This is a genomic window from Pseudoduganella sp. (assembly GCF_041914865.1).
Lineage (GTDB): Bacteria > Pseudomonadota > Gammaproteobacteria > Burkholderiales > Burkholderiaceae_D > Rugamonas.
Map to the genome: position 1 here is coordinate 1 of NZ_JAYSCO010000006.1, position 115343 is coordinate 115343.

Annotated in this window: 93 protein-coding genes (1 of these 93 running past the window's edge); 32 read left to right on the forward strand and 61 right to left on the reverse strand. The window is 65.1% G+C overall.

Annotation, left to right across the window (positions count from 1 at the left end; translation table 11 throughout):
* Nucleotides 1-253: 253 nt before the first annotated feature.
* Nucleotides 254-1996, reverse strand: coding sequence for a S8 family serine peptidase (locus ACE3TQ_RS04300; protein WP_374580713.1), 1743 nt, complete (start codon nt 1994-1996; stop codon nt 254-256).
* 255 nt (nt 1997-2251) lie between these two features.
* Between ACE3TQ_RS04300 and ACE3TQ_RS04305 the strand changes: the two genes are divergently transcribed.
* Nucleotides 2252-4339 (forward strand): 3-hydroxyacyl-CoA dehydrogenase NAD-binding domain-containing protein, encoded by a 2088-nt coding sequence (locus tag ACE3TQ_RS04305; protein ID WP_374580714.1) that lies wholly within the window; start codon nt 2252-2254, stop codon nt 4337-4339.
* Nucleotides 4340-4414: 75 nt separating this feature from the next.
* Entirely contained in the window at nt 4415-4672 is a 258-nt protein-coding gene (locus ACE3TQ_RS04310; RefSeq protein ID WP_374580715.1) for a hypothetical protein, read from the forward strand.
* Here ACE3TQ_RS04310 and ACE3TQ_RS04315 read toward each other — a convergent pair whose 3' ends face one another.
* Nucleotides 4673-5164 (reverse strand): GNAT family N-acetyltransferase, encoded by a 492-nt coding sequence (locus tag ACE3TQ_RS04315; protein WP_374580716.1) that lies wholly within the window; start codon nt 5162-5164, stop codon nt 4673-4675.
* 90 nt (nt 5165-5254) lie between these two features.
* On the opposite strand from ACE3TQ_RS04315, the gene ACE3TQ_RS04320 reads away from it, so the two are divergent.
* Nucleotides 5255-6004, forward strand: coding sequence for a substrate-binding periplasmic protein (locus tag ACE3TQ_RS04320; protein WP_374580717.1), 750 nt, complete (start codon nt 5255-5257; stop codon nt 6002-6004).
* A 3-nt stretch (nt 6005-6007) separates the two neighbouring features.
* Here ACE3TQ_RS04320 and nadB read toward each other — a convergent pair whose 3' ends face one another.
* Nucleotides 6008-7615 (reverse strand): L-aspartate oxidase, encoded by a 1608-nt coding sequence (nadB, locus tag ACE3TQ_RS04325; RefSeq protein ID WP_374580718.1) that lies wholly within the window; start codon nt 7613-7615, stop codon nt 6008-6010.
* Nucleotides 7616-7717: 102 nt separating this feature from the next.
* On the opposite strand from nadB, the gene prsR reads away from it, so the two are divergent.
* Nucleotides 7718-9064: a PEP-CTERM-box response regulator transcription factor gene (prsR, locus tag ACE3TQ_RS04330; RefSeq protein ID WP_374580719.1), complete on the forward strand. Its 1347-nt coding sequence runs from the start codon at nt 7718-7720 to the stop codon at nt 9062-9064.
* Here the strand turns inward: prsR and ACE3TQ_RS04335 are convergent.
* Nucleotides 9038-9658 (reverse strand): ABC transporter permease, encoded by a 621-nt coding sequence (locus ACE3TQ_RS04335; RefSeq protein WP_374580720.1) that lies wholly within the window; start codon nt 9656-9658, stop codon nt 9038-9040. The two genes, prsR and ACE3TQ_RS04335, sit on opposite strands and share 27 nt — an antisense overlap.
* Nucleotides 9640-10449, reverse strand: coding sequence for a hypothetical protein (locus tag ACE3TQ_RS04340; protein ID WP_374580721.1), 810 nt, complete (start codon nt 10447-10449; stop codon nt 9640-9642). The genes ACE3TQ_RS04335 and ACE3TQ_RS04340 overlap by 19 nt, the downstream gene beginning before the upstream one ends.
* Here ACE3TQ_RS04340 and ACE3TQ_RS04345 point away from each other — a divergent pair.
* The 5 genes from ACE3TQ_RS04345 to ACE3TQ_RS04365 are packed head-to-tail and all read left to right on the forward strand — an operon-like array spanning nt 10448 to nt 17530.
* Entirely contained in the window at nt 10448-12529 is a 2082-nt protein-coding gene (locus ACE3TQ_RS04345) for a glycosyltransferase (RefSeq protein WP_374580722.1), read from the forward strand. The genes ACE3TQ_RS04340 and ACE3TQ_RS04345 overlap by 2 nt on opposite strands.
* Nucleotides 12501-13958, forward strand: coding sequence for an oligosaccharide flippase family protein (locus ACE3TQ_RS04350; RefSeq protein ID WP_374580723.1), 1458 nt, complete (start codon nt 12501-12503; stop codon nt 13956-13958). The genes ACE3TQ_RS04345 and ACE3TQ_RS04350 overlap by 29 nt, the downstream gene beginning before the upstream one ends.
* Nucleotides 13959-13970: 12 nt before the next feature.
* Complete coding sequence (locus tag ACE3TQ_RS04355; protein ID WP_374580724.1) at nt 13971-15023, forward strand: glycosyltransferase; 1053 nt, start codon at nt 13971-13973, stop codon at nt 15021-15023.
* A complete protein-coding gene (locus ACE3TQ_RS04360; protein WP_374580725.1) occupies nt 15013-16368 on the forward strand; it encodes an MBOAT family protein in 1356 nt (451 codons plus the stop codon). The genes ACE3TQ_RS04355 and ACE3TQ_RS04360 overlap by 11 nt, the downstream gene beginning before the upstream one ends.
* A gap of 1 nt (nt 16369) precedes the next feature.
* Entirely contained in the window at nt 16370-17530 is a 1161-nt protein-coding gene (locus ACE3TQ_RS04365; protein ID WP_374580726.1) for a hypothetical protein, read from the forward strand.
* On the opposite strand, the gene ACE3TQ_RS04370 is transcribed toward ACE3TQ_RS04365, so the two are convergent.
* The 4 genes from ACE3TQ_RS04370 to ACE3TQ_RS04385 form a co-directional block, all read right to left on the reverse strand.
* Complete coding sequence (locus tag ACE3TQ_RS04370) at nt 17512-18261, reverse strand: class I SAM-dependent methyltransferase (protein ID WP_374580727.1); 750 nt, start codon at nt 18259-18261, stop codon at nt 17512-17514. The two genes, ACE3TQ_RS04365 and ACE3TQ_RS04370, sit on opposite strands and share 19 nt — an antisense overlap.
* Nucleotides 18258-19022, reverse strand: a complete 765-nt coding sequence (locus tag ACE3TQ_RS04375; RefSeq protein WP_374580728.1) for an XrtA-associated tyrosine autokinase — start codon at nt 19020-19022, stop codon at nt 18258-18260. The genes ACE3TQ_RS04370 and ACE3TQ_RS04375 overlap by 4 nt, the downstream gene beginning before the upstream one ends.
* Nucleotides 19023-19034: 12 nt before the next feature.
* The gene (locus tag ACE3TQ_RS04380; protein WP_374580729.1) at nt 19035-20573 is read right to left on the reverse strand and encodes an XrtA system polysaccharide chain length determinant; all 1539 of its coding nucleotides are present in this window, start codon (nt 20571-20573) and stop codon (nt 19035-19037) included.
* A gap of 90 nt (nt 20574-20663) precedes the next feature.
* The gene (locus ACE3TQ_RS04385; RefSeq protein WP_374580730.1) at nt 20664-21596 is read right to left on the reverse strand and encodes an EDSAP-1 family PEP-CTERM protein; all 933 of its coding nucleotides are present in this window, start codon (nt 21594-21596) and stop codon (nt 20664-20666) included.
* Between the two features lie 169 nt (nt 21597-21765).
* Between ACE3TQ_RS04385 and ACE3TQ_RS04390 the strand changes: the two genes are divergently transcribed.
* Nucleotides 21766-22476: a long-chain N-acyl amino acid synthase gene (locus ACE3TQ_RS04390; RefSeq protein ID WP_374580731.1), complete on the forward strand. Its 711-nt coding sequence runs from the start codon at nt 21766-21768 to the stop codon at nt 22474-22476.
* Nucleotide 22477: 1 nt separating this feature from the next.
* Nucleotides 22478-24103 carry an FAD-binding oxidoreductase gene (locus ACE3TQ_RS04395; protein ID WP_374580732.1) on the forward strand — a complete coding sequence of 542 codons (1626 nt, stop codon included), beginning with the start codon at nt 22478-22480 and terminating at the stop codon, nt 24101-24103.
* On the opposite strand, the gene ACE3TQ_RS04400 is transcribed toward ACE3TQ_RS04395, so the two are convergent.
* The 6 genes from ACE3TQ_RS04400 to ACE3TQ_RS04425 all read right to left on the reverse strand — a co-directional run bounded on the left by ACE3TQ_RS04400 (nt 24088) and on the right by ACE3TQ_RS04425 (nt 30629).
* A complete protein-coding gene (locus tag ACE3TQ_RS04400) occupies nt 24088-24969 on the reverse strand; it encodes a hypothetical protein (RefSeq protein ID WP_374580733.1) in 882 nt (293 codons plus the stop codon). The two genes, ACE3TQ_RS04395 and ACE3TQ_RS04400, sit on opposite strands and share 16 nt — an antisense overlap.
* A gap of 97 nt (nt 24970-25066) precedes the next feature.
* Entirely contained in the window at nt 25067-27808 is a 2742-nt protein-coding gene (prsT, locus tag ACE3TQ_RS04405) for an XrtA/PEP-CTERM system TPR-repeat protein PrsT (protein WP_374580734.1), read from the reverse strand.
* A gap of 97 nt (nt 27809-27905) precedes the next feature.
* The gene (locus ACE3TQ_RS04410) at nt 27906-28316 is read right to left on the reverse strand and encodes a hypothetical protein (protein WP_374580735.1); all 411 of its coding nucleotides are present in this window, start codon (nt 28314-28316) and stop codon (nt 27906-27908) included.
* A 204-nt stretch (nt 28317-28520) separates the two neighbouring features.
* Nucleotides 28521-28916, reverse strand: coding sequence for an Hpt domain-containing protein (locus ACE3TQ_RS04415; RefSeq protein ID WP_374580736.1), 396 nt, complete (start codon nt 28914-28916; stop codon nt 28521-28523).
* Between the two features lie 16 nt (nt 28917-28932).
* Entirely contained in the window at nt 28933-30210 is a 1278-nt protein-coding gene (locus ACE3TQ_RS04420; RefSeq protein ID WP_374580737.1) for an alpha/beta hydrolase, read from the reverse strand.
* A 68-nt stretch (nt 30211-30278) separates the two neighbouring features.
* Nucleotides 30279-30629 (reverse strand): hypothetical protein, encoded by a 351-nt coding sequence (locus ACE3TQ_RS04425; protein WP_374580738.1) that lies wholly within the window; start codon nt 30627-30629, stop codon nt 30279-30281.
* A gap of 216 nt (nt 30630-30845) precedes the next feature.
* Here ACE3TQ_RS04425 and ACE3TQ_RS04430 point away from each other — a divergent pair, with 216 nt between their 5' ends.
* From ACE3TQ_RS04430 to ACE3TQ_RS04440, 3 genes are all read left to right on the forward strand, one after another.
* On the forward strand, nt 30846-33005 hold the full coding sequence (locus ACE3TQ_RS04430) for a hypothetical protein (RefSeq protein WP_374580739.1): 2160 nt from the start codon (nt 30846-30848) through the stop codon (nt 33003-33005).
* Between the two features lie 111 nt (nt 33006-33116).
* Entirely contained in the window at nt 33117-35369 is a 2253-nt protein-coding gene (locus ACE3TQ_RS04435; protein WP_374580740.1) for a PAS domain S-box protein, read from the forward strand.
* A 31-nt stretch (nt 35370-35400) separates the two neighbouring features.
* Nucleotides 35401-35856 (forward strand): hypothetical protein, encoded by a 456-nt coding sequence (locus ACE3TQ_RS04440; RefSeq protein WP_374580741.1) that lies wholly within the window; start codon nt 35401-35403, stop codon nt 35854-35856.
* A 15-nt stretch (nt 35857-35871) separates the two neighbouring features.
* Here the strand turns inward: ACE3TQ_RS04440 and ACE3TQ_RS04445 are convergent, their stop codons facing one another.
* The 4 genes from ACE3TQ_RS04445 to ACE3TQ_RS04460 all read right to left on the reverse strand — a co-directional run bounded on the left by ACE3TQ_RS04445 (nt 35872) and on the right by ACE3TQ_RS04460 (nt 40819).
* Nucleotides 35872-36933, reverse strand: a complete 1062-nt coding sequence (locus ACE3TQ_RS04445) for a M35 family metallo-endopeptidase (RefSeq protein ID WP_374580742.1) — start codon at nt 36931-36933, stop codon at nt 35872-35874.
* Nucleotides 36934-37126: 193 nt separating this feature from the next.
* Nucleotides 37127-38221, reverse strand: a complete 1095-nt coding sequence (gene rodA / locus ACE3TQ_RS04450) for a rod shape-determining protein RodA (RefSeq protein WP_374580743.1) — start codon at nt 38219-38221, stop codon at nt 37127-37129.
* Nucleotides 38222-38352: 131 nt separating this feature from the next.
* Nucleotides 38353-39963, reverse strand: coding sequence for a PHA/PHB synthase family protein (locus ACE3TQ_RS04455; RefSeq protein WP_374580744.1), 1611 nt, complete (start codon nt 39961-39963; stop codon nt 38353-38355).
* A gap of 16 nt (nt 39964-39979) precedes the next feature.
* Nucleotides 39980-40819: a universal stress protein gene (locus ACE3TQ_RS04460; RefSeq protein WP_374580745.1), complete on the reverse strand. Its 840-nt coding sequence runs from the start codon at nt 40817-40819 to the stop codon at nt 39980-39982.
* 210 nt (nt 40820-41029) lie between these two features.
* Between ACE3TQ_RS04460 and ACE3TQ_RS04465 the strand changes: the two genes are divergently transcribed.
* Nucleotides 41030-43168 (forward strand): TonB-dependent siderophore receptor, encoded by a 2139-nt coding sequence (locus ACE3TQ_RS04465; RefSeq protein ID WP_374580746.1) that lies wholly within the window; start codon nt 41030-41032, stop codon nt 43166-43168.
* A gap of 12 nt (nt 43169-43180) precedes the next feature.
* On the forward strand, nt 43181-44431 hold the full coding sequence (locus tag ACE3TQ_RS04470; protein WP_374580747.1) for a PepSY-associated TM helix domain-containing protein: 1251 nt from the start codon (nt 43181-43183) through the stop codon (nt 44429-44431).
* Nucleotides 44432-44523: 92 nt separating this feature from the next.
* On the opposite strand, the gene ACE3TQ_RS04475 is transcribed toward ACE3TQ_RS04470, so the two are convergent.
* Complete coding sequence (locus ACE3TQ_RS04475) at nt 44524-45456, reverse strand: alpha/beta hydrolase (protein WP_374580748.1); 933 nt, start codon at nt 45454-45456, stop codon at nt 44524-44526.
* 219 nt (nt 45457-45675) lie between these two features.
* On the opposite strand from ACE3TQ_RS04475, the gene ACE3TQ_RS04480 reads away from it, so the two are divergent.
* Both ACE3TQ_RS04480 and ACE3TQ_RS04485 read left to right on the forward strand, forming a co-directional pair.
* Entirely contained in the window at nt 45676-46344 is a 669-nt protein-coding gene (locus ACE3TQ_RS04480; RefSeq protein ID WP_374580749.1) for a DUF6345 domain-containing protein, read from the forward strand.
* Between the two features lie 9 nt (nt 46345-46353).
* Nucleotides 46354-47199, forward strand: a complete 846-nt coding sequence (locus ACE3TQ_RS04485; protein ID WP_374580750.1) for a hypothetical protein — start codon at nt 46354-46356, stop codon at nt 47197-47199.
* Between the two features lie 90 nt (nt 47200-47289).
* On the opposite strand, the gene ACE3TQ_RS04490 is transcribed toward ACE3TQ_RS04485, so the two are convergent.
* Complete coding sequence (locus ACE3TQ_RS04490; protein ID WP_374580828.1) at nt 47290-50352, reverse strand: di-heme oxidoredictase family protein; 3063 nt, start codon at nt 50350-50352, stop codon at nt 47290-47292.
* Nucleotides 50353-50698: 346 nt separating this feature from the next.
* Here ACE3TQ_RS04490 and ACE3TQ_RS04495 point away from each other — a divergent pair, with 346 nt between their 5' ends.
* Entirely contained in the window at nt 50699-51613 is a 915-nt protein-coding gene (locus ACE3TQ_RS04495; protein WP_374580752.1) for a hypothetical protein, read from the forward strand.
* A gap of 213 nt (nt 51614-51826) precedes the next feature.
* On the opposite strand, the gene ACE3TQ_RS04500 is transcribed toward ACE3TQ_RS04495, so the two are convergent.
* Nucleotides 51827-52489 carry a LysR substrate-binding domain-containing protein gene (locus ACE3TQ_RS04500; protein WP_374580753.1) on the reverse strand — a complete coding sequence of 221 codons (663 nt, stop codon included), beginning with the start codon at nt 52487-52489 and terminating at the stop codon, nt 51827-51829.
* Between the two features lie 41 nt (nt 52490-52530).
* Nucleotides 52531-54735, reverse strand: a complete 2205-nt coding sequence (locus tag ACE3TQ_RS04505) for an OsmC domain/YcaO domain-containing protein (protein WP_374580754.1) — start codon at nt 54733-54735, stop codon at nt 52531-52533.
* A 131-nt stretch (nt 54736-54866) separates the two neighbouring features.
* Here ACE3TQ_RS04505 and ACE3TQ_RS04510 point away from each other — a divergent pair, with 131 nt between their 5' ends.
* On the forward strand, nt 54867-55691 hold the full coding sequence (locus ACE3TQ_RS04510) for a substrate-binding periplasmic protein (RefSeq protein WP_374580755.1): 825 nt from the start codon (nt 54867-54869) through the stop codon (nt 55689-55691).
* Nucleotides 55692-55715: 24 nt separating this feature from the next.
* A complete protein-coding gene (locus ACE3TQ_RS04515) occupies nt 55716-57977 on the forward strand; it encodes a TonB-dependent receptor (protein ID WP_374580756.1) in 2262 nt (753 codons plus the stop codon).
* Between the two features lie 12 nt (nt 57978-57989).
* On the opposite strand, the gene ACE3TQ_RS04520 is transcribed toward ACE3TQ_RS04515, so the two are convergent.
* The 8 genes from ACE3TQ_RS04520 to ACE3TQ_RS04555 form a co-directional block, all read right to left on the reverse strand.
* Nucleotides 57990-59396, reverse strand: coding sequence for an efflux transporter outer membrane subunit (locus ACE3TQ_RS04520; protein WP_374580757.1), 1407 nt, complete (start codon nt 59394-59396; stop codon nt 57990-57992).
* 1 nt (nt 59397) lies between these two features.
* Nucleotides 59398-62538, reverse strand: a complete 3141-nt coding sequence (locus ACE3TQ_RS04525; protein ID WP_374580758.1) for an efflux RND transporter permease subunit — start codon at nt 62536-62538, stop codon at nt 59398-59400.
* A gap of 11 nt (nt 62539-62549) precedes the next feature.
* Nucleotides 62550-63704 carry an efflux RND transporter periplasmic adaptor subunit gene (locus tag ACE3TQ_RS04530; RefSeq protein ID WP_374580759.1) on the reverse strand — a complete coding sequence of 385 codons (1155 nt, stop codon included), beginning with the start codon at nt 63702-63704 and terminating at the stop codon, nt 62550-62552.
* 73 nt (nt 63705-63777) lie between these two features.
* The gene (locus tag ACE3TQ_RS04535; RefSeq protein WP_374580760.1) at nt 63778-64344 is read right to left on the reverse strand and encodes a TetR/AcrR family transcriptional regulator; all 567 of its coding nucleotides are present in this window, start codon (nt 64342-64344) and stop codon (nt 63778-63780) included.
* Nucleotides 64345-64410: 66 nt separating this feature from the next.
* Nucleotides 64411-64749, reverse strand: coding sequence for a zf-TFIIB domain-containing protein (locus ACE3TQ_RS04540; protein WP_374580761.1), 339 nt, complete (start codon nt 64747-64749; stop codon nt 64411-64413).
* Nucleotides 64750-64807: 58 nt separating this feature from the next.
* Nucleotides 64808-65908 (reverse strand): alkene reductase, encoded by a 1101-nt coding sequence (locus tag ACE3TQ_RS04545; protein WP_374580762.1) that lies wholly within the window; start codon nt 65906-65908, stop codon nt 64808-64810.
* A 15-nt stretch (nt 65909-65923) separates the two neighbouring features.
* A complete protein-coding gene (dkgB, locus tag ACE3TQ_RS04550; RefSeq protein ID WP_374580829.1) occupies nt 65924-66724 on the reverse strand; it encodes a 2,5-didehydrogluconate reductase DkgB in 801 nt (266 codons plus the stop codon).
* A gap of 21 nt (nt 66725-66745) precedes the next feature.
* The gene (locus tag ACE3TQ_RS04555; RefSeq protein WP_374580763.1) at nt 66746-67945 is read right to left on the reverse strand and encodes an MFS transporter; all 1200 of its coding nucleotides are present in this window, start codon (nt 67943-67945) and stop codon (nt 66746-66748) included.
* A 99-nt stretch (nt 67946-68044) separates the two neighbouring features.
* On the opposite strand from ACE3TQ_RS04555, the gene ACE3TQ_RS04560 reads away from it, so the two are divergent.
* Nucleotides 68045-68953, forward strand: coding sequence for a LysR family transcriptional regulator (locus ACE3TQ_RS04560; protein ID WP_374580764.1), 909 nt, complete (start codon nt 68045-68047; stop codon nt 68951-68953).
* Nucleotides 68954-68985: 32 nt separating this feature from the next.
* A complete protein-coding gene (locus ACE3TQ_RS04565) occupies nt 68986-70956 on the forward strand; it encodes a U32 family peptidase (protein ID WP_374580765.1) in 1971 nt (656 codons plus the stop codon).
* Here ACE3TQ_RS04565 and ACE3TQ_RS04570 read toward each other — a convergent pair.
* The gene (locus ACE3TQ_RS04570; protein WP_374580766.1) at nt 70953-71525 is read right to left on the reverse strand and encodes a hypothetical protein; all 573 of its coding nucleotides are present in this window, start codon (nt 71523-71525) and stop codon (nt 70953-70955) included. The two genes, ACE3TQ_RS04565 and ACE3TQ_RS04570, sit on opposite strands and share 4 nt — an antisense overlap.
* A 94-nt stretch (nt 71526-71619) precedes the next feature.
* Here ACE3TQ_RS04570 and ACE3TQ_RS04575 point away from each other — a divergent pair, with 94 nt between their 5' ends.
* The 3 genes from ACE3TQ_RS04575 to ACE3TQ_RS04585 all read left to right on the forward strand — a co-directional run bounded on the left by ACE3TQ_RS04575 (nt 71620) and on the right by ACE3TQ_RS04585 (nt 78251).
* Complete coding sequence (locus tag ACE3TQ_RS04575; protein ID WP_374580767.1) at nt 71620-75456, forward strand: CHASE domain-containing protein; 3837 nt, start codon at nt 71620-71622, stop codon at nt 75454-75456.
* Nucleotides 75457-75517: 61 nt separating this feature from the next.
* The gene (locus ACE3TQ_RS04580; protein ID WP_374580768.1) at nt 75518-75997 is read left to right on the forward strand and encodes a hypothetical protein; all 480 of its coding nucleotides are present in this window, start codon (nt 75518-75520) and stop codon (nt 75995-75997) included.
* 4 nt (nt 75998-76001) lie between these two features.
* Entirely contained in the window at nt 76002-78251 is a 2250-nt protein-coding gene (locus ACE3TQ_RS04585) for a putative bifunctional diguanylate cyclase/phosphodiesterase (protein WP_374580769.1), read from the forward strand.
* Between the two features lie 33 nt (nt 78252-78284).
* On the opposite strand, the gene fusA is transcribed toward ACE3TQ_RS04585, so the two are convergent.
* From fusA to ACE3TQ_RS04615, 6 genes are all read right to left on the reverse strand, one after another.
* Nucleotides 78285-80399: an elongation factor G gene (gene fusA / locus ACE3TQ_RS04590; RefSeq protein WP_374580771.1), complete on the reverse strand. Its 2115-nt coding sequence runs from the start codon at nt 80397-80399 to the stop codon at nt 78285-78287.
* A gap of 84 nt (nt 80400-80483) precedes the next feature.
* Nucleotides 80484-81083 (reverse strand): flavin reductase family protein, encoded by a 600-nt coding sequence (locus tag ACE3TQ_RS04595; RefSeq protein ID WP_374580772.1) that lies wholly within the window; start codon nt 81081-81083, stop codon nt 80484-80486.
* Nucleotides 81084-81111: 28 nt separating this feature from the next.
* Nucleotides 81112-81309 (reverse strand): hypothetical protein, encoded by a 198-nt coding sequence (locus ACE3TQ_RS04600; RefSeq protein ID WP_374580773.1) that lies wholly within the window; start codon nt 81307-81309, stop codon nt 81112-81114.
* Between the two features lie 105 nt (nt 81310-81414).
* On the reverse strand, nt 81415-82326 hold the full coding sequence (locus ACE3TQ_RS04605) for a methyltransferase domain-containing protein (protein WP_374580830.1): 912 nt from the start codon (nt 82324-82326) through the stop codon (nt 81415-81417).
* 98 nt (nt 82327-82424) lie between these two features.
* Entirely contained in the window at nt 82425-83108 is a 684-nt protein-coding gene (locus ACE3TQ_RS04610; protein ID WP_374580774.1) for an ankyrin repeat domain-containing protein, read from the reverse strand.
* Nucleotides 83108-83887 (reverse strand): TatD family hydrolase, encoded by a 780-nt coding sequence (locus tag ACE3TQ_RS04615; protein WP_374580775.1) that lies wholly within the window; start codon nt 83885-83887, stop codon nt 83108-83110. Before ACE3TQ_RS04615 ends, ACE3TQ_RS04610 begins: the two co-directional genes overlap by 1 nt.
* Nucleotides 83888-84016: 129 nt before the next feature.
* On the opposite strand from ACE3TQ_RS04615, the gene ACE3TQ_RS04620 reads away from it, so the two are divergent.
* On the forward strand, nt 84017-84340 hold the full coding sequence (locus ACE3TQ_RS04620) for a hypothetical protein (RefSeq protein WP_374580776.1): 324 nt from the start codon (nt 84017-84019) through the stop codon (nt 84338-84340).
* A gap of 13 nt (nt 84341-84353) precedes the next feature.
* On the opposite strand, the gene ACE3TQ_RS04625 is transcribed toward ACE3TQ_RS04620, so the two are convergent.
* The 5 genes from ACE3TQ_RS04625 to mltG are packed head-to-tail and all read right to left on the reverse strand — an operon-like array spanning nt 84354 to nt 87878.
* Complete coding sequence (locus ACE3TQ_RS04625; protein ID WP_374580777.1) at nt 84354-84860, reverse strand: N-acetyltransferase family protein; 507 nt, start codon at nt 84858-84860, stop codon at nt 84354-84356.
* Between the two features lie 3 nt (nt 84861-84863).
* Complete coding sequence (locus ACE3TQ_RS04630) at nt 84864-85241, reverse strand: PilZ domain-containing protein (protein ID WP_374580778.1); 378 nt, start codon at nt 85239-85241, stop codon at nt 84864-84866.
* 13 nt (nt 85242-85254) lie between these two features.
* The gene (locus tag ACE3TQ_RS04635) at nt 85255-86274 is read right to left on the reverse strand and encodes a DNA polymerase III subunit delta' (RefSeq protein WP_374580779.1); all 1020 of its coding nucleotides are present in this window, start codon (nt 86272-86274) and stop codon (nt 85255-85257) included.
* Nucleotides 86271-86885, reverse strand: a complete 615-nt coding sequence (tmk, locus tag ACE3TQ_RS04640; protein WP_374580780.1) for a dTMP kinase — start codon at nt 86883-86885, stop codon at nt 86271-86273. The genes ACE3TQ_RS04635 and tmk overlap by 4 nt, the downstream gene beginning before the upstream one ends.
* 3 nt (nt 86886-86888) lie before the next feature.
* Nucleotides 86889-87878 carry an endolytic transglycosylase MltG gene (gene mltG, locus ACE3TQ_RS04645; RefSeq protein ID WP_374580781.1) on the reverse strand — a complete coding sequence of 330 codons (990 nt, stop codon included), beginning with the start codon at nt 87876-87878 and terminating at the stop codon, nt 86889-86891.
* A 142-nt stretch (nt 87879-88020) separates the two neighbouring features.
* On the opposite strand from mltG, the gene ACE3TQ_RS04650 reads away from it, so the two are divergent.
* From ACE3TQ_RS04650 to ACE3TQ_RS04660, 3 genes are read left to right on the forward strand one after another with little or no spacing between them, the layout of a single operon-like run.
* The gene (locus ACE3TQ_RS04650) at nt 88021-89028 is read left to right on the forward strand and encodes a folate-binding protein YgfZ (protein ID WP_374580782.1); all 1008 of its coding nucleotides are present in this window, start codon (nt 88021-88023) and stop codon (nt 89026-89028) included.
* Between the two features lie 2 nt (nt 89029-89030).
* Nucleotides 89031-89321: a DUF4936 family protein gene (locus tag ACE3TQ_RS04655; RefSeq protein WP_374580783.1), complete on the forward strand. Its 291-nt coding sequence runs from the start codon at nt 89031-89033 to the stop codon at nt 89319-89321.
* Entirely contained in the window at nt 89312-90064 is a 753-nt protein-coding gene (locus ACE3TQ_RS04660) for an NRDE family protein (RefSeq protein ID WP_374580784.1), read from the forward strand. Before ACE3TQ_RS04655 ends, ACE3TQ_RS04660 begins: the two co-directional genes overlap by 10 nt.
* A 6-nt stretch (nt 90065-90070) precedes the next feature.
* On the opposite strand, the gene ACE3TQ_RS04665 is transcribed toward ACE3TQ_RS04660, so the two are convergent.
* From ACE3TQ_RS04665 to ACE3TQ_RS04695, 7 genes are read right to left on the reverse strand one after another with little or no spacing between them, the layout of a single operon-like run.
* A complete protein-coding gene (locus ACE3TQ_RS04665; protein ID WP_374580785.1) occupies nt 90071-90325 on the reverse strand; it encodes a hypothetical protein in 255 nt (84 codons plus the stop codon).
* A 4-nt stretch (nt 90326-90329) separates the two neighbouring features.
* The gene (locus tag ACE3TQ_RS04670) at nt 90330-90758 is read right to left on the reverse strand and encodes a GNAT family N-acetyltransferase (protein ID WP_374580786.1); all 429 of its coding nucleotides are present in this window, start codon (nt 90756-90758) and stop codon (nt 90330-90332) included.
* A gap of 13 nt (nt 90759-90771) precedes the next feature.
* Entirely contained in the window at nt 90772-91668 is an 897-nt protein-coding gene (locus ACE3TQ_RS04675; protein WP_374580787.1) for an SDR family oxidoreductase, read from the reverse strand.
* Nucleotides 91665-92663 (reverse strand): NADP-dependent oxidoreductase, encoded by a 999-nt coding sequence (locus tag ACE3TQ_RS04680; RefSeq protein ID WP_374580789.1) that lies wholly within the window; start codon nt 92661-92663, stop codon nt 91665-91667. The genes ACE3TQ_RS04675 and ACE3TQ_RS04680 overlap by 4 nt, the downstream gene beginning before the upstream one ends.
* 9 nt (nt 92664-92672) lie before the next feature.
* Entirely contained in the window at nt 92673-93458 is a 786-nt protein-coding gene (locus tag ACE3TQ_RS04685) for an SDR family oxidoreductase (protein WP_374580790.1), read from the reverse strand.
* Between the two features lie 14 nt (nt 93459-93472).
* On the reverse strand, nt 93473-93775 hold the full coding sequence (locus tag ACE3TQ_RS04690) for a Dabb family protein (RefSeq protein WP_374580791.1): 303 nt from the start codon (nt 93773-93775) through the stop codon (nt 93473-93475).
* Nucleotides 93776-93786: 11 nt separating this feature from the next.
* Nucleotides 93787-95583: an acyl-CoA dehydrogenase gene (locus ACE3TQ_RS04695; protein ID WP_374580792.1), complete on the reverse strand. Its 1797-nt coding sequence runs from the start codon at nt 95581-95583 to the stop codon at nt 93787-93789.
* A gap of 193 nt (nt 95584-95776) precedes the next feature.
* Between ACE3TQ_RS04695 and ACE3TQ_RS04700 the strand changes: the two genes are divergently transcribed.
* Entirely contained in the window at nt 95777-97480 is a 1704-nt protein-coding gene (locus ACE3TQ_RS04700; RefSeq protein WP_374580793.1) for an MFS transporter, read from the forward strand.
* A 61-nt stretch (nt 97481-97541) separates the two neighbouring features.
* Here the strand turns inward: ACE3TQ_RS04700 and ACE3TQ_RS04705 are convergent, their stop codons facing one another.
* The 6 genes from ACE3TQ_RS04705 to ACE3TQ_RS04730 all read right to left on the reverse strand — a co-directional run bounded on the left by ACE3TQ_RS04705 (nt 97542) and on the right by ACE3TQ_RS04730 (nt 110616).
* A complete protein-coding gene (locus tag ACE3TQ_RS04705; protein WP_374580794.1) occupies nt 97542-99875 on the reverse strand; it encodes a DUF4214 domain-containing protein in 2334 nt (777 codons plus the stop codon).
* 134 nt (nt 99876-100009) lie between these two features.
* Nucleotides 100010-102286: a DUF4214 domain-containing protein gene (locus ACE3TQ_RS04710; RefSeq protein ID WP_374580795.1), complete on the reverse strand. Its 2277-nt coding sequence runs from the start codon at nt 102284-102286 to the stop codon at nt 100010-100012.
* Nucleotides 102287-102304: 18 nt separating this feature from the next.
* A complete protein-coding gene (locus ACE3TQ_RS04715; RefSeq protein ID WP_374580796.1) occupies nt 102305-106849 on the reverse strand; it encodes a DUF4214 domain-containing protein in 4545 nt (1514 codons plus the stop codon).
* 157 nt (nt 106850-107006) lie between these two features.
* Nucleotides 107007-107873, reverse strand: a complete 867-nt coding sequence (gene nadC, locus ACE3TQ_RS04720; protein ID WP_374580797.1) for a carboxylating nicotinate-nucleotide diphosphorylase — start codon at nt 107871-107873, stop codon at nt 107007-107009.
* Entirely contained in the window at nt 107870-109009 is a 1140-nt protein-coding gene (gene nadA, locus ACE3TQ_RS04725; protein WP_374580798.1) for a quinolinate synthase NadA, read from the reverse strand. The genes nadC and nadA overlap by 4 nt, the downstream gene beginning before the upstream one ends.
* 5 nt (nt 109010-109014) lie before the next feature.
* On the reverse strand, nt 109015-110616 hold the full coding sequence (locus tag ACE3TQ_RS04730; RefSeq protein WP_374580799.1) for an ABC-F family ATPase: 1602 nt from the start codon (nt 110614-110616) through the stop codon (nt 109015-109017).
* Nucleotides 110617-110705: 89 nt separating this feature from the next.
* Here ACE3TQ_RS04730 and ACE3TQ_RS04735 point away from each other — a divergent pair, with 89 nt between their 5' ends.
* Nucleotides 110706-111527 (forward strand): sterol desaturase family protein, encoded by an 822-nt coding sequence (locus ACE3TQ_RS04735; RefSeq protein ID WP_374580800.1) that lies wholly within the window; start codon nt 110706-110708, stop codon nt 111525-111527.
* 74 nt (nt 111528-111601) lie between these two features.
* Here ACE3TQ_RS04735 and ACE3TQ_RS04740 read toward each other — a convergent pair whose 3' ends face one another.
* The 5 genes in view from ACE3TQ_RS04740 to queD are tightly spaced (at most 51 nt apart) and all read right to left on the reverse strand, a layout consistent with a single transcriptional unit that may run on beyond the window.
* Nucleotides 111602-112912, reverse strand: coding sequence for an NAD(P)/FAD-dependent oxidoreductase (locus ACE3TQ_RS04740; protein ID WP_374580801.1), 1311 nt, complete (start codon nt 112910-112912; stop codon nt 111602-111604).
* Nucleotides 112909-113814, reverse strand: a complete 906-nt coding sequence (ldcA, locus tag ACE3TQ_RS04745) for a muramoyltetrapeptide carboxypeptidase (protein WP_374580803.1) — start codon at nt 113812-113814, stop codon at nt 112909-112911. The genes ACE3TQ_RS04740 and ldcA overlap by 4 nt, the downstream gene beginning before the upstream one ends.
* Nucleotides 113811-114707 carry an alpha/beta fold hydrolase gene (locus tag ACE3TQ_RS04750; protein WP_374580804.1) on the reverse strand — a complete coding sequence of 299 codons (897 nt, stop codon included), beginning with the start codon at nt 114705-114707 and terminating at the stop codon, nt 113811-113813. The genes ldcA and ACE3TQ_RS04750 overlap by 4 nt, the downstream gene beginning before the upstream one ends.
* A gap of 51 nt (nt 114708-114758) precedes the next feature.
* The gene (gene tadA / locus ACE3TQ_RS04755; protein ID WP_374580805.1) at nt 114759-115211 is read right to left on the reverse strand and encodes a tRNA adenosine(34) deaminase TadA; all 453 of its coding nucleotides are present in this window, start codon (nt 115209-115211) and stop codon (nt 114759-114761) included.
* A 7-nt stretch (nt 115212-115218) separates the two neighbouring features.
* Nucleotides 115219-115343, reverse strand: the 3' portion of a protein-coding gene (gene queD / locus ACE3TQ_RS04760; RefSeq protein ID WP_342116875.1) for a 6-carboxytetrahydropterin synthase QueD. It continues 319 nt past the right edge of the window; 125 of the gene's 444 nt are visible here — the last part of the coding sequence; its start codon lies beyond the right edge, outside the window; it ends in the stop codon at nt 115219-115221.

Here is a 115343-nt window from a genome sequence, read left to right on the forward strand (position 1 = left end):
CGTCCCACCCTTTCGGGTGGTTTGCCCTTATCAGATCTTGCTGTAGGGAATCTTAGTCACTAACTTGCATCATAGCAAGGAGATTTTTAAAAGAATTTTTGAATGTGGAAATTAAGTCTGGAATTAAAGAAATCTTCGTTAATTCAATGGCTTGGAATATTTCCTCGGATTATTAACAATTGCGGTCGGAGAATATTGATTTGAAATAAAAGAAGCCCGGCATTTGGCCGGGCTCTAAGAGGGATATATTATCTCAGCGGCTTACCTGGACTGAACTGCTGCCTGTATTTCCCGCGCGGTCGCGTGCCACTGCCTGGATCGTGTGGCTCCCTTGTGCTTCCTTGCGGGTATTCCAGTTGAAGGCAAGGGAAGCGCCGCTGCCGGAGGCTTTCAGCTGCCCGTCTATGTAGAGACTGAGCGAGATCCCGGCAGCGCCACTGTTGTCCGACGCATTCACTGCAATGTTCACCATGCCGCTTACCATACCCGGCCCGGGGTTGGCAATGGCCACGACCGGTGGGGACGTGTCCGCCACCGGCTGCGCGATGATATTGGCGACATTCACCTGTAAGGTGCTGGAGGAGGCGACATTCCCCGCCGCGTCATACGCCAGGGCAACCAGGTTGTTCATGCCGTTCGCCACGCCCCGTGAGTCCCAGCTGAAGGCGTAGGGGCCGGTGGTGTCGCTTGCAACCACGGTATTGTTGACTTTCAGGTCCACCCGGGTGACTGCGACGTTGTCGCTGGCGTTCACACTGACCGTTACCAGGCCTGAAACCGTGCTGCTGGCGACCGGACTGGCGATGGCGACGCTGGGCGCGCCGGTGTCTGGTACGGGGATGGCCAGGGCGGCTGCCACCGCCGCGGCGGCGTTCACGCGCCCATAACCGTAGTAAATATCACGCCCTGCGCTGCCAAGGTCGACTGCCGTACTGAACAGGATGTTCTGCACCTGGTCCGGGCTGAGCGAGGGGTTTGCCGTCATGACCAGCGCTGCGACAGCTGCCGTGATCGGGCTGGAGAACGACGTTCCGTTCACACCGCCGTATCCGCCACCGTTGACCGTGGTGTAAATGCCCGAGCCCGGCGCCGACAGGGCGACAAACGCACCGTAGCTGGAGAAGCTGGCGCGCACGTCGGTGGACGTGGTGGCCGACACGGCGATCATGCTGTCGGTGGGCGTAAATCCTTCGTCCCGGTTGTAGTTGCCGGCCGAGACGAAGAGCAGGCCGCCTTTGCTGCGCAGATAGTTGGCGGCACTTTGGACGGCCAGGCTGCTCGGCACGCTGGCGTAACTGATGTTTGCCACACGTGCGCCATGGTCGGCTGCCCAGGTCAGGCCGTTTGCCATGGTCGAGAAGTAGGCATAGCACGAACCGCCGCTGAGGAAGGCGATGCGGACCGGCATTATCTTGGCCTGGCCTGCTACGCCAGCAACGCCGAGGCCATTATTGGTGGCGGCGGCGGCCGAACCCGCCACTTTGGTGCCATGGCCGCATATGTCGGCGGTGTTGGTATTGTTGTCGTAGCTGTTATAGCCGGGCACCAGGTTGCCCACCAGGTCTGGATGGGTTGCGTCCACGCCGGAATCGAGGATCGCAATCGTCAAACCGGCGCCTTGCGTCGAGTCCCAGGCTGCCGGGGCGCCGATTTTGGGCAGGTGCCATGCGCTGCCAAGATACGGATCGTTGGCCGCCAGCGCGACCGGGACGGCGCGGTCCAGTTCGGCATATTTGAAATGGGGATTGTTCTTGAGCTTGTTGACTGTGGCGCGCTCGGAACCGCGTGAGACTTCCAGGACGTGGATGTTGCTCTGGCCAAGCTTGCGCGCCTGCTGTCCGCCGTTAGCCTTGAGCATCCTGGACATGCCGTCGAGCGTCAGACCGGCGCGCGGCTCGACCAGGATGCGGCCCGGCGCAAACAGTTCCGGCTCCGCGGCGCCGGCCTGTGCGGCGATGCCGGCGATGAAGGTCGTTAACACAATGCTATTCTTCATGGTGTGCCCTCCTGCAACGATCTTAGGCCGCCCATTTCCCCACATCAAGCGGATTTCCGGTGCTTTTGTCAGCTGTGGCGAATATGTCTGGACATAATGAAAACTGAGTTGTCATTGATTTATTCGGCGAACAATTCCTGATTGAAATCAAGTGCTTGGGATAAACTGGCCGCTCGTGTTGCATTAATTTGAGGAAACTCAAATATAATCGTGATAAAGGGCAAACCCGCCACACTAAGAAAGACGAGACAATTTATGAGTGCAGATTACGCAGTCCATGGTTCCATCGCTGTCATTACCCTGAATAATCCGCCGGTCAACGGGCTCGGGCTTGCCACCCGCACTGCGGCCATCGAAGGCATCCGCCGTGCGGAAGCCGATGAAGCCGTAAAGGCGGTAGTCCTGACCGGGGCTGGCAAAGCATTCTCGGGCGGCGCCGACATCAAAGAATTCAATTCGCCGAAGGCGCTGACGGAACCGACGCTGCACTCCCTGATCCGCGCGGTGGAAGGCTGCAGCAAGCCGGTGGTGGCGGCCATTCATTCGGTGGCAATGGGCGGTGGCCTGGAGCTCGCGTTGGGGTGCCACTACCGGGTCGCCTTGCCCGGCGCCCAGATCGCGCTGCCGGAAGTGAAGCTCGGCCTGCTGCCAGGCGCCGGCGGCACCCAGCGCCTGCCGCGGGTGCTGGGCCTGGAGATGGCCCTGAACATGGTGGTGTCGGGGACGCCCGTGCTGTCCGAAAAATTGGCCGGTACCGCTTTGTTCGATAAGTTGCTGGCGCCAGGCGCTGACCTGGTAGCGGAGGCGCGCGAGTTTGCGTCAACTGTCGCAGACGTGCGTCCACTGCCGAAAGTACGCGACCGCAAAGTCGATTTCCCGGACCATGAGGCCTTCCTGCAGTCGAGCCGTGAACAGGTGAAAGCCGCTGCCGGTCCATTCCCGGCTCCGCTGGAATGCGTGGAAACGGTCGCCGCCTCGGTCACCATGGACTTTGATTCCGGCCTGAAGTTTGAACGCGAACGTTTCCTGCACCTGATGCAGACGACTGAGTGCAAGGCCCTGCGTCACGCCTTCATTTCCGAGCGCGCCGCCAGCAAGATCCCGGATGTGCCGGCCGACACGCCGACGCGCACCATTGCCAAGGCTGCCGTGATCGGTGCCGGCACCATGGGCGGCGGCATTGCGATGAATTTTGCCAATGCCGGCATCCCGGTGGTCTTGCTGGAGACCAAGCGGGAAGCGCTGGACAAGGGCCTGGCCACGATCCGCAAGAACTACGAGAACACGCTGAACAAGGGCAAGCTGACGCCGGAGAAGTTTGCGCAGCGCCTGGCCCTGGTCAGCGGCACCCTCGATTACGCGGCCATCGCCGATGCCGACATCGTGATTGAGGCCGTGTTTGAAGACCTGGCGGTGAAGGAGGCTGTGTTCCGCCAGCTGGACGCGGTAATGAAGCCGGGCGCCATCCTGGCTTCCAACACGTCGACCCTCGACCTGGACCGGATCGCAGCTTTCACCAGGCGTCCGCAGGACGTGGTGGGAACCCATTTCTTCAGCCCCGCCAACGTGATGAAACTGCTGGAGGTGGTGCGCGGCAAGGAAACCGGCAAGGACGTGCTGGCCACCACCATGGCCTTGGCCAAAAAGCTGAAAAAGACTGGCGTGGTGTCGGGTGTCTGCGACGGCTTTATCGGCAACCGGATGATCGAGCAGTATTTCCGCCAGGCCGGTTTCCTGCTGGAAGAGGGGGCGACACCGGAGCAGGTCGACAAAGCCATTGAAAAGTTCGGCTTCCCGATGGGGCCGTTCCGGATGAGCGACCTGGCCGGCAATGATATTGGCTGGTACATCCGCAAACGCCGCTATGTGGAGAAGCCGGAAGTGGTTTATTCCCGGACTGCCGACCTGCTGTGCGAGATGGGCCGCTTTGGCCAGAAGACGCATGCCGGCTGGTACGACTATAAGGAAGGGGACCGCAAAGCGTATCCAAGCCCGGTGGTGAACGAAATGATTGCCAGCCATGCGAAGCAGCTGGGCGTCGCGCAGCGTGCGGTGGGCGAGCAGGAGATCGTGGAGCGGCTGGTATATGCACTGGTGAACGAAGGCGCGCTGATCCTGGAGGAAGGCATTGCCTTGCGTGCCTCCGACATTGATATGGTGTACCTGACCGGCTACGGCTTCCCGCTCCATCGCGGCGGCCCGATGTTCTATGCCGACACCGTAGGCTTGGCGCATGTTTTACGTGCGATGGAAACCTTCGCCCAAGGCCGCCATGGCGAGGCCTGGCGCCCGGCCGCATTGCTGGCGCGCCTGGCGGCGGAGGGCAAGGGCTTCAATAGTTGAGGCGAAACTTTTTTACAAAGTTATCGTTCTATCCATGCTAGATTAGGGATTCCATCAACCGTTAGGAAAACGATAATGAGCAAAGCCTTGATCGCAGCCGGATTCTGCCTGCTGATTGCCGGCTGCGCCACCGAGCCTGAAGCCAGCAATGCCGGTGCGCCACAGCCTGCCCAGCAACAAGCAGCGGAGAAAGAGGAGCGTTACGAAATCACCGGCTCGCACTTGCGCCGCAAGCGCCAGACGGACAACATGACGGTGGCCGACCGCGAGGCGCTGGAGCGCCAGGGGCGCCCGGCTGCCAATATCACGCTGCCGCCTGCGGGCGGACGCTGATCAGGCGATGCGCTTGCGCATGCGCGACAACGGTATCGACACGTTGCCGGGCAGGGTGAGCGCAAAGTCTTCCAGCACCTCGAAGCCGCAGGCCCGGTAAAGCGGGACCCCAGGCATCGTCGCCGCCAGTTCCAGTGTTTTGAAGCCGGCGCGCGCAGCTTCCTGTTCGCAGTGCTCCATCAGCCTGCGCCCCAGGCCCTGGCGAGGTACGGCAGGGTCGACAAAAAAGGCACGGATGCGTGCCGCTTGCGTGGCCGGGTCGAGCAAAGGATCGGGGCCGCTTTTATGCTGGTCGCCGCCGAACAGGGTGGCGCGCTTGCTCCAGCCGCCGCAGGCCAGCAGCCTGCCTTCATGTTCCAGTACGAAGTAGGTGCCGTCCTGCACCAGTTGCGAATCGACGCCGAACACGTAGCGCGTTACCGCCGCCGCCTGTTCCTCGCTATAAAAGCCTTTGCTAAGCTCAATGCCGGAGCGCCGGATCAAGTCTTCCATGGCTGCGGTATCGGCCGGGAGGGCGGGGCGGAGGGTGGCTGGATTTGGCATTTGGAAATGGTATCATGGGGCATGACACAGGGAGGAACCATGCGCAAGTTTGCTGCTGCCGTCTTCGCCTTGCTCTGCTGCTTGCCGGCCGCCGCGCGTGACCTGCTGGTAATCGGCACCCATTTCGAACGCGTCTATGAACGTGGCCAGGAAGGCGAAATCGTCGGCTTCGGGCCCGAAATCGTGCGCCTGATCGCCCAGCGCCTGGGCCATCGGCCGGTCTTCGAGCTGTACCCCTGGGCGCGCGCCCAGGCCCTGGTGGCGCAAGGCAAGGCCGATATCCTGGTCGGACCCTACAAGACTTTCGAACGCCAGCAGATCATCGCTTTTTCCAGACTGCCGTTCTACCAGGACCAGATGGTGTTCTACGTGCGCAAAGGTTCTGGCCTGGAGTGGAATGGCGACTTTACTGCGCTCGCAGACCGCCGCATCGCCATCGTCAATGGCTGGGCCTACGGCGCGGCTTTCGACAAGGCACGGCCGCAGCTGCGCCTCGATATCGTCAACAGCGTGGACAGCGGGCTGAAAATGCTGGCGGCGCAACATGCGCAGATGTTCGCCAGCAATCGGCGCAATACGGAGCCGGTGCTGGGCCGGCTTGGCCTGTCGGGCCAGCTGGCCATGCTGCCGCAGGTGATCGAGGTGCAGGACGGCTACTTCGGCTTTCCCAAACGCCCCGCGTCGGACGCGCTGCGCAAGGAGTTCGATGCCGAGTTCCAGCGCATGGTCGATAGCGGGGAGCTCAAACGCCTGGGGCAGCGGCACGAAGTCAATGTGCCGCCGCAGTAATGCTTAGCGGCGTTCCGGCGTCAGGACCGTCGGCAGTGCTTTGGGCAGCGTCGCCGGATAGTCGCGGCTGAAATGCAGGCCGCGGCTTTCGCGCCGTTGCAGCGCGCTATTGACGATCAGTGAGGCGACTTCCACCAGGTTGCGCAATTCCAGCAGGTCGCTGGTGATGCGGAAGTGGCGGTAGTACTCGTCGATCTCTTCTTTCAGCAGGGCGATGCGGTGCTGGGCGCGCTCCAGGCGCTTGGTGGTGCGCACGATGCCCACATAGTTCCACATGAAGCGGCGCAGCTCGTCCCAGTTGTGGGCGATCACCACTTCCTCGTCCGCATCGGTGACACGGCTCTCGTCCCAATCCGGCAGGTAGGGCGTGCCTTCCTTGTCCTGGGCCAGGATGTCCTGGGCACAGGCGCGGCCGATCACCACGCACTCCAGCAGCGAATTCGATGCCAGGCGGTTGGCGCCGTGCAGGCCGGTGCAGGCGGTCTCGCCGACCGCGTACAGGCCCGGCAGATCGGTACGGCCGAACAGGTCGGTCACCACGCCACCGCAGGTGTAGTGGGCGGCCGGCACGATCGGGATAGGCTGCTTGGTGATATCGATGCCCAGTTCCAGGCAGCGCGCGTAAATGGTCGGGAAGTGCGAAATCAGGAAATCGGCCGGCTTGTGGCTGATATCCAGGTGCACGTAATCCAGGCCGCGCTTCTTGATCTCGAAGTCGATCGCGCGTGCGACCACGTCGCGCGGCGCCAGTTCGGCGCGCTCGTCGTGCGCCAGCATGAAGCGCTGGCCAGCCGAGGCGCCCGCTTCGGGCGGCAGCTTGAGCAGGCCGCCTTCGCCGCGGATCGCTTCCGTGATGAGGAAGGACTTGGCATACGGGTGGTACAGGCAGGTCGGATGGAACTGGATGAACTCCATGTTCGAGACGCGGCAGCCGGCGCGCCACGCCATGGCGATGCCGTCGCCGCTGGCGGTGTCCGGATTGGTCGTGTACAGGTACACCTTGCCGGCGCCGCCGGTGGCCATCACCGTATGCTCGGCGGCCATGGTGTGCACCTGGCCGGTCTGCACATCCTGCACGTACAGGCCGTGGCAGCGCGGCTGCGCGTTGGCCGGGCGCGGTCCCAGCTTGTCGGTGGTGATCACGTCGATCGCGCAATGGTGCTCGAACAGCGTGATGTTCGGATGGGCGCGTACTTTCTCCTCCAGCGTGACCTGCACCGCATGGCCGGTGGCATCGGCGGCGTGGATGATACGGCGCTGGCTATGGCCGCCTTCACGCGTCAGGTGGAAGCCCAGTTCCGCATTCTCATCACGGGTAAAGGGCACGCCGAGGCCGATCAGCCACTCGATGGCTTCGCGCCCGTGCTCCACGATGAAGCGGGTGGCGCCTTCGTCGCATAAGCCGCCGCCGGCCACCAGGGTGTCGGAAATATGCTGTTCATGGCTGTCGCCCGAGTCGAGGACGGCCGCAATGCCGCCCTGGGCCCAGTTGCTGGCGCCGTCCAGCAGGGCGCGCTTGGAGATGATGGCAACTTTGCGGCTTTCCGCCAGGTGCAGTGCTACAGAGAGGCCGGCCAAGCCGCTGCCGACGATCGCTACATCGAATTTCATGGTGTTTCGGGCTGTCTTTTTCGCGAAATAAGCAACAATATAAACTATTTGCCGTTGAGCTGCCTCAAAAGCCCCACTGCCAGCATGCTGCATGATGGGCCCATGACCAAGAAAAAACTGCTCGTGGTGGAGGACGACCTGGGCCTGCAGAAGCAGTTGCGGTGGGCCCTGGATGCGTACGAGGTGGTGTTTGCGGCCAACCGCGACGCCGCGCTCGGTCAGCTGCGGCGCCACCAGCCGGCGGTGGTGACCATGGACCTGGGCCTGCCGCCGGAACCCGATAGTGCCAGCGAAGGCTTGCTGCTGCTGCAGCAGATGCTGGCGATTGCCGCCGACACCAAGGTGATCGTCCTGTCGGGCAACCAGGACCGCGAAAACGTGCTCAAGGCCATGGCGCTCGGCGCTTACGACTTCCACCAGAAGCCTCTGGACGGCGACATGCTATGCCTGATGGTGGAGCGCGCCTTCTTCCTGCATGGGGTGCAGCAGGAGAACCGGCGCATGCTGCAGACAGAGTCCGATTCGCCGCTGGCGGGCCTGGTCACGCGCGATCCCGGCATGCTGCGCGTGTGCCGCAGCATCGAGAAGGTCGCGCCGAGTTCGGCCACGGTGATGCTGATGGGCGCTTCCGGCTGCGGCAAGGAGCTGCTGGCGCGCGGCCTGCACCAGTTAAGCAGCCGCCACGACAAGCGCATGGTGGCCATCAACTGCGCGGCGATCCCCGAGCACCTGCTGGAGAGCGAATTGTTCGGCTATGAGAAGGGCGCCTTTACCGGTGCGGAGCGGCAAACGCTGGGCAAGATTGAACTGGCGGCGGGCGGCACGTTCTTCCTGGACGAGATTGGCGATATGGCCCTGCCGTTGCAGGCCAAGATGCTGCGCTTCCTGCAGGAGCGGGTGATCGAGCGCCTGGGCGGGCGCAGTGAGATCGCGGTCGATGTGCGGATCGTCTGCGCCACCCACCGCAACCTGAAGGCCATGGTGGATGAGGGCCGTTTCCGCGAAGACCTGTTCTACCGTTTGAGCGAGATCGTGCTGGTGGTGCCGCCGCTGCGCGAGCGGGTCGGCGATGCGCTCCTGCTGGCCCAGCACTTCCGCCACCGCTTCCTGCAGGCCGAGGGGCGGCCCGCTATGCCTTTCCATCCCGAAGCCCTGGCGGCGATCGAATCCTACGGCTGGCCCGGCAATGTGCGCGAAATCGAGAACTGCATCAAGCGCGCCGTCATCATGAGCGACGGCCCGCATATCACGCGGGAGGACCTGGGTTTGCCGCCAGGCGCGCCGCAGGCCGAAAGCATCGACCTGCGCGAGGCGCGCAACGCTGCCGAATACAGGGTCATGGTCAAGGCGCTCGCGCGCACGGGCGGCAACATAGCGCGCGCTTCCGAGCTGCTTGGCGTCAGCCGCCCGACTTTGTATGACCTAATGAGCCACCACGGGATCAAGTGATTCCGGCTCGCGCCATGCGCGCGCGGCTTTCAGTTTCTCGCGCAGTCCCGGCAAGGGAAATCCCAGCCCATAGGCCTTATGCGCAGCTTCCAGCGCCTGCGGGAAGTCCTTCAGGCGCACGCGCGCCAGCCCCAGGTTATACCAGGCGGCGGCATGGCCAGGCCGCAGGGCGACGGCGCCTTCCAGCTGCGCCACGGCGTCCGTGTCGCGCCGCAGCGACAGCAGGTAGGCACCGTACAGCGCGCGCGCCGCGCCGTCCTCTGGCGCGAATGCAATCGCGCGCTGGAAGTAGCACTCGACCGGGAAGCGCGCCGCCGGTACCTGCTCTTTGCGCAGGCGCTGCGCCAGCCGCGCCATGGCGGACAAGGCGCGCGGATGGTTGGGGAAGTGTTCCAGTGTGTAGCTGATATCGCCGCCCAGCGGGCCTGACTGGCCGCGCTGCAAGGCTTCGACCTGCGGCGCAAAGTGGAAGGTTTCGACCACCGCCAGGCCGCGCGCATCGTCCGCATTGTAGTAGTCGCCGCCGGTCGTGCCTTTGGTGTAGGGCGGGCAGTCGGCCGCCAGCGCGGCTAGGATCAACAGGTAGCTGGGCATGTGGGGAATTCCTTCTGCTCAAGGGCGGCGGTATCGAATACCAACTTCGGGCAAGAGGCTGCGCTGCAAGACAGGTGGACGTAAGGCGGGCGGCTGGCCAGCATCAGCTGCCAGCGTCCGGCAGTAATGAAACTGGCGCTCCCCAGCAGCACTGTGCCGATGCGCCGGTGCGCGCGCAGCGATGCCGGGTTGAAGGCCGAAATACGGCTGCAGCTCCAGCGGATGCCGCGCGCGCGCATGCGCAGGTGGGCTTCGTCCCACAGGCGGCAGAACGCCGTGCCCAAACGCAGCTGCGGCTGTACGAACACGTCATAGTCCCAGCATGAAGCAGGGGAGGGCAGGCAATAGCGGGCGCGCACCTCGTCCTCCTGGTAGGCGCCCAGCTGGTACCACAGGATGCCGGCCAGCTCCTGGCCTTTCCAGGCCGCGATGCTGCAGCCGCCCTGGCGGAAGCGCGCCGCCACCACATGCACGGGGCGCGGATAAGCCGGCGGAAGTTCGTCCAGCGACATCAGGCCGCGCACCACAATGCTGCCGGCCGTGCGCCGCATCGCCTGCGGCGCCACACGCTGCGCGAGGAACAGGTAGCGCTGCAGGCTGCAGCCAATCAGGCCCAGCGCGCGCGCCAGCACATACCAGGCCGTGTTCACGGCACCCAGTTCGGCGGCGGTTTGGCGGAAGCGCGTCAGCATGCAGCCATTACAGCAAAGCCGCCGCGCCGCCTCTTTGCGTTTGCGCAAGTGCAGGTGCTGCAGCCTTGCATAGACTGGGCCTTCCAAGGAGGAAATCATGCTGACTGTGCTGATGGCCACATTCAACGGCGTCCAGACTTTGCCGAAAGTGCTGGAGGCATACACCCAGCTGCAAAGCCCGGAGGAGGGGTGGCGCTTGCTGGTGGTGGACAATGGCAGCGACGACGGCACGCGCGAACTGCTGATGTCCTACGCTGGCAAGCTGCCCCTGCATTACGCCTTTGAACCGAAGCGCGGCAAGAATGCCGCCCTGAACCACGGACTGGCGCTGGCAATGAAGGGACCGGAAACGCGCCTGTTCGTCTTCACCGACGACGACGCCACGCCCGACCCGGACTGGCTCGTGCGTTATGCCGAAGTGGCGAGCAACCGCCGCGACTACGCCATCTTCGGCGGCAGTATCGTGCCCGACTGGAGCCAGGCGCCGCCGGAATGGCTGCTGCGGCTGGTGCCCTGCGGCCTGACCTATGGCCTGACCGACCCGGAACTGCCGGAAGGGCCAGTCTACGCGGGCCTGGTGTGGGGCGCCAATATGGCGGTGCGCGGCGAGGTATTCAGCCAGGGCTTCCGCTTCGACGAGACGATGGGGCCCGCCTCCGGCGACTACGCGATGGGCGGCGAGGTCAGTTTCACTCGCCTGCTCGATGGCGCCGGCTACCAGTCATGGTTCTGCCCCGCGGCACGCGTGGCGCACTTCATCCGTCCGGCGCAGTTGCGCGCGGACTGGATCATCGGGCGGGCGCGCCGGTACGGACGCGGCGCGTGCCGCCTGGCGAAGCCGGGCCAGTTCCCCGAGCTGTTCGGCGCACCGCGCTGGATGCTGCGCAAATACGTCGAGGAGCTGTTCGGGCTGGGTGCGGCGCTTCTCCTGCGCCAGCCGGAGCGCGCCTTCCAGCGGCGCTGGGAGCTGGCCTACCTGGGCGGCTATATCCGCGAAGCGGCGGCGTCGGCACGCCTGCCTTCCGCCCCACGCATCCTGATCACCAGCTATTCCGGCGAGCTGGGCGGCATGGAGCTGCGCATGCTCGATGAAGCGCGTTTCCTGAAGCGGCAGGGCTACGATTGTGTGCTGGCAGCGCCTCGCTTCGCCGGCGATGAACGCTGGCGGCAATCGGCGCAGGACGAATGCGTTGAAGTGACGGAGCTGAGTGTTCCTCCGCTGCTGGAGGAATGGCCCTGGCGCCGCACCAACCGCTTGCGCGCGCTGGCATTCGCGGCGCCCGCACTGCGCCGGCAGAAGGCGGACCTGGTGCACATTGCCTTCTGCTGGACTCTGTATGGCGCCAGCGCGCTGTGGCTGGCGCAGCGCTGCGGCATCCCGACGGTGATCAGCGTGCACAACGCTTTCCCGCCAGTGGAATTCAACGACTGGCAACGCGAGCTGCTGCAACGGGCCATGGCGAACGTCAAAGGCGTGTATGGCGTTTCCGATTCGGCCATGAAGCGCTTCCTGGCCCTGTACCAGCAATGGTTGCCGCGCGAAGCACGGCTGGCGGTGATACCCAACTGCGTCGACACCAGGCGCTTCCAGCCGTCCGAAAGGCGGCGCTCCGCCGCGCGCCAGCAATGGGGCATCGGCCCGGATGATGAGGTAATCGGATCGGTTGCGCGCCTGTCGGTCCAGAAGCGGCCGGACCTGCTGTTGGCGATCTTTGCCCAGCTGGCGCCCCTGCGGCCGCGCCTGAAACTGCTGCTGGTTGGCACCGGCCCGCTGGAGTCTTCGCTGCGCGACATGGCGAAGCGCCAGCGCCTGTCGCGGCGGGTGATCTTCACCGGCTTCCAGGCCCAGGTGGAGAGCGTGATTCCCGCCATGGACCTGCATTTGCTCGTCAGCCGGCGCGAGGGATTCGGCATCGCCACCATTGAAGCCATGGCCTGCGGTGTGCCGGCGCTGGCAACGCGCGTCCCGGGCAGCGAAGACATCCTGCAGGACAGCGCGGGCGGCTTGCTGCTGCCGCCGGGCGACATTGATGCCGCCGTGCGCACCATTACGGAACTGCTCGAGAACAGGGACAGGCGGGAGGAAATGGGCCGGCGCGGGCGCGCCGAAGTCGAATCGCGCTATGCGGTGCCTGTCGTCAGCGCCCAGGTTGAAGCCTTTTATAGCGGCCTGGTTTGACATGCCCGGCCTGGCGCGGAACTTCGCCTACGGTTTCGCCGAGAAGTACCTCCTGGTGCTGCTCGCCCTGGCCGGCTCCATGCTGCTGGCGCGCCTGTTGTCGCCGGCCGAGCTGGGTGTGTTTGCAATCGCATCGGTGCTGACCGGCCTGGCCCAGGTGTTCCGCGACCTGGGTACCGGGCAGCTGCTGGTGCTGCAGCCGGTCCTGGGCCAGCGCGAGCAGCGCGCCTTGCTCACGCTAGCCATCCTGACCGGTTGGGCGCTGGCGGCCTTGCTGGCGGCGCTCGCGACGCCGCTGGCGCGCTTCTACCGCCAGCCGGTGCTGGCCGAGGTGCTGTACATCCTCGCCCTGAACTTCCTGCTGGTGCCGTTTTCGTCGCAGGTCACGGCCCTGCTGCGGCGGGAAATGCGCGCCGCTTCGCTGTTCCGGATCAGCGCCTGTTACGGTGTCACCCAGTTCATTGCCACCGTGGGCCTGGCCGCAGCGGGGCTTGGGCCGTGCGCGCTGGCCTGGGGCAGTTTTGCGGCGACCAGCGCGGGTTGTGGCGCAGCGCTCCTGCTGCGCCCTTCCGGCATGGCGTTCCGGCCTGCCTTAAGCGGCGTTTGGGGCCTGGTGCGTCCGGGCGGGCTGGCGGTAAGCGGCAATGCCATCGACGAAGTCGGCGTGGTGGCGCCCGACCTGGTGGCGGGCAAGCTGCTGGGTGCGGAGGAGGTGGCGTTGCTGGGCAAGGCGCAATCGGTACTGTCCTTGTTCAACCAGGCCATAACCAGTGCCGTGTCGCCAGTCGTCTTCCCCCTGTTTGCGCGCCATGCGCGGGAGGGAAATGACCCGGTGCAGACCTATGTGAATGCTGCGGCGTGCATCACCGCCTTGTCCTGGCCCTTCTTCCTGCTGGCCGGCCTGTTTGCTGCGCAGCTGGTGCACTTGTTGTACGGACCTCAATGGCAAGGCAGCGTACCTTTGATCAGGATCATGTGTGGCGCGGCTGCACTGTATAGCATGTTCAGTATGGTGCGCTACCTGCTGCTGGCGACCGGGCATATCGGCGCCCAGGCGCGCCTGGATGCGGTGGCCGTCGGCGGTCGATTGCTGATGCTGCTGCCGGCAGGCATGGCGGGCTTGCATTGGATGGCTGCCGCCGTGGCCCTGAGCCTGGCCTTCCGCAGCTGGCTTGTGCTGCGCATCCTCAAGCGCCTTTACCGGGTGCAGGCGGCGGCGTTGTTCTGGCAGATGCGGAAAAGTGCGGTGGTTGCCTGCGCTGCGCTGGTGCCAGCCTCGCTGGCGTATGCGCTGGCGGGCGGCGACGCTGGCGGACTGCCCATGCTGTTGACAGGGAGCGCCTCCGCCGCTGTCGGCTGGGCGCTGGCGCTCTGGCTGCAACAGCATCCCCTGGCGGCGTTTGTACGCACTAGTGTCCTGCAGCGATGAGCGGAGGTTGGCATGCGCGTCGGTATCCTGTCCTACCCAATGCTGTTCCAGCGCGAAGGCGGCCTGCAGGTGCAGGTGCGCGAGACCATCGCGGCACTGAACCACATCGACCCGTCCATGTCGGCGGAGCTGGTCGATCCGGCGCGCCAGCGGCTCGCCGAGTTCGACCTGATCCATGTCTTCTCCGCGTTCAACGGCAACGTGCGCGTGGTCGAGGCGGCGGTCGACCTGGGCGTGCCGGTGGTGCTGTCGCCCCTGGTCTCGCCCAGCTGGAGCCGCAACGCAGGCTTTCGCGCACGGGTCGCCGATCGCCTGGCCGGGCGCATTTCCGCCTATAACCTGCAGACCAGCTATGCCCAGACCAAGCGCGCGCTCCAGCTGGCGGACCTGGTGATAGCGCTGGGCGACGCCGAGCGTGACGCGATTATCAGCGGCTTCCTGACCGAGCGCAGCAAGATCCGCGTGTTCCCGAACGGCATCAGCCGCCAGTTCTTCACCGCGAAGGCGGAACTGTTCCGCCACCGCACCGGCATTGTCGGGCCGTTTGTGCTGTGTGTGGGCGCGGTGTCGCCGTACAAGAACCAGCTCGGCCTGGCGCACGCGCTGGAGGGCAGCGAACTGCCGCTGGTGCTGATTGGCCCCGTGGCGCGCGACGACCACGCCTACCTGCAAAGCGTGCTGAAATCGCCCTGGGCGCGCTGGATCGGCGCGCTCGACCACGAAGACCCGCTGCTGGCCAGCGCGTTTGCCGCCGCCTCGGTGGTGGCTTTGCCCAGCCAGGGCGAGATTTTCCCCTTGTCGGTGCTGGAGGCGCTGGCGGCGGGTACGCCGGTGGTCATGACCCAGGACAGCGCTTTGCATCTCGATGGCGCGGAAAGCATGCTGCGGAAGGTGGCGTGGAACGATGCCAGGAGCCAGCGCGAAGCCATCGTCGACCTGGCGGCGCGGCCGCCGGAGCGGGCAAGCGTGCAGGCGATGGTCGAACAGTTCACCTGGCAGCGTGTGGCGGCCCAGGTGGCAGGCTGCTACCGCGAGCTGGTGCCGGAGGCGCAAGGTGCTGTTTAACTCCTTCGCCTTCATCTTCCTGTTCCTGCCGCTCGCGCTGGCCGGCTACCAGCTGCTGCGCCGCCATGGGGTGCTGTGGCTGGCGCTATGTTCGCTGTTCTTTTACGCCTGGTGGGACTGGCGCTTCCTGCCGCTGCTGCTGTTTTCGATCTGCCTCAACTTCGCCGCGGGCCACGCCATCTGCACCCTGCAAGGAAGGCAGCGGAGCGTGGCGTTCTACGGCGCGCTGGCGGTTAACCTGGGCCTGCTGGCCTGGTTCAAATACGCCGCATTCCTGTTCGGGATTGATCCCGGTTTGCCGCTGCCTATCGGGATCTCCTTCTTCACCTTCACCCAGCTCGCCTTCTTGGTGGACTGCTGGCACGGCAGGGCGCGCGAGGCGCGCTTTGGTCCCTATGTGCTGTTCGTGAGCTATTTCCCGCACCTTGTCGCGGGTCCGGTCCTGCACCACGCCGAGATGATGCCCCAGTTCCGCGACGGGCAAGCCCTGCGCGCTGCGGACATGGCGCAAGGCCTCACCATCTTCGCCATCGGCCTGGCGAAGAAAGTGCTGGTCGCCGATAACCTGGCGCCGCTCGCCAACCCGGTGTTCGCGGCCGGGGCTTCGCCGCAGCTGCTCGATGCCTGGATCGGCACCATGGCCTACAGCATGCAGCTGTACTTCGATTTTTCAGGCTACTCGGACATGGCGATAGGCCTGTCGCTGCTGTTCGGCGTGCGCCTGCCGGAAAACTTCAACTCACCCTACCAGGCATGCAACATCGCCGATTTCTGGCGCCGCTGGCACATGACCTTGTCGCGCTTCCTGCGCGACTACCTGTACATCCCGTTGGGCGGCAATCGCCATGGCCATTGGTCCCGGCAGCGCAACCTGATGCTGACCATGGTGCTGGGCGGCGCCTGGCATGGGGCCGGCTGGACCTTCCTCGCCTGGGGCGGCCTGCACGGCCTGTTCCTGATCGTGCACCAGTACTTTGCCGGCGGACCGGCGCGCTGGTGGGGGCGGCCGCTGACCTTCCTCGCTGTGCTGCTGGCCTGGGTGCCCTTCCGCGCGCCCGATATGGCGGCGGCGCTCGATATCTGGAGCGGCATGGCGGGCCTGCACGGGCTGGGACTGCCGCGCGGGCTCGGTGGCCCAGGCCTGCAATGGGTCGACGCGGGCGGCGTCGGCCTGCCGCTGCTGGCGGCCGCCGCCTTGCTGGCCTGGTTCGCCCCCAACACGCGCCAGCTGATGGAACGCAGCTGGCGCGCCTCGCTGCCGCATGCCGGCAGCGTCGCCGCCTTGCTCCTGGCCTGCATCTTCAGCATGAACCGGCCCAGCGAATTCCTCTACTTCCAGTTCTGAAATGAAAACCTATCTCGCCATTGCGGCCGGCCTTCCCATCGTGCTGGTGGGTGCCGTGGCCGGCACCAACTACCTGCTCGACCCTTACCTGATCCACCAATGGGACTCGCCGCAGGTGCAGCGCCTGCGCCAGCCGGTGGAGAAGCTCAACGCCTGGGGCAAGACCTATGCGATTGCGGTGTACCGCCCCGACACCATTTACCTCGGCAACTCGCGTACGGAACTGGGACTGGCCGTGCCGCCCGGGAGCAAGGCGCGCGTGTTCAATGCCGCCTTGTCCGGTTCGACCCTGGGCGATGCGCTACGCATGCTGGGCCATGCGCGGCAGGCGGCGCCGGTGCGCCGCGTCATCTGGGGCCTGGATGCGCCGTCATTCACGCTGAGCCAGGGCAATGGCGAGCTGGAAGCTGGCTTGCTTGCGCGCGACGGCAGCTACCTGGCGCGGCGCCGCCTGCTGGACTTGCAGCGGGCGGTCAGCATCGACATGACGCGCGAATCGCTGGACATGCTGCGCGGCCGGAACGAGGCGGTGTGCCACGCCAGTCTTGCCAGGTACGGCCAGCGCGACGGCGTCTGCATGCGGCACCGTATTGCCGGTTGGGGCGGGACCGGCGCCGTGGTCAATGCCCGTACCCGCGAGTTCCTGCGCGGCGAAGGCCCGTCGGACAGCGCGTTGCCGGCCCTGGAAGGCGCCATCCGAAATGCGTGCGGGGTGCAATGGCGGCTGTATGTCAACCCCACCCACGCCATGACCATCGACGTCCTGTACTGGGCCGGGAAGGGCGGGCAGTATGAAGCCTGGCTCACCGCCCTGGCCGGGGTGGGCCAGCGCCTGCGCGCTGCCGGCTGCGACGTGCGCATCTATGACTTTTCAGGCTTTAACAGCGTGACCAGCGAATCGATTCCGCGCACAGGGGACACTTCGGATATGCGCAATTACTGGGAAACCTCACACTACCGCGAACATATCGGCGATGCCATCCTCGCCAGGCTGGACGGCGGCCCGCTGGCCGCGGACGGCTTCGGTCGCGAGCTGCAGCCGGCCGGCATGGCGCAGCATATCGCCGCCCTGCGCGCAGCGCGCACGGCCTACCTGAATGCGCACCCGTACGAGGCGGGACGGGCGGTGCGTATTGCCCGCGATCATGCCGCAGGTTTGTAGCGCAGGGCAGCGGCGCCTTTCTCGCACGGCAGCGATGCGCACTCCAGCTCCGGGAACTCGCGGGCCCAGCGTTCAAGGGCGGCCCGCTCGCCGGGGCGCCCGGCATCGTCGAGGAAGACCATGGCGCCGGCGGAAAGGCGGGGGAACAGCACCGGGCCGGCCGGATAACGCGCGGCCTCGGCCACGGACTGCGGCGGCCCGTCGATCACGAGCATGTCGATCGCCATGCCCGGCGGCAGCGCCGCGCTGTCGTACCACGGCTGGCTGCTGGCGCCGAAGCACTGCGGCGTCAGCGGCGCGTCGATGACGGCGGCCCAGGCGGCCAGCCCGTGCTGTTCCAGCAGGCGGCGCGTGCGGCGCGCATAGACGGGGTCGTGCTCCAGGCTGTACACCTTGCCGGCGCCATTCAGCTGCATGCAGCGCGCCAGTACCAGGGTCGAGATGCCGCTGCTGCATTCGACCACGCAGCGCGGCTTCTCATCCAGGGCATGCGCCGCCAGCTCCTGCAGGAAATCCGGCGAGGCGGCCCAGCCGCGCGTCCACGGCAGCGCGCGCCGCAGGCCGAGGCTGATGTACAGCCCTTGCAGCGCTTCCAGCTGGCGAAACAGCACCGCCTGGCCCTGGCGCGTATCGTCGCGCAGGGCATGGACCAGCAAGTGCATATGCCTGACCTTGTGCAGGATGTAGGCGCACAGGAGCAGCAAGGCTGCGATCGCGACGCCGTCCATCATTCGTAGTAGCCGTAGTAGTCGGCGCCGCTGAAGGCGCGCGACTTGTTATAGACCAGGCTCAGGTTGCGGCAATGCTCGATACGGGCCAGGGCGTCGCGCACGGCAGCCTGGGTGGTGGTCTCGGCTTCCACCACCATCACCACCTGGCCCATTTGCGACACCAGCACACTGGCTTCGGTCGTCAGCAACAGCGGCGGGGAGTCAAAAATGATGATGCGGTCGGGATAGCGGTTGGCCAGCTCTTCCAGCAGGCGGCTCATGTTGCGGCTGGCCAGCAATTCCGTCGCATGGCGGCTGGCGGGGCCGGCCGGCAGCAAGGTCAGCGATGGCACATTGGTGCGCAGGATGACGTCCGATAGTTCCACGCTGCCATCAAGCAGCACATCCATCAGGCCGCGCTCGGCCTGCAGGCCCAGCACCTTCAGCACCGACGGACGGGCCACATCCGCATCGACCAGCAGGGCGCGCGCATCCTTCTCCATCGAGATGCTCATGGCCAGGTTGATGGCGCAGAAGGTTTTGCCTTCGCCCGGCAAGGCGCTGGTGACCACGACCAGGTTGCCGTTCGGGATCGCCTTGGCCCCGCTGGCGCGCGCGTCGTTCAGCAGGTGGCGTTTGATGATGCGGAAGTCCTCCGCCACCGAAGTGCGGCCGCTTTCGTGCGTCACCATGCCGCGCTGGCGCATGCGCACCAGGTTGATGTCGACAAAGCCCTTCTCGACCGGGGGCGCCAGTTCCAACAAGCTGGGCGGCAGTTGCATGGTTCCCTCCGTTTAGCGGATTAGCAGGGTGTATGCCATGAGCCCGGCATAGCTCAGGAAGAGGCAGGCGCTGCCGGCGCCAAAGCCAATGCGGTCGCGCCAATGCTTGCGCTTCTCCTCTTCCGTCCAGTTCATGGCGATCGTGCCGAGCACGCGCAGGCCGGTGGCGGCGCGCAGTTCGGCCGGGCTGAGGAAAGTCGGGCGCAGTTCGGCCAGGCCGAGGGCGGCCGCGCAGCCGCCAACCAGGCCGAGCGCCATCGCGGCGCTATAATACAGGGCCCGGTTGGGACCGATGGGCCGTTGCGGCATGGTGGGTGGGTCGATGATCTTAAAGCTCATCATCTCCGTGGTCGTTGTCAGTTCTCCCGACAGCTTGGCCGCTTCGCGCCGCGCAATCAGCTTTTCGTAGTTTTCCTTGTTCACCTGGTAGTCGCGCGTCAGCTGGCCCAGCTGCGATTCCAGTTCGGGCACGGCATTGCGTTGTTCCTGCAGCCGGACCTGGCGTTCGCGCAGCGCTTCGACCCGGGCGCGCAGGGCCGCCACGCGCGCTTCCGCTTCGGCGAGCGCCACCTTCATTTGCTGGAACAGCGGGCTGTACTGGTGCGCCGCATCGCCCGCATCGGCCTGCTTCAAGCGGTCCTGGCGCCGCTTTTCCTCCAGCTGGCCAATCAGGCGCAGCGTGGAGACGACGTCCGGATGCTGGTCGGTGTATTGCAGCCGCAGGGTGTCAAGGTTCTTGTTCAGGCTGCTGATCCGGCTGTCGAGGTCGGACTGTTCGCCGGGCGTGCCGCCCGCCGCCAGCACTGGCTCGTCGCCGCCAAACTGCGCCTCGATTGCTTTGCGCGCCTGTTCCGCCTCGGCCAGCTCCAGTTGCGCATTGGCCAGCGTTTCGCTGGCCTGCAGCAGCTTGCCGCCGTAATCCTGGCCTTCGCGCGGCAGCAGGTAATTGTGTTTGAGCCGGAATTCCTTGACTGCGTTCTCCGCGCTGAGCAGCTTGTCCTCGTAGCCGCGCACCTGGTCGTCGATGAACTGGACCGCTTTCTCCGAGTCGCCCTTCTTGCCTTTGAAACTGCCTTCGACAAAGATCGCCAGCAGGGCCTGCACCACATCGCGCACCTGGCGCGGATTGGCATTGGTATAGGTGATGGTGTAGATATCGAAGGTGCCGGTCCCCTGGATGCGGATGGTTTTCAGCAGTTCGTTGACTTGCGCATCGACTTCGCGCGGCGTCACGGCTTTGACGTCGAGGTCGACCATGCGCAGCACGCGTTCCAGGTTCGGCCGGCTCAGCAGAGTGCGGCTCATGATCGACACTTGCTGCTCCACATTCGGCACGCTGGTCATGCCCACCATCAGCGGCTTGAGGATGCTTTGCGTATCGACGAAGACGCGCGCCGACGACTGGAACTCGTCCGGCAGCCAGTAGACTTTGGCCCAGCCCACCAGCACCAGTAGCCAGGCGGTAATGAACCCCACCCACCGGTGTTTCCAGATACCCTTCAAGCTGGATAGCAGTTGGCTGTAGAGGTGCTCCATGCGCAGATGCTCCATGTGGTCGGGCCTGGTGGTTTGATTATATGGGCGGGTTTCCTGTGCGCACGTGCAACCCGCCCGACCTTTGAGGCCCGTCAACAAAGGGCTTTATGCCTGGCGGCGGCGCATGGCCAGGGACATGGCCAGCATGCCGGCCGCCAGCACCACCATGGAGCCCGGCTCCGGCAGTTCCTGCTGCAGGGCATTGGCCAGCGTGTTGTGCTCGATCGTGATCTGGTAGGTGGTGCCGGCCAGCAGCAGCGGTGTGACGGCCAGGAAGGCTGCCGTGCCGGGGGCGTAGGTGGTGAGGCCGGGCGAGCCGTCGGTGCGGCTTACAGCGCTCAGGCCATTCAGCTCCGGCGGCGAATAGCTGAAGACCGAGGTATTGGTGGCCAGGTCAATGATATTGATGGACCACGACAGGCGGGCGTTGGCATTCGCGGTCGGACCGGAGCCGGCGGAGGCGAAGGCCTGGGTATACGGCGTGCCATCGAACGAGATGGTCATCGTATCGGCCGCGCCGAGCGTGAAGGCGAAGGTGGTCGAGGTACCGACATCCGAATTGCCGGAGGCGATCGCATTCAGTGCCGTCGACGCGTCGGCGCGGGTGCGCGCGTGGGCGCCGGCCGGGACGGCGCCGATGGTGATGGCGGCGCCCGTCAGGTCCTGGTCGGCGTAACCGAAGGTGCCTGGCACCGGAGGCGGGCTGGGGAAGGGCAGGAAATTGTTTTCCGGCAGCGCGGGGCAGGGCGCGCCGACGCACTGGTGCGGCACATTGGGCTGGATCCCGCTCAGGATGCCGAACGACTGCGCGCCATTGGCGAACACGCCGTTCAGGGAGGCCGTGGCGTGGGCATCGTTGGTGCCGGTCAGCACCGTGAAGTCAGCCGTGCTGTAGGCGGTGCCACCGGAATGCAGCAGGCGGAAATTGTTGATGTCGAGGATGGCCGACGCGAACGTGCTGGCCTGGGCGGGAACGCTGGCAAAGGTGGCGGCCAGGACGGTCGCCGTTGCCAACAGGTGCTTGCAGATCTTTTTCATGGCGGAATCTCCGTGGAATGCGGCGAGTTTGCCGGCATAGCCATACGAGCAGCATCCATGCCATGTGCCGTGGCCCGGGCGGCGGCCAGCCCGTGAAAAGAAATCCGACGCGTGCGGAACATCGGCCGGGTCGGGCTGTCCAAGCCGTATTCCGATAGGAGGACGCATCGTGGACCCAAACACTATTGTTTCCCTGTTGATCGATGAGCGGGCGCCGGACCAGCAATCCTTGCAGCCGCTGGATGAGCAGCTGTTCCACATCCGCTTGGCAAACTCGACTGGCCAGCGCGAGGCCGCCAGCGTGCTGCTGCAGAAGATGTACGGCTGGCGCGGCTATGACGTGGAGCCGTACGCCGCGCACCTGCCCAACCGCATCACGCTGGCCGCCGACAACCAGGGCGACACGGTGGCCACCATGTCGCTTTGCCTGGATGACGCACAGATCGGCCTGCCGGCCGATGAAAACTTTGGCGACATCCTGGGCGGCCTGCGCCAGCAGGGGCGCCGCCTGTGCGAGCCGGCCCGCCTGGCCATCGACCGCAATGTCAATATGCGCGTCTTTGCCGCACTGATCCACATTTCCTATGTGTATGCCCACAACCTGCACGGCTGCACCGACTATGTGATCGAGGTGAACCCGCGCCACGTCATGTTCTACAAGCGCATGCTGGGCTTCCATGAACTGGCGCCGGAGCGCCACTGCAACCGGGTCGGCGCCCCGGCCGTGCTGCTGCGCCTGGACCTGGACCATATGCGGGAGCAGATCGCACTGCATGGCGGCCGCATGGAGGCGGCCAAGGAGCGTTCCTTCTATCCCTACTTCTTTTCGCCAGCCGACGAGGCCGGTATCACCGTGCGCCTGCGCGAAGGAAGGAATTGACATGGTGGCGGCGCTTGACGAGGCGCTGGCCGCATGGCAGCTGCTGCTGGGCCCGGAACGCGTGCTGCAGCACGCCGACCAGCTGGCGCCTTACGCGGCCAGCACTTCGGCCCATCCGGTGTGGCCACTGGCCGTGCTGCGGCCCCTGTCCCATGCGGAGGTGGTTGGCGTGGTGCGCGCGGCGGCGGAATTCTCCATCCCGCTCTATCCCCTCAGTACCGGGCGCAACTGGGGCTATGGCGATGCCTGCCCGAGCGGTGCGGGGCAGGTGATCGTCGATCTGAGCGGCATGCGGCGCATTCTGCAACTGGATACCGAACTGGCCTATGCCGTACTGGAACCCGGCGTGACGCAGGTCCAGCTGGCGAACCACCTGGGCGCGCAGCAGGCGCCGGTCTGGATGGACTGCACCGGGGCCGGGCCCGATACCAGCCTGGTCGGCAACATCCTCGAGCGCGGCTTCGGCCACACGCCTTACGGCAACCGCATGCTGCACGTGGCGGGCATGCGTCTTGTGCTGGCCAGCGGCGAGACCCTGCAGACTGGTTTCGGCCACTTCAGCGCGGCCCGTACCACTTATCTCTACCCGTATGGCGTGGGACCCTGGCTCGACGGCCTGTTCACGCAATCGAATTTTGGCATCGTGACCAGCCTGGGACTGTGGCTGATGCCGCAAAGCGAGATGGTCAGCCACCTGGTGGCCAGCGTCGAACACTTTAACGGCATCGCGCCGGTGGTCGATGCGTTGCGGCCGCTGCGCATGGACGGAACCCTGCGCAGCGTGGTGCATATCGGGAATGATCTGCGGGTGCTGTCCGGTGGCATGGTCTTTCCCGCCGCCGAAGTGCCGCAAGGGCCGCCGCTGCCGGATGCCCTGCGCGAGCGCTTGCGCAGCGGTGCCGGGATTGGCGCCTGGACTGTCTCAGCGGCACTGTACGGACGCCCGGCGCAGGTGGCCGACGCGCGGCGTGCCCTGCGCCGTGCCATCGGCGGGCTGGCCCGCCTGCGCTTCATCGACGACCGGGCGCTGGACTGGGGCAGTGCGGCGGCGCGCCTGCTCGGGAGCGGGCGCGCCGGACAGCGCCTGGCGGCACAAGTGGACCTCGGCCGTTCGCTGCTGAACATGAACCGCGGGGTGCCGGACGGACGTTTCCTGGCCGGCGCCTACTGGCGCCGGCGCGGCGGCCTGCCGCCGGCCTTCCCGCAGGGCGCGGATCCGGCCCGCGACGGCTGCGGCATGATGTGGCTGGCGCCTGTGCTGCCGCTGCGCGGCGCCGAACTGCTGCACGTGATCGGCCTGGTGGCGCCGGTGTTTGCCGCGCAGCGCTTTGACCTGTTCACCACCTTCAGCATGATCAATGAGCGTACGCTCGGTGGCGTGCTGACCGTCTGTTTCGACCGGGAGGATGCGGACGAGACAGAACGGGCGCAGGCCTGTTATAGCGCGGCCTTCGAGCGCTTGCTGCGGGAAGGCTATATCCCGTACCGGGTCGGGCCGCAATCGATGGCGGCCCTGGATAACGGCGACGACAGCTACTGGCGCACCGTGGCCCGCATCAAGGCCGCGCTCGACCCCCAGCGCATCTTTGCCCCGGGCCGTTACGATGGCCGTTACGATGGCCGCTGACGGCGCCGCAAGCCAGACAGCAGGGCAAGGCCAAGCGGCAACAGCCAGGCGCTCGATGGCTGGGCCAGCGCCACCTGGGCGATAACCGGGTCGGACAGGCGGGTTACCCAGCCATTCTGGCCGAATGCCGACAGGGCCAGCAATTGCGTCATGGTGGTGGTGCCGTAGAAGTCGGCCCCGGCTTGTTGCGAACCGGAGCGGAAGTACTGGCAGGCGGCGCCGCTGACGCAGTTCGCCAGGTAGCTGCCATAGCCGGACGAGGGCGACGTCATGCCGTTCAAGTGCTGGTACAGCGTGATGTCCGGTCCGCTGGCGGCAGCCCCCAGCAGGCCGGACACAAACTCCCAGCGCATCAGCAGTTCGCCGTCGGTGATCCCGCCCAGGCGGTCAAAACCCTCACGCTGCGACGCCTTGATGCCGCCAAAACCAAAGCCCGGGTTGGTGCCGCCCACCAGTTTGTCCAGGTAGAAATCGAGGTGGATCTTGCCATCGCAGCCGAAGGCCGCATTGGTGCAACCGGTGCCCATCACCTGGTTGCCGAAGGTGCCGGGCCCGGCGATCGACATGGCGTCGCCGGCGCCGTACATCATGAAGGAAATGCTCTGGTTGTCCTGGCCGCTGTGCCAGAGCCGGTTGCCAGGGTTGCCCAGTTCGCTGATGCTGGTCATATAGCCGGCGGCAAAGCTGGCCTCGCGGATGCCGCTGGTGCCGCGGTCGCTGCTGCGCGCCAGGTAGCCGCTGTACTTGATTTCCACCATGCCCGGCGTCCGCAGGACGAACGGGGCGAGGGGCGTGGCGCGGGCCGCCCCGCTGAAGGCTAGCGAGGCCATCAGCGCGGCGGCGGCGTGGAGGAGGATCGTAGGCATGGCATGCTCCGGTGGTTGGATACCAGCCATGCTGCAAGGAACGGGCCAGCCCGGCAGCCCGGGCACGGCTGGCACGGGCGTAAAGGCGGCCGACGCCTCACAGCCGCGCCAGCAGGCTTTCCACCTCGGCGCGCTGGGGCAAACCCTGGATCGCCAGCAGCTGTTCGCACTGGCTGCGCGCGGCGCGCTTGTCGCCGCTGCGGAACAGTGCATGGGCATAGTGCAGGCGGATGTCGGCCGATGTCGGCGCCGTTTCCAGTGCCTTTTTCAGCAAGGGCAGGGCGCGCGCCGGCTTGCCGCTCTCGGTGAGGATCCAGGCCAAGGTATCGGCCACGGCGGGATTGGTGGGCGCCAGCTTGTAGGCCCGCTCCGCCGGCCGCAAGGCGTCCGGGTCTTTCAGCTGCAGCAGGGCCCAGGCCAGGTCGTTCAGGGCCAGCACATTCTCCGGATCGCGCTGCAGGATGCTTTCATACTCGCGCCGCGCGCCGGCATGGTCGCCCTGCTGCATCAGGTGGCTGGCGAAATAGAGGCGGGTCGGCTGGTCGGACGGCTGCCGGGCCAGCCAATCCTGCATGCGTTGCTGCGCGGCCTCCTTTTTGCCCGCCGCGTGCAGGGCCCGGTGCAGCGCAATCACCATGGGACCATTGCGCTGCAGGCCCAGGCCACGCTCATACACGGTCACGGCCTCGGCCAGCTTGCCTTCTTCCAGCAGCGCATCGCCTTCCAGCTTGAAGCCGATGGCGGCCGCCGGTTGGCGCTGCTGCGCCAGGCGCGCCAGTTTGCGCGCGTCCTCGAAATTGCGGCTATCGATCAGCAGCGCGCTGGCCAGCGCCAACGCATCTTCGCGGTTGGGCTCGACGGCGATGGCCTTGCGCGCCGCCTGCAGGGCGGCCGGCTTCTGTTGCAGGATCATGTGCTGGCGCGCAATCCGGACCTGCAGTTCGGCATTGGTGGATTGCAGCACGGCCAGCTTCTGCAAGGCATCGAGCGCCATCGCATGCTTGCCTGCGGCCGAGGCCGCTTGCGCCAGCAGGTCCAGCGCCGGCGCCTGGTTCGCCTGCTGGCCTTGCATGCGCTGCGCCAGCGCCAGCGCCTTGGCGGCGTCACCGCTGCGCAGGTACAGCGTGGCCAGCGCCTGGGCCGGCGCCATGGCATCCGGATGCGCCTTGGCGGCGCGTTCCAGCACGTCGATCGCGGCGGGCAGGCTGCCGACGCGCGCTTCCAGGCGCGCCAAGGCCATCAGCAACGGCAGGCTGTTGCGGTTGGCGGCCAGGGCGGCCTGGTAGCGCTGGCGCGCCTGCGGCACCTTCTTTTCTATCAGGTCGAGTTCGACCAGGTTGTCGAGCGCCGGCATGTGGCCCGGATCGATTTCCAGCGCCTTGCCAAAGGCCTGGCGCGCCCCGGCCAGGTCGCCGCTGACCAGGAACACGCCGCCCTTCAGGTTCTGGACGGCCGGATTGTCGCCCTGCGCCTCCATGCTGCGGATCTGTGCCATCGCCTTGTCGAAGTGGCGCCCGCGCAGGTGGGTCATGACCAGCAGCGCGCCGGCGCGCGACGCCGCGCCATCCTTGCGCGCCGCCAGTTCCAGCGCGTCGATGGCGCGTCCGTCCAGGCCCTGGTGCAGCAGGCTCAAGCCGCTGGCGGCGTTCAGCATGCTCGATTCCGGCGCCAGGCTGCTGGCCTGGCCGAACCAGCGCGCGGCCTGCTCGTGCTTGCCAAGGCGCATCGCCGCTTCACCGGCCAGCGCCATCAGGTCCACATCCTGCGAGCCGACCGCCAGCACCGGCTCCAGCAAGGCCAGCGCATCCTGGGCCTTGCCTTCGCGCAGGTCGCATTGCGCCTGCAGGCGGATGGCGTACGGCTCGTTGGGCATGGCCTGGCGATAACGCTGGACGTGGGCGCGGGCCGGGCTGACCGCCCCGATCGCCAGTTCAATGGTCGCGGCCAGCAGGTAGCTCGGCATGTGGCTTGGCGCGGCGCGCAGTACCAGCTGCACCTGTTCGAGGGCGGCTTTGTGCTTGCCATCGGCGAAATCCAGCAGGGCCTGGGCATACAGCACGACCGGGCTGCCCGGCTGCAGCTTGCGCGCCAGTGCCAGCTGCTGGCGCGCCAGTTCCGGTTTGCCCAGCTGCAGCTGGGTGGCGGCGATGTCGGCGTGGGCCTGCACATTTCCCGGTGCATGCGCCAGTATCATGCGGTAGGCCAGCAGGGCCGCCTCCGGCTTGCCGCCCGTGCGCAGCAGGTCGCCCTTGAAGCGCAGCGCTTCCACGTGCTGGGGAGCGGCCGCCAGGGCCCGTTCCACACTGGCCGAGGCGGCGTCGGCATCGCTGCGCAGCAGGGCGAGCCGGGCCTGTCCCAGATGCGCCTCGACCAGGCCCGCATCCTTGAGCAGGGCCTGGGCGTAAAGCTGTCCGGCATCGTCCAGTTTCCCCAACCCCATTTGCGCGTGTCCGCGCCAGGCGAGGATGGCGGGACTGGCCCCTTCCGCCTGCAGTTCGTCAAGCACGCCCTGGTGCGCCGCCTGGCCCAGCAGGGCACGCACCAGCGGCGGCAGCAGCTCCGCGCGGGGCTGACCGAGCGCCAGCGCACGCCGCAGCTCCTTCTCGGCGGAAGCGGCATCGCCCTGCGCCAGGTGCAATTCCCCCAGCAGGCGGCGCGCCGCACCGTGCCCGGGCTCCTGCTGCAGCAGGTTCTTCAGCTGGATGATGGCGGCACGGTCCTCGCCACGCTCGTGCGCCTGGCGCGCGTCGCGCAGCAAGTCTTCCGACGGCTTCATGCGCTGGCAGGCGACCAGGGCGACCAGGGCCAGCGCGGCCGCGACGGTGATTCGGTGAGACATGGCAATCTCCCAAGGCTGGTGAAGGTTCCAGCGTAGGGAGCTGACGGGGATGCTTGTTGATCGCGATCAAGAAAATGCGCGATCGCGGGCAGGGGACTTACTTGGCGTGGCGCGGCGTGGCCACTTGCATGTACAGCGGCCAGGTGCCTTCGGCCGTGGTATTCGAGACGGTGGAGTTGGCGCGGTAGCGGCTGGCCAGGAACTCGGCCGACACGGCGTCACCGGCGCGCGCCGCCTTTTCCAGCAGGCGGATCGCTTCCGAGTGCTTGCTGGCGTTCTGGCTGTACAGCAGGCCCAGCTCGCGGGCTGCCACGACGGAGCCTTGTTCCGACCACTCGCGCAGGCGGCGTTCGGCGGCGGCGCCACCGTGCTCGCCCAAACGTTTGGCGACGGTTTCGATCACCGGGGCAGGCGGTTCGACATCTTCCTTGACCTGGCAGGCAATCAACATGCCGACCATGACCAGGGTGGACGTCACAATCACTCCCGCCTTGTTAAAAATTTCCATATATTCTTGTTTTTCCCCGAAGGATGGCATTATATCAATCAGTTTCCCAAAATCAAATTCATGGCTGACTAGTCAGATTCTAGGGATTCCCGGACAAGCCGGGCGCACGCCTTGCAATCCTGCCAAATACTTAAGTGTGGCCGATCATAGCACGTAGGTATTGCGCTGCATCAAAACCGCCGGGGTAACAGATGTAACTAATCGTTAGCGTGCCACTGCGCGGCCGCTGTGCTGGTCCAGCCATGCACCGGCATGGTCGTGCACCAGCTTGAGTTCACCTTCGAGCGCGGTGAACAGGAGGGGAATTTCGACGATACGGCCTTCCTGCAGGGCCAGTTCCAGCGCCAGCGAGGCCGCCACGAAGCGTTTGGCGCCCAGGTTGCCGATCGAGCCGCGCAAGTTGTGCAGGATGCGGCGCGCTTCCATGAACTTGCCGTCGCGGATCGCCTCGCCCGCCAGGTTGAGCGGTTCGATACCGGGACCAATCCCGTCGCGCACGATCTTGACCACGGTTTTCAAGGCTTTTTCATCCTGCCCCATGTACTGCAGCAGCTTATCCACGCAAAAAATGGCCTCATCCGGCGCACTTGCGTAACTCATAACACTGGTCTCCTTGTTATTCGCGGAACGTCCAATAACGGCCTGCTGCGCTTTCCACCGCCCGCAGGCCAAAGCGTTCGGCCGCCCGCGCATGCTTCTGGATCAGGTAATACATATCGCTCAATGCAGTCCGCTGCTCGGCAAAGTAGGAATGGCGGATGAACCCGGTATCCACCGTGCTGGCGTCAATTGTTTCGACGCCTTGCGCCACCACCAGCCCATCGCCGCTTTCGCCGGCGCGCGCATAGCCATGTATCGCTTTCGAGGCGCGCAGGGCGCTGTCCTCGGATGACGCATACAGCGTCAGCGGGTTCGGCACACCCGCCAGGGCCGGCAGCAGCTGGTGCCGGAACACATCGGCGTCGATATCCGGCGCCGCCAGGATCACCTCGCGGATCCGCCCGGCCAGTTCGGGACGCGCCGCCAGCACGCTGGCCGTCGCCGCCGCCAGGGCGCGGTTGCCCATGCTGTGGGCGATCAGGTAGACATGCTCGGCATCCGACTGCTGCAGGAAATCGGCCAGGAAGGCCGCCAGGTCGGCCTGGGTCCATTCCACATTGGCTTCATCCACTATATAACCGGAAAGCTTGCCTTGCGAGGGCCAGCTGTAAAAAACCGGCGCGCCCTGGAAACCGAGGTCGTAGGCCAGCTGGCCGGTGCGCCGTGCCGCATCCTCAAACGTGGTGCGGTAGCCATGGATGAAGAGCAGGGCGCTGCGGCTGCCACTGGCGGCGATGGCCTGTTTCAGCGCCTGCATATAACTGTCGCGCTCAGCCAGCTCGGCGGCCAGCAGCACGACATGCTGCTCCGGGTCGGCACGGAACTCCAGGCGCAGCAGCGACGGCGACTCCAGCTCGCCCATGCGGTGGTCGCGCGGGATGCTGACTTCGCAGCTGCCATAGCGCAGCGGGCCGCGCGCATTGCCGAACAGGCGCGCCGGATGGCGGTCGCCGCTCAGCTCGCGGTTGGTGGCAAAGAACACGCGCATCACGGCGCAATCGGGCTGCCCGGCCATGCTGGCAGCGGGGGCGCGCGCCGCACGGCGCCGCTCCACCTCATCGATGATATTGCGCGCCGCCGCCCGCAGGTAGCGGTCGCCAGCCAGGCCGGCCGCGGCCAGCGCATCGGACAAGGCGAACTGGCGTGAGCGCGAAGCGGGATCCTCCTCGACGTCGGCAATGGCGTCCGCCACCGACGCCGATTGCGCGGCCAGACGGGACTTCAGCATTTGATAGGCTGCACTGACGCCGCCTTCGCTGGCACCTGCCGTCACTGCTGTCGTAATGACGTCCATGCTCTTCTCCTGGCTGATTAATGCATATCTGACCACACACAAATGGCCAAGTCCAGCACCACGTGAATCTAGCGTTCGGGCGCCAGTTCCAGCCGGTTGATGCGGGCTGCCTTGTTGAAGTCGATGGCGATGCGCACCGGCTTGGGCTGGCATTTGGCGCGATAGACATACAGCCGGTCTTCGCCATTCACATTGCGCGACAGCAGCTCGAGCGCAAAGGGGCGGCTGCAGCCCTGCAAGACCGCCGACAGGCCCGGCACGGCCAGGTAGCTGGCCCCTTTTTCGGTGAAGCGCTCCTGTCCAGCCTTGCCATTTGCCAAGCCTTCAAGCACATCGACCACCTGGGCCGTGACGTCCGGTTCCACATCCGGAATCGCCTGTGCTGGCAGGGCCAGGCAGCAGCATGAAAAAAATAACATTCTGTTAAATTTCACAGAGGCCTCCCTCTAACGTTGCGCGCGCGGTCTTGACTTGATGCAAATGCGACAGTTTTGCAATTTAAGTCAATCTTCCAATTAAATCAACGAAGTTTTAGTAGTTATACTCGGCCCACGCTGTTGAGTACCCAGCCCGGCGGGGCCTAAAAAGTGCAAGTCATAAATACACCTATAACTGCTTCAGGAGAGACTTACAATATGCGCTACACAACTCGTACCACCCTCGCTTCCATGGTCATGCTGGCCTGCGCCAGCCTGGCCCACGCCGGCGAAAAAACCGTCGACAACCTGACCGTCTTCAGCAACACCAAAGCCGCTTCGGCCGATGCCGTGCTGAAGGCCAACGCCGCCCGCTTCGGCCTGCCGGCCAGGCTGGACAACCTGAAACTGGTCGCGGTCAAGGAATCGCTGACCGGCAAGCATTACCACTACCAGCAGATGCTGCGCGGCCTGCCGGTTGACCGCGCCGAGATCGTCGTATCGATTGGCCACAACGGCGAACTGCAAAAGATCTTCAACGAAAGCCGCCACATCTCGGCCAAGATGGACGCCGACGCCGTCAACCAGCTGTACAACAAAGGCCAGATCAGCGAAGACGACGCGCTCGACAAAGGCTGGAAGAACATGAAGGTCCAGCACAACCTGGTCAGCGTCCCGTCCACCAGCCTGGTCTGGGTGCCGACCAAGGATGGCGTGCAGCTGGCGCGCAAGGTCAACATCGAGGCCGAAATGCCGACTGGCGGTTTCGTGCAGTACCTGAACGCCCACAGCGGCGACCTGATCGACTCTTACACCACCTCGCTGCCGCGCACCAACAAGGGCGGTGAGCGCTCTATCGAAGCGCGCAAGGCGGCGCCTGGCCAGGTGCTCGACATGAAGGCCGCCATCAAGGCCGCCAAGGATGCCGGCAAGGCCACCGCCGGCGCCGGCAAGGACGGCAGCGGCACCACCGCCATGGCCGCCGCCGCTGCCGCCGCGCCGTCCGGCATCAATGGCTCCGGCTACGCCTTCGACCCCGATCCGCGTACCGCGCTGAACACCGAGTCGCTGACCGATACCTCGGCCGCCACTTCGTTCGATGCCGCGTACTCGAGCAAGACCCTGCGCGACCTGACCGTCACTTCCGGCGTCTACAAGCTGACCGGCCCGTACGTCAACATCAAGAACATCGAGGCACCGAACACTGCGCCGAGCACCACCACCAACGGCGTCTGGACCGCCAAGCGCGGCAACAATGCCTTTGACGATACCAACGTCTACTTCCACCTCGACCAGAACCAGCGCTACATCCAGTCGCTGGGCTTCACCGGCAGCAAGGGCATTATCGAGCGCTCCTTCGACGTCGACACCGACGGCCTGAACGGCGACGACAACTCGCACTACAGCTACGGCGGCGCCACCGACTACCTGGCCTTCGGCCACGGCTGCGTGAACGACAGCGAAGACGCCGACGTTATCCTGCACGAGTACGGCCACGGCATCCAGCGCAACATCAATGTCAACTGGACCGGCGGCGACACCGGCGCCATGGGCGAAGGCTTTGGCGACTACTGGGCCGCGTCGTACTCGTACAGCACCCCGAACGGCAAGACCTTCCATCCGGAATGGGCCTTCAGCTGGGACGGCCACGGTTCGTGCTGGGCCGGCCGCATGCTGAATCGTACTGACGCAAAGTACAACAGCAGCAAGACTTACGGCGCACACCAGTCGGTGACCGAGAACGGCGTGACCTTCCAGTCCGATGAACTGTGGTCGGCGCCGCTGTACCAGTCCATGGTGGCCCTGATCGCGGCCGGCAAGCCGCGCGCCAACATCGACAAGATCATCCTGGAAGCGCACTTCGGCCTCGGCTCCAACATCAAGATGCCAGCCATGGCGACTGCCATCGTCAACGCCGCCAAGACCCTGTTCCCAAGCGACCTGAGCTACGCCAACACCTTCCAGGCCAAGTTCGAAGCGCAGAACATCCTGGCCGCCGTGCAGCCGCCAGGCCCGACCATCAACGAGACCGAAAGCAACAACACGATTGCCACCGCCAATCCGGTCACCCAGACCGGCACCACGGTGAACGGCAATATGGGTTCGAGCACCGACGTTGACTACATCGCCATCACGCTGCCGGCAGGGAAAACCCTGACCGCCACCCTGACGCCGAACGCCACCTCGGACTACGACCTGAAGCTGTACAACAGCGCAGGCACCGAACTGGCGTCCAGCACCAAGGGCACCGGCCAGGCCGATACCGTAACGCGCGCCAATACGGGCTCGTCTGCTGTAACCTTGTATGCCAAGGTCTACTACTACGGCGGCGGCACCGGTGCCACCAATGGTACTTACACCTTGAAAGCCTCCTGGTAATTGACGCGCGCCCTGGGCGCCGTCGGCCGCCTCACCCGTAAGGGGAGGCGGTTTTTTTTCTTTTAATTTCGCTTAAAATGGGCTGGCGCTAAATCCACAATAAGATCACCTATGCCAACTGACCTGGGCAAGTTCATTCTGGAAGAAGCTCCTGGCGGGATCATCGCCACCGACGCGCATGACACAGTCCTGTTCTGGACAAAGGGCGCCACGGAAATCTATGGCTACGACGGCGACGAAGCGCGCGGCCATAAGCTGGCTGAACTGACCGGCATGCCGGGCCATCCGGTGAAGCATGAGTTTGGCGCCGATTTCGAGTACCTGCGGCGCCGCAAGGACGGCCAGGCCGTCTATGTCAGTGCGGCCTGCAAGGCGGTGTTCACGCCGCAGGGCGAAGTGCAGTACATCATCCACAGCCAGAAAGACATTACCGACGCCAAGGCGCAGCGCGATGCGCGCAATGTGGAGTCGCGCTACCGCGGCCTGCTGGAGTCGATGCCGGACGCGATTGTGATGGCCAACTCCACCGGGCGCATCGTGCTCGTCAACAGCCAGGCCGAGCGCCTGTTCGGCTTTGCGCCGCGCGAACTGCTGGGCAAACCGGTCGAAGTGCTGCTGCCCAACCGCTTTCGCGGCGGCCATGTGTCGCACCGGGCGCAGTACTTTGTGCAGCCGCGTACCCGCACCATGGGTGCCGGGCTGGAACTGTACGGCCTGCGCAAGGATGGCCTGGAGTTCCCGGTCGAAATCAGCCTGAGCATGATCCAGATGGAAGAGGGCGCGATCGTCATGAGCGCCATCCGCGACATTGGCGAGCGCAAGAAGGCTGAACAGAAGTTCCGCGGCCTGCTGGAATCGGCGCCCGACCCGATGGTCATCGTCAACACGCGCGGCGAGATCGTGCTGGTGAATTCCCAGACCGAACAGCTGTTTGGCTACCAGCGCCAGGAACTGCTGGGCAAACCGATCGAGATCCTGATCCCGGCCCGTTTTGCCGCGCACCACCCGGCAAAGCGCGGCAGCTTCTTCGAAAAGGCCCAGCCGCGCGCCATGGGCGCCGGCACGGAGCTGTACGCCATGCGGCGCGACGGGACGGAATTCCCGGTCGAGATCAGCCTGAGCCCGCTGAAGACGGAAGACGAGATGCTGGTGTCGAGCGCCATCCGCGACATCAGCGGCCGGCGCCAGATCGAGCGCAAGCTGCTGGAGCAAAAGCTCGAACTGGAACAGGCCAGCAAGGCCAAGGACCGCTTCCTGGCCAGCATGTCGCACGAGCTGCGCACGCCGCTGAATGCCATCCTCGGCTTCGGCCAGCTGCTGAACAACCAGAAGCTGCCGCTCAGTATGACCCAGCGCTACGCCTTTGCCGGCAATATCGTGCAGGCCGGGCAGCACCTGCTGCACCTGATCAATGAAACCCTGGACCTGGCCAAGATCGAGGTGGGCGCGGTCACCCTGTCGCTCGAGCCGGTGGCGCTGGATGACCTGTTGCATGAAGCCAGCAAGATGATCGAAGCCATGGCCGAAGCGCGCGCCGTCAAGGTCTACCTCGGCGAACCCAAGGGGCTGCACGTCCGGGCCGACCGCATCCGCCTGCGCCAGATCGTGCTGAACCTGCTGTCCAATGCCGTGAAGTACAACCATAAGGGCGGCCAGGTCTGGGTCGATACCGGAACGGCAGACACCGGCCGGGCATGGCTGGCGGTGAAGGACGACGGACCCGGCCTGAGCCCGGAGCAGTTGTCCGGCCTGTTCCAGCCCTTCAACCGCCTGGGCCAGGAAGGCGGGTCGGAAGAAGGCAGTGGCATCGGCCTGGTGCTGAGCCGGCGCCTGGCTGAGCTGATGAACGCGACCATTGATGTGAGCAGCGCCGTTGGCCAGGGCAGCACCTTCACCGTCGGGATGGAGACGGCCCAGCCGCAAACGCTGCCGCCAACGGGCGCGAACGAGGCCCTGCCACCGCCGGCCGCGGCGCTTGGCCAGCGCAACAAGCCGGTGCTGCTGTACGTGGAAGACAATCCCGCCAACCTGCGCCTGGTCCAGGAAATCGTCAAGCTGCACATGGACCTGGAACTGCTGTCGGCGACCGATGGCAATAGCGGCGTGGCCATGGCGCGCGAGTACCGCCCGGACGCCATCCTGATGGACATGAACCTGCCCGGCATCAGCGGCCGCGAAGCCCAGCGCCGGCTGCGCCGGGACCCGGCCACGCGCGATATCCCCATCATTGCCTTGTCCGCCAATGCCATGCCGCTCGACGTGGAAGCGGCGCTGGAAGCCGGCTTCGTCCGCTACCTGACCAAGCCGCTCAATATCAAGGAATTCCTTGAAGTGGTGGGCGAGGCGCTGGAACAGGCGCGCTGAACCGGAAGTTTCACGTGTAACGGGGGATGGAGTGAAAATTAATCTTGCCGCCTTGCTCATTGCAGGCGCCGCCCAAGCGGGAGAAGCGCCAGTGCTGGAACTGAAACTCGCGGTCAAGGACAAGGGTGGCCACCCGGTTGCCCAGGTTTCCCTGGCCAACCGTACGCCGCACCCGGTGAAAGTGCTGCACGCCCTGGCGGATGAGCAGGAAATGTACGGCAAGCTGTTCGAGCTGCGCGACGCGGCCACGGGCGAGCCGCTGGAGTACCAGGGCATCATGGTGAAGCGCGGCCCCCTGACGGACGAGGATTACCTGACCCTGGCGCCCGGCGCCCGGCGCCGCAACAGCATCGACCTGGCCCGCGCCTACGCCTTCAAAACGGGAAAGCACGCCTACACCATCAGCTACCACGGGCACTACCTGCAGGAAGGAAAGGAAATGCCGCTCACCGTGGGACCGGTACGCTTTGAGCATACCGGCAGGTGAGCGGCGCGCCGCTGCTTACTGCAGGGCAGGGGTGTTCTCGCCGAAATATTCGTGGGAGTCGGCGTTGTCGACGGCCTGGGCTGGGTTGCTGATCGCCAGGCTGGCGGCAGCGGACTGGCCGTAGGCGTGGTCGTCGGTACCCGCCACCACGTTGAAGTGGCTCATTTCATGCACCAGGGTGCCGCCCTTGGAGTCGGTGCCCGACATCGGCGCGCTCCAGAATGCCTTGCACACGTAGATGGTGTAAGGCTGGGTTGGGTACACATAGGCGTAGTAGGTCTTGGTGCAGCCACAATCGACCGTGACAGGCTTGGTGTCGAAGGCGTTCTTGATGGCGGCGAAGTGCGCTTTCACGGTCGAATAGCGGCTCGAATTGTAGGTGCCGAACCACTTGGTGTAGCGCGGGCCCGTCTTGTTGGCGCCCAGGTAGTTGTTGCTGTCGTTCGCCATGGTTTTCGCGGTCGAGATGGCGCTGGTGATGGTCGACTGCTGCGAAGCGCTGCATTTGCTGAACGCCAGGCCGGCCGCCGCTGCCGCCGGTTCCGCCACCTTGGCCACGCTGCCGCGCGGCAGGGTACCTTCGACCGAGATGGTCAGGGCATCCGACTGCAGCGTATCGGGCTGGTTCTTGTCGGCCACCTTGCCGGCCGCATCCAGGTTGCTGAACAGCTTGGCGGACTTGGTGCTGTAGCGGATCGAGTAGTCGCCGGAGATGCTCATGTTATACATCTGCGACAGTTCCACCTTCACCTTATGCGACTTGCCGGGCTGGATCACGTAGTAGTCGGCTGGCGTCGGTGCGGCGCGTTTGACGTGCATGCCCTCGTACGGCACCTTGGCGCCGTCGCGGGTCACTTCAAACAGGGATTCTTCGATATCGCCGAATGGGGTATGCCATTTCAGCACGTACTGCGGCACTGACGAGGTATTGGTCAGCGTCACTTGTACCACCACGTCGTCGCTCGGGCCCAGGGCACGTTTGTCCATGCTGATGCTGGCCTTCAGGCCGTCCGCCGCATAAGCGCCGAAGCTGAAGGATGCTGCCAGTGCGAAGCCGCCAAGGTGTTTCCAGTTCATTCTTCTCTCCGTCCGTTGATTGATGTTGTAAAGGGCTTGTGCAACGCCCGCGGGACCAATCTTGCTGTGGACGGTGCGGCAGTTCAATCTAAATCGGTGCCGGCGCGGAAGGCTGTCGCTATTTCAACAACAATAACGTTAAGCCTTGGACAAGCTTGCCCTGCTTGTCCAAATCTGGACATTTGTAACGGCGTCAGGCCAGGCTTTGGCGGCGGATGCTCATGAGGATGCCGCAGCCCAGGCCGAGTGTCGCCAGCGCCGTGCCACCATAGCTGAAGAAGGGCAGCGGCACGCCGACCACCGGCACGACACCGCTCACCATGCCGATGTTGATGAAGGCGTAGGTGAAGAAGATCATCGTGATCGCCCCGCCCAGCAGGCGCGAGAACAGGGTGGCGGCGCCGGCCGCAATCTGCAGCCCGCGCAGCACCAGCAGCGCATACAGCAGCAACAGCACGATGCCCCCGACCAGGCCGAACTCCTCGGCAAAGACGGAGAAGATGAAATCGGTCGAGCGCTCGGGGATGAAGCCGAGGTGGCCCTGGGTGCCGTCCATCCAGCCGCGCCCGGTCACGCCGCCGGAGCCGATGGCGGTCATGGCCTGGTTGATCTGGAAGCCTTTGCCCATCGGGTCGGCGCCCGGGTCGAGGAAAGTCAGCACGCGTTGGCGCTGGAAGTCGTGCAGCATATGCCAGACCACCGGCGCGGCCGCCAGCGCGCCGGCCGCCAGCGCCGCCAGTGCCTTCCACGACAGTCCCGCCAGCACGATGACGTAGAAACCCGCGGACAGCACCAGCATCGCCGTACCGAAATCGGGCTGCTTGGCGATCAGGCCGACCGGGATGGCGAGCAGCAGCGCTGCCACGGCGAAGCGCCGCCAGCCCTGGACGTTATCGTAGCGATGGAAGTACCAGGCCAGCATCAATGGCATGGCAATCTTCATCATTTCGGACGGCTGGAAATCGTGCCCCAGGTTCAGCCAGCGGGTCGATCCCTTCTTGGTCACGCCAAACAGGAACACGGCCACCAGCAGTGCCACGCCCAGCGCATACAGCGCCGCCGCGTGGCGCATCAGCACCTGCTGCGGGACGTTCGCCGCGGCCCACATCAGGCCCATGGCCATCAGCACGTTGCGCAGCTGAAGCTCGAAACGGCCCGGGAAATCGGCGGAAGCGGAATACAGGGTGAAAAGGCCGGTGCCAACCAGGACGCCGACGATTGCCGCCAGCGGCGCGTCGACCGCCAGCACCGGGCGCAGGCGCTGCCAGAGTGGTGTTTGAAGGGTCATCAAGCCGCCTGCAGCCAGATGATGCGGCCGGCCAGTACGGCGAATCCTACCAGGGTGAGGGCGGCCAGCAAGGCCAGGCGGCGACGGAATTGTTTCTGTTCTTGGTCCATGCCGAAATTATAAGGCAAGGGCTAACCTTCCCGCACGTAGATTCCGGGAGCGTCGCCAAGCCAGGGATAGGAAGGATGGGCTGTTGCGGCGGGTGCGCGCGGCTCTCCGCAGCGCTCGGCCAGCCACGCGTTCCAGTCCTGCCACCAGGAGCCGGCCCCCGGCTTCTGCAGGGCCAGCCACTGCTTGGCGCTGCTCGCGGCCAGCAGCGGGCCGGCCCAGTACTGCTGTTTGGCGCTGCCGCCGGGCGGGTTGATGATGCCCAGGATATGGCCGGATGCGGTCAAGGCGTACCGTACCGGCGCGCCCACCAGGGCCGCGCTGCAATAGGTGCTGCGCCACGGGGTGATGTGGTCCGCCACCGCTCCCACCGCGTACAGCGGCTGGCGTATGCGCCCCAGGTCGAGCCGCTCGCCGCGCAGCTCCAGCGCATCGGCTTGCGCCAGCTGGTTCGCCAGGTACAGCGCGCGCAGGCAGAACGCGTGGGTGGCGCGCGGCTGCCGTGTGCCGTCGGCATTCCAGGCCAGCGGCGCCAGCGACGGCGCCGCTTCGCCCAGCAGGTATTTCTGCACCACGTAGCGCCAGACCTGGGTATTGGGGCGCAGCATGCGGAAGCTCCAGCCGATCTGCTGCGCATCGAGGAAACCCTGGCGCGCCATCAGGCCTTCCAGCAGCGCCACGCTGTCGTCGCTGATAAAGCTGGCGATGTCGCCCGGCTTGGAGAAATCGGTCAGGGTGGCGAGCAGGGACCAGTGCGCGACCGGAATGTCCTGCGCCTGCGGATAGCGCCGGTTCAACCACGCCATCAGCGCCGCCAGGGCGGTGCCGCCGATGCAGTAGCCGACCGCATGCACCTGCGGCACGCCGGCAATCGTGCGCGCAGCCTCGATCGCGGCCAGGATGCCGTCAAACAGATGGTCCTCGAAGGACATGCCAGCCTGGTCCGAGCCAGGATTCTTCCAGCTGATCACGAACACATCGAAGCCTTGCCCGACCAGGTAGCGCACCATGCTTTGCTGCGCGGTCAGGTCGAGGATGTAGTACTTGTTGATCCAGGGCGGCACCAGCACCAGGGGCATGGCATGCACGCGGCCGCACACCGGCGTGTACTGGATCAGCTCCATGACCGGGTTGCGCATGACGACGCGGCCCGGGGTGGCGGCCAGGTCGCGCCCCAGCTCGAAGCGCGCGCGGTCCACCATGCGCAGGTCGCCCGCCAGCAGGTCGCGCAGATACTCCTGGAAGCCGGCGCGCAGGCTGGCGCCGCCGCTGTCGAAGGCGCGCCGCAAGGCTTGCGGATTGGTGAACAGGAAGTTGCTCGGCGCCACAGCATTGCACCAGTGGCGCAGCCAGAAGGCGGCGCTGCGCGCGTCGCGCTCGTCGACGCCGGGCGTGTCGTAGACCTGCCGCTCCAGCGTACGCGTCAGGCCCAGGTACTGCTGCATCAGTGCATGGAAGAAGGGATTGGCGCGCCAGGCGTCGTCGACAAAGCGGTCGTCGCCTTCCGCCGCCTCGGCGACGGGCGCGGGCGTGGCTGTGGCCCAGGCGACGGTGGCCAGCTCGTGCCACGCCCGGGCCAACTCCACAGGGTGCGCCAGCCACGCGGCGGCGACTTGGGCAAATGGGTTCGGCATGCGAACCAGTATAGCCCTAGTGCGCCATGAGCACCGGCAAGGTCATGCTTTGCAGTATCGTGCGCGTGGCGCCGCCCAGCATGATCTCGCGGAAGCGGCTATGGCTGTAGCAGCCCATTACCAGCAGGTCGGCGTCGACATCGGCCGCGTACGACAGCAGGGCGGAGCCGATCTCGATGTCCGTCACTTGCGATGACACCTCGACTTCGATGCCGTGGCGCGCCAGGTAGAGCGCCATATCGGCCCCCGGTTCGCCGCCATGCACCTCGGGCGCGCGCCCGGCGTTGAACACCACCAGCGACACTTTGCCGGCGGCCTGCATCAGCGGCAGCGCGGCAGTGACGGCGCGCGTCGCTTCCATGCTGCCATCCCACGCCACCAGCACGCGGCGGAACGGTGCCTCGAAGTGGCCGGCATAGGGTACCACCAGCACCGGGCGCGCACTGTTTGTGGCGAGGAACTCGGGCGTCTCCTCCGCCAGCGGCGCCATCGGCTCATCGGGATTGGCCTGGCCCACCACCAGCAGGTCGGCGTAACGCGACTGCAGGACCAGGCCATCGGCTGCCTGGTCATCCACCAGGCGTGCCTCGCAGGACGCCACATCCAGCGCGGCGCATTGCCGTTCGAACTCCTGCAGGGCGGAGCGGGCCTGCCTGCGCGCTTCGTCCATGCATTCGGCGGCCATGCTGACGCCCATGGAGGTGGCGTAATCCATGGTCAGGTAGCGCGAAACACCGGTCATTGCCGCGCCCACCAGGCGGCCCCGGAACATGGCGGCGATCTGCGCGCCAAGGCGCACGCGGCGCGCCGTATCGGCCGATCCGTTCACGTGGACGACGATTGTCTTGTAAGTCATGGCTGCCTCCCGCTGTGGTTTGGAATAAAGGATTACCAAAAAGTCTAGGCCGGTACGCAAAGCCTGTGCATGACCTGGATCAAGCGCGGTCGATTTGACATTTGAATGAGAATCGTTATCATCTATGGGTTTAGAAACGGGAGCCAGCCATCTGTACGCGGAACGCCAGCTAGTCATAAAAGCAAGAATGATTTACTGGTTGAGGTACTGATGAAGATGAAACAAATGGCCGCCCTGCTGGCGGTGGCATTCCCTTTGGCCGCGCTCGCGGAGGACAGCGTGGTGCTGCCGCAGGTCGAGGTGACGGCGCAGAAGTTGGACGAAACTTCCTACACGGTGGACAAGGGCCGCACGGCCACGCCGCTCAGCATCGCGCTGCGCGACACGCCGCAGTCGGTCTCCGTCTTCACCCGGCAGCGCATTGAAGACCAGGGCCTGCAAACCGTGACCGACGTGGTCAACAACGTCACCGGCGTCTCGGTCAACCAGTACGAAACCCACCGCGCCGGCTTCACCGCGCGCGGCTTCGATATCGACAACCTGCAGATCGACGGTGTCCCGACCACCTGGGAACAGGCCTGGAGTTCGGGTGAGGTGATCGGCAGCCTGGCCCTGTACGAGCGCGTGGAAGTCGTGCGCGGCGCCACCGGCCTGATGACCGGTGCCGGCAATCCCTCCGCCGCCATCAACCTGGTGCGCAAGCGCGCCACCAGCAAGGACCTGGCCGGCTCCGCCGAAATCGGAATCGGCCGCTGGAACGAGCGGCGCGCCATGGTCGACGTATCGACCGCGCTGAATGCGTCCGGCAGCGTGCGTGGCCGCGTGGTGGGCGAGCTCCAGCGCAGCGACAGCTGGACCGACCTGCTGCAGAACAAGAGCAACACCTACTACGCCACGGTGGAAGCCGACCTGGCGCCGCGCACCGTACTGTCGGCCGGCATCAGCAAACAGAAAAACGATCCGAAAGGCCCGATGTGGGGCGGCCTGCCGGCCTGGTACACCGACGGCAGCACACCTGGCTGGGACGTTTCCAAAACGTCGTCGGCTGACTGGACGCGCTGGGAGACCGAGTACGAGAACACCTTCGCCAACCTGGAGCATGGCTTTGAGAATGGCTGGAAGCTGCGCGCCAGCTTCTCGCATGGCGACCGCAAGGCCGATTCCGCGCTGCTTTACCTGTCCGGAGTGCCGGACCGTGTCACCGGCCTGGGCATGAACGCCTTTGCCGGTTCCTACAAGGTCAGCACCAGGCAGAACGACTTCAGCCTGCACGCCAGCGGGCCGTTCGAGCTGGCTGGCCGCAAGCACGAAGCAGCCTTCGGCTATGCGCACTCCAGGCAGAAGTTCCACTCCCAGAGCCGGGCCGCCGACTATGGCAGCAGCTACCCGGCCGTCGGCGACTTCAATCACTGGGACGGCAGCAAGTACCCCGAACCGAGATGGGGCCCGCTGTCCTTCTACGAAGCCAGCGTCACCACGCAGGACGCCTTGTACGGCGTGGCGCGCTTCTCCCTCAGCGACCCGCTGAAAGCGATTGTCGGCGCACGTGTCACCAACTACGACAAAACCGGCACCGGCGCGTGGGTCGCGCCATACCGCATGAAGTATGAGCGCGAGCTGACGCCGTACGCGGGCCTGGTCTACGACATCAACGAGAACTTTTCGGCCTACGCCAGCCATACCGACATCTTCCAGCCGCAGAACCGGCACGACAAGGCAGGCGCGCTGCTGGACCCGATCGTCGGCAAGAGCACGGAAGCCGGCGTCAAAGGCGAGTTTTTCGACGGCCGCCTGAACGCATCGTTCGCAGTATTCAAGATCAAGCAGGACAACCTGGCGCAGGAAGTCGACACGATTGACCGCGACGGTGACGGTCCACTGGCGCCGGAGGCCTACTACCGCGCAGCCAAAGGCGCCAAGACCGACGGCTTCGAACTCGAAGTCTCCGGCGAACTGGCGCGCAACTGGAACGCCACCGCCGGCTACTCGCAGTTCAGCGGCAAGGAAGCGGACGGCAGGGAGATCAACACCGTCTATCCGCGCAAGCTGTTCCGCGTGTTCACCACCTATCGCATGGATGCCCTGACCGTGGGCGGCGGTGTGAACTGGGAAGGCCGCAGCTACACCATCGATCCATCCGCGCCAGCCAACACCAACGGCCGCATCGAGCAGGAATCCTTCGCGCTGGTGAACCTGATGGCGCGCTACGACATTTCGAAACAGCTGTCGGCCCAGGTCAACCTCAACAACCTGTTCGACAAGCAGCACTTCGGCATGTTCGCCGCCTACGGCGCCATTACCTACGGCGCGCCGCGCAGCATCTCGGCCAGCCTGAAGTACCGCTTCTGACGGGAGCCTGCCATGCGTGCATTCTGGACCCTTGTACACCGCTATCTCGGCCTGACCACCGCGGCCTTCCTCTTCGTCAGCGGCCTGACCGGCGCCGTCATTTCGTGGGACCACGAACTGGATGACGTGCTCAATCCGCACCTGATGGAGGCGAAGACGCCGGGCCAGCCGCAATCGTCGCTGGCACTGGCGCGCGCGGTCGAACAGCGCTATCCGCACATCAGCGTGTCCTTCATCCCCTTGCACGCAGGGCAGGGCGAGACCCTGCACTTCGGCGTCTCGCCCAAGGTGGACCCGACCACCGGCCGCCTGGCCGAACCGGGCTTCAACCAGGTCTTCGTCGATCCGGTCAGCGGGGCGGAACTGGGCAAGCGGGAATGGGGCGCTGTCTGGCCCATCACGAAAGAGACCTTCGTCTCCTTCCTCTACCGCCTGCACTATTCGCTGCACATCCCCGAGATGTGGGGCATCGACCGCTGGGGCATCTGGCTGATGGGCGTGATCGCCATGATCTGGGTGGTGGACAGCTTTGTCGGCTTCTACCTGACCCTGCCCGTGCGCGCCCGCACCACGGCGGCGCGCGGCTGGTGGCAGCGCTGGAAGCCGGCCTGGAAGGTGCGCTGGGGCGGTGGCGGGGCCAAACTCAATTTCGACCTGCACCGGGCATTCAGCCTGTGGACCTGGATCCTGCTGTTCATCCTGGCGTTCACGGCCTTCTCGCTGAATTTCTACCGCGAGATCTTCTACCCGATCATGACCACGGTGTCCGAAGTGACGCCCACGCCGTTCGAAACACGGACCCCGGCGGAGCTGCATAAACCGATCGCGGCGCGCGTCGGCTATGATGAAATCCTGCAGCGCGCCCGCAGCGAAGCGGCGCAGCGGCAATGGACCGATCCCGCCGGCAGCGTGTTCTACTCGCAGGACTATGGCATCTATGGCGTCAGCTTCTTCCAGCCCGGAAACGACCACGGCAACGGCGGCGTCGGGCCGGCCGTGCTCTATTTCGATGGCGGCGATGGCCGCATGGTCGGCGAACGCCTGCCGTGGAAGGGCACGGTTGCCGACATCTTCGTGCAGGCCCAGTTCCCCCTGCACTCGGGCCGCATCCTCGGTATCCCGGGCCGCATCCTGATTTCCGTGATGGGGTTGGTAGTGGCGATGCTCAGCGTGACCGGTGTGATCATCTGGTGGCGCAAACGCGCTTCGCGTGTCAAGTCGCTAGCAGCGCATAAGGCATCGGCCTTGGTGCAAGCAGGATAAGGACGAGAAACAGGCCAGCCTTACATATTGCCTTACCCCGGGCCCGGCGCTGGCATTCTCCGCCACCTTGCGGTTGGCCACCGCTTCCAGAACTACTCCAGGAGAAATTCCAGTCCGCGAGAGAGGGCAGGGAACATGGCTGAGCCATGGTTCTCGCGCTGCAGTTCGATAAAGCGAACCTGCCGCAGGCCAAAGCCATCCTTATGCGCGGCGAGCTGCGCGGCCAGGTCGCGCGCCTGGTCTACCATGCGCCGCTTCGCCAGCGCGTTACCGTGTTCACTTGCCCGGGCCGAGGGCGGCGCGGCAGCTTGCTCCAATTCGCCGACGGTCAATAAAACCCTCGGCTTCGCGTTGCGCGGCGCCGCCAGACTAGCAACTTCGCTAAGCACATGCTGGTCGGCATACCAGATCGACGGACTGGCCGCGATGTAAGCCTGGAACGCCGCCGGCCGGGTGAACAGCGCATGCAGCGTAAGGAGCCCGCCGTAAGAATGGCCGAACAGCGCCTGCCGCTGCGGGTCAACCGCCGCCGCCGACTGGACGAGCGGCTTCAGCTCCTGCTCGATGAAGTCGAGGAACAGATCTGCTCCTCCTTCACCTTTGCCAGTCTTGTCGCCTGCCGACGGTGTGTAGTCGCGGCTGCGGGCGGCGCTGTCATAGTCTTCGCCGCTGGCGTACCCGATACCGACAACGATCGGCGCATCCTGGCCGGTCGCCTTGCTGCGCCGGGCCACCGTGCGCGCCATCAGCGCCGCGCTGGGGAAGGTGGCATTGCCATCGAGGAGGTAGAGCACTGGGTGACCCGATGCCGGAGCCGGGGTGCCTGGCACGCTGATAAAGATGCGATAACGGTGCCCCGTGTGCCGGGACTGCAAGTCCAGTTGTTTTACCTGAGGCAGCAGGACCGGCTGCCAGTCCGCTGCAAACGAAGGGAGGCTGACGCAGGCCAGCAAGCCGGCGGCCATGGCGAAGAAAGTGCGACGGCAGGAACGGCTGTGCGACTCGAGGGGAAACTGACTGTCCATGAGGAATGCGGCAAATCTAAATAAGAATTATTCGCATTCTATAGATGGGCCTGCCCCTCCGCAACTTTTGCCTGGTCCGTGCCCGTATTTTGGGTGTGCCGGCGCAGCAAAGATAGGTACCAGCACGGATAAAGCCCGGCGCCCGCACGTCTAAAGTTGATCACGTCCCGAAGCTGGCCAGCGCGGGAAAATCGCTGATGATATGGATGGAGAGTGATCATGGGAATGGGCATCGAATGGGTCATGAAGTACAACGGCCGCGCAGCGGACGTTTCCAACACAAAGGCCGCGGCAGAAGGCTTTTACAACACGCTACATGCAGTGCGCCAGTTTGCCTGGGGCGACAACCTGGCATGGGACCGCGACTTTGAGCAGCAAGGTGCCGGCAGCCCCTTATCCGGCGGCGACAGCACCTGGGTGGACAACGTCGACATTGCCTTCTTTGCCGGGCACGGCAACCAGCAGGGGCCGCTGTTCGGCACAACTATCGACAGCGGCCAGGCCACGCCGGGCGAAGTGCGGCTGGGCGATATCGACCTGGAATGGATCGCTTTCCACGCCTGCCAGGTTCTGGAACGGGCCGGCGTATTCGACCGTTGGGGGCCATCGTTCAAAGGCCTGCACTACATGCTGGGCTTCGACACCATCTGTCACGACGAAACCAACCGTGGCCGCTACTTCGCCGACCACCTGAACCACGGCTGGCGCGTGCGCGACGCCTGGATCGCGGCTGCCCAGGAGACGGAGGGCTCCGACTGCCGCTGGGCCTACCTGCGGGCCGATGCCGGCGGAACCAACACTTACGAGGACCACTGGCATGGAAAGGGTTTCGTCTCGTCCGACCCCGACACGCCAACCACCTATTTTTACCTGCGCGGCGCTTGCTAGGAGATAGCCATGAACTACGAACTGTTTAAATTCCCGCAAATGCCTGCACAGCAGCAGGTGACGTTGCTGCAGCAACGCCGCCTCGAAGGCGCCGCCTGCAGTATCGCCAGCAAATGGAGTGAACGCTTTGGCGTGTGCGCCAAACCACTGGACATGGGCGCCAGGATCATCGCCAGCGACGATCAGTCTGTGCTGGAGTACTTCGTTGCCACAGGTTCGGTGCGCTGGTCCGCGCGGTCGGGCCAAAAGAGCGAAGCCGATTTCCAGCCACGCTTGCCCGACGAGAAGGAGGCAGTGGAATATGCCACGGCCAGGTTGCGCGAGTTCGACCTGATGCACCGTGCGGCCGCCGTGCAATCCGTCACCGACCTGGAACTCTGCATGCGCAAAGCCGGGGAAAAGGAAGATACCGTCTGGCCCATCGCGCGCCAGGTGAACATGCGTTTTAAAGAGGGTGGTTTGCCATTCTTCGGTCCGGGCGCGAAGATCCAGGCGACAGTGGGCGAGGGCGGACGCGTCGATGCCATGCTGCGCTTCTGGCGTGAGGTGGATGTCGTCGGTGAAGGCCGGACCATCTCAGCCGACCACCTGGCCGACATCCTGATGCGCGACGAGAGCTTTGCACAGCTACGCCCGGGTGAAGCCTCGGTACAGTTCCACGACTGCCAACTGGGCTTTTATGCGCTGCCGCCGCGTGAAGTCCAGGGCATATTCGTGCCAGTGTTCGCAATTTCGGGCACCGTCTCGACGCCCGCATTGCCACGCTATGACTTTATGCGCTATGTCCCGGCGGTAGCCACGGCTGCCAAGGGCAGGGGATGCGTGGCGCCGTTACGCGCGGAGCCGGCGTACTAATGGCGAGACATCGGGACAGGCTTCGGCGTGATTTCCGCAACTTTTGATGCGAATTCATTGCCGTTCGAGCCTGTCCCTTATGTGTGTCACCTACAAGGAACGCAAGAAGGCCAGCAACGCTTCCCGGTCGGACTTCGGCAATGCAGCGAAACGATCGCGGGAACGGCTTGCCTCGCCGCCGTGCCACATGATGGCCTCCGTCAGGTTGCGCGCACGGCCGTCGTGCAAGTAACCCACCTGCGCGCTGTTGCCCATCACCTTCTCGGTATAGCCGATGCCCCACAGCGGCGCCGTACGCCACATATTGCCCTTGGCCTGGCCCTCCACCACTTTATCGCCGAGCTCACTGCCCATATCGTGCAGCAGCAGATCGGTGTAAGGGCGGATGGTCTGGTTGCGCAGTTCCGCCAGCAGGTGGCCCGGACCCGTCTTCATTTCGACCGTATGGCATGCGGCGCAGCGCATGGCCTGGAACAACTTGCTGCCGACGCTGATTTGCTGCGGGTCGACGCGATGTTCATCCAGCGGCGCCACGCCTTTCGGGAAGCCGCTCGGCAGGCTGCGTTGGGCCGGAACCGCGACCAGGGCCAGGTACTGCGAGATCAGCTGCAGTTCCGACTCGGTGACGCCGCGTTGCGCCTGTGCCGACTTGCATCCGGCCGGATCGGTGGTGCAGCTGCGGTTCGGGTACACCGGCGAGGTTACCGCCATGTCCTGCAGCAGCGCTGCGGCAGCCTGGTGCCGCAGGCTGGCCTTGGATGCCTTCCAGCCAAAGCGCCCCAGGCGCACCGCGCCGCTTTCCGGATCGAACACGAAGTTGGCGGTACCTTTCACGCCATCCTCGTCTGGAGTGCTGCGCACGCGAGCCAGGATGTCCGCTTCCGGCACGGCTTCCAGCAGGCCAGTACCCAGCATAGGCTGGGCGGCGCGCAGCGAGACCGTATCCGGTACCGCGCCCTCGAACGCCAGGGTCGGCTTGCGCAGTTCAACGCTCGTGCCATCGGCCAGCTTGACAGTGCGCGCCTCGAACCCGCCCACGCGTACACCCAGGCCCCAGTTTTGCGGCGTGCCGCTGGAGGAAACAGCGTTCATCTGCACGGTGCTGCCGTACAGTGGATGCGGCGCCTGGCTGCCATCCACCGCCGTCACGGCAACGCGCACGGACATATTGTCCAGGCGCTGGTTGACAGCCATCGGCGCCGGGCTGCGGCCATTGTTCACGTGGCAGCCGATGCAGGCCGACTGGTTAAAGCGCTGGCCCTGCAAGCCCACAGCCGGTTCATAACGGACGTTGCCCGCTTCGTTATGCGCACCGGTGGTGAAATTGGTGTGCACCAGGCGCCGGCCTTCAACAAAGCGCTGCATATTCTGCATGCCGATGTTGTTGTGCGGCTGCTGGAACATGAACAGGCCGTTATCCGAATAGTTGTAAGACACCGACCCCAGTCCGCCGGAGAGGGTTTCCGCCGGCAGCGGAACGGAGTTCAGGCGCGGTTGCACGCCGTACCATGGGCGCAGGCCGCTGCCCACCACATACGTCCATTCCTGGGAGTAGTAGCGGATGCCGCCGTTATCGCCTTTGGCAAGCATCGACTCCGTGGTGGAAAACATCGACGGCGAAACCTCGATCACGTCGCCCACCACCAGTGGCCGTGCCGGGATATGGGTACCGTTCGGGAACCCGTTCGCATCCAGGCCATTCATGCCCGGGTACTGCTTGACCAGCAAAGTGCATGCACCATTGATGCCGCCCGGTGCGGCCAGCTGGCCTGCCGCCGGGTAGGCCGTTGGTTTGCACACCTTGACGTTGTTGTCGACCAGTTCTCCCGGCGCCATCCATCCATAGCCAGTGACACCAGGCCGGTCGATGGCGCGGAAGAAGGCGATGCCGCCAGAAAGGAAGTCCACGGTCGTATACTGGTTGACGACCAGGGTCGGCTTGGTCACCCCCGGTACCCGGCTGTTGTCGATGATCTCAACGCCCCAGGTGCGGTTCTTGAAGTATTGCGGCACGAAGGTCAGGTAATTGCCCGGCCCCTTATCGACAGCCTGCCCGGTCGCCGGATCGACGGTCTCGTTTGGCCCGTAACCGATTTCATTCCAATCCTCGCCACGCTCGCGGCCGTGACGCGCAAAGCCGCGCGCACCGAAGCGCGTGACCAGCGTGCCATCCGGCAGCGTGAACTGCAGCGATTCCTGCGGCGCTGCGCTCGAAGGCAGTGGCAGCAAGCCATCGCCATTGGCAGGATAGGCGAACGCGGAAGTTGCGCCAGGCATGATGGTGTTGTCGCTACCGGGCGACTTGAACACGGCTTCGAACAATGAATAGCCGTACTGCGTCGCGCGCGCAATGCCCTGCATGCGGATGTAGCGGGCGCTGATCCCGAGGTTGAAGAATTCCTCTGTACCGCCCTGGCCATTGTTCACCAGTCGCAGCTGGGTCCAAGTCTGGCCATCATCCGAGGCCAGCAGCGAATACTGTTTTGCGTACGCATTTTCCCAGACCAGCTTCATATAGCCGATAGGTGTCTTGGCGCCAAAGTCGAACTGGATCCAGGCGCCGTCGTCGCGCGTGCTGGCCCAGCGTGTATTCGCAAGCCCGTCAATCGCCGCAGCCGCCGACAGCCCTGCGTTCTCGACCGGTGAGGAAGTTGCCGCCACCGGTTTCAGGAGGGCGCTTGGCGTGGTTGGCTGCGGAACTGGATCAGGCTGTGGGGCAGGGGATGCCGGCGCACCGGAGAATGCCTGCATCTCGAAGATCGAATAACCGTATTGCGACGAACGCTTCAGGCCTTTCATGCGCAGATAGCGGCCAGTGCCGGAAAGGCCGCTCCAGTCCTCGGTGCCGCCCTGGCTATTCTGGACCAATTTGATGGTGGTCCAATTGCGATTGTCATCCGACACCTGAAGCTCATACTCGGTGGCGTGCGCGTTCTCCCACGCGATGCGAACACGGTTGATGGCGACAGATGCACCAAAGTCCAAAGTCAGGAACTGGTCGTCCGAAAAGCCGCTGCCCCAGCGCGTGCCCTCATTCCCATCGATAGCGGCGGAGGCGCCCAAGTCGCCCCGCTCGGATGATGAGGCGGTCGCCGCCACGGGCGTTAATACAGTCTCGGTCACCTTCGCAGCCCCACCCTGGCTCTTGCGCATTGCGGCTGGCGCGGTGGTGTCGTTGCCTGAATCGCCTCCGCCGCAAGCCGCGAGCAGGGCGGCCAAGGCGAGAGGCAGGCCCTGGATTAATTGTCTCTTCTTCAAAATGAAACCTCCCTGGATTAATTGCTTTCGTATTGCTCATTAGCAATATTGTTCAGGGCCCTGATGAAGTCAAGCGTGCGCACGCGGCATGGCTATTGTTTAGTCGAACAGGTAGTTTGTTTAGCTCGCCGCCAGAACGTGTAATCGGCCCAACCGGCGCGCAAACTCAGATAAGATGATCTGCCTGTAGGGTTCTTTCTCGCCAACGAGTGCCGGGGCATCTCAGCGAAAGGCAAACACCATGCGTGAACTTCGCCGCAGCAATTCAATGTCCAAGGTTCATGCTACGAGTGGCGGGGGAATTCGCAGCCGCGCCAGGCTACAAATCGGCACTAAAGTGTGGCGCTCGCACCTGTGGGTTGCTGGGCATCCCACGAAGAAAGTTGGGCGGTTGGCGGATGGCAGGTTCACCTCTGATAGCTTAAATGCGAACACTCGTCTTTCCGCAAATGATGCTGAAGTGTACGTGATCGACCAGATCCAAACCAATTGGGCAAAGAATTTGGAAGAAATGACCGATGGACAGATAGCCACCATCGAATTCCATGGGAATCACGGACCATGCAGTGCGTGCCAGCAACGCATTGAGCGCTTGCTGGAAGTGCTCTCAATAAGCCTTTGGGCCGGCACTAAGATGAATGCAGCGGTCTATTACACCCAGGAGCGGAGTGAAGTGACGCGGGGCGAAGTCGAAGACCATTATGGCTACGATGAGAAGACACCCGGGTTCCAGCAACAACGTTATACCTATGGCACCGCGAACACGGAGCTGTACTGCTTCAAATTTCCCGAAATAGTAGGCAAGAGAAAGCGGAAGAAGACGAAATCCGCCGTCACTAGTGCGACTAAGCCAGCCGCCCCAGCTAACATCTACGAGGTACTCAGTAATCCCGGCAATGTCGTAAATGTTGGGAACAGGACGGTCAACGTCCCACCACCAGCACCAAAGGCGTCGAAACCGGCAGAGCAGCCCCGTCACGTGGTGGGCGGGACGCCAGTAGGCGCCACGAAACCGAAGGGCGCAAGCACGGGTATTGCAGCCGCAAAACCCGCCACGCCAGTCGGCGCTCAGAATGACGGCGGCTGGCAAACGGTCCCCGGGAAAAAGAGCAAGAAAGGAACGGGTGCTGGTCAGTGGCAGAATGGCAAAAGGTAGACTTGATGGGCTCGCTGGAGGTGTCGAAAAGTGAAGCGCCAAGCAGAGCTTCGCCACGACATCGCATTTGACATAATATAGATTATGCGAAGTTATGCTGTTACGGCAAAGTGGCAATGTCCGACTCTAAAAGCTCGATTCGCCTCCATCCCTCCATAGCGCCTTCCTACATTTGAGCCGCCCGGGCTGAACTGAAATCCCAGCTATCCATGCCTATTGCCACAGGGTTTTCAGCCCGGTCACCAAAGCGTCGAAGACGGCCCTGCAGCGTGCGCTTTGCCGCAGGTCTGAGTGCATCGTGACCCAGGTTGTCATGGTCATGTGCAGCTCCTTCGGCAGCACGCGGACCAGGTTTGGCTCGCGCGCCGCCAATCCGACCTGGTAGCCGCCTATGCCGGCGCCGGCACGGACCAGCGCCATCTGGGCCAGGTTGCTGTCGCAGCGGTACGCGAACCCTGCCCGTTCCCATCCGCCCAGCTTCGCACCGGCGGCCCTCAGGAATGGCGTTTCCTTGTCGAAGCCGACCAGGCTGTGCTTCGCAAGCTCGGACAGCTTCTTCGGCTTGCCATGCGTGGCCAAGTAATCCTTATGCGCATAGAAGCCCAGCGCCACCTCGCCGACGCGCTGGGCCAGCAAAAGGTCCTGCTGCGGCTGCGTCATGCGAACCGCAATGTCGACTTCGCGTCCGAGCAGATCCTGCATGGCGTCGCTCAGTACGAGTACGATCGCCAGTTCCGGATACTTTGCGCGCAGCGGCGCCAGGATCGATGGCAGGATCTCCACGCCCACCACTTCGCTGGCCGAGATCCGCACGGCGCCGCGCACAGCGTCGTGGCCGTGGGCGCTGCGTTCGATCGATGCGGCTGCATTCTCCATCTCCTCAAGCTGGGCAGCCTTGGCTGCCTGCCGGCGCGCGCTTAGGCCGACTTGGCTGCCGCTTTTGCGCGTGCGGCGTGCAGCTTGCGGTAGCTGTCGATCTTGCGGTGGTGGCGGTCCAGTCCTTCCAGCTTCATGCTGGTCGGCGTCAGGCCGTAGAAACGCACGCTGCCATTGACGGAACCGAGCGCCGCATCCATGCGCTCGTTGCCGAACATGCGGCGGAAGCTGAGTTCGAAATCCTCGATCTCCAGCTCACCGTCCAGGGCCACGGACAGCACTGCATCCAGTGCCTGGTAGAACAGGCGGCGTTCCACGGTATTGTCGTTGTACTGCAGGAAGGCGCCAATCAGTTCGTGGGCTGCTTCGTACTCGTTCAGCGCCAGGTTGATCAACAGGCGCAGTTCAAGCACGGTCAGCTGGCCCCACACCGTGTTCTCGTCGAACTCGATGCCAATCAGGGTGGCGATATCGCCGTACTCGTCCAGCTCACTGTTTTCCAGGCGGTCCAGCAGGGCTTCCAGGCGGTCGTCGTCCAGCGTATGCAGGTTCAGGATATCTTCGCGGAACAGCAGGGCCTTGTTGGTGTTGTCCCAGATTAGGTCTTCCACCGGATAGATCTCGGAGTAGCCCGGCACCAGAATGCGGCAAGCGGTGGCGCCAAGGTCGTTGTAGACCGCCATGTACGATTCTTTGCCCAGCTCCTTGAGGATGCCGAATAGGGCCTCCGCTTCCTGCGCATTCGAATTTTCGCCGTGGCCGGAGAAATCCCATTCTACAAACTCGAAGTCCGATTTGGCGCTGAAGAAGCGCCACGAGACGATGCCGCTCGAATCGATAAAGTGTTCGACGAAGTTATACGGCTCGGTCACGGCGTTGCTGACGAAGGTCGGTGGCGGCAGGTCGTTCAGGCCTTCGAAGCTGCGGCCCTGCAGCAGCTCGGTCAGGCTGCGCTCCAGCGCGACCTGGAAGCTTGGGTGTGCGCCGAAGGAGGCGAATACGCCGCCGGTGCGTGGGTTCATCAAGGTCACGCACATCAGCGGATACTTGCCGCCCAGCGAGGCGTCTTTGACCAGCACCGGGAAGCCCTGCTCTTCCAGCCCTTTAATGCCGGCCACAATGCTTGGGTACTTGTCCAGCACTTCCTGCGGCACGTCCGGCAGCGCGTACTCGTTCTCAAGGATTTCGCGCTTGACCGCCCTTTCGAAAATCTCCGACAGGCACTGCACCTGCGCCTCGGCCAGCGTATTGCCGGCGCTCATGCCGTTACTGACGAACAGATTCTCAACCAGGTTGGAAGGGAAATACACGGTCTCGCCATCCGATTGGCGCACGAACGGCAGCGAGCAGATGCCACGCTCTGTCTTGCCCGAGTTGGTATCGATCAGGTGCGAGCCTCGCAGCTCGCCGTCCGGGTCGTAGACCGCGCGGCTGTAGTCGTCCAGGATCTCCTTCGGCAGCGCATCCTTCTTGCCAGGCTTGAACCAGCGCTCGTTCGGGTAATGCACGAACGGCGCATTGGCAATCTCCTCGCCCCAGTATTCGCCGGCGTAGAAGTGGTTGCAGTTGATACGTTCGATGTATTCACCGAGTGCCGAAGCCAGCGCGCTTTCCTTGGTCGCACCCTTGCCGTTGGTGAAGCACATTGGCGAATGCGCATCGCGGATATGCAGCGACCACACATTCGGCACGATGTTGCGCCAGGAGGCGATCTCGATTTTGATGCCGAGATCGGCCAGCACGCGCGACATATTGGCAATGGTCTGCTCAAGCGGCAGGTCTTTACCCGGGATATAGGTCGCGGCGGCCGGATCGGGGTTCAGGGTCAGCAACGCCTGGGCGTCGGCATCGAGGTTCTCCACTTCCTCAATGACGAAATCGGGCCCCTCCTGCACCACTTTCTTCACGGTGCAGCGTTCGATCGAGCGCAGGATGCCCTGGCGGTCTTTTTCCGAAATGTCTTCCGGCAGCTCGACCTGGATCTTGAAAATCTGCTTATAGCGATTTTCCGGATCGACAATGTTATTTTGCGACAGGCGAATATTTTCGGTCGGAATATTGCGCGTATTGCAATACAACTTCACGAAATAGGCGGCGCACAGAGCGGAAGATGCCAAAAAATAATCGAACGGACCTGGCGCCGAGCCATCGCCTTTATAGCGGATTGGCTGGTCGGCAATGACCGTGAAGTCGTCAAACTTGGCTTCCAGGCGAAGCTTGTCGAGGAAGTTGACCTTAATTTCCATAAAAATTGTCCTAATATTGCCTAAATTAGTCTGGCCGCTATTATCCGCGCTTTGGCGCTGCGCAGCAAAGGCTGTTGCCGGGATAGGTAATTGGTCCTACTATGATAAAAATCCCTTTCCGGTTGGTACCTATGCGTATGCTTTTCGGGCGTTTGCTGGTGCTGTTTGCTGCCTTGACCGCAGTTGCGGCCCTCCACGCCGCAGAATCGGACGCCCCGCTCAAAATCAAGCTTACCGCGCACGAGTACCCTCCCTTCATGAGCGAGAAGCTGCCCTATGGCGGCTTGTTGACGCGCATCGTGCGCGAGGCATTCAAGGCTGCCAACGTCGAAGTAGAGATCGAATCACTGTCCAGCAACAACCGGGTCATCACCGGCGTCATGGTCGGCCTGTACGATGGCGCATACGGCTGGGCGCATTCTCCCGAGCGCGATCGCAAGCTGCATTATTCCAAGTCATCCATTTTCACTTTCCGCATGGTCTTCTTCCAGCGCCGCGGCATGGAAATTCCGTGGGAATCGCTGTCGGATCTGGGCCGGTACCAGATCGGCGCCACGCTAGGCAACCATTACTCGGAAGAATTCTCCCTGCTGCACGCGCAGCGCAAGCTTAAGGTGCAGGAGGCGTCGAGCGACCGGAATAATATGCGCAAGCTGCTGCTGGGGCGGATCGACCTGTTCCCGATGGAGGAGGAAGCCGGGCAGATGCTGATCCTGCAATCGTTAAAGCCTGCCGAGCAGGCCAACATCACCTTCCAGGCAAAGCCGATCGCGCTGATTCCCACCTACCTGGTCTTGCGGCGCGACCTTCCGAATGCTGCGGAATTGCTGGAACGCTTTGACCAGGGTTACAAGCAGTTGAGCGATAGCGGACAGCTGGCCCGCATTCTCGGCGAAACGCGCAAGGCCCTTGTCGCCGCTGCACAGCATTCCCAGAACAAACGCAACCAGCCTTGATCCGCGTCTTTCAGGAGAGCCGCCATGCGCCCTGCCTTTCCGCTCAAGTTTGCACTGGCTGTCGCCGGGCTCGATGCGGCCATGGCGCATGCCCAGGAGGGTCGGATCGAGCAGGTGCGGGTGACGGCGCAGCGGCGTGTCGAGGCGCTGCAAAGTGTGCCCCTCAGCATCACGGCGCTTGAGCAGCGCGACCTGGAACGCATGGGCGTGGAGCGCCTGTCCGACCTCGCGCGCGAGACACCCGGCCTGGCCGTGGTGTCCTCGGGGCCCGGGCAGAACATCCTGATCGTGCGCGGCGTCTCATCTGTCGCGGGCACGGCCGGCACCGTTGGCTATTACCTCGACGACACCCCGATTACCGCCTCCAGCAATGCGGCCCTGCTGTCGCTGCGCGGCCTGATCGATCCGGATATTTTCGATATCGCGCGCGTGGAGGTGCTGCGCGGGCCGCAAGGCACGCTGTACGGTTCCAGCTCCATGGGCGGAACGGTCAAGTACATCACCACCCTGCCCGACCTGCGCCAGTTCAGCGGCCGGGCCAGCGCAAGGCTGTCGCATACCAGCGGCGGCGGATGGAATGAGGATGGCAACGCGTCCCTGAACCTGCCGCTCGGCGACGGCGGCAACGCGGCCTTGCGCCTGGGGCTCTTCATGCGCTATGCCGATGGCTATATCGACCGCTATCCGATTGCTGCCGGCGATATCCAGGCCATTGGTCCCGGCGGGCGGCAGGAGAAGAACGCCAATACCGAGACGACCAAGGGCGGGCGCGTGGCCTTGCGCCTGAACCTGGGGAATGGATTGGCCGTCAATGCCTCTTTGTACCACCAGCATATGCGACTCGGGGCGCCGTTCCAGGTGGACGTGCCGCCGGGCAGTTTCGACACCCTGCTCCAGACCCGCCTGCTGCCGGAACCCAGCGTGCAGAAATCATCGCTGGCCAACCTGACGGTCAACAAGAACTTTGGCAGTTTCGAGCTGGTGTCGTCAACTTCCTACTACGACCGGCGCGTCACGGTGACGGAAGATGCGTCCAAGGTGCTGTACTTCTTCCTGTCGCCGTCGCCACAGGATGCGGTCTACCCGGTGCTGATGCGCGGCGAATACATCAACCGCGAAGTCACCCAGGAAGTACGGGCCCTGTCGGATTTCAAAGGGCCGTTCCAGCTGATCGGCGGGCTCTTCTACCGCCATGTGGATGCGCCGCTGGCCTCGGAAATCCCGGTGACCGCGGGCTACAACAGCCGCTTCGGGACCAATTTCGACAGCTTCTTCATCGGCGGGCGGCAGGCGACGGTGCGTGAGACCGCCGTCTTCTCGGAAGCGTCCTACCACCTGGCGCCGGCGTGGACGGCGCGCCTCGGCCTGCGCGCCTTCCGTATCAGGCAAGGATTTGCACAGCAAGGCGATGGGTTGTTCAATGGCGGCCCGTCGGCGGTGGTCGGCGATTCCGCCGACAGCGGCTATACCCCGCGCATCAACGTATCGTGGCAGCCTGGCCAGGACCTGATGGTCTACGCCACGGCATCCAAAGGCTACCGCCAGGGCGGGCCCAATAACCCGGCGCCGGCGGCCTTGTGCGCCAGCGAAATTGCCGGCTTGGGCCTGAGCGATGACGCGCTGCGCAAGTTTGCGGCGGATACCTTATGGAGCTACGAAGCCGGCATCAAGTCGCAATGGCTGTCGCGGCGCCTGACATTGAATGCCTCGCTCTACACCATCGACTGGAACAAGGTCCAGCAGCAGATCGTGCTGCAATGCGGCTTCAACATCACCGCCAATTTCGGCTCGGCGCGCAGCAAAGGGGCCGAACTGGAAGCAAGCTACCAGCCCGTCCCTGGCCTGAACCTGCGCCTGAACGCGGGCTATAACAGCGCCACCCTCGATAACGATGTGCCGGGCACCGGCGCCATGCAAGGCGACCGCCTGCTGGACGTGCCGCGCTGGACCGGCGGCGCGTCGGTCGAATACAACTGGGCCTGGAGCGGCGGTTACGCCGGTTTCGGGCGCCTGGGCGCCAACTACACCGGCAGCGCTTACGCGCTGTACGACCGCAGCAGCCCGTTCCGCCGGCGCGCCGGCTTCACGGAACTCAATTTCCAGTTCGGCTGGCAGCCCGAGGGGAAATCGCCGCGCTGGCGTGCAACCGTCTTCGCCGACAACCTGTTGGACAAAGTCGGCCAGACCGGCCTGCCGGTGGCGATTTCGGCGGACCTGCCCAATACGCGCCGCGTCGCCATCAACCGGCCGCGCACCATTGGCCTCAAGCTGGAAATGCCGTTCTGAGTGCGCCTGAGACTATTGCCAGCCCCCGCCCAGGACCCGGTACAGCGTTACCTGGTTGCTGGCCTTGGCCAGCCTTGCGCTGATCAGATTCTGCTGCGCCGCGTACAGTTCGCGCTGTGAGACCAGGGCATTCAGGTAGGACTCACTGCCCTTCTGGTAGCGCGCCTCGTGGATGCGGAAGCTCTTCTCTGCCGCAGCCGACAGCGACGCCTGCGCCGCCAGCCGCTCGTCCAGCGTGCCGTGCAGTGCCAGTGCATCAGCCACTTCGCGGAATGCGGACTGGATGGCCTTCTCATACCGTGCAATGGCGATATCGCGGCCAGCTCGGGCCATATCGAGGTTGGCCTGGTTGGCGCCACCGGCGAAGATGGGCAGGTTCAGCTGCGGCGCGAAACTCCAGGTGCCGCTGCCGGCCTTGAACAGGCCTGACAGGTCCTTCGCCATGCCGCCGGCGGACGCCGTCAACGAAATGCTGGGGAAGAAGGCTGCACGCGCCACGCCGATATCGGCATTGGCCGCTTGCAGCTGGCGTTCGGCCTCCAGCACGTCGGGACGACGCAGCAACACTTCGGCCGGCAGGCCTGGGGGCAGGTCTGCCAGGCGCGTCACGGACTCCAGCGAGCCTTGCGGCATCAGCTCGCGCGGCACGCTGGCCCCGACCAGCAAGGCCAGGGCGTTCTCGTCGGCCGCCACCTGGGCGCGGAACACCGCAACGTCGTTGCGCGCCGCCTCGGCGCTGGTCTGGGCCTCGTACATGTCAAGGCCCGAAGTGGCGCCCGCCTCGAAGCGGCGCTTTGCCAGTTCATAGGTGATCTGCTGGCTTTTCAGCGTATCCTCCGCCAGGCGCATGCGTTCCTGGCCGGCCGCGAGCGACAGCCAGGCATTCGCCACCTCGGCCACCAGGCTGATTTGCTGCGCGCGGCGCGCTTCGGCCGTGGCCAGGTAATGCTGCAGCGCCGACTCCGACAGGCTCTTTACCCGCCCAAAGAAGTCCAGCTCGAAGGCCGGCAGCGAGAGCCCGGCGTTGTACTGGCGCGAAATGGCCGCCTCGCCGCTGCCGGAAAGCCTGGCCGGCACGCGCTGGGCATTCTGGCCAATGCCCGCATTCAGGTGGGGCAGCTGCTCGGCGCGCGCCACACCGTACTGGGCGCGGGCCTTCTCGATGTTCAGGATCGAGATACGCAGGTCGCGGTTGTTCTCCAGCGCCATCTGCACCAGCTGCGCCAGCTGCTCATTGCCGATGAATTCGCGCCACGCGATATCCGGGGCGGCGCGCACCTCCGTGCTGCGCGCCGGCTTATACGCCTCGCCTTGCGGCCATGCGGCGGCCACTGGAGCGGCGGGACGCTGGTATACCGGCGCCAGGCTGCAGCCGGCCAGCAGCGCCGCCAGGGACAGTGTGATGATTGACTTGTTCATTTCAGTTTGCTTCCGTAATTGCTGCATGGCGTGCCGGGGCGGCTGCACTGGCGGGCGCGGCAAACCAGCCGCGCACCAGTACAAAGAACACTGGCACAAAGAAAATCCCGAGGAAGGTCGCCGTGAGCATGCCGCCCAGGACGCCGAAGCCGATGGCCATCTGCGCGCCAGAGCCGGCGCCGGACGCCATCGCCAGCGGCAGCACGCCCAGGCCGAAAGCGATCGACGTCATCAGGATAGGACGCAGGCGCATTTTGACCGCCTCCAGCGTCGCTTCACGCAGGTTCTTGCCCGACTCCTGCAGTTCCTTCGCGAACTCCACGATCAGGATCGCATTCTTGGCGGACAGGCCGACCACGGTCAGCAAGCCGACCTTGAAATAGATGTCGTTGGCCAGGCCGACGCCCAGCGTCGCCAGCACCGCGCCGATCACGCCCAGCGGCACCACCAGCATCACGGAGAATGGCACCGACCAGCTCTCATACAAGGCTGCCAGGCAAAGGAACACGATCATGAACGAGAGCGTGTACAGCAGCGGCGTCTGCGAACCGGAGTCGCGCTCTTCCTGCGACAGGCCGGACCACTCATAGCCAATGCCGGCGGGAAGCTTGGCGATCATCTGTTCCATCTCGGCCATCGCATCGCCCGAGCTCACGCCCGGCGCCGCCATCCCCTGGATGTTCAGCGAGGAACTGCCGTTGAAGCGCTCCAGGCGTGGCGAGGCCATGACCCATTCGCCGGTGGAGAAGGCGGAGAACGGCACCATCTGTCCATCCTTGTTACGCACCGACCACTTCTGCACATCCTCCGGCAGCATGCGGGCTTCCGCCTCGCCCTGCAGGAATACCTTCTTCACGCGGCCACGGTCGATGAAGTCGTTGACGTAGGCCGAGCCCCAGCCCACCGACAGCACCTGGTTGACCTCGGAGATATCCAGGCCCAGCGCCGCAGCCTTCTGCTGGTCGATGTTCAGGCGGTACTGCGGCGTATCCTCCTGGCCGTTCGGACGCACGCCCACCAGTTTCGGGTTGTTCGCAGCCATGCCGAGCAGCTGGTCGCGCGCCTCCATCATCCGGGCGTGGCCGATGTTGCCGCGATCGACCAGCTGCAGGTCGAAGCCGCCGGCATTACCCAGCTCCATCACCGCCGGCGGCGCAAAGGTGAACACCATGCCGTCGCGCATCTGCATCAGTGCTTCCATGGCGCGCCAGCCGATGTAGCCGGAGTGGTTGTCCAGGCCCGGGCGCTCCTTCCAGTCTTTCAGCTTGACGAAGGCCATGCCGTTGTTCTGGCCATTGCCGGCGAACGAGAAGCCGGCGATGGAGAACACCGATTCCACGTTCGCCTTCTCTTTGGTGAAGAAGTAGTTCTCGACTTCTTCGATGGTGGCCACGGTGCGCTCCTGGGTGGCGCCCGAAGGCAGCTGGATAGCCGAGAACAGCACGCCCTGGTCTTCTTCCGGCAGGAAGGCGGATGGCAGGCGCATGTAGGAGAACGCCAGCACGCCCAGCATCGCTGCATAGACCAGCATCGAACGGCCGCGACGCTGGATCAGCTTGCCGACCATGCCCTGGTATTTCACGCTGCTGCTCTCAAACTTGCGGTTAAACCAGGCGAAGAAGCCCTTCTGCGGCGCATGGGCGCCCGGCTTCAGGAAGGTCGCGCACAGGGCCGGGGTGAACACCATCGCCACCAGCACCGACAGCACCATGGCCGTCACGATCGTCACCGAGAACTGGCGGTAGATCACGCCGGTCGAACCGCTCATGAACGCCATCGGCACGAACACGGCGGAAATCACCAGGCCGATACCCACCAGCGCGCCCGAAATCTGGCCCATGGATTTGAGCGTCGCTTCTTTCGGCGACAGGCCCTCCTCCGTCATCACCCGCTCCACGTTTTCCACCACCACGATGGCGTCGTCGACCAGCAGGCCGATGGCCAGCACCAGTGCGAACATGGTCAGGCTGTTGATGGAGTAGCCCATCACCGCCAGCACGCCGAAGGTCCCCAGCAGCACCACCGGCACCGCCATGGTCGGGATCAGTGTGGCGCGCATGTTCTGCAGGAACAGGTACATCACCAGGAATACCAGCACGATCGCTTCCACCAGCGTCTTCACCACTTCGTGGATCGACAGTTCCACGAAAGGCGTGGTATCGAATGCCACCACTGCCTTCATGCCTTTCGGGAAGAACTTCTGCAGCTCGGCCAGGCTGGCCTTCACGCCGTCGGCGGTTTTCAGCGCATTGGCGCCGGTGGCCAGTTTCACCGCGATACCGGCGGCGGGTTTGCCGTTGAAGCGCACCACGCTCGCATAGTTTTCGCCGCCCAGCTCAATTCGCGCGACATCGCGCAGGTAGACCGTGGCGCCATTGCCCTGCGTTTTCAGCAGGATTGCACCGAACTGCTCCGGCGTCTGCAGCCGGCTCTGCGCGGCGACAGCCGCGTTCAGGCGCTGGCCGCGCACGGCCGGTGCGCCGCCCAGTTCACCGGCGGAGACCTCGGTGTTCTGCGCCTTGATGGCGGCAATCACGTCGGTCGGCGTCAGGTGGTAGCCCTCCAGCCTGGCCGGGTCGAGCCAGATGCGCATGGCGTACTGCGAGCCGAAGTGCTGGATCTCGCCCACGCCTTCGACGCGCGACAGCGGTTCCACGATGCTGGAGGCGATATAGTCGTCCAGGTCGGCGTTCGACATGCTGCCGTCTTCCGATACAAAGCCCAGCACCAGCAGGAAGCTGTTGGTTGCCTTCGACACCACCAGGCCCTGCTGCGTCACTTCCTGCGGCAGCAAAGGCGTCGCCAGCGACAGCTTGTTCTGCACCTGCACCTGGGCGATGTCGGCGTCGGTGCCGCTCTTGAAGGTCAGGGTGATGGACAGGCCGCCGGTCGTGTCCGAGGTGGAGGATATATAGCGCAGGCCATCGATCCCCTTCATTTTCTGCTCGATGACCTGGGTGACCGAGTCCTCCACCGTCTTGGCCGATGCGCCCGGATACATGCCGGTGATCTGGATCGTCGTCGGCGCGATGTTCGGATACTGCGCCACCGGCAAAGTGCGGATCGCCAGCAGGCCCGCCACCATGGTGACGATCGCCAGCACCCAGGCGAAGATCGGCCGTTGGATAAAGAATTTTGCCATGATGTGTTTCCTTACTGTGCCGCCGGCGCGGATTTGAGCGCGACGGATGCCTTGGCCGGCGCGGCCACTGCCGCCTGGCCCGGCTGCACTTTCTGCAGGCCCTCAACGATCAGGCGGTCGCCTGCCGCCAGGCCGGACTTCACCAGCCACTGGTCGCCCAAGGTGCCGCTTGTCACCAGGACGCGCTGCTCCACCACGCCCTTCGGGCCCAGTACCAGCGCGGTGGCCTCGCCTTTCGGGTTGCGCGTCACGCCTTGCTGCGGCACCGCGATTGCTTTCTCGTCGATGCCGTTTTCCACCACGGCGCGCACGAACATGCCCGGCAACAGGTCATGCTTTGGGTTCGGCACGATGGCGCGCAGGGTCACGTTGCCGGTCCCCGGGTCGACACTGGAGCCAGAGAACTGCAGCCGCCCTGCGTGCGGATAGGTCGAGCCGTCGGCCAGCTTGACCACGACGCGCGCCTGGCCGCCGTCCTGTTTCAGGGCGCCGGAGGCAACCAGCTTTTTCAGGCGCAGCATTTCCTCGCCGGACTGGGTGACGTCGACATAGATCGGATCGAGCTGCTGGACCGTCGCCAGCGCAGTCTCCTGCCCTGCCGTCAGCAAAGCGCCCGGCGTCACGCTGGAGCGGCTGATGCGGCCGGAGATCGGCGACTCGACGCGGGTGTAGTCCAGGTTGATGCGGGCGGTCGCCAGGGCTGCCTTGGCGGATTCGACATCCGCACGCGCCTGCGCCTCCGCCGCCACGGCGTCGTCGACATCCTGCCGGCTCACGCCCTCGATCTGCAGCAGCTCCTTATAGCGGGCGGCCTTCGGCGCTGCGGCCAGCAGGTTGGCTTCGGCGCGTACCAGGGCGGCCCTGGCGGAGTTGAAGGCGGCCTGGTAGGTGGCCGGGTCGATCTGGTACAGCGGCATGCCGGCTTTGACTTCCGCCCCTTCGGTGAACAGGCGCTTTTGCAGCAGGCCGCCGACCTGCGGCCGCACTTCCGCCACCATGAAGGCCGAGGTGCGGCCAGGCAAGGCGATGCTGACTGGCAGCGGCCGCGCCTGCACGGTGTGCACGCCCACCTCCGGTGGTGGCGCTTTGGCCGGCGCCTCGGGTTGGGACTCGCATCCGGCGATCAACGCCGCCGCACATGCGAGGAAAACGAAGTCTTTTTTCATAATTTACTCACGCAAGTAATCACTCATTTAAAGGGTGTGGAATTGGGTCAATTCCGGGGGTATGGCAAGTATCTCAGTCGAGGAACATGCGGCGGAATGCCGCGAAGCCGCTGGCTTTGTAGGCTTCCACGCGTGCCGGGTCGCGCCGGGCGAACTCGATGGTGGCGTTGGCTACGGCAAGGAACAAGGCGTCGGCGTATTCGGTCGGGTGGCCGGCCAGCACTTCGCCGGCGCTGACCGTCTCCATCAAGCCAACGTCGGGGAACAGGGCCGCTTCCGCCTCCCGCGTCTCCCTGGTCAGGATCTCGGTGACGGCAAGCTGCGACAGGGCTTTGTCCCAGACGGGGTTGGCCAGGCACCAGTCGACATGGCTGTTCCACAGGTGTTGCGCCCGTTCCAGCATAGGACGGGACAGGTCGAAGGACTCGTTGGTGGTGGCCCAGCCCAGTTCACAGATGTAGAGGTACATCTCGTTCAGCAGCGCTTCCTTGGTCGGGAAGTAACGGAAGAGCGTGCCTTCCGCGACACCCGCCAGCTTGGCGATCAGCGCCGTCGGGGCGCCCACGCCGCGCTCGGCCACAGCTTCCGCTGCGGCCAGCATCAATTGCAACCTCTTCTCTTCGCTTTTCGGACGGGCCATGTTCAGCTCAATAAATAACGGAGTACTCACTCATTATAGTTGAGCCGAACGGCGATTGCAAACAATTTAATCGAAGTCGAACAGGTCGCTCAGGAACCCTTCCTTCTTCTTTTTATGGTGCGGGTAAGCGCCGTGGCCATGGCTGTATCCGCCGTGCTGCTGGTAGCGCGGATCCGGCTGCTGGTAGCGCGGGTCGGGCGCACGCTGCGGCTGGCTGCCGAACTGGGTGGCTGCGGGAGCCGGTGCGTGCGCCGGGGCCGGGGTGCCGGCCAGGGAACGCTCGATGATCTTGTCGAGTTCGCCGCGGTCCAGCCAGACGCCACGGCAGTTCGGGCAATAATCAATTTCAATCCCCTGGCGCTCACTCATCACCAGGCTGACATTCTTGCAGACAGGGCAATCCATTGCATTCTCCATCATTGTTGCGGATGCCTGATGCTAGGCTGGCAGCCTTAGGCGGTTCTTAAGCGGCCAGCGCAGGGTAATCCGTCAGCCCGCGTGCGCCGCCCCCGAACAGGGTGTCGCGCTCGTGTTCATTGAGCGGCGCCCCGATACGCAGGCGTTCCGGTAAATCCGGGTTGGCAACGAAGGGCCGGCCAATCGCGATCAGGTCGGCCCAGCCCTCCTCCAGCGCGCCGCGGGCGCGTTCGCCGGTGTACTTGCCGGCATAGATCATCACGCCCGGGAAGGCGGCCCGCAGTGCGTGTTTGAACGCAACCGGCATCAGCGGCGCATCGTCCCAGTCCGCTTCCGCGATATGGATGTAGCCGACCCCGATCTCGCCCAGCCGCCTGGCCGCTGCCGTATAGGTTTCTTCCGGGTTGGCATCGACGCAACCGTTCAGCGTGGTCAGCGGCGCCAGGCGGATGCCGACACGGGAAGCGTCGCCGGTGGCGGCCACCAGGGCGCGCGCCACTTCGTCCAGGAAGCGCAGGCGGTTGTCGAGCGAGCCGCCATACTGGTCGCTGCGCGTGTTGGCGAAGGAGTCGAGGAACTGGTTCACCAGGTAGCCATTGGCGCCGTGCAGTTCCACGCCGTCAAAGCCCGCCGCCATCGCGTTACGCGCCGCCTGGGCGTACTGTTCGACGATGCCGGCAATCTCCTGCGTTTCCAGCGCGCGCGGCATGGAGGCTTGCGCAAAGCCGGGCCTGCCGCCCTCGCCTTCGATGAAGACCTGCACGCCGTCGGCCTGGATGGCGGAGGATGAGACCGGCGCCGCCCCGCCCAGCAGGCTGCTGTGGCTCAGGCGGCCAACATGCCACAGCTGGGCGAAGATGCGGCCGCCGGCGGCATGCACGGCATCGGTGACCTGGCGCCAGCCGGCAACCTGCGCTTCGGTGTGGATGCCGGGCGTGCCGGCATAGCCTTTCGCCATGGGCGAAATATAGGTGCCTTCGCTGATGATCAGGCCGGCACTTGCGCGCTGCGTATAGTATTCGGCCATGAGCGCATTCGGCACGTCACCCGGCTGGGTGCTGCGCGACCGCGTCATCGGCGGCATCACGATGCGGTTGGGCAGTTCGAGGGCGCCAAGGCGCAGGGTCTGGAACAATGGGTCGTGCATGGGTCTTCTCCTCAATTAGTCCCAGGCCGGCGCCAGGCCTTCCGGGTTGACGAGGCGGCCATTGCGCTCCAGCGCCGCGATCTGCGCCATGTCTTCGGCATCCAGCTCCAGGCCGGTGGCAAGCAGGTTGCTGGCCAGGTTCTCGCGCTTGGTCGATGACGGAATGACCGAGTAGCCAAGCTGCATGGCCCAGGCCAGTGCCACTTGCGCCGGGGTGGCGCGGCGGCGCGCCGCGATGGCGCCGATCACAGGGTCGGCCAGCACTTTGCCGTAGCCCAGCGTCATGTACGAGGTGATGTGGATGCCCTGCCCTTGCAGGAATTCGACCAGTTTGCGGTTCTGCAGGTAGGGGCTCAACTCGATCTGGTTGGTCGCAATCTGCGCGGCGCCCACGGCGGCGATGGCGCGCCGGGTGTAGTCGATATTGAAGTTGGAAATACCGATCTGGCGCGCCAGGCCGCGTTCCCGCGCCCCGGCCAGCGCCACCATGTATTCCTCGACTGGCACTGCGCTCAGCGGCCAGTGGATCAGCGCCAGGTCCACGTAATCGGTGCCGAGCTTCTCCAGGCTTTCCTCCAGGCTGGCCAGCAGGCGGTCGGCGGCTAAGTTCTCGTTCCAGACCTTGGTGGTCAGGAACAGGTCCTTTCGGGCCAGGCCCGATTGGGCGACCGCCTGGCCTACTTCCGCTTCGTTACCGTAAATCTGTGCCGTGTCGATGGCACGGTAACCGGCTTCCAGTGCATTGCGCACCGAGTCGAAGGCGGCCTGGCCCTGCAGGCGGAAAGTGCCTGCGCCAAAAGTTGGGATAGTCATGATGTGTTCCTTTTCTGTGTGTTTTCAGGCTGCGAGTTTTTCAGGGGAGCCAGCGCCGGCAGCATCACGGCGCTGGTCGATGCGGCCGCTCAGGGCCGTGATGCCCACGGCGGCCAGGGTGACGACGCCGGCAATCCAAGGCGTGTGGATCAGGCCGAAATGGCTGACCACCAGGCCGCCGACCGATGCGCCGATCGCGATGCCGACATTGAATGCGGAGATGTTCAAGCCGGCCGCGACCTCGACGGCGTCCGGCGCCACCTTGTTGGCCTGCTCCACCACGTAGGACTGCAAGGCCGGCACGCTGCCGAAAGCGAAAGCGCCCCAGGCCAGCACCGTCAGCACGACCAGCACCGGGTGTGGCGCGGTGAAGCTCAGCATCACCAGCACCAAGGCCAGGCCGAGGAAAACCTTCTTCAGAGCGCTCACGGCGCCCTCCTTGTCCGCCAGTTTGCCGCCCCAGACATTGCCCACCGCGACCGAGATGCCGTATGCCAGCAGTACAATGCTGACCGCGCCAGGCTGGAAGCCGGAGATGTCCTGCAGGATCGGCGCCAGGAAAGTGAAGGCGATCAGCGAGCCGCCGTATCCCACGGCAGTCATTGCGTACACCAGCAGCAGGCGCGGTTGCAGCAGCACGCGGGCCTGGCGCAGCAATGGCGCAGGCGCCGTGGCCTTGATGTTGCGGGGGACAAAGAGGAATGCGCCGGCCAGTGCCACCAGGCCGAACGCCGCCACCACCAGGAAGGTCGCGCGCCAGCCGAAATTCTGGCCGATCCAGGTGCCGAGCGGGATGCCGGTGACGAAGGCGACGGTCATGCCGCCAAACATGGTGGCAATGGCGCTGGCCGCCTTCTCCTTGCTGACCAGGCTGGTGGCAATGACCGAGCCGACCGAGAAGAACACACCATGGGCCAGGCCGGTCAGCACGCGCGCCACGACCAGCGAGCCGTAGCCGGGCGCCAGCCAGGCCGCCAGGTTGCCGAGCGTGAACAGCACCATCAGGCCCACCAGCAGCGGCCGGCGCGGCACCTTGCCGGTCAGCGCGGTCAGCACCGGTGCGCCGATGGCAACGGCCAGGGCATACAGGCTGACCAGCAGGCCAGCCGAAGGGAGGGTGACGCCGAGGTCGGCGGCGATGGTCGGGATCAAGCCGACGATGACAAATTCCGTGGTCCCGATTGCGAAGGCCGCGATCGTGAGGGCAAGCAGGGCGAGGGGCATGGCAAACTCCATCTGTTGAGATCGGATGCCACTGTACCGGCGCCACTCTTTCCGAAAAAGCCGGTTTTCCGCGAAAGATATTTGATTTAAACTCAAATAATGAAAACCACCCTCGACGAGATGCAGGCATTTATTGCCATTGTGGCCACAGGCTCCATCAGCGCCGCCGCTGAACGCCTGGGCCTGACGGTTTCCGCCGCCAGCCGCACCCTGACCCGCCTGGAAGAAAAACTGGAAACCACCCTGGTCCGCCGCACCACGCGCCGCCTGGAGCTGACGGAGGAAGGGAAAGCCTTCCTCGAGTGCGCGCGCGGCATCATCGCCAAGGTGGAGGAAACCGAGGAAAAAATGTCCTTGCGGCGCCAGGGCCCGGCCGGCCGCCTGCGCATCGATGCCTCGACGCCCTTCATGCTGCACGTGCTGGTGCCGCTGGTGAACGGCTACCGCGAGCGCTACCCGCGCGTCGAGCTGGAGCTGAACAGCCATGAAGGCATCACCGACCTGCTGGAGAAGCGCACCGACGTCGCCTTCCGCATTGGCCGCCTGCGCGATTCGACCCTGCACGCCACGCCGATCGGCACCGGGCGCCTGCGCATCCTCGCCAGCCCGGCCTATATCGCACGCCACGGCGCGCCGGCCAGCGTGGCCGACCTGGCCAACCACACCCTGCTCGGCTTCAACCAGCCGGAAAGCCTGAACGAATGGCCGCTGCTGGACGCCGAAGGCTTGCCGGTTCACATCACGCCCAACATCTACACCTCCAGCGGGGAAACCCTGCTGCACCTGGCCCTGCACGGCGCCGGCATCGTCTGCCTGAACGACTTCCTGGCCAATGCCGACCGCGCGGCGGGACGCCTGCGCCAGGTGCTGGTGGCGGAAACGTTGGAGGTTCGACAACCGATCAATGCCGTGTATTACCGGAATACCGCACTTTCGGCGCGGATTGCGTCGTTTGTCGAGTACGTGAAAGAAAAACTGGGTGAGCGCGGCTTCGACGAGCCGGTATAATATCTCCCCTTGTAAATGTAGGGTTATTACGAATGTCTTTGCTTGATCACGAGCTCGAACTGCTGGCGCCAGCCAAAACCGCGGAAATTGGCCGCGAAGCCATCCTGCACGGTGCGGATGCCGTTTATATCGGCGGCCCGGCCTTCGGCGCACGCCACAACGCCAGCAATCCGATCGAGGATATTTCCTCGCTGGTGGAATTCGCCCACCGCTACCGTTCGCGCATTTTCGTCACGATGAACACGATCATGCACGACTCGGAACTGGAGCTCGCGCGCAAGCAGATCTGGCAACTGTACGAAGCCGGTGTCGATGCACTGATCATCCAGGACATGGGCCTGCTTGAGCTGGACCTGCCGCCGATCCAGCTGCACGCCTCGACCCAGTGCGACATCCGCACCGTGGAGAAGGCCAAGTTCCTGGGCGATGTCGGCTTCTCGCAGCTGGTGCTGGCGCGCGAGCTGACGCTGGACAAGATCAAACAGATCCGCGCCGAAGTCGATACGCCGCTCGAGTACTTCGTGCACGGCGCGTTGTGCGTGGCTTTCTCCGGCCAGTGCTACATCTCGCACGCCGACACCGGCCGCAGCGCCAACCGCGGCGACTGCTCGCAGGCCTGCCGCCTGCCCTACACCCTGTCCGACAACCAGGGCCGCGTGGTGGCCTTTGAAAAGCACCTGCTGTCGATGAAGGACAACGACCAGAGCGCCAACCTGGAAGCGCTGGTCGATGCAGGTATCCGCTCCTTCAAGATCGAAGGCCGCTACAAGGACATGGGCTATGTGAAGAACATCACGGCCAACTACCGCCTGCTGCTGGACGAGCTGCTCGAGCGCCGTCCGGAATTCGCGCGCGCCGGCAGCGGCCGCACCCGCATCCTGTTCACGCCCGACGTCGACAAGACCTTCCACCGCGGCCATACCGATTACTTCGCCAACGGACGCCAGGGCGATATCGGCGCCTTCGATTCGCCGAAGTACGTGGGCGTGGAGCTGGGCGCCGTGGTGCGCATTGGCGGCGACCATATTGACGTCATCACCAATGCGCCGATGGCCAACGGCGACGGCCTGAATTACATGAACAAGCGCACCACGGTCGGCATCCAGGCCAACAAGGCCGAGAAGCTGGGCGACACCGAAGACGGCCAGCGCTGGCGCGTGTACCCGAACGAGCAGATGGCTGCCCTGCCGGGCCTGAAGGTCGGCACCGTCATCATGCGCAACCGCGACCACCAGTGGGAAGCAGCGCTGCACAAGAAATCCTCCGAACGCCACGTGGGCCTGCAGCTGACGCTGTCGGAACAGGCGGGCGGCCTGCGCCTGTCCATCGTCGACGAAGACGGCATCGTCTCGCATACCGATGCGGCGATCGAGCTGCAGCCGGCGCAGAATGCAGAACAGGCGGAAAGCGGCTTGCGCGCCAGCCTGGCGAAGATGGGCAACACCATGTTCGTGGCCGACCACGTTGAACTGAAGCTGTCGCAGCCCTGGTTCGTGCCATCGTCGGTGATCAACGCGCTGCGCCGCGACGCGGTGGCGGCGCACGAAGCGGCGCGCCTGGCGGCCTGGCAGCGTCCTGAGCGCAAGGCGCCGGCGGAACCGCGCGCCATCTATCCGGACACGCAGCTGAGCTACCTGGCCAACGTCTACAACGAGAAGGCGCGCCAGTTCTACCACAAGCACGGCGTGCAGCTGATCGATGCGGCATACGAAGCGCACGAGGAAGCGGGCGAAGTGCCGCTGATGATCACCAAGCATTGCCTGCGCTTCTCGTTCAACCTGTGCCCGAAGCAGGCCAAGGGCGTGCAAGGCGTGCAGGGCCAGGTCAAGGCGGAGCCGATGACCCTGGTCAACGGCGACCACACCTATACCCTGCGCTTCGACTGCAAGCCGTGCGAGATGCATGTGGTGGGCGCCATCAAGCCGGGCATCCTGAACTCCCCTCCTCCATCCGCCGTGCCGTACAGCCCGCTGGTCTTCCACCGCAAGCGCCCGCAGCACTAAGCGAGCAAGGCGCGCGCTTCCGCCAGCAAGCCCTCGGCGCAGGGCTTGCCGGTTTTCGATTCCCTTAACGAGACGTGCCACAGGCCGACGATGCCGGCCAGCTGGCCCTCGTCTTTCGCCTGTTCGATGCGGCGCACCAGGTCGGCGGCCAGCAAGCCCAGGTGCTTGCGCGCTGCGGCAGCCATCAGCTCGCGCGCGGCGGCCAGCGCGGGACCTGGCGCCGGCGCCGGCACAGGCGCCGGTGCGGGTGCGGGTGCCGGTGCGGGTGCCGCCATTGGCGCGGCCGGTGCGGACGCGGCCGGTGCCAGGGTGCGCTCGGCCGCTGGCGGCGCGGCGCTGATCCCTGCCAGGCCCTTGCGCAGCAAGGCCTCGACAGCTTCCAGCATCTCGTCTTCGCCGAGCCAGGTATCGATTTCGCCCAGCGCACGTTGGCCGTCGAGCAGGATCAGCACCGCACGCTGGCGCGCGGTCAGGCCGGCGCTGCGCTGCGCCACTTCGGTGCGGCCAGCCTCGGTCTTGCCGAACACCGTGGCGCGCAGACGGATTCGATTTTCCGGAGTCAGATGCATTTCTTGATGCTAGCCGGAAATTATTACAACATCATTTCAGGGCGGCCCGCCTTCCGTGATATAAAGGCATGACCAACGACCTGCCCGCCCAAACATGCCCATCCGCCTCCGCACGCTAATGGCCTTGCTGCTCGCTGCGGGTGCGTACTATCTGCTGGCACGGCTGGGCCTGATGCTCGCACTGGCGCAAAGCAATGCCAGCCCGGTCTGGCCGCCTTCCGGCTTTGCCCTGGTGCTGCTGTTGCGTTTCGGCCGGCACCTGTGGCCCGCCATCCTGGCCGGCGCCTTCCTCGCCAACCTGGCGGTGTTCGTCACCAACGAGGCCGCCTCTTTCCCGATCCTGCTTGGCGCCTCGCTGGCGATTGCCATCGGCAATACCGCCGAGGCCCTGCTGGCCGAGTGGCTGCTACGCCGGCTCGGCATCGGCAGCGTTGGCTTGCACACCCAGCGCGAAGTCTACAAGTTTGGCGGCGCGAGCGCCGTGGCCGCCATTGCCTCGGCCCTGACCGGCGTGCTCACACTGCGTCTGACCGGCATCATCCCGCCCGAGCTGACCTGGCAGGTGCTGGCCACCTGGTGGACCGGCGATTTCCTCGGCCTGCTCCTGCTGGTGCCGATGGCCATGGCCATCCCGCAGCATTCCGGCTGGCCAGTGTTCAAGCCGGGCCAGCTGGTCTTCCTCAGCCTGCTGCTGGCGGCGACGCTCGTCATCTTCCTGAGCGATTCGCGCCACGCGGCAACCCAGTTCCTGCCCTATGTCCTGCTGCTGTTCCTTGGCCTGGCGGCCGTGAAACGCTGGCGCTCGATGATCCGCATTGCGTTGGCCATCATTGCCGGCGTCGCCATCCCGGCCACCGTCCAGAACCATGGCCCCTTTGTTTCAGGCGTGCTGCACCACTCGCTGCTCTCGCTCTGCACCTTCCTGGCGATCAGCAGCATCCTGGCCTGGGTCCTGGCCACGGAGGAAGATCCGAGCCTGGCGGAAACCTATGTCTGGACACCGATCCTGACACTGCTTTCCTGCATGGCCATCACCGTCACAACCTGGGGCTGGATCACCTTCGACACCGAGTCGCGCACCCGCGAACGCTTCCAGCGCGCCGCCGAGAATGTACGCGAAACCATCCGCATCCGTCTGGAGTCCTACGAATCACTGCTGCGCGCTGGAAATGCCCTGTTCGACGCCTCGGCGCAGGTGGACCGCAACGAGTGGCAGCGTTTTGTCGCCGGCATGGACCTCGCAAACCAATATCCCGGCGTGCTCGGTGTTGGTTTCGCACGCTTCGTGCCAGGCGGCGCGGTCAATGCGCTACGACGCGAGGTCAAGATTTGGCCCGAGGGTGAACGTGACTTGTATGCGCCGATCATCTATCTGGAGCCACGTTCGCCGCGCAACCTGGTCGCCATCGGTTTCGACATGATGTCCGAGCCAACGCGCCGTGAAGCCATGGTGGCGGCCATGCAGAACGGAAAAATGACGGCCAGTGGCCCCATCACCCTGGTGCAGGAAATCAGCGGCCCGAAGCAGGTCGGCTTCCTGGTCTTCCACCCGGTTTATGCCAACAACACATCCGGCCAGCGCGAGCTGCTTGGTTTTGTTTACAGCCCATTCCGCATGGGCGACCTGATGCAGGGAATCTTTGGCGGGAACCTGCGCGAAGTGCGCCTGGATATCCGTTTCCAGGACGCGCAGGGCCAGCTCATGTACACCAGCACCCGCCGCGGCGAGGGACAGAGCTTCACCCGTCTCGCCAGCCAGCAGCATGTGCCAGTGGGCAATAACGGCCAGTCCTGGGCCCTGGACATCCGGCCCACAGCGGCATTCGACGCCAGCGTGGACCAGGGCAAATCCTTCCTGGTGCTGGTCATGGGCACCCTGATCAGCCTGCTGTTCTTCGGCGCGGCGCGCAACCTGGTGCATGAAAGGATCGCCGCCCTGCGCGAGAAAGACCAGTCCGCCCGGCAGCTGGAACAGCAGACCGCCAGCCTGGAAGAGTCGGAAGCGCGCTTCAAGCTCCTGACCTCGCATATCCGCAACCACGCCATTGTCCTGCTCGACCCGAACGGCACCATCACGACCTGGAACGATGGCGCCGAAAAACTCTTTGGCTACACCAGCGACGCCATTGTCGGCCGGCCCCTGCAACTGCTGTTGGCGGAAGGCGATGCGGTCACCAGCATGACGCTCGCGCTCGAGCATGGGCAGGATGAGGCGACGGCCCTGCGCCGCCGCGCCGATGGCAGCACCTTCCTGGCCCTGACCCAGCTCTACCCGGTGCGCGACGACCACGAGCGCTGCATCGGCTACGCCATGATCCTGCGCGACGTTACGGCCGAAAAAGCGGCCGAAAAGGAACTGAATGACGCCAAGACCCAGGCGGAAGCGGCCAGCGCCGCCAAGAGCGCCTTCGTCGCCAATATCAGCCATGAATTGCGTACACCGATGAATGCCGTGCTCGGCCTGAGCCAGATCCTGGGCCGCACCACGCTGAACGCCGAACAGCGCCAGTACCTGGACATGGTGTCCGGCGCCGGCCGTTCGCTGCTGGCCCTGCTGAACGACGTGCTCGACTTCTCCAAGATCGAAGCCAACAAGCTGGAGCTGGCCGAAGACGATTTCCTGGTCGACGACGTCCTCAGCGCGCTGGCGGCCGTGATGGCCATGACCGCTGCCGAAAAAGGCCTGGCGCTCTCCCTGTGCGTAGCGGCCGATGTGCCGCTCGCACTGCACGGGGACGTCCAGCGCATCCAGCAGGTGCTGCTCAACCTGGTCAGCAATGCCCTCAAGTTCACGGAAAAAGGTACGGTCAGTGTCCACGCCAGCCGGTCACCGTCCCAGCCCGGCGTACTGCGCTGGGACGTCAAGGATACCGGCATCGGCATCAGCGCGGAGCAGTTGCGGCGCCTGTTCACTCCGTTCAGCCAGGCCGACGCGTCGATGGCGCGCCGCTATGGCGGCACCGGCCTGGGCCTCGCCATTTCGCAGCGCCTGGCGCAATTGATGGGCGGCACCATTGAAGTAGCCAGCACGCCGGGGCAAGGCACGACCTTCACCTTCCTCATGCCGCTGCGCGAGGGACGCCTGGCCGATCCCTATGCCATGGGCGGCACGCGCAGCAACTGGCGCGTGCTGTACGCCGACCCGGCGCCGGCCATGCAGGAGGAAATGGTGCAGCTGGCCAAGCGCTGGGGTTGGCGCTGCGATAGCGTGGACAGCGCCGGCGCCATGCACGCTGCGCTGGCGCGCCAGCACTACGACCTGCTGGTCTACGACAGCGCATTGGCCGAGGCTGCACGGCAGGCCGGCGTCGCCCACCGCATCTGCGTGCGCAGCCGGCTGGAACAGTCCAATCCCGCGCCTGGCCACGATCCGGAGCTGCTGCGGCCGCTGACCCGCTCGGCGATTTACCACGCGCTCACGGAGCGCCAGGCGGGCGGCGCCGCGAGTATGCCGCCCGCAACGCCGCCCACAACGCCGCCCGCAGCACCGCCGGTTCCCGCCAGCGCCACGCCGAAAGGCGCATTCACCACCGGTCAAAAGGCGCTGGAAGGCTTGTCCATCCTGCTGGCCGAAGACAACCCGCTGAACCAGCTGGTCGCGCGCAGCATGCTCGAAGCGGTGGGCGCCAGCGTCCACATCGCCGAGAACGGCGAGCAGGCGCTCGAATTCCTGCGCAGCGGTGAGGAAGCGGTCGACCTGGTGCTGATGGACGTGCAGATGCCCATCATGGATGGCTTTGCCGCCACCCAGCATATCCGCAAGGAACTGGGCCTCGGCTTGCCGATCCTGGCCATGAGCGCCGGGGTCACCCTGGCCGAGCGCGCCGAGTGCGACGCGGCCGGAATGGATGGTTTCGTCGCCAAGCCGGTCGACGGAGATGACTTAATTACAACAATTTTACAATTTGTCCACGCCGGCGAGCGCAATTGAAATCTCTCGAATTGCCACAAAGGCTATAATTGACAAGCAGTCATTATATTTGTGGGATGAAATGAAAAAGCTTTTGCTCGGGGCTACTTTTGCTGCCCTGTCGTTCCCGGCCCTGGCCGATACGTTCACGACGATTGAAAACAAGCCGCTGTCCGAGTTGTGGGTCAACCCCGGTTTCTACTCCTACCATTTCCAGCGCGATAAGGGTTTCGACGACACCAATCCCGGTTTCGGCGCCGAGTACCGTTTTTCCACGGTCGCCTCGGTGACGGCAGGCCGCTTCCACAACAGCGACCGCCAGATGTCGAACTACGCCGGTCTGTACTACCAGCCCTGGTCAGTCGGCCCGGTGCGGCTGGGTGCAGTCGTCGGTGCTTTCGACGGCTACCCCAAGATGCGCAACGGTGGCTGGTTCCTGGCCGCGATACCGGTCGTCAGTGTCCAGTATCAACGCGTAGGAGTAAATTTTGCTATCGTACCTACATACAAAGAGCGTTTGCATGGCGCTTTTTCCGTGCAGCTCAAGTTCAAGCTGATGTAAACGTATGAACCAGCGTGCATCCATCGAACATCTGCAGGCCAGCCACCTGGCTGAGCTGCAGCGCCTGGCCCGCTTCATTTGCGGGCAGGACGTGCCGGCCGCCGCGCTGCTGGATGACGAGGCCCTGTTCAGCTACCTGCCGCCAGCGCACACCGAGGAACAGCGCAGCGCGCTGGCCGACGTCGCCCACAGCGCGCGCGCCCAGGAGGCCCTGCGCCACAACCTGGCGCGCGCCAACGGTTTCCTGGCCGGTTTCGCCGAACATGCGCCGGCCCCGCTCTGGATCAAGGACGCTGAGGGCGGCTACGTCATGGGCAGCAGCCTGGACAGCCAGGATGGCGGCAGCGCGGAAAACCCGGACGTCACCAAGACCATGGAGACCACGGATGAGGGCCGGCGCCACTGGCTGGTGCATAAGTTCCCCATCCACGTGAACGGCGAATCGTTCACCGGCGGCTCGGCCATCGACGTCACCACCGAAGTCGAGAAAGAGCGCGCGCTGATCCGCCACGACAACTTCTATGTCCTGCTGTCACGCCTGAGCGCCCTGATCCCGCGCTCGCGCACGCTGGAGCAGCTGTGCCTGGACGCCTGCCGCCTGGCCGCCCACCAGGCCGGCCTCGATTGCGCCGCCATCAGCTACAAGACCGACGCCGGCACGCTGCAGCTGTTCGCTTCCGCCAGCCGCGAAGGCCAGGAGCGCCATTGGCAGCCCGGCGAAACGCCGCCCGACTGGCTGGCCGATGAACTGGCGGCCCATGTCATGGCCACCGGCCGCGTCCAGTCCGGCTCGCGCAAAGGACACGACATCGCCTCCTGCATGGCGGTGCCGCTGTTCGTCAACAACCAGGCCTGGGGCGTGGCCACCTTCTATTCGCGCCGCGAGCAGCATTTCGATGCCTTCTACCGCGAACGGGCGGGCGAGCTGAGCAATGAGCTCAGCTACGGCATCGAGCGCCTGGTCAATGCCCAGGAAATGCACCGGCTGGCGCGCACCAATGTGCTGTCCGGCCTGCCGAGCCGCCTGCAGTTTGAAGAAGAGATCGCTGCCCTGGCCGCCTCCGATGCGCGCGGCACCGTGCTGCTGCTGAATATCAACCGCTTCGACGAAATCAGTTCCGCCTACGGCAATGCGGCCGCGGTCGGCCTGATGCGCAATATCGCGCAGCGCCTGCGCTCGGTGGTCGCGGAAAGCATGCTGCTGGCCCACGTCGGCGTCGGCCGCTTTGCCGTCTTCCTGCCGGCCCACGGCACCCAGACGGCCGCCGAGTTCATCCACGAAACCGCCGTGCCCATGCTGCAGGGCGCCTACCAGGTCAAGGAACACAAGATCTGGTGCACCATCAATGCCGGCGCTGCCGCCCTGCCCGACGACGGCACCACGGCCGATGAACTGCTGGTCAAAGCCTGGGACGCCCTGGCCGCTGCGCGCGACCTCGACCTGCGTTTTGGCCAGTACGACCGCGCCGCCGACCGCGTCGTGGCGCGCCAGATCAGCCTGGAAGTGGAATTGCGCGAGGCGCTGGAGCGGCAGGAATTCGTCAACTTCTACCAGCCCAAGATCGACCTGCGTACCGGCAAACTGTCCGGGGCGGAAGCGCTGGTGCGCTGGAACCATCCGCAGCGCGGCCTGATCCCGCCGTCCGAATTCGTGCCGGCACTGGAGCGCACCGGCCTGGTGATCGCCGTCGGCCGCCAGGTCATGCAGCGCGCCATGCAGGACTGGCGCAGCTGGCACGACGCCGGCCTGGCGCCGCCGCAGATCGCGGTCAACGTGGCGCCCGCGCAGTTCCGCTGCGATTCGCTGTTCAGCGATATCGAGCATGCCCTGCACACGGCCGGCGCCGACAAGCGCCCGCTCTCCATCGAGATCACGGAAAGCTCGCTGGTTTCCGACCACGACCGCGTGGTGGAAATCCTGAGCAAGGTGCGCGCGCTCGACGTGCCGGTGGCCATCGACGATTTCGGCACCGGCTATTCCTCGCTGTCCTACCTGGTCAGCCTGCCGGTCGATGTGATGAAGATCGACCGCTCCTTCGTCACCCGCATGTCGCAGGACGCCGGCTATATGGGCCTGGTCAGCACCGTGGTCTCGCTGGCGCACAACCTGGACCTGAAGGTGGTGGCTGAGGGCATTGAAACGGAAGAAGAAGCCAAACTGCTCAAGCTGCTGCGCTGCGAACAGGGACAGGGCTACCTGTATGGCCACCCTGTCCCGGCCGACGAATTCGCCGCCCTGCTCGACGCCGCCTGAGCGGGGCGCAAAACGCCCCGCTGAACGCCCCGCTTAGTGACGCGCAACGGCGCGCGCCGTCGCCACCTGGTCGAGGATATGCTTCGGCACCGCCGCGTAGTGCTGGAACTCCATGGTGTAGGTGGCCCGGCCCTGCGTCAGCGAACGCAGCGAGGTCGAGTAGCCGAACATTTCCGCCAGCGGCACCAGTGCCTTGATCTGCTTGCCGCCGCCGCCCGGGATCTCGTCCATGCCCTGCACCATGCCGCGCCGCGTGGTCAGGTCGCCCATCACATTACCCATGAATTCCTCGGGCGTTTCGACCTCCACGTGCATCATCGGCTCCAGCAGCTGGGCGTCGGCCTTGCGCATGCCGTCCTTGAACGCCATCGAACCGGCCATGCGGAACGCATTCTCGTTCGAGTCCACGTCGTGGTAGGAGCCGAAGGTCAGCGTGGCGCGCACGTCGACCACCGGATAGCCGGCCAGCACGCCCGCATTCAGCGTCTCGCGGATACCCTTCTCCACCGCCGGGATGAACTCGCGCGGCACCACCCCGCCCTTGATCGCATCCACGAACTCAAAGCCCTTGCCCGGTTCCAGCGGTTCCAGCTTCAGCACCACATGACCGTACTGCCCCTTGCCGCCCGACTGCTTGATGAACTTGCCCTCGATATCGCTGACCGCTTTCTGGATCGTCTCGCGGTACGCGACCTGCGGCTTGCCGACCGAGGTCTCGACGCTGAACTCGCGCCGCATGCGGTCCACCAGGATCTCCAGGTGCAGCTCGCCCATGCCGGACATGATGGTCTGGCCCGATTCTTCGTCGGTATGCACGCGGAACGATGGGTCCTCCTGCGCCAGGCGGTTCAGGGCGATCGCCATCTTCTCCTGGTCGGCCTTGGTTTTCGGCTCCACCGCCTGCGAAATCACCGGTTCCGGGAACACCATCTTCTCCAGGATGATGACGTGCTCAGGCGAACTGAGCGTGTCGCCCGTGGTCACGTTCTTCAGCCCGACCGCCGCCGCGATATCGCCCGCAAACACCTCCTTGATCTCCTTGCGTTCGTTGGCATGCATCTGCAGGATGCGGCCCAGCCGCTCCTTCTGCGACTTGGTCGGGTTGTAGACGGTGTCGCCCGAGTTCACGATACCCGAATAGACGCGGAAGAAGGTCAGCTGGCCGACAAACGGGTCGGTCATGATCTTGAAGGCGAGCGCGGAGAACGGCTCGTCATCCGAAGGATGGCGCTCGATTTCCTTGTCGTCCTCGTCATGCCCGGCAATGGCCGGCACGTCCACCGGCGACGGCAGGTACTCGATCACCGCATCCAGCATGGCCTGCACGCCGCGGTTCTTGAAGGCGCTGCCCGCCAGCATCGGCACGATCTCGTTGCGGATGGTGCGCGCACGCAGGGCCGACTTGATCTCGTCCTCGCTCAGGGTCTCACCGTTCAGGTACTTTTCGGTCAGCTCGGGCGTGGCCTCGGCAGCCGCTTCCACCATATGCTCGTGCCACTTCTGCGCCAGCTCCTGCAGGTTGGCGGGAATGTCCTCGTAGCTGAACTTGACGCCCAGCGTCTCGTCGTCCCACATGATGGCGCGCATCTTCACCAGGTCCACCACGCCGTGGAAGTCATCCTCGGCGCCGATCGGGATCTGGATCGGCACGGCGGTGCCTTTCAGGCGGTCCTTGATCTGCTGCTGCACGCGGAAGAAGTCCGCGCCCACGCGGTCCATCTTGTTGACGAAGGCAATGCGCGGCACCTTGTATTTGTTGGCCTGGCGCCAGACGGTTTCCGATTGCGGCTGCACGCCGCCGACCGAGTCGTACACCATCACCGCGCCGTCCAGCACGCGCATGGAGCGCTCGACCTCGATCGTGAAGTCGACGTGGCCCGGGGTGTCGATGATATTGATGCGGTGCTCGGGGAAATTGCCGCCCATGCCCTTCCAGAACGCGGTCGTCGCGGCCGAGGTAATGGTGATGCCGCGCTCCTGTTCCTGCTCCATCCAGTCCATGGTCGCGGCGCCATTGTGCACCTCACCCAGCTTGTGGTTGACCCCGGTGTAGAAGAGGATGCGCTCCGTCGTCGTGGTTTTACCAGCGTCAATGTGGGCGCTGATGCCGATATTGCGGTAACGCTCGATAGGTGTCTTGCGGCTCATCACAATCTCCTTGAACGATGCCTTGCGGGCATCTTCGATTCTATCAGTAACAGGAAGGCGAAGATTGGGCAGCTCAACAAGAATTCAAGGGAGCGGCTTCGCCTTGAGCAGGCTGCTCGACACGGCGAAATTTCCTGCGCCAACATGGTGCAAGGTGTGCAGCCCGGCATTACCTTCGTGAAAATCCCAATGCCCGTTAGCAAATACACGCTCGTCCGCGGCGGCCGCCACGACTTCAGCGAAGCAGGTGTCGTAGGCATCCTCCGTGTGCTGCTCGGGGATCAGCCGGCATTCCAGCCAGGCCACACAGCCGTCCGCCAGCAAGGGCGCGCCGGTAACGGCGCCCGTGATCGCCTGCAGGCCGAAGCGCAGGAACTTGTCCTGTTCGCGGCCGCTGCTGGTGCCCACTGCATAGGTCAGGTCGGCAGCCGCAGCGCCCGGGATGCACACGCCAAACACCCCACTGGCTGCGATCAGCTCGCGCGTGAAGGTGCTCTTGTCGATGACGATGGCAATACGCGGCGGGCTGAATTCCACCGGCATGGACCAGGCGGCGGCCATGATGTTGCGGTGCCCGCCATGGGCGCTGGTGACGAGGACGGTGGGACCGTGATTGATGAGCCGGCTGGCATGTTTGAGCGCAACCGGCTGGAAGTGGGGAAACTGGGGGAGCGGACGTGTCATCCGCGCATTCTAGCGCTTTCCGAGGCGCCTAGCGCGGCGACCCGCCCAGCACGCGCGCCGGCAGCATGACAATGGCGCGCAGCAGTTCGAACACCGCTTCGACGCCGATACCGAGCAGGCGGAACGGCAGCAACAGCAGCCAGACCACCGGATACATGACAAGCGCCAGCAGGGCCAGCGGCCAGCACAGGAAGAGCAGTAGCAACCAAAGAATGAAGCCGAACATCCTCACCTCCATGAGAGTTGAGGCAACTGTATAGCGGACGTCCGGCCCGGACAACGGACATGCGACCAAATGCAGATTTGGCCGATGGATGGTGAAAAAAACGGGTCAGGCTGCGAAGGCCGGCAGCGCCGCCGCCACCCGCTGCAGCGTGGCGCGCATGGTGGCCTGCAGCGACTGGATCTGGCCGCCGGCGCGGTAGGCGAAACTGACCTCAACCGTTTCACCGGCGCGTACTTTCAGCGGTTCCGCGAGCGGCAGCGTCATGTAATGGTTGAGCCAGTCAATCGTGCTGTTGCGCTCGGCCACGACGGCCAGGATGTTCTTGGTAATGAAGCGCAGGGCATTCAGCTCACCGTCGCGCTCGGCCACAAACTGGCCTTCCCAGCGGTACAGCAGCTCGTTGGGCTGGGTGAAGTCGATCAGGGAATAGACCTGGGGCTGGGCCAGCTCGCTGGTGCCGTTCTGGATCTGGCCGGGCTGCTGGAACTGCACGATCGGCGCATGGAAACCATCGAAATCGTATTCCTGCTGCACCGGCTGCACCGCCATCAGCACCGCCTCCGGCATGAACACCGGCAGCGGACCGCCAAAGCGCTCCAGGTAGCGCTGCTTGAAATGCTCGATCACTTCCACCTGCTTCTCGCGCAACATGGCGACGTGGATCATTTCGCAGATCACCACGTCCACCGGCTCCGGCGGCAGGTACTCGAAGGCGTCGGCGTGGATGACTTCGACGCGCTCGCCGTTCTTGTTAATTGCGAGGAACTTGCGCGCTTCCTGCACCATGTCCGGGTTGAACTCGACGCAGTAGACTTTGCTTGCCTTTTGCGCGGCGAAGAAGGACAGCACGCCGGTGCCGCCGCCCAGTTCCAGCACTTTCATGCCCGGCTTCACGGCATAGTCGATGGCCGCCTTGAAGTTGTGCATGCGGTTGGCGTCCATCAGCATATTGTGGTGGTAATGGACGGGGATGAACTGGCCAAGGTAACAGCTCTCGATTTCGCGTTCGTTCAGCATGGCGGGCAGCGCGGCAGGCGCGCGGTGGGTTTTCGACACGTGAATTGTCACCCGGGCCGGACCCGTCCATTTGCACGATATGAAGTGGAAATACCGCTTTATTTCTTGCCAAGGTGGCGCTGGATGGCCTGGGCGATCCACGGTTTGTCGGCGCGGATGGCGAATTCGGCGGCGTCCATGCCCCAGGCGCGGTCCTTCAAGGTGGCGTCGGCGCCCTCCTGCAGCAGCAGGTTGGCCGCATCTTCCATGCCTTCGCGCGCGGCCAGCATCAGCGGTGTCATGCCGGTGGGCGATTCGGCGTCGATATAGGCGTGGCGCTCGAGCAGCAGCTTCATGATGTCGAGGTCGCCTGCCGCGGCGGCGTAATGCAGCGCGGTCCAGCCGGGGCGGTTGATCTGCGCCCCCTTGGCCAGCAGGGCCAGCACGGCCGGCTTGTTTTTTTGGAAAGCCGCCATCATCAGGGCGGTGTTGCCGTTGGGGGCGGCCTGGTCGACCCGCAGCTGCGGCTGCGCCAGCAGCAGCTGGGCCACCCTCATCGCGTTGTAGCGCATGGCGACGATCAGGCCCGTCTCGCCACGCTCCGGCTCGGCGATATTGGGGTCCAGGCCACGCGCCAGCACGGCGCGCACGGCACGCTCATCGTCCAGCTGCACGGCGCGGAAGAAGCGCACCGCGTCTTCCTGGGGTGTCGGCGGCTCGGCCTTTGCCGGCGCCCAAGGCGCGGCCATGGCCAGCAGGGCGAGCGCCGCGCAGCGCTGGATGGCGGCGCGGCGGGCTGGCATCAGGCGGCAGCCTTGAACAGTTCGAAGAAGTTGGCCGAAGTCTGCTCCGCCACCTGCTCCACCGGCACGCCTTTCAGTTTGGCGATGAATTCGGCGACATGGGCCACGTAGCCAGGCTCATTGGTCTTGCCGCGATACGGCACCGGCGCCAGGTAGGGCGAGTCAGTCTCGATCAGCATGCGTTCGAGCGGCACTTCCAGCGCCACGGCCTGCAGCTCCCTGGCGCTCTTGAAGGTCACGATGCCGGAGAAGGAAATGTAAAAGCCCTGCTCCATCGAGGCGCGCGCCACTTCCAGCGATTCGGTGAAACAGTGCATCACGCCCGCCACGCCGCCCTGGTCGGTACCGGCGCCCTCTTCGCGCATGATGCGGATGGTGTCTTCCGATGCCGAGCGGGTATGGATGATCAGCGGCTTGCGCGTTTCGCGCGAGGCGCGGATATGGGTGCGGAAGCGCTCGCGCTGCCACTCAAGGTCGCCTTCCAGGCGGTAGTAGTCAAGCCCGGTTTCGCCGATGGCGACGATTTTCGGGTGCCGGGCCAGTTCGACCAGCTGTTCGACACTCGGTTCCGGCGTGTCCTCGTAGTCGGGGTGGACGCCGACCGACGCGAAAATATGCGGGTACAGTTCGGCCAGCGCCAGCACGCGCGGGAAGTCGGGCAGGTCGACCGAGACGCACAGGGCGTGGCTGACCTTGTTTTCCGCCATCTTGGCGAGGATTTCAGGCATCCGGGCGGCCAGCTCCGGGAAGTCGATATGGCAGTGGGAATCGATAAACATCCCGCCATTTTATCGAAAATCGTGTCCGCCCTCCAAACCCGGGAACTTTTCCCCGCCGCGCCTGTCGAATGTCAAAGCCTCCTGCAGGCAGCTCAGCCAAAGTAGCGGAAACCCGCTAAAGGAGGTGATATGGACATCGAGGAACGTATGGCCAAAGTGGAAACCGACGCTGCGGTGCTAAAGGAGGCTCAGCGTTTTCTCATTCAAGAAATGAATGACCTCAAGGCAACAATGGACCACGGTTTCGCCGAGCAGCGCGCCGCCCTGGCCGAGCAGCGCGTTGCGCTGACGGAACTGCGCGACACGATGGAGCGCGGCTTCGCCGAGCAGCGGGCAGCTTTGGCCGAAGAGCGCGCCGCACGGGAACGCGCATTACGTTGGACGTTCAGCGCAATCCTGGCGGTTCTTGCCCTGGTGCTCGGGTTGGTCGCGCGGATGGCCGGGGTGCTCTGAAAGCCCGCCGCCGTCAGGCGACGCGCTTGCCGAGGATGACCAGGTCGCGCTCCACGCCGTCCAGGTTGGCGACGCGCGGCAAATTGGCCCAGGTCTCGAAACCGAATTTCTCAAACAGCGCCAACGACGGCTTGTTGTGGCCAAAGATGAAGCCCAGCACCGTATGCACATTCACCTGCGGCGCAAACGCAATCGCTTCCTGCAGGGCATAGCGCCCTACCCCTTTACCGCGCCACGCCTCGTCGATATAGATCGAAACTTCCGCCGTGCCCGCATAGGCCGGGCGGCCATAGAAGTTGGAATAGGAAATCCAGCCGATAATGCCATCGCGCCCCGCTTCTTCCACCACCCATAGCGGACGGCGCGCCGGCTGGTGCTCATGGAACCACGCCAGGCGCGACTCGACCGAGACCGGCTCGGTATCGGCCGTCACTTCGCGCGAGGCGATGGTGCTGTTGTAGATGGCGACGATGGTGGGCAGGTCGTCAAGCGTGGCAATACGGTGGCGGAACTTCGTCATGCGTTACAGTGTGTGGGTGGCACGGGACGAGCGCAGCGCGGCGCCCAGGATTTCTTCGATACGCAGGCGGGTGCGGGTGCCGGTCTCGTCGTCCGGGAAGTGCACGCCGATGCCCTGCGTCTTGTTGTTGGCCGCGCCCGCAGGCGTGATCCATACCACCTTGCCGGCGATCGCGTACTTGTTCGGATCGTCCATCAGCGACAGCAGCAGGTAGATTTCGTCACCAATCTTGTACGGCTTCTGGGTCGGCACAAACATGCCGCCATGCTTCAGGAAAGGCATATAGGCCGCATACAGGGCCGCCTTTTCCTTGATCGCCAGCGACAGGACGGTCGGCCGGTTCAGCGGTACAGTGTTTGGATCGGTAGGGCTTGCGCTCATTCATTTCCTTTCTTCAGCTACAGCAAGCGGTGTAGTCGAGAAGCATATCTTCAATAAACAGTTTCGGCGACAGCGGATGGTCGGAGGTGGCGCGCCGTTCGTTGGCGCCCTTGATCGCCCCCATCAGGCGGCTGATATTCACCTTGTCCGCCAGTCCGGCCAGTTCACGCTGGTAACGGGGATAATAACGGATGTTTCCTGCAAGTTTGTACGAAAAAAGGTCGTAAAGCCAGCGCTGTTGCCAGGATACCAGTGCCGTCAGCGGTACTTTTTGCAGTTTATCGGCCGTTTTCAGGGCGCCTTCGACGCTCGGGCGGGCCAGGTATTGCAGGAAAGTGTCCAGTTCTTCGCGGTTGCCCGTTTCCGAGGCAGCGGCGGCGGCGAGCGGCGAGCCGCCCTGTTCGCGCAGCCAGCTGTCGGCGTCGGGCACGCCCTGCTCCTTGAGCCAGGCCAGGGCTTCGGCATGGGCCGGCATCGGCATGGCGAACTTGCGGCAGCGCGACAGGATGGTCGGCAGCACCCGGTCCAGGCCATTCGAGGCCAGCAGGAACACGGTGCCGGGCGGCGGTTCTTCCAGGGTCTTCAGCAAGGCGTTGGATGCCGGCATGTTCAGCGCCTCGGCCGGGTACAGCACCACCACCCGCAAGCCCTGGCGGTGGGTTGAAATGTTCATGAAATCCGACAGGGCGCGGATCTGCTCGATCTTGATCTCTTTGGACGGGGCCTTCTTGGCGGCTTTCTTGTCTTCGCCCTCCTCGCCCTCGCCCGGCTCGTCTTCCATCGCCTCCGGGCGCACGCGGCGGTAATCCGGGTGGCTCTGCTGCTGGAACCAGCCGCAGCTCGGGCACTCGCCGCAGGCATGGCCGTCCGGGCGCGCGTTCTCGCACAGCAGGGCCTGGGCAAACTGCTCAATGAAGTCGGCCTTGCCGATGCCGTTGGCGCCATGGAACAGGATGGCGTGCGGCATGCGCTGGCGCAGCTGCTGCAGCTGCTGCCAGGCGCCTTGCTGCCACGGGTAGACGTGTCCGCTCATTCCAGCGCCCCGACGATCTGCGCCAGCTCGGCCTGGATGTCGGCAATGCTGCGGGTAGAGTCGATCACCCGGAAGCGGTGCGGCGCTTCGGCCGCGCGGCGCAGGTATTCGGCGCGCGTGGCCATGAAGAAGTCGGCCTGCTCGCGCTCGAAGCGGTCCAGCTCGCGCGTCGCGTCCAGGCGTGCGCGCGCCACTTCCAGCGGCACGTCGAACAGGATGGTCAGGTCCGGCTCCAGGCCCGGGTGCACCCACTGCGCCAGGGTTTCCAGCTTGGCGCGGCTCAGGCCGCGGCCGCCGCCCTGGTAGGCGAAGCTGGCGTCGGTGAAACGGTCGGAAATGACCCAGGCGCCGCGCGCCAGGCCTGGCTCGATCACCTGCGCCACGTGTTCGCGCCGGCTGGCAAACACCAGCAGGGTCTCGGTTTCCACGTGCATGGCTTCGTGCAGCCACAGTTCGCGCAGCTTTTCGCCCAGCGGGGTGCCGCCCGGCTCGCGCGAGCTGACCAGCTCAAGGCCGCGTGCCTTGACCAGTTCGCCGACGAACTGGATATGGGTCGATTTGCCGGCACCGTCGATGCCTTCGAAGGTGATGAATTTACCGCGCTTTGTCATTATTTATTGTCGTTGATACTGGTTGACCGCCCGGTTGTGGTCGGTCAGGTTGTCGGAAAACTGGCTGGTGCCATTGCCGCGCGCCACAAAATACAGCGCGCCGGACTTGGCCGGGGCCAGGGCCGCCGTCAGCGATCCCACGCCGGGCAGCGAAATCGGGGTCGGCGGCAGGCCGGTGCGGGTGTAGGTATTGTAGGGGGTGTCCGTTTCCAGGTCCTTTTTGCGGATATTGCCGTCGAACTTGGGGCCGATGCCGTAGATGACCGTCGGGTCGGTCTGCAGCATCATGCCCAGCTTGAGGCGGTTCACGAAGACGGCGGCAATCATGTTGCGCTCGGACTTCTGGCCGGTTTCCTTCTCCACGATGGAGGCCATGGTCAGCGCCTCGTAGGGATTCTTGTACGGCAGGCCGGGCGCGCGCTGCTCCCAGGCTTCGGCCAGGCGCTTCATCAGCATGCTGTGCGCCTGGCGGAAGATCGCCAGTTCGCTCGAACCCTTGGCAAAGAGATAAGTATCCGGGAAGAACAGGCCCTCCGGCTCCTTGAAATCGGGATTGATGCGCGCCATCAGCTCGCGGTCGCTCAGCTCGACCGTGTCGTGCTTCAAGCCCTTATGCGCGGCGATGGCCTGGCGCATCTGGCGGAAGGTCCAGCCTTCGATGATGGTCAGCGACTCCTGGGCAAACTCGCCGCGCACCAATTGCTCAATCAGGCGCAGCGGCGTGGTGCCGGGTTTCAGCTCGTACGTGCCAGCCTTGAGCTGGCCGCTCTTGCCGGAGACCCGCGCCAGCAGGTTGAACATGAGGGGCTGGATCGGTACCCCGGCGGCCGCCATCTGCTGGCCGGCCGCGCTGGCGCCGCTGCCCTTGCTGATGGTGAACTCAATGGCCGGTTCCTCGCCAATGACAGGCTGCCCGGCCCACCAGGCAAAGCCGCCCACGGCCGCCGCCGCGGCCAGCAAACCCAGTGCGATCGTCTTTCTTATAAATGCCATTTCCGAATGCCCGTTCGATACCCTATCTTGAACCAGATTCAGCCTGGACAACAGCATTTTCCAGGCCTCCGGCGCAAATTTCGCGGGATCACTATAATGAAGCCCGTAATGATAATGCTTCATCGTCAGGATATGGGAATTTATGAATAACTGGAATCAACTTTTGACACAGGAACAAGACACGCTGACCACGAGCCAGCTTGCCACCGGTTTCGTCGCCCCGCTCACCGACCAGGGCCTGATCGCCTTCAGCGGCGAGGAATCGGCCAGTTTCCTGCACAGCCAGTTGACCAATGATGTGGAACACCTGGGCCCGGGCGAGGTGCGCCTGGCCGGGTATTGCTCGCCGAAGGGCCGCATGCTGGCCTCCTTCCTCATGTGGCGCAACGAGGAATCGGTATTCCTGCAGCTGCCGCGCGCACTCCAGCCGGCGGTGCAGAAACGTTTGCAGATGTTCATCCTGCGCGCCAAGACCAAGCCGGCCGACGTGACCGAGCAGTTCGTCACCCTGGCCGTGGGCGGCGGCGACGCCGAAGCGGTCCTGCAAACCTGGTTTGACGTGCTGCCGGCCAAGCCGTTCAGCAAGATCGATCATCCGCTCGGCACCGTGCTGCGCGTGGCCGACGCCTTCGGCGCGCCGCGCTACCTGTGGCTGGCGACGCCGGAAACGGCCAATATGGCCGCCTCCATGCTGAAGGACCGCCTGGTGGTGGGCGGCAACGAGGCCTGGCGCCTGTCCGAGATCCATGCGGGCGTGCCGCAGGTCGGCCCGGGCACCCAGGAGCAGTTCGTGCCGCAGATGGTGAATTTCGAGCTGCTGGGCGGCGTGAACTTCAAGAAGGGCTGCTATCCCGGCCAGGAAATCGTGGCGCGCAGCCAGTACCTGGGCAAACTGAAGCGCCGCACCGCCCTGGCCACGATCGCCGACCTGGCTGCCGCGCCGGGCGCTGAAGTCTTTACCCCAGCCGATCCGGAACAGCCATGCGGCATGGTGGTCAACACCGCGCGCAACGGCGCAGGCGGCGTGGACGCCCTGGTGGAGATGAAGCTCGATGCGCTGGAGGCGGGCGACGTGCGCTTCGGCTCGGCCACCGGCCCGGCTTTGCAGTTCAAGCCCCTGCCCTACGTGCTGGATAAACTCGACGTCTGAGCATGGACCTCTACGTGTATTACAAGGTGCAGGACGCTGTTGCGGCGGACCTGCAGGCGGCGGTTATCGCCATGCAGGCGGGCCTGGCGGCCGCGCACGGCGTCGCGCCCCAGCTCAAGCGTCGCCCGCCGGCGGCCGACGGCCCGCAAACCTGGATGGAAGTCTATCCCTCCGTCGACAGCGCGGCGTTCAGCGCGGCGCTGGAGGCCGCGGTGGCGCAGGCCGGGCTGGCGCGCTGGATTGACGGCCCGCGCCACGTCGAGATTTTCGAGGATTTGCCGCCATGTGCCTGATCGTTTTTGCCTGGCAGGTGGTACCGGGTGTGCCGCTGATCGCCGCCGCCAACCGCGACGAATTCTACGACCGCGCCGCCACGCCCGCCGCGCCATGGGCCGAAGCGCCGCACATCTTCGCCGGCCGCGACCTGAAAGCGGGCGGCAGCTGGATGGGCATCACGCGCCCGCCCGACGGCAGCAGCGCCGCCGCGCCCTCGCGTTTTGCGGCGATCACGAACGTGCGCAACCCGCAGGAGCACAATCCGCTGGCGCCATCGCGCGGCCAGCTGGTGGCGGACTTCCTGGCGGGCGCCATGACGGCGCAGGAATACGCGGCGCAGGTCGCGCCCAAAGCGGCGCAATACAATGGCTTCAACCTGGTCCTGTGCGATGGCCGGGAGCTGGTCTGGTATTCCAACAAGGGCAGCGACGACCCGCGCAACGGCAAGCCGCTTGAACCGGGCATTTACGGCCTGTCCAACGCCCTGCTCGACTCGGCCTGGCCGAAGGTGCTGAAAACCAAGGCGCAATTCGCCAGCCTGCTGTGCCTGGGCGCGCCGGACGACGCCTATTTTGAGATGCTGTCCGACACCACCCGCGCGCCGGACATGCGCCTGCCGGAAACCGGCGTGCCGCTGGAGCTGGAACGGCTGCTGTCGGCCGTGAAGATCGAATCGCCGAATTACGGCACGCGCAGCTCCACCGTCGTCAAGCTGTACGCCGACGCCCCGGCGGAACTGCACGAGGTGCAGGTACGCTAGGACTGCTTACGGCAGCTGCTCGCGCACGCAGGAAGGTTTTTCCTTGCCCTGGCGCGAGCAGGAAATCAGGGTGCGGGTGCCGGTATCGATGGCGTAAAAATGCGTGGCGCCGTTCGCGCCCACCGGGGCGGCGGCGGCGGCCGGCCACACCGTGCCGCCGTTGACCTGCGCATGCGCCACTTGCATCGGGCTCATGGAACCAAACAGGAAGCCTGCGCCAAACACCGCGCACACACCCAGCGCTACGATCGTACGTTTCATTGCTCTACTCCTGGAATTCGTAAGTCATTTCAATGTGGGCGATGCCCGCTTCAAGGAAGACGTCGCCCGCCATGGCAAAGCCATGGGCCAGGTAAAACTCCGCGGCATGGGTCTGGGCGCTGAGCACGACGCGCTGGTCGCCGCGCTCGCGCGCCTTTTCCATCAAGCCTTTCAGGATGGCGCCGCCAACGCCGCTGCCGCGCGCGCTGCGCAGCACCGCCATGCGGCCGATATGGCCGTCCGGCAGCAGGCGCCCGGTGCCGACCGGCTGGCCGGCGGCGTCGTAAGCGACAGCGTGCAGGCAGCCCGCGTCGCGTTCGTCCATCTCAAGGTCGGCCGGCACGTTCTGCTCGCGCACGAAGACTTCCATGCGGATCGGTTTCGCGTCGGCCTGCATGCTGGCCCAGTCGCCAAAGCGGAGTGTCGTCGTCATGCCGCGCATTCTCTCACAACATGGCGCGCAGGGCGTCGCGCACTTGCGGAGTGGCGGCGTACGGGTCGGCCGGATTGGCCTGCGCCACCATGTCGCGCGCGCGCAGCGCCACGCCATCCAGGGCCTGCGGGTGGGTGAAGATGTAGAACCGGCCCTCCGCGATGGCGGCGAACGTCAGTTCCGCCACGTCGCGCGCGCTGACCTTGCCGGACGTGACGGCCTTGGTGACCATGGCCTGCGCCGCCATCTGGCTGGCGGTCGGCTTGTCTTCCATCGGCGCGTCGCCGGGACGGTTGCGGTGCGACTGGTGGATGCCGGTCGGGACGAAGTACGGGCACAGGACCGAGGCGCCGATCGGCGCGTCCACCAGCGCCAGGTCGTGGTACAGGCTCTCCGTCAGCGCCACCACGGCGTGCTTGGAGACGTTGTAGACGCCCATCACCGGCGGGCACAATACCCCCGCCATGGAGGCCGTGTTGACGATGTGCCCCTCATAACCGGGTTCGCGCCTTGCGCATTCCAGCATCAGGCGGGTGAAGATGCGCACGCCGTGCGCCACGCCGGTGACGTTAACGCCCATCACCCAGTCCCAGTCCGATTCGCTGGCCTCCCACAGCAGGCCGCCGAAACCGACGCCCGCGTTATTGAAGACAAGGTGCACCGCGCCGAACTCGCCCATGGCCGCATCGGCCAGGGCCTGCACTTCGGCGGAGTGGCGCACGTCGCAGCGCAGGCCGATGGCCTGGGCGCCTTGCGCGCGCAATTCCGCCAGCGTGGCGTCCAACGCGTCCTGCTGCACGTCCGCCAGCACCAGCTTCATGCCGAGCGCGTGCGCTTTCAGCGCGAACTCGCGGCCAAAGCCGCTCGCGCCACCGGTAATCACTGCAACCTTGCCTTCGAAATTTTTCATGGGATCAGCTTCACAAGTTGCTTGCCTAGGTTGCGGCCTTGTAGCAGGCCGATAAGGGACTCCGGCGCGGATGCCAGGCCCTGGGAAATCGTTTCACGGTACTTCAGTTTGCCGGCCGCCACCAGCCGGCCCATCTCGGACAGGCCCTGCGGCCACAGCTCCATATGCTCGGTGACGATGAAGCCGCGCAGGGTCACGCGGTTGAGCAGCAGCTTCTTGGCGTTGCGGATCGGGATGTCGGCGCCGGTATAGCCGGCCAGCAGGCCGCACAGCGCGACGCGCGCGAAGGCGTTGGTGCGGCCCAGCGCGGTGTCGAACACTTCGCCGCCGACGTTCTCGAAAATGGCGTCGATGCCGCCCGGCGTGGCGGCGGCCAGGTCGGCCTTCAGGTTGCCGGCCTTGTAGTCGACGCAGGCGTCGAAGCCGAGTTCGCGCACCACGTAATCGCATTTTTCCTTGCCGCCGGCGATGCCGACGGCGCGGCAGCCCGCCAGCTTGGCCAGCTGGCCCACCGCGCTGCCGACCGCGCCGCTGGCCGCCGACACCACCACGGTCTCGCCCAGGCGCGGGCGCAGGATCTCGTGCATGCCGAACCAGGCCGTCATGCCGGGCATGCCGATCACGCCCAGGTTGGCCGACAGCGGGGCGTGGGCCGGATCGACCTTGCGCAAGCCTTCGCCGTCGGACACACCCATCTCGGCCCAGCCGAACATGCCGGCCACGAACTCGCCCACGGCGAAGCCGGGATGGCGCGACTCGACCACTTCGCCCACGGTGCCGCCGATCATGGTCTGGTCCAGCGGCTGCGGCGCGGCATAGCTTTTCGCATCGCTCATGCGGCCGCGCATGTACGGGTCGAGCGAGAGATAGTGGTTGCGCACCAGTAGCTGGCCTTCGGCCAGCGGCGGCACTTCAACTTCCTCGAGCCGGAAATTCTCCGGCACGACAACACCGCGCGGACGCGAGGCCAGCACGATGCGGTGGTACTTGGTCATGCAAACTCCTTAAACAGCGGATACCCCGCCGTCCACCGCCAGCACCTGGCCGGTAATGTGGCGGCCGGCCTCGGACGCGAACAGCGCAATGGCGCCCTTCAGGTCCTCGTCGCCGCCAAGGCGGTTGAGCGGGGCGGCCGCGGCGAGCTTATCCTCGCCCATGGCCTTGATCACGCCTGCGCTCAGCTTCGAGGGGAAGAAGCCCGGCGCCAGCGCATTGACATTGATGCCGTACTCGCCCCATTCGCCCGCCAGGGTGCGGGTGAAGTTGACCAGTGCGGCTTTGGACGTATTGTAAGCGATGGTCTTCATGGTGCCGGGGGCATTGCCCATCAGGCCCGCGATCGAGGCGATATTGATGATGCGGCCGGAACGGCGCGGAATCATCGAACGCTTGCCGACCGCCTGCGACAGCAGGAAGATGCTGCGCACATTCAGGTTCATCACCTTGTCCCACGCCTCCAGCGGATACTCCTCCGCCGGCGCGCCCCAGGTGGCGCCGGCATTGTTGACCAGGATATCGATATGGCCGCCCAGCGCCGCCAGCGCCGCTTCCACCAGCGGGTCGATGGCGGCTTCCTTGCCCAGGTCGGCGGCGATGGCATAGGCTTCCACGCCCTGCTCTTTCAGCACGGCCACCGCTTCGTCCAGGTCGGCCTGCTTGCGCGAGGTCAGCACCACTTTGGCGCCCAGTTCGCCGAGCGCCAGCGCCATTTGCAGGCCGAGGCCGCGCGAGCCGCCCGTGACGAGGGCGGTCTTGCCGTGCAGGTTGAAGAGTTCGAGGGTGGTGGTCATCGCCAGGCTTCCTTTCAGGTGGTGTAGTCCATGCACTGGCGCGCATCGCGCACAGCGCTGAAGAATGGTTTGAGTGCTGCGTGCTGCGGGTGCGACTGGTAGGCGTCGAGCGCCTCCTTGCTGTCGAATTCGGAGTACAGCACCACATCGTAGGTCGCCTCCAGCCCCGGCTCGGCCAGGCCCACTTCCAGCTTGCGGATGCCGGGCACGATGCCGGCGCAGGCTTCCAGCTGCTCCTTCATCCTGCGCGCGTTGGTGGCGCGGTCGGCGCCTTCGGCGTGCTCTTTCAGCTTCCACATGACGATGTGCTTGATCATTCAGCTTCCCTTCAGAACCACGCGTCCTGCATGTCGAGCGCGGTGGTGTCGAGCCGTTCCAGCAGGTCCAGCTGCGGCTGGACCTTGGGCAGCTCCCATTGATAGAAATAGCGGCAGGCCTGCAGCTTCCCGCGCCGGAAATTGTCGTCCGGCAGGCGGGCGGCGGCCATGGCCTGCTGCAGCCAGATCCAGGCCACCACCACATGACCCACCGCTTCCAGGTAGACGGTGGCGTTGGCCAGCGTCTTATTCAGGTCGCCGGCAGCATACAGCGCCGCGGTCACTTCTTCAACCCGGCGCCAGGCCGCGTCCAGCGCCTGCCCGTGTCCGGCCAGCTGGGGCTCGGCGCTGGCGCGCGCCGCACCGGCCGTGGCCCGGATCTCTTCGCCCATGGTGGCCAGCAGCGCGCCGTCGTGGATGCTGGCCTTGCGGCCCAGCAGGTCGAGGCCGTGGATGCCGTGCGTGCCTTCGTGGATCTGGTTCAGGCGGTTGTCGCGGTAAAACTGTTCGACATTGTATTCGCGCGTGTAGCCGTAGCCGCCATGCACCTGGATCGCCAGGTTGTTCGCTTCCAAGCACCACTGCGAGGGCCAGGATTTGGTGATCGGCGTCAGGAATTCGAGCAGCCGGCCGGCGCGCTGGCGCAGCTCGGCGCTGTCGCCGGTATGCTCGTCGTCCACCAGGCGCGCACTGTACAGGCACAGGCCGAGCGCCCCTTCGGCATAGGCTTTCTGCGCCAGCAGCATGCGCCGCACGTCGGTGTGGGCGATGATCGGCAGCTGCGGCGCGGCCGGGTCCTTGGCGGCGGGATGGCGGCCTTGCGGGCGTTCGCGCGCATATGCGAGCGCGTGCAGGTAGCCGGTGTAGCCCAGCACCGCCGCGCACAGGCCGACGCCGATGCGCGCCTCGTTCATCATGTGGAACATGTTCACCAGACCCTGCCCCTCGCGGCCGACCAGGTAGCCGACCGCGCCGGCGCGGCCGCCGGGACGGTACTTGCCTTCACCGAAATTGAGCAGGCAGTTGGTGGTGCCGCGGTTGCCCATCTTGTGGTTCAAGCCCGCCAGGGCGATGTCGTTGCGCTCGCCGCTGTCCAGGAATTTGGGCACGATGAAGAGCGAAATCCCTTTCACGCCGGGCACCAGCTTGCCGTCCGGGCCGGGAATCTTGGCCAGCACCAGGTGCACGATGTTCTCGGCCAGATCGTGCTCGCCGGCGGAAATCCACATCTTGTTGCCGGTCAGGCGGTACTGGCCGGCCGCGTCCGGATCGGCTTCGGCGCGGGTGGCGATGTCGGACAGGCTGGAGCCGGCCTGCGGCTCGCTCAGGCACATGGTGCCGAACCAGCGCCCCTCCAGCATGGGCCGCACGAAATGCTCGACCTGGGCGCTCGACGCGCATTTGAGCAAGGTGTTGGCATTGCCGATGGTGAGGAAGGCGTAGCTGGAAGTGGCCATATTGGCCGCCGTGAAGTAGGCGGTGATCGCCTTTTCCACCAGCAGCGGCAGCTGCATGCCGCCCAGTGCGTAATCCTGGCCGGCGGCCATGAAGCCGGCCGCAGAAAAGGCGTCCAGCGCGCGCCGCACGTCGGGGATCATGCTGACCTTGTCGCCGTCGAACTGCGGCTCCTGCTGGTCGCTCAGTTTGTTGTGCGGCGCGAACAGTTCGGTCGCGATCTGCTCGGCGCTGTCGATGGCCGCGCTGAAGGTTTCGCGGCTATGGTCGGCAAAGCGCGGCCGTTTGGACAGCGCTTCCGCGTCCAGCCAGTCATACAGCATGAACTCGACATCGCGTCGGGACAGCAGCATGGGGTCTCCTTGTCTAGGTCTTTCCGGCCAGCATAGCACAGCCGCGCCATTTTTAGCACGGTCGTTCGCGTAATTGTCCTGTTTGTAAGTTTTGCGTAAGTTTCAAGCAAGAATGACGTAAGGATATGGGTCCAGACTGCATCCTGCCGTTGAAGCATTTGGAACACTAACTACTACATTGGAGACAAGCATCATGGCAATTAGCTCTGGCACCGCCGACGCGCGGAACATGGGGAACGGCAAGTCCGCCCCCATGACCAAAGAGGAGAAGAAGGTCATCTTCGCCTCCTCGCTCGGTACCGTGTTTGAATGGTACGACTTTTACCTGTACGGTTCGCTGGCATCGATCATTGCCAAGCAGTTCTTCGTGGGCGACCCGACCACCTCCTTCATTTTCGCGCTGCTGGCCTTTGCCGCCGGCTTCATTGTGCGCCCGTTCGGCGCCATCGTGTTCGGCCGCCTGGGCGACATGATCGGCCGCAAATACACCTTCCTGGTCACCATCCTGATCATGGGCCTGTCGACCTTCATCGTCGGCCTGCTGCCGAACTACGCCAGCATCGGCATCGCGGCGCCGATCATCCTGGTCGTGCTGCGCCTGCTGCAAGGCCTGGCGCTGGGCGGCGAATACGGTGGTGCCGCCACCTATGTGGCCGAACACGCGCCGCACGGCAAGCGCGGCCTGTTCACGGCCTGGATCCAGACCACCGCCACGCTCGGCTTCTTCCTGTCGCTGCTGGTGATCCTGGGCGTGCGCCAGTCGATGCCGCTGGAAGAATTTGAAGCCTGGGGCTGGCGCATCCCGTTCCTGGTGTCGGTCGCCCTGCTCGGCATCTCCGTCTGGATCCGCCTGTCGATGAACGAGTCGCCAGCCTTCGCCAAGATGAAGGCGGAAGGCAAGACCTCCAAAGCGCCGCTGAGCGAAGCCTTCGGCCAGTGGAAAAACCTGAAGATCGTGATCCTGGCGCTGGTCGGCCTGACCATGGGCCAGGCCGTGGTGTGGTACACCGGCCAGTTCTATGCGCTGTTCTTCATGATCCAGACGCTGAAGATGGACATTGCCACCGCCAACATCCTGATCGCCACCGCGCTGATCCTGGCCACCCCGTTCTTCATCTTCTTCGGCAGCCTGTCCGACAAGATCGGCCGCAAATGGATCATCCTCGGTGGCTGCCTGATCGCCGCCGCTACCTACTTCCCGCTGTTCGGCGCCCTGACCCACTACGGCAACCCGCAGCTGGAAGCCGCCATCAAGAACTCGCCCGTGGTGGTGGTGGCCGATCCTGCCTCCTGCCACTTCCAGTTCAACGCGACCGGCGAGAAGAAATTCCCGTCCTCCTGCGATATCGCGACCTCGATGCTGTCCAAGGCGTCGGTGGCCTACACCCGCCAGGATGCGCCAGCCGGCACTGTGGCGACGATCAAGGTGGGCGACAAGGTGGTGCAGTCCTTTAACGCCAGCATGACCGCCGACGGCCTGAACTTCGACGCTGAATCGAAGAAGAAGGAAGGCGAACTGAAGAAAGCGGTCGGCGAAGCCGTCAAATCGGCCGGCTACCCGGCCAAGGCCGATCCAGCCCAGATCAACAAGCCGATGGTGGTGCTGATCCTGTTCGTGCTGGTGCTGTACGTGACCATGGTGTACGGCCCGATCGCCGCCATGCTGGTGGAGATGTTCCCGACCCGCATCCGCTACACTTCGATGTCGCTGCCTTACCACATCGGTAACGGCTGGTTCGGCGGCCTGCTGCCCACCACTGCCTTCGCCCTGGTGGCCTTCAAAGGCGACATCTACTACGGCCTGTGGTACCCGATCTGCATCGCCCTGGCGACCCTGGTGATCGGCGCCCTGTTCGTGCGCGAAACCAAAGACAACAACATCTACGCCCACGATTAAGGGCGCGCGCCGCAACCCCGAAAGCCGCCTGCGGGCGGCTTTCTTCGTTGGCGCCCCCCGCTCAGCCCAGCCAGGGCGTGTACTCGAAGCCGCCGCCGATCAAGCCGGCCAGCGCGCCGACGTTCTCCTTGCTTTCGCTGAAGCCCACCAGCACCTGCGCCACGCTGGAAATTTTATTGTCGAGCGCAGCGGTCCAGAAGTCCATGCCTTCCTTTTCGCCGGCGCGGTGCAGGACATTCTGGTACAGGCGCGCCACCAGGTCCTGGTTGGCGGGCGCCTCGCCGTAGAGCTTTTTGAACTCGCTCGAGGTGACGAAGCCTTGCGCGATATCGACCAGGCTGTAGCCCTTGTCCGCCTGCTCGATCCAGTAGCCCAGTCCTTCGCTGTCCGGCTTGCGGTCGAAGGCGGCCTGGTACAGGCGGTACACCTGGCCCGCCTTGCCCTCGGCATCGAAGGCCAGCGCGCTGGCGCCGAAATGCAGGCGCTCCACATTGCGCAGGGTGGTGGCGCTGCCGTCCAGCGCCATCACGCTCCAGCCATCGTCGGCCTGTTCCAGCCGGTAGTCGGAACGCTGGCCGCTGAACCAGGCATGGTCGCACCCGGCGCCGCCGTCCAGCAGGTCATTGCCCTTGCCGCCCACCAGCTGGTCATCGCCGTCGCCGCCGAACAGCTGATCGTCGCCGGCAGCGCCTTCCAGGGTGTCGCGCGCGGCGCCGCCGCGCAGTTCGTCGTTCAGCGCCGTGCCCAGCAGCTTGGCGCCGCCTTCGCCGCCATAGTGGCGCACGCCCACCTTGCCGCCTTGCGGATCGATGCCGGCGCTGAAGTTGGAGGCGGTCAGCGTGCCGGCCGACACGTTGGCCAGCGCCACCAGCGGCAGGAAGGCCGCCAGATAGCCGGCGGCGCCGTCGGCATCGTACTCGATCCAGGTGTCGCTGCCGCGCTGCGACAGGCGCAGGAAGCCGGCCGCGCCGAATGGGTTGTCCGCCAGTTCGCCGATCCGGCCCAGGCCGCCCAGCAGCAGCACGTCGCCGCCGGCACCCGCCTTGAAATCGGTGACCGTCAGCGTGCCGGGCACCAGCTTGGCCAGGTCATAGGTGTCGCGGCCCTCGCCGCCGCTGGCCACGATATCGATCGCGAAGATGCCGTGCGCCGCCACCGCCAGCCGGTCGTGGCCGCTGCCCAGGTCGACCGTCGGCGCGATGTTCTTCAGGCCCGGGTTCCAGCCCACCAGCACCGTGTCGTTGCCGTCGCCCGCCTGGTAGGCATTGCTGCCGCTGCCCTGCAGCGTATCGTTGCCGCTGCCGCCGTCCAGCAGCGATTTCGCCAGGCCGCTATCGACCAGGCTGTCGTTGCCCGCGCCGCCGCGCAGCACGTTCAGGCCGCCGCTGTCACTCAGCTCATCGTTGCCATCGCCGCCGTCGAGCAGGTCGTCGCCCGCACCGCCGGCCAGGCTGTCGTTGCCGGCGCCGCCGGACAGGGTGTCGTACCCGTTGCCGCCCTCCAGCCGGTCGTTGCCCGCGCCGCCATCCAGGCGGTCGTCGCCGTCGCCCCCGTCGAGCTGGTCGGCACCGTCCTCGGCGCTGTCGCTGCCGCCATCGAGCAAGTCATTGCCGGCGCCGCCGCGCAGGATGTCGGCCCCGCCGCCGCCGCGCAAGGTGTCGCGCAGGTAGCCGCCCTGCAGCAGGTCGGCTTTGTCGGTACCCTCCAGCGTGATGCCTTGCTCGCTGCCGTCCGGATTCAGGTAGCCCAGGAAGTTCTTCAGGGTCAGGCTGCCCGCCGTCACTTTGGCCAGGCGCACCACGACCTGCTCCTTGACCATCACCAGCGTATCCTCGCCCTGCTGCACCAGCGACACCAGGCCCAGGCGCGCCAGCGGGTTGCCTTTGGCCGTATGCCACAGCGCCGTGTCGTAAATCACACGCAGGTCCAGCATATCGCCCTGGTCGCCGGCCTGGAAATCGCTGATGATGTAGTCGGCGTTGCTGCCATCCTTGGGCGGGCTCCAGATATTGAAGGTATCGCGTCCGCTGCCGCCGCTCGCGCGCACCGACCACGACGCCCGGCTTTCAGGCGCGTATTTGACGTTGATGATGTCGTCGCCGGCGCCGCCGTCGATGGTGCCGGCACCATAATCGATCCACAGGCTGATCCGGTCGTCACCCTCGCCGCCGCGCAGCGTGTTGGCACCCACCGCGCTCAGGATGTCGTTGCCGGCGCCGCCGTCCAGCAGGTTGCCCTCGCCCTGCTCGGACAGCACGTCGTCGCCATCCTCGCCGAAGAGCTGGTCGCGGTTGCCGCCGCCGTATAGCTCATCGTCCCCGGCCCCGCCGTAGATGAAATCCATCTCGTTGCTGCCATACAGCAAATCCTTGTTCGGGGTTCCCGTCAGCTTCATCCGCTCTCCGTCGCGCAAAAAGGGCCGATGATATAGAAAAAGTATTAAAACTTTCTCTCAAAAACTATCCGTTACAGACAAGCAGGCACAAAAAACGCCGCGCAAGGCGGCGTTGATCGCGTGCGCTGGACGCATCAGCCCAGCCACGGCGTGTATTCGAAGCCGGCGCCGATCACACTGGCCACCTGCGCCACGTTTTCGGCGCTTTCGCTGAAGCCCACCAGTACGCTGCTGAGCGGCGCCAGTTTCTGGTCCAGCACGTTGAGCCAGTAGGCGCGCCCTTCCGCGTCCGGCGCGCGGTGCAGCACATTCTGGTAAAAGCGGTCGACCAGCTCACCGTTCGCTGGATTGCTGCCATACAGCTTGCGGAATTCGTCGGAATTGATGAAGCCAGCCGCAATGTCGAACAGGCTGAAGCCCTTCTCGGCGGCGGCCATCCAGTAGCCCACCCCTTCCAGGTCCGGCTTGCGGTCGAACGCCGCCTGGTACAAGCGGAACACCTGGCCGGCCACGCCGTCCACGTCGAGCGCAAGCGCGCTGGCGCCAAAATGCAGGCGCTCGACATGACGCAGCTCGGTCGTGGACGCGCCATCGAGCGCCGTCACGCGCAGCATCCCTTCGCTTTGTTCCAGTGCATAGGCCGCGCGCCCGGCACCGAACCACGCGTGGTCGCGCCCGGCGCCACCGTCCAGCATGTCATAGCCGGCACCGCCGTACAGCTGGTCGTCCCCGCCGCTGCCAGCCAGGATATCGTCACCGGCGCCGCCATACAGGGCATCGGCCCCGCTATGGCCCCGCAGTTCGTCGTTCCATGCGGTGCCGTGCAATGTCTCCCCTTGCGGACGGGCCAGCCGGTACAGGCCGACCTTGTCGCCGTGCGGGTCGATGCCGACGCTGAAATTGGACGCCACCAGGTCGCCCGCCTTGACGTTCTCCAGGATCACGAGGGGCCTGTAGCCGAACTCGATGCCGGCGGCGCCATCGGGGTCGTACTCGATCACGGTTGCATGCTCCTGCTGCGCCAGGCGCAGGTAGCCCGGCTTGCCGAATGGGTTCTCCAGCAGCGACTGCAGCTTGGGTATGCCGCGCACCAGCAGCACATCGCCACCGGAGCCGGCGCTGAAATCGGTCACCGTGAGGGTGCCCGGCAGCAGCTTCGCCAGGTCATAGGTGTCGCGCCCGGCACCGCCGGTCGCCCGCACGTCATTGCTATAGACGCCGCTATTGCCGAACGAGAGCGTGTCGTAACCGCTGCCAAGATCCACGACCGGCGCGGTCTGGCGCGGCCCGTAGTTCTGGCACACCACGGTATCGTTGCCGTCACCGCCACTGTAGCGGCCACTGCCATTGCCGCTCAAGAAGTCATTGCCGGCGCCGCCCTCCAGCTGAGAGCCCGCGCGCCCGCTGTCCTCCAGGCGATCGTTGCCCGCACCGCCGCGCAGGATGTTGACGCCAGCGTCATCGGATAGCTCATCGTCGCCGTCGCCGCCCTCCAGCGTGTCATTGCCATTGCCGCCGACCAGGCGGTCGTTGCCGGCGCCACCGCGCAGCAAATCGGCACCGCCGCCGCCCTCGAGCACATCGGCGCCGTCGTCCTCGGCCTGCGTGCCGCCATCCAGGAGGTCATCACCCTCGAGGCCGCGCAGGGTATCGGCGCCGCCCGCTCCGTTCAGCACGTCGCGCAGTGCGCCGCCCCACAAGGCATCGGCGCCAGCCGAACCGTGCAGCGTGTAGCCATTCTCGCTGCCATCCGGATTGACGTCGCCCTGGAAATTCTCGATAGTCAAGTCGCCCACCGCGACGTTTAGCAGCCTTGTCACCACCTGGCCCCGCATCACCAGCAGCGTGTCGGCCCCCTCCTGCACCAGTGCCAGCCAGCCGCCCGGCGCCATCGGATTGCCCTGCGCCGGTCGCCAGCCGATTTCGTACAGGACCCGCAGCCCCAGCACATCGCCGCCGGCGCCCGCTTGGAAGTCGGTGATCACCAGGTCAAGGCCGCGGCGCAAGGCCTCCGGCCCCGCGATGTCGAACACGTCGCGCCCACTGCCACCGCTGGCCCGCACCGACCACACTTCCTTGCCATACGGTGAGCTCTTGATGTCGATGTAGTCGTTGCCATCACCGCCGTCGAGCGTAGCCGAACCGCGCCCGATCGTGAGGTACAGCGTATCGTTGCCGGCCCCGCCCAACAGCTGGTTCGCGCCGCGCGCATCCAGCAGGTCATCGCCGTCGCCGCCGTCCAGCACATTGCCGTCATCACCTTCGGTGAGCACGTCATCGCCTTCTTCGCCATACAGTTCGTCCTGGCCGGCGCCGCCTTCCAGTTTGTCATCGCCGGCGCCGCCGCGAATCCGGTCCGCCTCGTTGCCGCCCGATAAGACGTCCTTGCCTGCCGTTCCCGTCACATTCATCTGTCTGTCCCGTAATGCTCAGCCCATCCAGGGCGTGTATTCAAAGCCGGCGCCGATCACCTTGGCCACCTCCGCCACGTTCTCCGCGCTTTCACTGAAACCGACCAGCACGCTGCTGAGCGGCGCCAGTTTCTTGTCCAGCACATTGAGCCAATAGGCGCGCCCTTCCGCGTCCGGCGCGCGGTGCAGCACATTCTGGTAAAAGCGGTCGACCAGTTCGCCGTTCGCCGGGTTGCTGCCGTACAGCTTGCGGAACTCGTCGGAATTGATGAAGGCGGCCGCAATGTCGAACAGGCTGAAGCCCTTTTCGGCGGCGGCCATCCAGTAGCCCACCCCTTGCAGGTCCGGCTTGCGGTCGAACGCTGCCTGGTACAGGCGGAACACCTGGCCACCGATACCGTCGATATCGAGGGCGATGGCGCTGCCGCTCAGCTGGATCCGTTCGATGCCAAGCAGGGTGTCGGTGCCGCCCTGCCCCGCCAGGTCCTGCACTTTGAAGCCGCCAGCTTCGGCCCAGACCTTGATGTCGGCGCTGGTGCGCGCCAGGTGCATGTAATCGAGGCCGGCCCCGCCATCGAGCGTGTCATTGCCGTCGCCGCCAGTCAGGCGGTCATTGCCGTCACCGCCCAGCAGCACGTCGCTGCCGCCCGCACCGGACAGCACGTCGTCGCCGGCGCCGCCGGACAGCTTGTCGTCGAAATTGCCGGCGATGATACGGTCGGCGCCGGCGCTTCCCTCGACCACCAGCGCGCCGGCGGCCGCGCGCGGGTCGATGCCGTCGCTGAAGGCCGTGTACGTGAGGGAGGCGGCGTCGGTGTTTTTCAGGGTGAACCACAGCTTGCTGGCGCCGCCGCTGACAATCATCACCTCGCTGTCCTGGCCGGACTGCACCAGCTTCAGCACGCCTTCGGCAAACGGATTGGCTTTCTCGAAGCCGGTGAGCTTGCGCAGTCCCTCCAGGACCGCCAGGCGGTCGCCGGCCGCCACGTCAAAGTCCATCACCACGTTCGCCCCTGCGGCCGCGACCCCAAAGTGGAACCGGTCGGCACCGGCGCCACCGGTCAGTTCGACCGTCAGGTCACGGTCGTAGGTATACAGCACGGCCAGGGTATCGTTGCCCGCGCCGCCGTTCGCCTGCACCCGGTGCGCGCCGCCCGCGGTCGCGTTGTGCAGCTCGATCTCGATCCTGTCGTCGCCCTCGCCGCCGTCCAGCACGTCGTTGCCGGCGCCGCCGCTCAGGCGGTCCTTGCCGGCACCGCCCTCCAGCAGGTTCTTGCCCGCTGAGTAAGAGGTCAGCGTGTCGTCGCCCTCGCCGCCGCGCAAGATGTTGTCGCCCTCGCCGTCGAACAACTGGTCGTCATCGCCTCCGCCCTCCAGCAAGTCATTGCCGGCGCCGCCGCGCAGGTAGTCCCGGCCGGCGTCGCCGCGCAGGACATCGTCGCCCTCCTCGCCGCTGAGTTCGTCATTGCCGGCGCCGCCATGGAAGGTGTCGTGCATGCGCGTGCCATACATGCGGTCATCCTGGGCGCCGCCCTGCACCGGGCTGGCCGTCAGGCTGCCATCGGGCGGGTAGCCGCCGACGAAGTTGGCGCCGGTCAGGGCGCTGGCCTGTACATTCTCCAGCGTCAGCACCGCCTGGAACTGCTTCTCGCCTTTGCCGTCACTGTCCCAGTACAGGACGGCATGCGCGCCGTCTTGCTGCAGGCGCATGGTCCCCCCTTGCGCAAAGGGATTGATGGCCTCGGGATAGTACCCGATCAGCCTGGTCAGGCTGATGCGGTCGCCGCCGGCGCCGGCGCTGAAGTCGGTGACGATGTAACGGTTGTCCTGCGGCGCATAGGCCAGCTCGTAGGTATCGATGCCGGCACCGCCGGTCAGGCGCGCCTCGGTGCCGCGCGACGATTCCAGGCGGAACACGTCGTCGCCAGCGCCGCCGGACGCCGACACGGCCTGGCGCGGCTCGACGTTGTAATAGTCGCGGGAGTTGAAGATGATGGTGTCATCGCCGTTGCCGCCCTCGGCGCGGTGCTGGCCAGCGCCGACCGTGATGCTGTCATTGCCATCGCCGCCCAGCAATTGCGAGCTGCCGTTGTTGGCGCTCAAGCTGTCATCACCGGCACCGCCATCGAGCGTGTTGCTGCCTGCCTCGTCCATCAGGTAATCGGAGCCGGCCCCGCCAGACAGCTGGTCGTCGCCCGCGCCGCCGTCCAGCTGGTCGTTGCCGTCGCCGCCGCGCAGCACGTCGTTGCCGCCCTCGCCGCTCAGTCTGTCGTTGCCTGCCGCGCCATCCAGCGTATCGTTCAGGAAATCGCCGCGCAGGGTATCGTCGCTGTCGCTACCCAGCAAAACCAGGCCGGTGTCATCGCCGGCCGGCGACAGGCCGCGCGTGAAATTGTCGCGCGTGAAGGCGCCGGCCGACGTGTTGCTGAAGGTCGCCACGTCGCGCCAGCCGTACGCGGTGCCCGCCGCCCCATCCTGGTCCAGCTGCAGGACGGTGTGCGCGCCATCCTGCTGCAGGCGCAAGTGGCCGGTGCCGAAGGGGTTCTGCTTGAGAACGCCCGGCAGCATCCCCAGCACATCCATGCGGTCGCCGCCAGCGCCAGGCATGAAGTCGCTGATCGTGATCTTCTGGTTGACATTGCCGCGAAACTCGTAGGTGTCGCGCCCGGCGCCGCCGCTCACGTCGATGATGGCGCTGCCGTAGTAGCCGCTGAAACTCACGGTGTCGTCGCCGTCGCCGCCCGACACGCTGATCTTGTTGCTGCCGCTATCCCCGCCATAGATGTCAATGTCAAAACGGTCGTCGCCCGCATCGCCCAGCAGCTCGGCGATGCCGCCGCTGATCGCCAGGCGGTCATCGCCGGCACCGCCCTCCAGCCGGTTGGTGCCGGCGGCGTACGCGCTCAGGCGGTCGTTGCCACTGCCGCCCAGCAGGATATTGTTGCCGCCACCGCCGCTCAGCTCGTCGTCCCCGGCGCCCCCGTCCAGCCTGTCGTTGCCGTCATCGCCGTACAGGCGGTCGTCGCCACTGCCGCCGCTCATTTGGTCGTCGCCACTGCCGCCTTGGAGCGCGTCGCGGCCCATGCCGCCCAGCAGCGTGTCGTTGCCGCTGCCGCCGTCGAGCTCGTCGCCGTATTCATTGTCGGGTTCATCGCCACCAATCAGCGTATCGTTGCCGTGGCCGCCGCTGAGCTGGTCGTTGCCGCCCAGACCGTTCAGCACATCGTCAAGCGCGGTACCCGCCAGCTTGTCGGCGCCGGCGCTGCCGGTCAGCGTGATGCCCTTGCTGCTGCCATCGGGGGCATAGCCGGCGACAAAGTTCGCACCGGTCAGCTGCGCTGCCGTAACACCGGCCAACGTCACCAGGCGCACCGGGCCCGCGCTGGCATCCGCCGCGCCGTTCCGGTCGTACCACAGCACGGCGTCCGCCCCCGATTGCTCCAGCTTCAAGTAGCCCGCCGCCCCGAACGGGTTGCCGGTATAGCCATACGGCAGCAGGCCGGTAATATCCAGGCGGTCGCCGTCGGCCACGCTGAAGTCCTCGATACGGATGGCCCAGCTACCGCCACGGCCTTTGAAGGCGATGGTGTCCGTGCCCGTGCCGCCGCTTAGCACCAACTCGCCATTGCCGGAGGGCAGCTCATACACCTCCAGTCTGTCGTCGCCCGCGCCGCCATCCATGCGCACCGTGCGGTTGGCCTCGCCGTACGCATGGTAGGCACTGATGCTCAGCGCATCATTGCCGGCGCCGCCGGCCACGCTGCCGTCGCCGGACAGGTAGCCGTTCACCTCCAGCGCATCGTCGCCTTCGCCGCCGTCGGCGACAAAGCCGCCGCCGCCCACGGTAATACGGTCCTTGCCAGCGCCGCCGTACAACTCGTTCTCACCTTCGAGGTCGGACAACAGGTCGTTGCCGTCGCCCCCTTCCAGCACGTCGTTGCCCGCGCCGCCATACAGGTAGTCGTTACCGGCACCGCCATCGAGCCTGTCACTGCCGTTGTCCCCGCTCAGCCTGTCATCCCCGGCGCTGCCTGTCAGGCGGTCGTTCCCATCGCCGCCATTCAACTGGTCGCCGTAGTAGCCGGACACCCCGGCACCGCCGACCAGCACATCATCGCCGCCATGGCCCCACAACTCGTCGCCGCCGGCGCCGCCATCGAGATAATCGCCCAGGTCGCTGCCGACCAGCTTGTCGGCGCCATCGGTGCCCTGCAGGTTGACGGCCACAGGGCTCAAGCCGGTGGTGAAGGTGAAGTAGTAAGGAGCGCGCACAGCGGCACCGGTGGCATCGACCAGCCAGTCGTCGCTGAAGGACAGTCGGATGGCGGTTCCGAAAGGCAGGTCCTGCGGTGGGTCGATCGTGACCGTATTGCCGTTGATGCTGACCACACTGCTGCTCATCAGGTCAGACAGCAGCGCCTTGCCGGACTCGGTGACGATCTGGAATTTGCCGGGTCCGGCCTTCACCGGTCCGCTGAAGGTCAGCACGATATTGCTTTTAGTATCGACCTGGTGGGCATAGTCGGCAGGGGTGCGCGCGATCAGGGTGACGCTGGAGGTCATTGTGATTTAGTCTACGAAAGTTTCAATTGCGCGAGATCATATACAAAAAGTCGCGCAAATTTCTCACGCAAAGTCACCAGCCGCCATAAAAGAGCGGCGCCGGCGGCGTAAAAAAACGCCGCACAAGGCGGCGTTCCGGACTGGCTGCACGCGCGGTTCAACCGATAATGCGCAGCGAGAAGTCGGTGGCTTTCACGTCCTTGGTCAGGGCGCCAATCGAAATACGGTGCACGCCGGTTTCGGCGATGGCGCGCACGGTGTCGAAGTTGACGCCGCCGGACGCCTCCAGCAGCGCGCGGCCGCCGTTGACCTGCACCGCCTGGCGCATCATGTCCAGGCTGAAGTTATCGAGCAGGATCGATTCCGCACCCGAGGCCAGGGCTTCTTCCAGTTGCGCCAGCGTCTCCACTTCCACCTGGATCGACACTTTCGCGTCGAGCCGCTTGGCGGCCGCCAGTGCGGCGGTGATGCCGCCTGCCGCCGCGATGTGGTTCTCCTTGATCAGGATGCCGTCGTACAGCGCCAGGCGCTGGTTCTGGCCGCCGCCCACGCGCACCGCATACTTCTGCGCCAGGCGCATGCCCGGGATGGTCTTGCGGGTGTCGAGGATGGCGGCAGTGGTGCCCGCGATCACGTCCACGTAACGGCGCGTGGCGGTCGCCACGCCCGACATCAGCTGCATGAAGTTCAGCGCCGAGCGTTCGGCCGTCAGGATGGCGCGCGCCGGGCCGGTGATGGTGCAGACCGGCGAATCGGCCGCCATCAGGTCGCCCTCGGCGTAATGCCAGTCGATCTCGATGCCCGGGTCCAGCGCTTCCATCACGCCTTCAAACCAGGGCGCGCCGCACAGCACGGCCTCTTCGCGCACGATCACGCGCGCGGTGGCACGGCCCTCTTCCGGCACCAGCTTGCCGGTCAGGTCGCCGGTGCCGATATCTTCCATCAGCGCCGCCAGCAGGTTGCGCTCGTATGCGCCCGCCAGCGCATCGTCGAACGGTGCGAATTTGTTCTTCAAAGTACTCATGCCGGACCAATCCCCTGGAACAATTGCGCTTCCTTGGCCAGGTCGGCGCCCGGCGCGACTTTGGCCTTCTTGGCGGCGGCGAAATCGAGCATGCGGTTGATGGCGCGCTGCGCTTCCTTGCCCACTGCCTGATCGACATGGATCTCGTTGTTCATGTTTTCCAGCACGTCCAGCAGGTTGCGCAGGCCGTTCATCGCCATCCACGGGCAGTGCGCGCAGCTCTTGCACGTGGCGCTGTTGCCGGCGGTCGGCGCTTCGATGAAGGTCTTGCCCGGTGCGGCCATGCGCATCTTGTGCAGGATGCCGTTGTCGGTGGCAACGATGAATTCGGTCGCAGGCAGGTTCACCGCGGCGGCGATCAGCTGCGAGGTGGAACCCACCACGTCGGCCTGTTCCACCACGCTGGCAGGCGATTCCGGGTGCACCAGCACCTTGGCGTTCGGGTGCTCGGCCTTGAGCAGGTCCAGCTCCACGCCCTTGAATTCGTCGTGCACCAGGCAGGAACCCTGCCACAGCAGCATGTCGGCGCCGGTCTGCTTCTGGATGTAGGAACCCAGGTGCTTGTCGGGCGCCCACAGGATCTTCTTGCCCTGCTCGTGCAGGTGCTTGACGATATCCAGGCCGATCGAGGAAGTCACCATCCAGTCCGCGCGCGCCTTCACGGCGGCCGAGGTATTGGCATACACCACCACGGTGCGGTCCGGGTGCTGGTCGCAGAAGGCGATGAAGTCTTCCGGCGGGCAGCCCAGGTCGAGCGAGCAGGTCGCGTCCAGGTCCGGCATCAGCACGGTCTTCTCCGGCGACAGGATCTTGGACGTCTCGCCCATGAACTTCACGCCGGCCACCACCAGGGTCTGGGCCGGATGGTCGCGTCCGAAGCGCGCCATTTCCAGCGAGTCGGACACGCAGCCGCCGGTTTCCTCCGCCAGGTCCTGCAGGTCGGCGTCCACATAGTAGTGGGCCACCAGCACCGCATTGCGCTCGCGCAGCAGGGTCTTGATGCGTTCCTTCAGCAGGATTTTCTCGTTGGCCGGCACGGGTGCCGGGGTGCGCGCCCACGCGTGGGCTACGCAGCTGCCGCCTTCGACTGGTTTCTCGAATTCGACAGTCTTGATCGGTGCAACAATCGCGTTCATTGGCTTTACTCGATGCCTTGGCTCTTCAGGTATTCTTCATAGCCGCCGCGGAAGTCCACGACTTCGTTCTCCTTGATCTCGATGATGCGGTTGGCCAGCGAGGAAACGAACTCGCGGTCGTGCGACACGAAGATCAGGGTGCCGGCGTACTTTTCCAGGGCGATGTTGAGCGACTCGATCGACTCCATGTCCATATGGTTGGTCGGTTCGTCCAGCAGCAGGACGTTATGGCGGCCCAGCATCAGCTTGCCGTACATCATACGACCTTTTTCGCCGCCCGACAGGACCTTGACCGATTTCTTGACTTCGTCGCCGCCGAACAGCAGGCGGCCCAGCGAGGAGCGCACGGCCTGGTCGTCGTCGCCTTCCTTGGTCCACTGGCCCATCCAGTCGGTCAGGTTCAGGTCGGTGGCGAATTCCTCGGTCGGGTCCTGCGGCATGTAGCCGACGTTGGCGTTCTCGGCCCACTTCACCAGGCCGGTGTCGCTCGACAGGCCGGTGATCTCCTGGCCGCCGATGCAGCGCAGCATGGTGGTCTTGCCGGCGCCGTTGGCGCCGATAATCGCGATGCGCTCGCCCGCTTCCACCATCAGGTCCACATTCTTGAACAGGGTGCGGTCGTAGGTCTTGGAAATGCCCTGCACTTCCACCGCCAGGCGGTGCAGCTTCTTCTCGCCGTCGAAGCGCACGAACGGGTAGGCGCGCGAGGATGGCTTGATGTCCTCGATCTTGATCTTCTCGATCATCTTGGCGCGCGAGGTGGCCTGGCGTGCCTTGGATTTGTTGGCCGAGAAGCGGCGCACGAAGTCCTGCAGCTCGGCGACCTTTTCCTTCGCCTTGGCGTTGTTGGCCAGCTGCTGGTTGCGCGCCTGGGTCGAGGCCAGCATGTAGTCATCGTAGTTGCCCGGATAGATCTTCAGCGTGCCGTAGTCCATGTCGGCCACGTGGGTGCAGACCTGGTTCAGGAAGTGGCGGTCGTGGGAGATGATGATCATCGTCGAATCGCGCTGGTTCAGCACTTCTTCCAGCCAGCGGATGGTATTGATGTCCAGGTTATTGGTCGGTTCGTCCAGCAGCAGGATGTGCGGGTTGGAGAACAGCGCCTGCGCCAGCAGCACGCGCAGCTTCCAGCCCGGCGCCACGGCGCTCATCGGGCCCTGGTGCAGGCTGATGTCGATGCCCGCGCCCAGCAGCAGCTCGCCGGCGCGCGCTTCGGCGGTGTAGCCGTCGTACTCGGCGACCTTGCCTTCCAGCTCGGCCGCTTCCATGTAGTCCTCGTCGGTCGCTTCCGGGTTGGCGTAGATCGCGTCGCGCTTTTGCATCGCTTCCCACATCTCGGTGTGGCCCATCATGACCACGTCCAGCACGCGCATTTCCTCATACGCGAACTGGTCCTGGCGCAGCTTGCCCAGGCGCTCGTTGGCGTCCAGGCTGACGTTGCCGGCGGATGGTTCGAGATCGCCACCCAGGATCTTCATGAAGGTGGACTTGCCGCAGCCGTTGGCGCCGATCAGGCCATAGCGGTTGCCGTCGCCGAATTTGACGGAAATGTTCTCGAACAGCGGCTTGGCGCCGAACTGCATGGTAATGTTAGCGGTAGAAAGCATGCTGGTGCTGGAAAAGTGTTAAAAAGCGAATCGGGCATTATACCCCGGCGACCAGATGGCCGCCTAGCAGACGCCGGAGGGGCGCGGGCATGAAAGTTGTCGACATTGCCATAGTCATCGCCATCAATACCCTTCCCATGCTGGGATTGGTGCTGCTGGCCAAGCTGGCGGAGCGCCGGCGCCCGGTCGACCCGCCTTCACTGGCTGCGGCGCGCCTAAACCTGCCCTACCTGCTGGTCTATGGCAGCAGCGGCCCGCTCACCAGCCTGGCGCTGGGCAGCCTGACGGTGGCCCTGGTTAATGCGGCTGGCGGTGGCTGGATCCGCCTTTCCGCCGAAGGCTGGTGGCTGCTCCCGTCCTTCCTGGCCTACCTGTTCGCGCTGGACTTGCTGGAATACCTGTTCCACCGGGCGCAGCACCGCTTTGCCTGGCTGTGGGCCATGCACTCGCTGCACCATAGCGATCCGGCCATGAATGCTTCCACCGTGGTGCGCCATTTCTGGCTGGAGCCGGCCCTGAAGGCGCTCACCATCTACCTGCTGGCGGGCCTGCTGTTTGCCACGCCGGGCGTCATCCTGGGCATGTACGCAGTGCTGGGCTTTTACCACGTTGTGCCGCATATGAACCTGCGGCTCGGCTTCGGGCGCGCCTGGTGGCTGCTGAATTCGCCCCAGTTCCACCGCATCCACCATTCCGCCCTGCCGCAGCACTACAACTGCAATTTCGCCTCGCTGTTCCCGCTGTTCGATTGCCTGTTCCGCACCCAGCACGCGCCGCAGCCGGACGAGTTCCCGCCGACCGGCCTGGACCAGGCCCCAGCCACGCTGTGGCAGGCCCTTACCTGGCCATTGCGCTATCGCCAGCCGGGCGTGGAGCCGGCCACCCTTTCCGATTTGGCAGAAAAGTCTTAAACGCTCTTATTCGCACTTTTTTCCTCTTAAACGCTCTTATTCGGTCTTAAAAACAGCGTTTTTCTAACCATGGGTCAAGGCTGCTTGCCCCGCATCCAGTCGCGTAATTCGTAATACCAGTAAGTGAGCTGGGCTGCCAGCAGTCCGGCCGCGCCGCCGGTGGTCGGCAGGCCCCAGGCGGCGAACTGCTCGACCTTGCTCAGTTCGCCCAGCAGGGCCGCCGCCAGGACATCGCCGGCCAGCGAGGTCGGGCCGACGCCATGCCCGCCAAATCCCATGCCGTACCAGACGCCATTCGGCAGCCTGCCCAGCTGCGGCATCTTGTGGCGGCCATAGCTCATCAAGCCGCTCCAGGCGTAATCGACCCTGGTGCCGGCCAGCTGCGGGTAGACCTTCAGCATGTCGGCGTACAGCAGGCGCGCCACATCCTGCGCGCTGCGCGAACGGATCGAAATGCGGCCGCCCCACAGCAGGCGGCTGTCCTGCAAAGGGCGGTAATAGTCGAACGCGAAGCGCGTGTCGTAAATGGCTGCATTGGTTGCCAGCGCCTGCGGCATACGTTCGCCCAGCGGCTCGGTCACCATCACATAGGTGGCGATCGGCAGGATCGCGCCGGCCAGCGCGGGATACAGGCGCTCGATGTATCCGCCGCAGCACACCACCACCTCGTCGCACAGCACCTCGCCATCTGCGGTGCTCACGCGCCAGCCGGGGGCCGCCGCGCCGCCTTGCGCGCCGGCCCGGCGTGGCTGCGCGGCGATGGCGCGCACACGGCTGCCTTCGTGTACCCGCACGCCGCCGGCCTGCAGCGCGGACGCCAGCCCTTGCGCATACTTCAACGGGTGGAAGTGGAAGGCATTCTCTTCGTACAGCGCGCCGAAGTAGCGCGTGCTGCGCGCGCGCTCGGCGAATTCGGCGGCCGGCACGCGTTGCCATTCGACGCCCAGGTGCTCTTGCATGAAGCGCTGGCGCTCGTCCAGCACGCGCGGGTCGTCGAACCAGTTGGCAAGGTAGATGCCGCCATGGGTGGCGTCGCAATCGATGCCGTAGCGCGCGATGCGGCGCCGGATCTGCTCGACCGCGCCCAGGGTCAGCTGGTACAGCCGCCTGCCCTGCTCCGTCCCGACCGTGGCCAGCAAGGCCTGCTCGTCCAGCGAGTAGCCACCGAACACAAAACCGCCGTTGCGCCCCGACGCGCCGTGCCCTACCTGCTCGGCCTCCAGCAGCACCACATCGCGCTCGCCGTGCTCCATCAGCGACATCGCCGTGGCCAGCCCGGCGAATCCGGCGCCGATCACGCAGATGCGCGCCTCTTGCCGCCCTGCCAGGGCGCTATAGCGCTCGCCTGGCGCTGTGGCGCGGTAGTAGCTCTCGGCGCCATTCATGGCAGCGTGGGATAGCCGCTTGCGGTCAGGTCAAAGCCTTCGGCGTCGGATACCAGGTGCGCCTGTGCCCCGAACGGCAAGGTGCAGAGGTCTTTGATATGCCCGAATGGCAGCCCGGTCAGCACCGGAACCCGCACCGTCGCGCGGATAAACGCCAGCATGGCGTCGAAATCGTAGCCGTTATCGTGCGGCGACAGGCGGTAGCCGGAAAAGTCACCCAGCACGATCGCTTTCTGCCGATCCAGCACGCCGGCAAAATGCAGCTGCAGCAGCATGCGCTCCACACGGTAGGGGTGCTCGCCAATGTCCTCCAGGAACAGGATACCGCCCTCGACCTGCGGCCAGTACGGCGTCCCCAGCAGGTGGTTGACCATCGCCAGGTTGCCGCCCCAAAGCGTGCCCTGTACGTCGACCTGCGGATTGCCGACGCCGCTACCGCGCACGGCATGCGTCGGCCCCAGCATGCAGTCCCAGAATTGCGACATGGTGTATTCGGACGGCTCCTCGCGCGCGAAGTCGCCGTTCATCATCGGCCCGGCAAAGCTGATGCGCCCCGTCGCCTGGTACAGCGCCATATGGAATGCGGTGATATCGCTGTAGCCGACGAACAGCTTGCCGCTGTCGGCCAGCTTGCGGAAATCCATGCGCGGCAAAATCCGGCTGATGCCGTACTGCCCGCGCAGCATCAGCACGATCTGGCAGGCGGGATCGGCCGCCGCCGCATTCACCTGCGCCAGGCGCGCGTCGTCGGTGCCGGCGAAGCGCTGGAACCGCGCCTCCGAATCGTAGTAGTTGTGGACGATGCAGCACTGCGCTTCCAGGCGGGCAATGCCGCGTGCCAGCGCGGCGTCATCGAGGGCGGAGCCGGCGGGTGCGGCGATGGCAATTCCGATATTTTTCACCCGGCCATCTTACCGCGCAGGTGCTGATCCAGCAAGGCAAGCAGGCGCCCGACCAGGGCCGGCGGCATATCGTGCCCCATGCCCTCGATGACCTCCAGCCGTGCGCCCGGAATCTGGCGCGCCGTGTCGATGCCGCAGGCGCACGGCACCAGCGGATCGGCATCGCCGTGGATCACCAGCGCCGGGCAGGCAATCTTGCGCAGCAAGGGGCTACGGTCGCCGGAAGCCGCAATCGCCACCAGCTGGCGCGCCACGCCGTCGCCATTCACGCTGCGCGCCACCGCTTCGCCGGCCATCTGGCGCAGCAGCTCTTCCGGCATCGGGAACGCCGGGCTGCCGATGGTGCGGAAGGTATCGACCATCTGCTCCACCACCCGCGCCCGGTGGTGCGCCGACGGCGTGCGGCGCAGCAGGATGCGGCGCGCCGCCGGGCTGGGACCGGGCAAGCCGGGGCGCCCGCTGCTGGACATGATGGAGGTCAGGCTCAGGGTGCGGGCCGGGTAGCGCGCCGCCATGATCTGCGACACCATGCCGCCCATCGACACGCCGACAATATGCGCCGCCGCCACGCCCAGCGCGTCGAGCAGGCCGACCGCGTCGCCCGCCATGTCATTCAGGGTATAGGGTGCGCGCTGGCGCCAGCCGAACAGGTGGCGCAGGTAGGCCAGCCACAGGTTTGGCACGCCGAGATGGTCGAAATGGGAAGACAGGCCGGCATCGCGGTTGTCGTAGCGGATCACGTGGTAGCCGCGCTGCACCAGGCCGTCCACAAATTCGCGCGGCCAGGAAATCAGCTGCAGGGCCAGGCCCATGTTCAGCAGCACAGCCGGGCCGTCCGGGTCGCCGCTGGACTCGTACGTAAGCGTAATACCGTTTATATCAACGCTGGCCATGGCTCAGCATAGCACCGCCGCGCCAGCGCGTGGCGCGCAATCGGGCCCGCTTCAGGCCCCGTTGTTTTTGCGCAATGCGCGCCGTTCGGCGAAGAAGTCCTTCAACACCTGGCCGCAGTCGTCGGCCAGCAGGCCGCCGCTGACTTCGGCGTGGTGGTTCAGCTGTTCGCTCTCGAACACGTTGACGACCGAGCCGCAGGCGCCGGTCTTGGGATCGGTGGCGCCGTAGATGATCTTCGACAGGCGCGCATGCATCATGGCGCCGGAGCACATGACGCAGGGTTCCAGCGTCACATACAGCTCGCAGCCCGGCAGGCGGTAGTTGCCCAGGGCCGCGGCCGCGGCACGCATGGCCACGATTTCGGCGTGGGCGGTGGGGTCGTGGCGGCCGATCGGCTGGTTGTAGCCGCGTCCGATGATCTTGCCATCCTTGACCACCACGGCGCCGACCGGCACCTCGCCCTCAGCCCAGGCGCGGCGCGCTTCCTCCAGCGCGGCGCGCATGTACAGCTCATTCGACAATTTCAGCCCAGCAGTTCGGGGTTTCGTGCAGCACCAGCTTGTGCAGGTGCAGGCCGGTGCCGTAATGGTCCTTGAAGGCGGCCTTCAGGATGTCCCAGGCCACGGCGGCCAGGT

Excerpts from the sequence above, each read along its gene's own strand:
- ACE3TQ_RS04300 (WP_374580713.1), bottom strand. The coding sequence starts at position 1,996 with ATGAAGAATAGCATTGTGTTAACGACCTTCATCGCCGGCATCGCCGCA.
- ACE3TQ_RS04305 (WP_374580714.1), top strand. The coding sequence starts at position 2,252 with ATGAGTGCAGATTACGCAGTCCATGGTTCCATCGCTGTCATTACCCTG.
- ACE3TQ_RS04310 (WP_374580715.1), top strand. The coding sequence starts at position 4,415 with ATGAGCAAAGCCTTGATCGCAGCCGGATTCTGCCTGCTGATTGCCGGC.
- ACE3TQ_RS04315 (WP_374580716.1), bottom strand. The coding sequence starts at position 5,164 with ATGGAAGACTTGATCCGGCGCTCCGGCATTGAGCTTAGCAAAGGCTTT.
- ACE3TQ_RS04320 (WP_374580717.1), top strand. The coding sequence starts at position 5,255 with ATGCGCAAGTTTGCTGCTGCCGTCTTCGCCTTGCTCTGCTGCTTGCCG.
- nadB (WP_374580718.1), bottom strand. The coding sequence starts at position 7,615 with ATGAAATTCGATGTAGCGATCGTCGGCAGCGGCTTGGCCGGCCTCTCT.
- prsR (WP_374580719.1), top strand. The coding sequence starts at position 7,718 with ATGACCAAGAAAAAACTGCTCGTGGTGGAGGACGACCTGGGCCTGCAG.
- ACE3TQ_RS04335 (WP_374580720.1), bottom strand. The coding sequence starts at position 9,658 with ATGCCCAGCTACCTGTTGATCCTAGCCGCGCTGGCGGCCGACTGCCCG.
- ACE3TQ_RS04345 (WP_374580722.1), top strand. The coding sequence starts at position 10,448 with ATGCTGACTGTGCTGATGGCCACATTCAACGGCGTCCAGACTTTGCCG.
- ACE3TQ_RS04340 (WP_374580721.1), bottom strand. The coding sequence starts at position 10,449 with ATGATTTCCTCCTTGGAAGGCCCAGTCTATGCAAGGCTGCAGCACCTG.
- ACE3TQ_RS04355 (WP_374580724.1), top strand. The coding sequence starts at position 13,971 with ATGCGCGTCGGTATCCTGTCCTACCCAATGCTGTTCCAGCGCGAAGGC.
- ACE3TQ_RS04365 (WP_374580726.1), top strand. The coding sequence starts at position 16,370 with ATGAAAACCTATCTCGCCATTGCGGCCGGCCTTCCCATCGTGCTGGTG.
- ACE3TQ_RS04370 (WP_374580727.1), bottom strand. The coding sequence starts at position 18,261 with ATGATGGACGGCGTCGCGATCGCAGCCTTGCTGCTCCTGTGCGCCTAC.
- ACE3TQ_RS04375 (WP_374580728.1), bottom strand. The coding sequence starts at position 19,022 with ATGCAACTGCCGCCCAGCTTGTTGGAACTGGCGCCCCCGGTCGAGAAG.
- ACE3TQ_RS04380 (WP_374580729.1), bottom strand. The coding sequence starts at position 20,573 with ATGGAGCATCTGCGCATGGAGCACCTCTACAGCCAACTGCTATCCAGC.
- ACE3TQ_RS04385 (WP_374580730.1), bottom strand. The coding sequence starts at position 21,596 with ATGAAAAAGATCTGCAAGCACCTGTTGGCAACGGCGACCGTCCTGGCC.
- ACE3TQ_RS04395 (WP_374580732.1), top strand. The coding sequence starts at position 22,478 with ATGGTGGCGGCGCTTGACGAGGCGCTGGCCGCATGGCAGCTGCTGCTG.
- ACE3TQ_RS04400 (WP_374580733.1), bottom strand. The coding sequence starts at position 24,969 with ATGCCTACGATCCTCCTCCACGCCGCCGCCGCGCTGATGGCCTCGCTA.
- prsT (WP_374580734.1), bottom strand. The coding sequence starts at position 27,808 with ATGTCTCACCGAATCACCGTCGCGGCCGCGCTGGCCCTGGTCGCCCTG.
- ACE3TQ_RS04410 (WP_374580735.1), bottom strand. The coding sequence starts at position 28,316 with ATGGAAATTTTTAACAAGGCGGGAGTGATTGTGACGTCCACCCTGGTC.
- ACE3TQ_RS04415 (WP_374580736.1), bottom strand. The coding sequence starts at position 28,916 with ATGAGTTACGCAAGTGCGCCGGATGAGGCCATTTTTTGCGTGGATAAG.
- ACE3TQ_RS04420 (WP_374580737.1), bottom strand. The coding sequence starts at position 30,210 with ATGGACGTCATTACGACAGCAGTGACGGCAGGTGCCAGCGAAGGCGGC.
- ACE3TQ_RS04425 (WP_374580738.1), bottom strand. The coding sequence starts at position 30,629 with ATGTTATTTTTTTCATGCTGCTGCCTGGCCCTGCCAGCACAGGCGATT.
- ACE3TQ_RS04430 (WP_374580739.1), top strand. The coding sequence starts at position 30,846 with ATGCGCTACACAACTCGTACCACCCTCGCTTCCATGGTCATGCTGGCC.
- ACE3TQ_RS04435 (WP_374580740.1), top strand. The coding sequence starts at position 33,117 with ATGCCAACTGACCTGGGCAAGTTCATTCTGGAAGAAGCTCCTGGCGGG.
- ACE3TQ_RS04445 (WP_374580742.1), bottom strand. The coding sequence starts at position 36,933 with ATGAACTGGAAACACCTTGGCGGCTTCGCACTGGCAGCATCCTTCAGC.
- rodA (WP_374580743.1), bottom strand. The coding sequence starts at position 38,221 with ATGACCCTTCAAACACCACTCTGGCAGCGCCTGCGCCCGGTGCTGGCG.
- ACE3TQ_RS04455 (WP_374580744.1), bottom strand. The coding sequence starts at position 39,963 with ATGCCGAACCCATTTGCCCAAGTCGCCGCCGCGTGGCTGGCGCACCCT.
- ACE3TQ_RS04460 (WP_374580745.1), bottom strand. The coding sequence starts at position 40,819 with ATGACTTACAAGACAATCGTCGTCCACGTGAACGGATCGGCCGATACG.
- ACE3TQ_RS04465 (WP_374580746.1), top strand. The coding sequence starts at position 41,030 with ATGAAGATGAAACAAATGGCCGCCCTGCTGGCGGTGGCATTCCCTTTG.
- ACE3TQ_RS04470 (WP_374580747.1), top strand. The coding sequence starts at position 43,181 with ATGCGTGCATTCTGGACCCTTGTACACCGCTATCTCGGCCTGACCACC.
- ACE3TQ_RS04475 (WP_374580748.1), bottom strand. The coding sequence starts at position 45,456 with ATGGACAGTCAGTTTCCCCTCGAGTCGCACAGCCGTTCCTGCCGTCGC.
- ACE3TQ_RS04480 (WP_374580749.1), top strand. The coding sequence starts at position 45,676 with ATGGGAATGGGCATCGAATGGGTCATGAAGTACAACGGCCGCGCAGCG.
- ACE3TQ_RS04485 (WP_374580750.1), top strand. The coding sequence starts at position 46,354 with ATGAACTACGAACTGTTTAAATTCCCGCAAATGCCTGCACAGCAGCAG.
- ACE3TQ_RS04490 (WP_374580828.1), bottom strand. The coding sequence starts at position 50,352 with ATGCGCAAGAGCCAGGGTGGGGCTGCGAAGGTGACCGAGACTGTATTA.
- ACE3TQ_RS04495 (WP_374580752.1), top strand. The coding sequence starts at position 50,699 with ATGCGTGAACTTCGCCGCAGCAATTCAATGTCCAAGGTTCATGCTACG.
- ACE3TQ_RS04500 (WP_374580753.1), bottom strand. The coding sequence starts at position 52,489 with ATGGAGAATGCAGCCGCATCGATCGAACGCAGCGCCCACGGCCACGAC.
- ACE3TQ_RS04505 (WP_374580754.1), bottom strand. The coding sequence starts at position 54,735 with ATGGAAATTAAGGTCAACTTCCTCGACAAGCTTCGCCTGGAAGCCAAG.
- ACE3TQ_RS04510 (WP_374580755.1), top strand. The coding sequence starts at position 54,867 with ATGCGTATGCTTTTCGGGCGTTTGCTGGTGCTGTTTGCTGCCTTGACC.
- ACE3TQ_RS04515 (WP_374580756.1), top strand. The coding sequence starts at position 55,716 with ATGCGCCCTGCCTTTCCGCTCAAGTTTGCACTGGCTGTCGCCGGGCTC.
- ACE3TQ_RS04520 (WP_374580757.1), bottom strand. The coding sequence starts at position 59,396 with ATGAACAAGTCAATCATCACACTGTCCCTGGCGGCGCTGCTGGCCGGC.
- ACE3TQ_RS04525 (WP_374580758.1), bottom strand. The coding sequence starts at position 62,538 with ATGGCAAAATTCTTTATCCAACGGCCGATCTTCGCCTGGGTGCTGGCG.
- ACE3TQ_RS04530 (WP_374580759.1), bottom strand. The coding sequence starts at position 63,704 with ATGAAAAAAGACTTCGTTTTCCTCGCATGTGCGGCGGCGTTGATCGCC.
- ACE3TQ_RS04535 (WP_374580760.1), bottom strand. The coding sequence starts at position 64,344 with ATGGCCCGTCCGAAAAGCGAAGAGAAGAGGTTGCAATTGATGCTGGCC.
- ACE3TQ_RS04540 (WP_374580761.1), bottom strand. The coding sequence starts at position 64,749 with ATGGATTGCCCTGTCTGCAAGAATGTCAGCCTGGTGATGAGTGAGCGC.
- ACE3TQ_RS04545 (WP_374580762.1), bottom strand. The coding sequence starts at position 65,908 with ATGCACGACCCATTGTTCCAGACCCTGCGCCTTGGCGCCCTCGAACTG.
- ACE3TQ_RS04555 (WP_374580763.1), bottom strand. The coding sequence starts at position 67,945 with ATGCCCCTCGCCCTGCTTGCCCTCACGATCGCGGCCTTCGCAATCGGG.
- ACE3TQ_RS04560 (WP_374580764.1), top strand. The coding sequence starts at position 68,045 with ATGAAAACCACCCTCGACGAGATGCAGGCATTTATTGCCATTGTGGCC.
- ACE3TQ_RS04565 (WP_374580765.1), top strand. The coding sequence starts at position 68,986 with ATGTCTTTGCTTGATCACGAGCTCGAACTGCTGGCGCCAGCCAAAACC.
- ACE3TQ_RS04570 (WP_374580766.1), bottom strand. The coding sequence starts at position 71,525 with ATGCATCTGACTCCGGAAAATCGAATCCGTCTGCGCGCCACGGTGTTC.
- ACE3TQ_RS04575 (WP_374580767.1), top strand. The coding sequence starts at position 71,620 with ATGCCCATCCGCCTCCGCACGCTAATGGCCTTGCTGCTCGCTGCGGGT.
- ACE3TQ_RS04580 (WP_374580768.1), top strand. The coding sequence starts at position 75,518 with ATGAAAAAGCTTTTGCTCGGGGCTACTTTTGCTGCCCTGTCGTTCCCG.
- ACE3TQ_RS04585 (WP_374580769.1), top strand. The coding sequence starts at position 76,002 with ATGAACCAGCGTGCATCCATCGAACATCTGCAGGCCAGCCACCTGGCT.
- fusA (WP_374580771.1), bottom strand. The coding sequence starts at position 80,399 with ATGAGCCGCAAGACACCTATCGAGCGTTACCGCAATATCGGCATCAGC.
- ACE3TQ_RS04595 (WP_374580772.1), bottom strand. The coding sequence starts at position 81,083 with ATGACACGTCCGCTCCCCCAGTTTCCCCACTTCCAGCCGGTTGCGCTC.
- ACE3TQ_RS04600 (WP_374580773.1), bottom strand. The coding sequence starts at position 81,309 with ATGTTCGGCTTCATTCTTTGGTTGCTACTGCTCTTCCTGTGCTGGCCG.
- ACE3TQ_RS04605 (WP_374580830.1), bottom strand. The coding sequence starts at position 82,326 with ATGCTGAACGAACGCGAAATCGAGAGCTGTTACCTTGGCCAGTTCATC.
- ACE3TQ_RS04610 (WP_374580774.1), bottom strand. The coding sequence starts at position 83,108 with ATGCCAGCCCGCCGCGCCGCCATCCAGCGCTGCGCGGCGCTCGCCCTG.
- ACE3TQ_RS04615 (WP_374580775.1), bottom strand. The coding sequence starts at position 83,887 with ATGTTTATCGATTCCCACTGCCATATCGACTTCCCGGAGCTGGCCGCC.
- ACE3TQ_RS04620 (WP_374580776.1), top strand. The coding sequence starts at position 84,017 with ATGGACATCGAGGAACGTATGGCCAAAGTGGAAACCGACGCTGCGGTG.
- ACE3TQ_RS04625 (WP_374580777.1), bottom strand. The coding sequence starts at position 84,860 with ATGACGAAGTTCCGCCACCGTATTGCCACGCTTGACGACCTGCCCACC.
- ACE3TQ_RS04630 (WP_374580778.1), bottom strand. The coding sequence starts at position 85,241 with ATGAGCGCAAGCCCTACCGATCCAAACACTGTACCGCTGAACCGGCCG.
- ACE3TQ_RS04635 (WP_374580779.1), bottom strand. The coding sequence starts at position 86,274 with ATGAGCGGACACGTCTACCCGTGGCAGCAAGGCGCCTGGCAGCAGCTG.
- tmk (WP_374580780.1), bottom strand. The coding sequence starts at position 86,885 with ATGACAAAGCGCGGTAAATTCATCACCTTCGAAGGCATCGACGGTGCC.
- mltG (WP_374580781.1), bottom strand. The coding sequence starts at position 87,878 with ATGGCATTTATAAGAAAGACGATCGCACTGGGTTTGCTGGCCGCGGCG.
- ACE3TQ_RS04650 (WP_374580782.1), top strand. The coding sequence starts at position 88,021 with ATGAATAACTGGAATCAACTTTTGACACAGGAACAAGACACGCTGACC.
- ACE3TQ_RS04655 (WP_374580783.1), top strand. The coding sequence starts at position 89,031 with ATGGACCTCTACGTGTATTACAAGGTGCAGGACGCTGTTGCGGCGGAC.
- ACE3TQ_RS04660 (WP_374580784.1), top strand. The coding sequence starts at position 89,312 with ATGTGCCTGATCGTTTTTGCCTGGCAGGTGGTACCGGGTGTGCCGCTG.
- ACE3TQ_RS04665 (WP_374580785.1), bottom strand. The coding sequence starts at position 90,325 with ATGAAACGTACGATCGTAGCGCTGGGTGTGTGCGCGGTGTTTGGCGCA.
- ACE3TQ_RS04670 (WP_374580786.1), bottom strand. The coding sequence starts at position 90,758 with ATGACGACGACACTCCGCTTTGGCGACTGGGCCAGCATGCAGGCCGAC.
- ACE3TQ_RS04675 (WP_374580787.1), bottom strand. The coding sequence starts at position 91,668 with ATGAAAAATTTCGAAGGCAAGGTTGCAGTGATTACCGGTGGCGCGAGC.
- ACE3TQ_RS04680 (WP_374580789.1), bottom strand. The coding sequence starts at position 92,663 with ATGACCAAGTACCACCGCATCGTGCTGGCCTCGCGTCCGCGCGGTGTT.
- ACE3TQ_RS04685 (WP_374580790.1), bottom strand. The coding sequence starts at position 93,458 with ATGACCACCACCCTCGAACTCTTCAACCTGCACGGCAAGACCGCCCTC.
- ACE3TQ_RS04690 (WP_374580791.1), bottom strand. The coding sequence starts at position 93,775 with ATGATCAAGCACATCGTCATGTGGAAGCTGAAAGAGCACGCCGAAGGC.
- ACE3TQ_RS04695 (WP_374580792.1), bottom strand. The coding sequence starts at position 95,583 with ATGCTGCTGTCCCGACGCGATGTCGAGTTCATGCTGTATGACTGGCTG.
- ACE3TQ_RS04700 (WP_374580793.1), top strand. The coding sequence starts at position 95,777 with ATGGCAATTAGCTCTGGCACCGCCGACGCGCGGAACATGGGGAACGGC.
- ACE3TQ_RS04705 (WP_374580794.1), bottom strand. The coding sequence starts at position 99,875 with ATGAAGCTGACGGGAACCCCGAACAAGGATTTGCTGTATGGCAGCAAC.
- ACE3TQ_RS04710 (WP_374580795.1), bottom strand. The coding sequence starts at position 102,286 with ATGAATGTGACGGGAACGGCAGGCAAGGACGTCTTATCGGGCGGCAAC.
- ACE3TQ_RS04715 (WP_374580796.1), bottom strand. The coding sequence starts at position 106,849 with ATGACCTCCAGCGTCACCCTGATCGCGCGCACCCCTGCCGACTATGCC.
- nadC (WP_374580797.1), bottom strand. The coding sequence starts at position 107,873 with ATGAGTACTTTGAAGAACAAATTCGCACCGTTCGACGATGCGCTGGCG.
- nadA (WP_374580798.1), bottom strand. The coding sequence starts at position 109,009 with ATGAACGCGATTGTTGCACCGATCAAGACTGTCGAATTCGAGAAACCA.
- ACE3TQ_RS04730 (WP_374580799.1), bottom strand. The coding sequence starts at position 110,616 with ATGCTTTCTACCGCTAACATTACCATGCAGTTCGGCGCCAAGCCGCTG.
- ACE3TQ_RS04735 (WP_374580800.1), top strand. The coding sequence starts at position 110,706 with ATGAAAGTTGTCGACATTGCCATAGTCATCGCCATCAATACCCTTCCC.
- ACE3TQ_RS04740 (WP_374580801.1), bottom strand. The coding sequence starts at position 112,912 with ATGAATGGCGCCGAGAGCTACTACCGCGCCACAGCGCCAGGCGAGCGC.
- ACE3TQ_RS04750 (WP_374580804.1), bottom strand. The coding sequence starts at position 114,707 with ATGGCCAGCGTTGATATAAACGGTATTACGCTTACGTACGAGTCCAGC.
- tadA (WP_374580805.1), bottom strand. The coding sequence starts at position 115,211 with ATGCGCGCCGCGCTGGAGGAAGCGCGCCGCGCCTGGGCTGAGGGCGAG.